The following is a 113,572-nucleotide window of genomic DNA, read 5'->3' on the forward strand; positions in this document are numbered from 1 at the left end:
CAGGCCGCTAAGCGCGGCGTATCCCTCCTCCTCTCAGCTTTCGATGATGTGTGAATCTGATAGCCCCGAGGGGAGAAGAGACAAGTGGCGGCGTCGCGCCTCGTTCTCAGCCGTTCCGGAGTCTGAGGTAGCGGCTGCGTAAAAAACGAGCCTTTGCCAAAAACCAAAGGCCGGGACATGCCCGGCCTTCGCTCTCAATCTTTTCGAAAACAGCTCAGTTGAGCCGCGTCTTGACCTGGCCTACGGCATTGCCGAAGAGTTCGGACTGGACCTTGGCATCGGCCTGCTTGGCAAGCACGGTTTCGGCAGCCGCGATTGCGAGATCGACGGCGGCGGAACGTACCGCCTTCATCGCCTCGGCCTCGGCCTGCTTGATCTTCTGCTCGGAAAGCGCCGTACGGTTGGCGACGAATTCTTCCGTCTTCTTCTTCGCCTCAGTGGTCAGCATTTCGGCTTCGCGCTCGGCGGCGGCAACGATGTGAGCCGCTTCGGCTTCCGCTTCCTTGCGCTTGCGCTGGTATTCGGCGAGCAGGTGCTGGGCCTCTTCGCGCAGGCGCTTGGCTTCGGCCAGTTCGTTGCGGATCTGGTCGGCGCGGTCGTCGAGCGACCGTGCCATCATGCCCGGAACCTTCAGGTAAACGACCAGCGCCAGGAAGAGGACGAGGCCGACAAAGGCGAAGAAAGTCGCGTCAAAGAATTCCATCGATCAAGCCTCCTTCTTGGCAACTGCGACGGCGGCGGCGACATCGGCCTTGGCGACGGTGCCGCCGATCAGCTGATCGACCACGGCAGCCGCAGTTTCCTCGGCAATGGTGCCGACGTCGGCGAAGGCCTTGGCCTTGATCTCGCCGATGCGGAGCTCGGCAGCCTTGATCTTTTCCGACAGGCTTGCCTCGACAGCGCGACGATCCTCTTCGGCCTTGGCCTTGGCGGCGTCGCGTGCGGCGGAGCCGATCGCGTTGGATTTGGCGCGGGCAGCGGCCAATTCACCTTCATAGGTCTGGACGGCGGCGTCGGCTTCCGCCTTCAGGCGACCTGCTTCTTCCAGATCCTGGGAGATGCGCGTGTGACGCTGATCGAGAATGGCCCCGATGCGCGGCGCGATGACCTTTTGCATGAGGAGGTAGAAGACGCCGAACGTGATCACCAGCCAGAGCAGCTGGGATGCGTAGGTCGTCGAATCGAAAGGCGGGAAAGGGCCACGGGCGTGTTCGCCTTCGGCAACACCAGTCTCGGTATGGACCTCGCCTGCGGCCGGAGCGGCATGCGCATCCGTACCCGTCGCTGCCGCCGGTGCTTCCTCAGCGTAAGCCGGGGTCACAAAAAACATGCTCACCTCCAGGTGGACTGCAAATGCAAAGGATCACGGCTTGCGGTCGCAGGCCGTGATCCATCTATTCGCCGATATCAGACGGCGAAAAGGAGGAGGAGAGCGACGAGCAGCGAGAAGATGCCCAGAGCTTCCGTAACGGCGAAGCCGAATACCAGACGGCCGAACTGGCTGTCAGCGGCAGACGGATTGCGCAGTGCGCCGGAGAGGTAGCTGCCGAAAATATTGCCGAGGCCGAGAGCCGTACCGGCCATACCAAAGCAAGCCAGGCCTGCACCGATGTACTTTGCTGCTTCCGCTTCCATGTTGAACTCCTTTGAAATGGTTGTTGCGGCGAATGACTGACGCCCTTTGACGTCGTTGTCGTTATCCTTAGTGCCCGCCCGGATGGATCGCGTCGTTGAGGTACATGCAAGTCAGCACCGCAAAGACGTAAGCCTGGAGGAAGGCGACGAGGAACTCGAGACCGGTCAGGGCGACCGTCATGATGAGGGGAAGAACGGCTCCGCCGACACCGACTGCACCAAGGGCTCCAAGCGAGGCGACGAAGCCTGCGAACACCTTCAGCGTGATATGACCGGCGAGCATGTTGGCGAAAAGACGAACCGAGAGCGAAATCGGACGGGAGAGGAAGGAGATGATTTCGATCGAGACGACCAGCGGCAGCAGGACGCCCGGCACGCCCGAGGGCACGAAGACATTCAGGAAGTGGAAGCCGTGCTTGTAGAAACCGTAGACGAGCACCGTGCCGATGACGAGGATCGCCAGCGCGAAGGTGACGATGATCTGGCTGGTGACCGTGAAGAAATACGGGAACATGCCGAGCAGGTTCGCCGTCAGGACGAACATGAAGAGCGAAAAGACCAGCGGGAAGAACTTCATTCCCTGCTTGCCCGCGCCTTCCTTCAGCATGTTGGCGATGAATTCATAGGACATTTCCGCAACCGACTGCGAGCGGCCCGGCACGATGGCGCGGTTCGAGGTCGCGAAATAGAGAAAGCCTACGGCTACGGCAGCCGAAGCGGCCATGAAGAGCGATGCATTGGTGAACGAGAAATCAATCCCGCCGATTTCGATCGGCACAATCTTGAAGATCTGGAACTGATGAGTCGGATCGTTGGACACCGCTTGTTCTCTCTCTTTGGCCCGCAGGACGCGGGGTCATTGCACTGGACCGGGACCGGTCCTTATTTCTTGTCGTCGTCGAGCGGATGGGCCACCACCCCCGCAGAACGCAGCACGTTCAGAACGCCGGCACAGAATCCGAGAAGCAGAAGAACAATCAAACCCCAAGGCGCCGTGCCAACAAAACGGTCGAGGACATAGCCAAGGAAGGCACCGACGAGGATTGCGGCAATGAACTCGCTGGAAAGCTTCATCGCCTGAGCATAACCTTTACGGCTTACCTCGGCTTGGGCCTCGCTTGCGCGTTCCACTCCCGCCTCGACGCGTTTGGACGCGAGTTCCGCTTCCAGTCGCGCACGGCGCTTCTCAAGACTTTCCTCGCGGTCGTCCGCCATGGATCTCTCCTCGCTTGCCCGTCGCCCGCACTCCCGCTACCCCGGTCATTCGGACCCCGGACACGAGGGTTGAAACCCTTCCGGCCCGTTCTGAAGTCGCGCGCAACATAGTTTTAGGGATTGGTATAGTCAAGGCGTAGACAGCTTCTGTCCAGCCAGAAAATAATTCCGTCGAATCAAAGAGATAAACTGCTTTTGGATCGATCGCTTAAATTCGATGGAAAGAATCCGCTTTTAAGCCCGGCAAATCGGCTTGCCCCGCGATTTATCTCAGCTCCAGCCGCCGCCATAGGTGCGATAGAAGACGTGAAGACCGATGCGGCCGACCTTCTCCATGGTCTTTGCCCATTTCGGCCTGACATAGACGGCATGATAGTGCGTCGCCGAGCCCACCTGCGGCAGCCAGATCTTGCCTGATGTCACCGCCATCGCCACATCGCGGGCCATCCGCCAATGATATTGCGAATTCACCCTGTCCTTGATGCTGTCGCAGGCGAAGGAAAACTGGCAGCGGTTGCGCCAATCCTCGTTCTGGTAGACGACGCCGCAGATGGTTTTCGGATAGGAAGGGTTGCGGACGCGGTTGAGGATGACCTGGGCGACGGCCGCCTGGCCCTTCACCGATTCTCCGCGCGCCTCGAAATAGATGCCGGAGGCAAGGCACTGCTGTTCGCGGGCGGAAAAGACGCTCGGCGCCAATATGCTTGCGGCCCAGGCATGGTCGCGCGGACCGATCTCCGGAACGAAGCGGCCGCTGTCCTGTTCGGTCAGGATCGAATCGAAGGGCGACTGGCGGGAATAGTCGGGTGCTGCCGGCCCATAGGCGGTGGCGAGCACATCGGCCTTGTCGCTGGTGACCAGGCTTGCGAGCATTGCCGGCACGCCCCTATCGGTCACCACAGGCTGCTTCTTATAGAAAGAAGTAGCGATCTCGATTTCCTTGCCCTGGATCTTCGGCTTGACGAAGGCCGACCTGTCCTTGAGATCGAAGCTCGGGGTGAAAAGCATCTTGGTACGCTCGAGGATCGAGCCGGCGGAAAAGTCCTTCGGCGGCTGCATCTTCTCGACGGCGACGACGCGGCCCTTCTTGGTGGCGCGGTTGACGCGATCCTCGTCGGGCGTGTCCTCGTGGCCCTTCTCCTCGGCGGTAAAAGCAACCTTGCGGCCATCGGGCAGCACCATGCCGGCGCCGGCGGAGATCGAACCGGTCACCATCGGCTCGGCGAAAGCGAGTTCGGCCTGGTGGATGGAGCCTGCCGGCGAATTGGTCAACACCATGCGCCAGTTCTGCCCTTCCCGGTCGAGACCGGCAAGCATGGCGGCGAGATCGGCATGGGATGCGACGCTCGGGAAGATCAGCCAGCCGGCAAGCCCGAAGATTACCGGCGACACCCAGTTCTCGGGAAGAAGACGCAGCTTGCTACGGGAAGAGCTCTTTCGACGCAACACGAACTCCGGGCATGGGACGCGGGAACATGCCCCTATAAATCCCGCATTAACCTTGACGTCCGGTTAACGGGCCGTGCCGGAATGTGACTGTGAGAATTTTTGGATGTTGGTGAAAATCCATCTGGAGCTGCTGCGCTCCTCCTGGCCCTATCCTGTTAACCAGGCTCCGTAGGGCGAGTTCGACGGGAATAGATCCCATTCTCCGTCGTCCTCGGCCTTGAGCCGAGGACCCATGCCACAGCTGCTGGTGGGTGCCGTGTGGATGCTCGGCTCAAGACCGAGCATGACGGAGGACGAGGTGGCGGAAGGGCCATTCAAAGCGCAGGCGCCCACGTCAGCAATCTCGTCCGCGCCCCATCAAATAATAACGTGCGAGCCCAGTTCCACCACGCGGTTGGCCGGCAGGCGGAAATAGTCCGAAGGGTTGGCGGCGGCGTTGGCGAGCGCGATGTAGAGCCGGTCCTGCCAGTAGGGCATGCCCGACTTGGCATCCGGCACCAGCTTGCGGCGGCCGAGATAGAAGGAGGTCGACATGATGTCGAACTTCAGTCCGGTCTTGCGCAGCGTCGCCAGGGCCTGTGAGACGTTCTGCGATTCCATGAAGCCGAACAGCAGTTCGACGCGGGAGAAGCGCTCGGAAATCTGCTCGACCTTGTAGCGGTCCTGGCTGGGGACGCGCGGCTTGTTGACGGTGCGGATCGTCAGGATGACGTTGCGGTCGTGAAGCACATGGTTGTGCTTGAGATTGTGGAGAAGCGCGGCGGGGGCCGATTCCGGATCGCTGGTCAGGAAGATCGCGGTGCCGGGAACCTGGGCCGGCGAATGTTCGCTCTTGCGCTCGATCGAGCTGACGAAGGAGGGCAGCGGAATATCGGTGTGGCGGGTCTTTTCCATGAGGATCGCGGTGCCGCGGCGCCAGGTCCACATGATGACGGTGAAGCCGGTGGCGATCATGATCGGGATATAACCGCCGTCGTGGATCTTCAAAAGGTTGGCGCCGAGGAAGATCAATTCGAGCACGACCAGCGGCGCAAGCGCCATCACCGCCACCGGCAGCGACCAGTTCCAGCGGGCGCGGACGAATTCGAAGGCCATGATCGAGGTGACGACCATGGCGCCGGTGACGGAGATGCCATAGGCGGTCGCCAGCGCGTCCGACGTCTTGAAACTCAAGACCAGGAAGATGACACCGATGAACAGCACGGCATTGACCGAAGGCACGAAGATCTGCCCGGTATTGGTTTCCGAGGTGAAGAGGATTTCCATGCGCGGCAGGAAGCCGAGGTTGATGCCCTGGCGCACCATCGAGAACGCGCCGGTGATGACCGCCTGGCTGGCGATGATCGTCGCCGCGGTCGCCAGGATGACGACCGGCAGCAGCGCCCATTTCGGATACATCAGATAGAAGGGATCCGACATCGTCGCCGGATTGCCGAGAACAAGCGCGCCCTGCCCGAGATAGTTCAGCGTCAGCGCCGGGAAGACCAGGAGGAACCAGGCCCACTGGATCGGGCGGCGGCCGAAATGGCCGAGATCGGCATAAAGCGCCTCGGCGCCCGTCACCGTCAGGAAGACGGCGCCGAGCACGACGACGCCGTAGAAGCCCTCATGCAGCAGGAAGCTGACTGCATAATAGGGATTGAAGGCGGCAAGGATGCCGTAATCGTCCGAGATATGGGAAATGCCGGCGGCCGCCATGACGAGGAACCAGACGGCGGTGATCGGGCCGAAAAACCGCGCGACGGCGCCGGTGCCGCGCGATTGCACGACGAAGAGCAGCGCCAGGATCACCACCGAGATCGGCACGATATATTCCGAGAGGCTTGGCGTGACGAGCTTCAAGCCTTCGACCGCCGACAGCACCGACAGCGCCGGCGTAATCATCGCGTCGCCGAGGAAGAGGGCAGCGCCCATCAGGCCGAGCAGCATCAGCAAGGCGGTGTGGCCGTTGGCGGTCTTCATCAGCAGGGCGAGCAGCGACAGCGTGCCGCCCTCCCCTTCGTTGTCGGCGCGCAGCAGGAAGAGCACATATTTGATGGTGACGATGATCGTCAGCGCCCAGATCATCAGCGAGATCAGGCTGATGACCTCGAAACGGGTGACGCCGTCATGGGCGACAGGCTTCAGCGCCTCGCGAAAGGCATAGAGCGGGCTGGTGCCGATATCGCCGTAGACGACGCCGATGGAGCCCAGCGTGAGGTAGAACAGCTTTTTCGGCGTCATCTGGGATTCGTTCGGATGGCTCTCTTCGGACATGAAGTTGCAACAGGCTCCTCAGAGCCAGCCTTTCCAGCGGAAAAAGAAAAAGGGGATGACGGCTGATATCACCATCAGGGCCAGCGAATAGGGATAACCCGCGGCCCAGGCCAGCTCCGGCATGACCTGAAAATTCATGCCATAGACGGAAGCGACCAAGGTCGGCGGCAAGAACACCACCGAGGCAATCGAGAAAATCTTGATGATCGAGTTCTGCTCGATGTTGATCAGCCCGAGCGAAGCGTCGAGCAGGAAGGTGATATTGCCGGCGACGAAGGCGGCATGCTCCGACAGCGACTGGATATCGCGCGAGACGGTGCGGCAGAGCTCCTTCGCCTCCCGGTCCTGCTGGATCGCCGGGATCGTGTGAAAGAAGGTCAACAGGCGGGACAGCGAACCGAGGCTGTCGCGCACCTTGCTGATCATCCGGTGATGACCGGCGATATCCCTGAGCTTCTCCTCGAGAAAGTTCGAGGGCTTGCGCACCTTCTTGGCCCGATCACCGAAGACATGCGTCGACAGGATGTCGATACGCGAGACGGACATTTCGAGGATCTCGGCCGTGCGGTCGACGATCGTCTCCAGCAGCTTGGCGAGAAGGGCAGCGCCGCTGCGCCAGTTTTCCGGCAGCCGGTGAAGGGCGGCGATGAACAGCGCAAAGGATTTGGGATGGGCGTAGCGGATGGTGACCAGGCGGTTTCCGGCCAGGATGAAGGCGACATCGGTCAGCGTCGGCACATCGGTATCGGCCTTCCAGAGCAGCGAGGCGGTCATGAAGACGGCATCGTTTTCGACATAAAGACGGGCGGAAGGCTCGATATCCTTGAGATCATCGCGGGTCGGGACCTCGATGCCGAGAACCTTCTCGACATAGAGCTCCTCGTCGCGGGTCGGCTCGATCATGTCGATCCACACCACATCCTCGGGAAAGGATGCGGCATGCGACAGGTCGCGGATCTCGACCGACTTGCAATTGGAACAGTAGGCGGTGATCACCGGCAGCCTCTCCGCCTGCATCCCACCTTAAAGGCCGGCATGCGCATTGTGCTCAACCGCATCGCAGTTCCCAATCCTTCGATCGACAAGACAACTCCGAACTTGCAGGCGGGCGGCGTCTTCGAAACGAAGACAGCCGTCACTGAGCATCTGCAGCAAAACGCCATCATGGCGCCGCGGCATATGAAGCAAAGCCGTGAAATAATCAAGACATCTTCCGTGAAGCGCGGCTTTTCACCACGTTTCCCCCACAATTTGGGGTATCCGCCGCAGCGATTCGGCGCCCTCTAAAGTGCCGCGCATCGCAGGTGATCCATGCAATGCGCTTCAGCTCTTTGTATCATGCATGCCGTTATCCCGGAACCGCTGCACACTTTCGGGCGACATGCATTATTCGAAGACGATTGTCGGCGCCGGACGCTGGACCTGGCCGGCGATCTGTTCCCAGACCTTGGCGGCGATGCCGCGATAGATGCCGGCGACGACGCCGTTCGGCTCGGAGGCGACGAGCGGCGTGCCGGCGTCGGAGGTTTCGCGGATGTTCATCGTCAGCGGCACTTCGCCGAGGAAGGGCACGCCGATGCGCTCGGCCTCCTTGCGGGCGCCGCCATGGCCGAAGATGTCGTAGCGGGTGCCGGTATCCGGGGCGATGAAATAGCTCATATTCTCGACGATGCCGAGCACCGGCACCTCGACCTTGCGGAACATGTTGAGGCCCTTGCGGGCATCGATCAGCGCGAGATCCTGCGGCGTCGAGACAATGACGGCGCCGGCAAGCGGCACCTGCTGGGCCATGGTCAATTGGGCGTCGCCGGTGCCGGGCGGCATGTCGACGACGAGGACGTCGAGCTCGCCCCAGGCGACTTCGCGCAGCATCTGCAACAGCGCCGATTGGACCATCGGCCCGCGCCAGATCATCGCCGTCTCCTCGTCGACAAGGAAGCCCATCGACATGACCTTGAGACCATAATTCTCCATCGGATTGATGATGCGGCCGTCGATTTGTGTCGGGCGGCCGGATATCTTCAGCAGCCGCGGCATCGAGGGACCATAGATATCGGCATCGAGAATGCCGACACGAAGACCGTTGGCGAGCAGGCCGAGTGCGAGATTGACGGCGGTGGTCGACTTGCCGACCCCACCCTTGCCCGAGGCGACGGCGATGATCGCGCCGATGCCGGGCACGCCGATCTTGCCGGCGCGCGGCGGCTGTTGAGGCGCATGGGCGTGGCCCGCATGATCATGTTGGTGATCGTGGCCGGCATGACCGTGAGGCGGGTTCGGCCGAGTAGCGGGGGCAGCGGCGGCCGCCTTCTTGTCGGCAGTCAGTGTGACGAGGGCACCCTTGACGCCCGGCATTTCCTTGATGACGCGCTCGGCGGCGAGCCGCATCGGCTCCAGCTCCTTGGCGCGATCGGCCGGAACGGTGATGGAGAAATAGACCTTGCCGTCGGAGATGAAGACGTCGGAGACCATGCCGAGCTCGACGATATCATGCTCGAGATCCGGTCCGCGCACGGTCTTCAGCGTTTCGAGAACCTGTTCCTTGGTGACGTCGGCCATTCCATCCTCACTGCTTGCCTGCAGAGACCACAAATAGTGGAGGCGGACGCCTTCGCCAAACGAAATCATCGTAGGGGAAATCGATTTGCCGGCTTGTAAAAAGCGCCGGGGAGAATGGGCAATCCGTTGCGGCCATCAAGTCCGCCGGGCTTTCGCCCTGATGGCCGCAACGGTCTCCCCGAAAACCGGCGCAATGCGGGCGAACTAGAGTAAGCCGGCAAAAAGGCCAGCAAAAAATGACGGGGAAAGACCAAATCGCCGGCAGCTGCCAAACAAGCGGTGCCAAAACGCAACAACCGCCGCCGACGCCGAAGGCCTACGAGAAAGGCCTCATCGGCGTCGGGCAGCAGTGTGCCGGCCGCGCCATTTCCTGGCGCTGGTCCAAGTCCCCTCTGGGCCTCTTGGCAAAAGAGATGCAGAAAGCGTGCCAGACGGAAAATCGGCGGAAATGCTATAATGGCGGCCTGGGATGGCGCTGACGGCCAAGGATATGCCCAAGCGCTGGGCGGCCGGCGAAAGCCCGCCGCGCCTTATTGCATCTTATTTGATCAGGCCGATCCGCAGCGCCTTGGCGACCGCCTGGGTGCGGTTGACCGTATCGAGCTTCTTGGTGGCGCGGTTCAGGTAGTGATTGACCGTGTGCTCGGACAGGGTGAGGATCTCGGCGATCTCCGCACTGGTCTTGCCGGCCGCCGTCCAGTTGAGGCAATCGATCTCGCGGTCGGTCAGCGTGTCGGTGATGCGCGTATCGAGGTTGCGGATCTCGGCGAGCCTGTCGAACACATGGATGGCGATGTAGCAGAGTTCGCGCATCTCCGCCGGGCTGAAGGCTTCGCGGTCACCGGCGAAAGACACCGCGCCGCGCAGGCCGGAGGGCTCATGCGTCGGAAAATAGGCGCCGCGCATCATCCTGAAACGTTCGAACATTGTCACGACGAGGGCGGACTTGCCGTCGTCGCGCGCCCAGTTTTCGCGCGACATGTCGTAGTAGAACGGCCGCGCCGAGGTTCTGAGCCGCCGGAGAACCGGGCTGTTGACCAGCAGTCCCTCCTGGTCGTAGAGCGCCAGAAGCTCCGCCGGCCAGCTGGTGATGACGGTGCTGCCCTGGAGATCCAGGGAGGTGATCGGCGGCAGGTTGAGAACCATGAAGGCCCGGCTGCGATAGGCTTCCGTCACGCGTTTGAGGAAACGGAAAATATCGAACTGCGTCTTCAGGCCCGCTATCTCCTTGATATAATCATCTTCTTCCGGGGATGTTTGCGACAAGGGTGCCATCACATTTCTTCATCTTCGGCAGAGCAGCCGGTTCGATTGTATCGGGGAATGACGATCGCTGATTGGATCAAACGGAGCCGGCCTCGGCGTGCAGCATTCGGCCGGTGAGTGGTTGTCGATTTCGCGGACTATTTGCAGTTGTCGTGATTCGCCGGCAAATCTCAATATCGCCCTCATCATAAGCATGCTCTCCGAATCGCGTTCGGCAAGGGCGGAGCGCAATTTTCCGTCAGCGGCGCGGGCCGAGGCGGATGCGCATGCCTTCCATAATCCTCCCAGCTGCCCGCTGAACGGGAACGGCCCATTGGCGCAGAAGTTCCATCGACAGGCGATAGGCCGGGCCGGTGATCGAAATGCCGCCGATAAAAGTCCGATCCTCCGACCAGACGGGCGCGGCAACGCAGCGGATACCGGCCTCATGCTCCTCGCGGTCGAAGGCATAACCCTCTACGGCGATCTCGCGGATTTCGGCAAGCAGCGTTTCGGCTGAGACATGGGTCGAGGCGGTAAAGCGGGTGAAGCTCAGATCGGCAAGGAGATCGGCGAGGAGATCGGCGGGAAGCAGCGAAAGGGCGGCCTTGCCGACGCCGGTGCAGTAACAGGGCGAAGCATTGCCGATCTGCGAATACATGCGCACCGGCTGACGGCCGTCGACCTTATCGAGATAGATGATCGACTGGCCTCTGAGAACCCCGAGATGCACGGTCTCGCCGGTCGCCTGCTGCAGTTCGGCGAGGTGCGGTTCGGCAATCAGGCGGAATTCATTGCGCGCCCAGCTGCGGGCGGCAAAATCGAGCAGGCGCAGGCCCGGCGCATAACGGCCGTCGCCGTCGAGTTCGAGCAGCCCCTCCTCCACCAGGTGGCTCAGCTGGCGATGCAATGTGCCGCGCGGCTGGCCGGCAAGGGCGAGGATATCGGTGAAACGCAGCGGGCCATCCGCATGGGTGACGAGATCGAGCAGAACCATGAGTTTGCCGAGCGTGCCGGTCTCGCGTGCCTGCGCTATGCCGTCGCCGCTTGAATTCATCGTCCCATCCACCCTTGACAGAAAGGGCAGCATAATTGGATAATTCCATATAGTCAAATTAAGTTCCAAATAATGGAATAATGGTGGGGAGGCGCCGCTGACGATGACAACGAACCTGATGCCGGCAGCACAATTTCCCGAGTTCAAAGACCGAACCGTACTGGTGACCGGCGGCGGATCGGGCATCGGCGCTGCGATCGTCGAAGGTTTCGCACGCCAGGGCGCCAAGGCGTCGTTCATCGATATCGCCGAAGCCGCAGGTCAAGAGCTTGCCGAGAGGCTGTCACAGGAGACGGCGCATCCGGTCTCCTTCCACCATGCCGACCTGCGCGACATCGAGGCAATCCGGCACACGGTCGATACCGTCATTGCCAATTCAGGGCCGATCCGCGTGCTGGTCAACAATGCCGCCTGGGACGACCGCCATGAATTCGACGACGTGACCGAGGCCTATTGGGACAACAACCAGGCGGTCAACCTGCGGCATGTGTTCTTCACCTCGCAGGCAGTAGTGCCGTCGATGCGGACGGCCGGCGGCGGGGCGATCATCAATATGTCGTCGATCGCCTTCAAACTGAACATGGGCGGTTTTCCCTCCTATGCGGCGGCGAAGGCTGCGGTCGTTGGGCTGACGAAGAGCTTGGCGGGCAGGCTCGGGCCGGACAATATCCGGGTCAACTGCATCCTGCCCGGCATGGTCGTCACCGAACGGCAGATGCAGCTCTGGCTGACCGAAGAGAGCATCGCGCGCTCGGTCGAGGACCAGTGCCTGAAAATCCCGCTGAAGCCCGACGCGATCGTCGGTCCCTGCCTGTTTCTTGCATCCGACTGCGCGGCGGCGATGACCGCCCAGTCCCTGATTGTCGATGGAGGCGTTCTGTAATGGCTAATCCCGCTTATGTCGCGGTGGACTGGGGCACCAGCAGTTTCCGGCTCTGGCTGATCGGCAAAGACGGCAGCATCCTTGCCGAACGCCGTAGCGGCGAAGGCATGACGAGCGCTGCAAAAACCGGCTTCTCCCAGGTGCTTGCCGGCCACCTCACGGCCGTCGAGGCGCCGGAAAACCTGCCGGTGATCGTCTGCGGCATGGCCGGCGCACGGCAAGGCTGGGTCGAGGCCGGTTATATCGACGTGCCGGCCCCGCTCGCATCGATCCTCACCGGAGCGGTCTCCGTGCCGGGCGAAAGCCGCGACATCCGCATCCTGCCGGGCCTTGCCCAGCGGGATATCGCCACGCCCGACGTCATGCGCGGCGAGGAAACCCAGCTTCTCGGCGCACTCGGCACCGCAAGCTCGGGCGCGCAGGCGGTCTGCATGCCGGGCACGCATTCGAAATGGGTGCATATCAGGGATAGCAGGGTCACCGGCTTTTCGACCTTCATGACCGGCGAGCTTTTCGACGTCATCAGCAAACACACGATCCTGTCGCATGCCGTTGCCGGTGCCGAGGAACAGCCGGCGGACGCGGCGGCCTTCGAGGCGGCGGTATCGGCGGCTTTCGCCCGGCCGGCACTTGCCTCCAACCTGCTCTTTGCCGCCCGCTCCGGCCAACTGCTGCACGGCATCTCGGCTGCATCAGCCCAAGCCCGGCTTTCCGGCACGCTGATCGGCCTCGAAATCGCCGGCGCACTGCAGGATGCGGCCAACTCAGACATCACCCTCGTCGCTTCCGGGCGCCTGCAGGCGCTCTACGAACAGGCCTTCAAAACCCTCGCCCTTGCCTTCACCGCCATCGATGCGGACGCCGCCGTGCGCCGCGGACTTTCGGCCGCTGCCGAAACCATCTGGCCGAACTGAGAAAGCCGACACGATGAACCGTATTCCCTTCCCCGCCATGAAGCGCCCGCTGATCGCCATCCTTCGCGGCATCCGGCCCGACGAGACCGAGAGCATCGTCGGCGCCCTGATCGACCATGGCCTGACGGCGATCGAGATCCCGCTCAATTCGCCGGAACCGTTCAAATCCATCGAGATCGCCGCGAAGATGGCGCCGGCCGAGGTGCTGATCGGCGCCGGCACGGTGCTGACGGTCGAGGCGGTCGACAGCCTGAATGCGGCCGGCGGCAAGCTGCTGGTCACGCCGAATGTCGAGCCCGAGGTGATCATCCGGGCGCGCGACTATGGCATGGTAACCATGCCCGGCGTCTTCACCCCGACCGAGGCGCTGGCTGCGGCACGCGCCGGTGCCACCGGTCTCAAATTTTTTCCGGCGAGCGTGCTTGGCCCGTCCGGCATCACGGCGATCCGGGCCATCCTGCCGCCGGAGTTGACGATTGCCGCCGTCGGCGGCGTATCGGACAAGAATTTCAGCGATTATACCAAGGCCGGCATCTTCTCCTTCGGCCTCGGCACCAGCCTCTACAAGCCGGGAATGACCGCCTCAGAGGTTGCCGAGCGCGCCAAGGCGACCATTTACGCCTATGATGCAGCCATTGGGAGCGCGAGCGTATGACCGATATTTATGAGTTCGAGGGCAAAACCCTCTGCAACACCAACTCCGTTCTCGGCGAAGGCCCGACCTATGATCCGGACAGCAATACGGTCTGGTGGTTCAACATCCTCGGCAAGGAACTGCACGAGCTCAATCTTTCGACAAATGCGAAAAAGGTGCACCCGTTGCCGGCCATGGCAAGCGTGCTTGCCCGTATCGACGCCGGACGGCAGCTGATCGCGACGGAGGAAGGGCTGTTCGTGCGCGATGTGGCGAGCGGCAATCTCACCTTCTATGCGGCGCTCGAAAACGACAAGCCGGAAAACCGTTCGAACGACGGCCGTACCCATCCTTCCGGTGCGCTGTGGATCGGCACGATGAGCAAGCGGGCGGAAAACCAGGCCGGCGCCATCTATCATGTCGCCGGCGGCAAGGTGACGAAGATCTTCAACGGCATCAGCATCCCGAATTCGATCTGCTTCTCGCCTGACGGCACGATCGGCTATTATACGGACTCCCGCCTCAACCGGCTGATGCGCGTGATGGTCGATCCGCAGACCGGCCTGCCCGCGGGCGAGCCGATCGTGCTGGTCGACAGCGCCAACGAGCCCGGCGACATCGACGGCTCGGTGGTCGATGCCGACGGTTATATCTGGAATTCGCGCTGGGGTGCCGGCGTCGTCGACCGCTATAGTCCCGATGGCCTGCGCATCTCGCGCTACAAGGTGCCCGCTGTTCAGCCCTCCTGCCCTGCCTTCATCGGTGTCAACGCCGACCGGCTGGCGGTGACCACCGCCTGGGAGGGCCTCGATGAGGATGCCCGTTCGGCGCAGCCCAGTGCCGGCGCGCTGCTCGAACTCGGCATCGACGTCAAGGGCGTGTTCGATCCGGTCTATGTGATTTGACGCGGAGCGATCCGCATTTGTTTGCCGGCGGCAATCAGAGGCGCTCCCGACCGGGGCGCCTTTTCTCGTTCCGGTGGCTGTCCCCTGATAACTGTTCCGTGAAAATCGAGAAATTTTCCGTGTTTTCAACCGGAACCAATCGGCGCACCAGTCATTGTCCCTTCGAACCGACACGGCAATGACTAGAGCGTTGCCGGGTCAGCAATCACTCTAGGGAAAATGAAGGTAGTCGAAATGACACGCAAACTCTTGACGACCGTTGCCGCTGGCGCACTGTTTGCCACGGCTTTCGCACCGGCGGCATTCTCGCAGACAGCCCCGCAGCCGGCCGATCCAGCCGCTCCGACGCAGGCGGCTCCCGCCGATCCGGCAGCACCGAAGCCGCCGATCACCCCTGACGTCACCAAGCCCGCAGGCGATGCCGCACAGGCCCCGGCCGCAGCACCGACGGCAGACACGGCCCAGGCCGGCTATATCACGGAGCAGGCTCCGGATCAGGTCAGCGCCAACACCTATATCGGCCAGTCGGTCTATAACGGCAACAATGAAAGTATCGGCAGCGTCAACGACCTGATCATGAAGAAGGATGGCGGCTTGGTTGCTGCGATCATCGGCGTCGGCGGCTTCCTCGGCATTGGCGAAAAGAACGTCGCCGTGCCGATGGACAAGATCACCGTCGCCCAGAACACCCAGGACGGCAGCGTCAAGCTGACGACAAGCGAAACGGCTGAATCGCTGAAGGCCGCACCTGAGTTCAAGACGCTGGCCATGCAGTCGGCGGAAAAGGCCCCGGCTGCGACCGGCACCGATACCACGGCGACCGGCTCGACCACGCCTAAGTAAACCGCGCGCGGTAATATAGCGTAGGCGATGGCGCTCCCAGGGGCGCCATCGCTTTTTGCTATGCCATCGCTTTATGCGCTGACACGCTCCGCCATGGCCGGATCGTAATAATTCTCGTGCAGGAAGCGGAGCGTGGCGATACCGTCGGCCGGACGGCCGAAGTGATAGCCCTGCCCCATACCGCAGCCGAGCGTGCGCAGCTTCACCGCCTCGGCATAATCCTCGATGCCTTCCGCCACGACCTCAAGCTCCAGCCCGTCGCACATGGTCAGGATCGCCTTGATGATGTGTTCGGAGGCGCGGTCCGAATTGATGCGCGAGACGAAGGCGCGGTCGATCTTGATCTTGTCGAAGATGAAGTCGCGCAGGCGTCCCAGGCTCGACTGGCCGGTGCCGAAATCGTCGAGCGAGATGCGCACACCGGCGGCGCGCAAATCGGCGATGATGCGGTGGGCGGTATCGGCCGAACTCATCACCGCGGTCTCGGTGATCTCCAGCTCCAGGCGATGCGGATCGAAGCCGACGCGGCCGAGGATCGACAGGACGCTGCTGCTCGTGCCCGGATCCATCAGCTGGGCCGAGGAGAGATTGAACGACAGGAAGAGTTCGCGCGGCCAGGAAAGGGCGGCTTCGGCGGCTTTGCGCAGCAGCGCCTCCGACAGCGCATCGATGAAACCGCGCTCTTCGGCGAGCGGCACGAAGACGCCGGGCGAGACGAAGCCGAGATCCGGATCGTTCCAGCGGGCGAGCGCCTCGAAGCCGACGACCTGGTTGTTGGAGAGCGAAACGATCGGCTGGAAATGCACGTCGATCGCATCGGAGATGATGGCGTTTCTGAGCGCCTGTTCCAGCTGCGTCGCCCGCTTCATCTCCTGGGCGATCTCTCTGCTGTAAACGGTGATCTGGCCGCGGCCGCGGCGTTTGGAGCGGTATAGCGCGGTTTCCGCGCTCTTCAGCAGTTCCTCGCAATCCTCGCCGGCGAAGGGGTAGATGGCAAAGCCGAGGGAGGCGGAGAGACGGACGTTGCGGTCGCCGAGATCATAGGGGGCCGACAACACCTCGCGGATCATCTGGCCGAATTTCTCGGCACTCGCCCGCTCAAAAATCAACGGCAGCACGAAAGCGAATTCATCGCCATCATGGCGGGTGACCAGCGCGCCATCGGGAATGCAGGCCCGCAGGCGATGGGCGACCTGGCACAGGATTTCATCGCCGGCTGCCGAGCCGAAGAGATCGTTGATCGGCTTGAAACTGTCGAGATTGGCGATACCGATGGTGAAGGGAGCCGGATCGCTGGCGCGCTCGGAGGAGATCTGCAAGACCTTGTCCCGCATGCGATTGCGGTTTCCCAATCCGGTCAGCGGATCGGTATAGGCCATCGCCTGAAGCTCATTCTGACCGACGGTCAAGAAAGCTATATCCGCCGATTTCATTATCCACCCGAGCTTTCCCGCGCCATGCAAAGAATGACCGGCATGTCTTAACAATTTGATAGTAAATCAGCGGCCATGGCCGCTTGAACCGCCCTAAATCTGGAGAGTTGACGGGGATTGCTCAGTTTTATGCATGTCGCCCGGAACCGCGGCACACGTCCTGGCGACATGCATCAGCCTCGCGCCCGCAGGGCCTCACCCAATAGGTGCTTCTGAAATATCGCCTCGAGCATGTCAGGGCTGACGGGTTTCATGATGACGTCGTCCATGCCTGATTTGACGCATTCGGCGCGGTCGCGTTCGAAGGCCTGGGTCAGCACGCCGATGATCGGGGTGCGGTTTCCGCCGCCGGTTTCCTCCATCTGCCGGATGAGGCGGGCGGCCTCGAAGCCGTTGAAGCCCGGCAGGGAAATATCCATCAGCACGATCTGCGGTCGGTGCTCGGCCCAGAGGCGCACGACCTCGTCGCCGGTCGCCGCGATCATATGGCGATAACCGAGGCCTTCGAGGATCTGCGAAAAAACGATCTGATTGATATCATTGTCTTCGGCGACGAGAACCTGCAGGCCGACCACATCGTCGGAAATGCTGATTTCCCAATCCGTATCCGCACCGGCAGCACTGCGGCTGTTGCGGTTGAAATGGCGGGCGATCTGGAAGGTGAGTTCGTTGGCGATCTGGAAACCGTCCATGACAAGCGACGGGATGCCGTATTGCTCGGCAAGCTCCAGGCAGCGCATGCCCATCTGATTGTCAATGATCAGGAGATCGAGCGAGATGCCGGAGGAGGTGGCGATTTCCAGGAAACGCTCCTCCTCGTCCTCGCCGCGGACCGAGCAGGATTCGAAACCGTATTTCGACAGCGTCCGCAAAGCGGCAGTCTCGGCGGCGAGGTCGGCCGTGACGACGAGGACCTTGCGGCCGGAGAAATTCTCCGGAACGATTGCTTCCATCGCCGCCGGTTCGCGGCGCTCGACGGCGCTCGGCACCGGCACATAGGCCCGGCGGTAGCTTTGATTGCTCGACGTGGTGATCGCCGAGGCCCGGCCGAACTCGTCGAGATCGGCGCCGTCGCGCGGCAGGTCCTGCATGGTCGAGACCAGGAAATAGCGGCCGGGCTTGCCGATGCGGTGCTTGCGGCTGACGATGTCGCGCTCGATGCCGTCGCGGGAGATCTGCCGCTGGCGGGAGACGGACATTTCGCCGGTCTCCAGCACATGACGGTCGCTCTCTTCGAAGCGCTTGGCGATCTCGTCCGAAAAGAGATCGCCGCTCTTGCGCCCGAGCACCTCGTCGGCAGTCGTCTGATATTTCTCGCAGAAGGCCAGGTTGACGGCGACATAGGTGAGGTTGCGGTCCTTGACGAACAGCGGGAACGGCAGATTGTCGAGAATGTCCTCGGTCAGCTGCACCCGCTCCAGATCCGAGCGCCATTGCTCTTCGCGCTTCTTGTCCTCTGATATGTCGGAAATGATGGTGACGCCGTAACCGCCCGGCAGCCTGCGCTTGACGAAGCGGACCCAGCTGTCGGCACCATGGCGCTCGACCGATTCAAAGCGCTCGCGCCAATGCGAGGCGATTTTCTGCGACAGCCAGTCCTCGCGGCTGAGCGAGCCGCCCTGCTTGGCAGCATATTGCTGGCGAATGCCGGTGTCGTACATCGCGCCGAGGAAATCGCGAAGCCGGGTGCCGGGCTTCAGCATCTCGGATGGCAGCGGGAAGAATTCCAGCGTCTGGCGGCTGGCGAAGATCAGATGATCGTTCTTGTCATAGATGATGAAAGCTGCGGAAAGGCTGTCGCACACCACATCGAAAAGCGCCGTCTGCAGATCGGTCGCGGCGGGAGTCCCATCGATTTCTGATGATGTGTCCGCCTTTTCGAAGCCGGCACTCATGCTATTGCGTCCCACATCTGTTCGATTTCGCAGCTTCCGGAGGTATATGAATAGAAATGCCATTTTTATGTTAAAACCGGCTTAACATTACCTATTCCCAAATTTGGGGGGAGCCCTGGATCACGCTTTGGGAAAGCCTATCGAAACCCCTTCCCTCCGGCCCGCGAATCCTCGAAAATAGCCCATGGCCATCAGACAGCTTTCCGAAACGCTCATCAACCAGATCGCCGCCGGCGAAGTCATCGAACGGCCGGCGAGCGCCGCCAAGGAACTGATCGAAAACGCGCTCGACGCGGGCGCGACGCGCATCGAGATCGCCACATCAGGCGGCGGCAAGGCGCTGCTGCGCGTCAGCGACAACGGCTCGGGCATGGATGCCGCCGATCTGGAACTGGCGGTCAGGCGCCACTGCACCTCGAAATTGTCGGATACGCTAGAGGATATTCGCACGCTCGGCTTCCGCGGCGAGGCGCTGCCCTCGATCGGCTCGGTCGCCAGGCTCAGCATCGCCAGCCGCAGGCGCGACAGCGCCGGCGGTCACGAGATCGCCGTGATCGCCGGCAAGATCGCCCATATCAGGCCCGCCGCCGCCAATCCCGGCACGATCGTCGAAGTGCGCGACCTGTTCTTCGCCACGCCCGCCCGGCTCAAATTCCTGAAGACGGAGAAGGCCGAGGCCGGCGCCATCACCGAAATCGTCAAGCGCATGGCGATCGCCTTTCCCGCCGTGCGCTTCGTGCTGTCGGGCTCGGACCGCACGACGCTGGAATTTGCCGCCACCGGCGACGATCACTTAGCGCGCATGGCGCAGGTGCTCGGCAAGGAATTCCGCGACAATGCCATTGCGCTCGACGCCGTGCGCGAGGAGATCTCGCTCACCGGCTTTGCCGGCGTGCCGACCTTCAATCGCGGCAACGCCGCCCATCAATATGCCTTCGTCAACGGCCGGCCGGTGCAGGACAAGCTGATCCTCTCGGCCATCCGCGGCGCCTATGCCGAGACGATCCCATCAGGACGCCATCCGGTGGCGGTGCTGTCGATCACGCTCGATCCCGCGCTCGTCGACGTCAACGTCCATCCGGCCAAATCCGACGTGCGGTTCCGCGACCCCGGCCTGGTGCGCGGCCTGATCGTCGGCGCCGTCCGCGAGGCCCTGGCGCGCGACGGCAGCCGGGCGGCAACGACGGGGGCAAGCGACATGCTGCGCTCCTTCCGCCCTGGTTTCCAACCTTATACGCAGCGGCCGCAGACGCCATGGTCGGCCGAGACCTCGCCGTCGCGGCCCTACCAGCCGGCAACCGGGTTCAGTGAACGGCCACAGGCCTCCTTCGACGGACTGTCGATACCAACGGCGCGGGCCGAGCCGCAGTTTTCGCCGCAGCCGGCCGCAGCCGACACGACCGCGCGCTATCCGCTCGGCGCGGCACGGGCACAGATCCACGCAAATTATATCGTCGCCCAGACCGAGGACGGGCTTGTCATCGTCGACCAGCATGCCGCGCATGAGCGGCTGGTGTTCGAGGCGATGCGCAAAGCGCTGCATTCGAAGCGGCTCGCCTCGCAGGTGCTGCTGATCCCCGAGATCATCGACATTCCGGAGGAGGATTGCGACCGGCTGATGCAGCATGCGGCCGAACTTTCCGAACTCGGCCTTTCGATCGAGCGTTTCGGCCCCGGGGCGATCGCCGTGCGCGAGACGCCGGCCATGCTCGGCGAGGTCGACGCGCATGGCCTGATCCGCCAGCTTGCCGACGAGATTGCCGAATGGGACACGGCGTCGGGCCTATCGGCAAAGCTCGAATATGTGGCGGCGACCATGGCCTGCCACGGATCGGTGCGCTCCGGACGGCGGCTGCGGCCGGAGGAAATGAACGCGCTGCTCAGGGAAATGGAAGTGACGCCCGGCTCCGGCCAGTGCAATCACGGCCGGCCGACCTATATCGAATTGAAGCTCAGCGATATCGAGCGGCTTTTCGGCAGAAGCTAAAAAAGCTGGAAAAGCAGCCCTTTCGAGAGTATGGCAAAGGGATGACAGACTGCAGGGAACGGAGCGCATGAATTTGTTCGAAGGCCATGGAAACCGCGAAGCGAAGATCCGGTATCTCGATGGCGATTTCCAGATTCTCTCGCCGGGCTCCTATGTCGTCTGCGCGATGACCGGCAAACAGATCCCGCTCGACGAGCTGCGCTATTGGAGCGTCGCCCGCCAAGAACCCTATGCCGACGTGATCTCGGCGATCGAAGCCGACAAACGCGCCGGCGTGCTGCCGAACCAGCGGCGCTAGGTCGTAGCCTTCATTTCCCGCAAACGCCGCTCGCGACAGGCGGCGATCGCCCGGTCGATGATCAGGCTGGGTGCGCGGTGGTCCTCGAACACCATGTCGACCTCGATCACCCGGCTCTTTTCGGCGAGTTGCGCCGCCTTGCCGGGATGGCCGGAGAGGCGGACGAAATCCTTGGACGTCGTGACGATCAGCAGGCTCTGACTCTCGGCGGTGGTCAGGATGTCGTCGATCTCCTCCTCGGTCAGATGCTCGTGGTCGCCGAAGCTCTTGGCGACCACGATTTCGGCGCCGCGCGATTCCACGGTGCGGAAGAATTTGGCGGGATCGGCGATGCCGGCGAAGGCGAGCACCTTCACGCCGGCCAGCGTGTTGTCGCCGCGCACTTTCAGCGATGCGGTGAAATAGGGTTTTGCGGCGCGCGCCGCCATGCGGACGATCCTGTCGGCGGCATTGCCGCCGCCGACCTTCAAGAGCGCCGTCGCATGACGCAGCTGCTGGCGGATCGGCGCCCGCACCGGGCCTCCCGGCACGATATGGCCGTTGCCGAGGCCGCGGGTCGCGTCGATGACGAGCAGGGCATAATCGATCGCCAGCCGGGCGCTCTGGAAACCGTCATCCATGATGATGAGATCGGCGCCCTCCGCCACCAGGCGCGCGGCACCCTCGACGCGCCTGCGGGAAATCACCGTAAGCGCCTCCTGGGCAAGCAGCAACGGCTCGTCGCCGACGGCGACCGCGCGGTGATGATCGGGATCGACCACCGTCGTCACATCGAGCGAGCCGCCGTACCCCCTGCTGAGAAAACCGGGCTTCAGCCCCTTGGCCTTGGCGGCACGGGCAATGGTTAGCACCGTCGGCGTCTTGCCGGCGCCGCCGACGGTGAAATTGCCGACGCAGATGACCGGAATGGGAACGGAGGCGCGGCGCGCATGCGCCATGCGGTGGCCGGCGATACGGCCGTAGAGAAAGGAAAGCGGCAGCAGCAGCCAAGCCCGCCAATCGGCTTTCCTCCACCAGAACGGCGGCGCCTCGGATATCATCTTGCCGTCCCGCTCCCCTGCCCCTCGACCGGCCGGATTGAGAAGCCAAAATCGATGAAAATGCAAGCCCTTACTGATCAGGCCGGCTGCAGATCCGGCAGCAGCGCCTCGATGGCTGTGATGTCGTCGAGCACGTGATCGGCCGCAGAGGCCAGCGATTCCCGCGAACCGGTGCCGGTCAGCACGGCGATCCTTAAGCCCGTCCCAGCATTCAGGCCCATGTGCAGATCGTGATTGTTGTCGCCGACCATGGCGACTTCCTCAGGCGAAAGACCGGTTGCGGCACAGAAGCCGAGCACCATGCCCGGCTCCGGCTTGACGCCGAAACCGCTGTCGTAGCCGGCGATGTAATCGACATAGCGGGCAAAACCGAAGCGTTCCGCCGTCTGGCGGATCGAGCGTTCATTGTCGCTGGAGGCGACGCCGAGCTTGAAGCCGCGCTGATGCAGCCTTGCGAAGAAGCCGGCGAGATCGGTCACCGGCACGGAAAATTCGGCAGCGCTGGAAAAGAGTTCGTCGAGGCGCACCGTCAGCTCACCCACATCGACCATCGAGCCCGCGGCAACCAGGCCCTCGGCGATCTGGCGGGTATTGCCGGCGGCAAGCAGGCTGTCGGGAACGATATGGCCGGTCACCGGATCCATGCCGCAGGCGGCAAGCAGCCGGTCGGCGAGAAGCGGATCGTCTTCAGCGGCGATGCGGGCCAACTCCCGGTTGACCGGCAGCCAACTCTCGTCATAGTCGAGCAGCGTGCCGTCCTTGTCGAAGAGAATGCCTTTGATAAGGGGAGCTGCCGACATGATATATCCTCAGACCTGGGCCACGGCCTTGGGCAGCAGCCGCGCCTTCACCGTCAGCGGATTGATATAGGGTTCCAGCCCCTTCACGGTCGCGGTCAGCGCGCCACGCATCTCGTGCACGGCGGTGATGCCGGCCTCGATCATGTTGCGGCGGGCTTCGTCATTGATCAGCAGGTAATGCACGCCCTTGGCCAGCATTTCGGTATCGCGCACCATGCGGGCGCTGCCGCTGCGGGCCAGCTTCTGATAGGCATCGCGGAAATTCTGCACATGGCCACCCGAGAGGACGGCGCAGCCGAGCATGGCGGGCTCCAGCGGGTTCTGACCGCCTTCGGCAAAGAGCGAGCGGCCGACGAAAGCGATTTCCGTCAGTCTGAGATAGAGGCCCATTTCCCCGATCGTATCGCCGAGGAAAATATCGACATCGGCCGACAAGACATCGTCACGGGTGCGGCGGGCGACCTTCAGCCCCTGCTTGACCAGCGCCGCCTCGATCTCGTCGCAGCGCTCGGGGTGACGCGGCACGATGATCGTCAATTGACGATCGCGCTCCCGCAGCGCCCGATGGACGATGGCGGCGGCATTCTCCTCGCCGTCGAAGGTCGAGATCGCCGCCCAGGTCTTGCGCTCGCCGATCTGCTTCTTGTAGCGGGCAAGCACAGCGCTGTCATAGGGCGGTGCGTCGGTATCGACCTTCAGATTGCCTGAGGTGATGACGGGGACGGCGCCGAGATCGCGGAAACGCTCGGCATCCATATCCGACTGGGCGATGACGAGGGCGAGATTCTCGAACAAGGCTTCGGCGATCGCCGGACGACGGCGCCAGCGGGCAAAGGAACGGTCCGACATGCGGGCATTGATCAGGATCTGCGGAATGCGGCGGCGGCCGAGTTCCAGCACGGTTGCCGGCCAGATCTCGGATTCGGCGATGATGGCGCAATCGGGCTGCCAATAATCAAGGAAGCGGCTGACGGAGGGCTTCAGATCGAGCGGCACATATTGATGGATCGCTTCCTGGCCGAGGCGCTCGGCGGCGAGTCTCGCGGAGGTGATGGTGCCGGTCGTCAGGATGACATGGATGTCGCGGCGGCGGATTTCGCGGATCAGCGGGATGACGGCATTGGTTTCACCCACACTTGCGGCATGGAACCAGACGAGCGGGCCTTGCGGCCGGTTGGCGCTCGGATAACCGAAGCGTTCCAGGCGGCGCGCCCGGTCTTCCTTGCCCTTGGCCGTGCGGTAGGTGATATAGAGGCCGACAACAGGAGAGGCCACGGTTCCCGCCAGACGGTATGCGCTCAGACCGAACCGAGCCATCCGGGAGCTCATTGCGCCAGCCTCCGATCCAAGATCGACATCAAACCCATTCCCTCATTATCGTTGCGGCCGCAATGACCGATCAATTTGTTCAGAATGCGTCAGACAATCCGGAACGACGGGCGCCCGATGCGGGAAAGCCCTGCGCGCCGAGCGGTCGCCGGCGGCACTTGCGGATGGCCTTGGCCGAGGTCGCTAGCCGAGGTCAGTTGCCTCCGGCCTTTTGCTGCGGATCGAGCAAACGATGCATGTGGACGATGAAGTAGCGCATATGCGCATTGTCGACCGTCTGCTGCGCCTTCGACTTCCAGGCCGTCAGCGCCGTGGCATAATCCGGGAAAATGCCGACGATATCGAGACCGCTCAGATCACGGAACTGGACGTCATCGAGGCTTTCCAGTTCGCCGCCAAAAACGAGATGCAAAAGCTGCTTCTTGTCACCGGATTCAGTCATTTTTTGTTCTCTTTCTGCCTATTCTCCTCCGCCAACCCATCTGCGGGATTTTGACGGAAACGTCAACTGTCTCATCGTCCCGCAAAGGCCGCGAGGAATTCATCGATGCGGGGCGTCGGTGCTGCGCAGAGGACCTTGTGGGTAACATCGGCGCTGTTGTAGACGACCGGCCGGCCTTCGAGATCGACGAGACCCCCGCCGGCGCAGGCCAGAATCAGATCGGCGGCGGCAAGGTCCCAATCATGCGAATTGCCCTTGACGAAGGTGCCTTCGAGACGACCGTCCGCCACCATGGCGATGCGATAGGCGAGCGAGGGAATGTATTTCTGTCGTGAGACCCGGGCGCGGAACTCCGGCGGGAAGGTCGTCAACAGATCCTCGCCGATCGCAAGGCGGCTCGTCTCATCTGCTCCCGCGGCGGAGACGGCGAGCGGCACGCCATTCTTCACCGCCACCCCGCCCTCGACGGCCTCATAGAGTTCTTCGAGCGCTGGGGCATAGAGCACGCCGGCGACCGGCCGGCCGCGATGAACCACCGCGACGCTGACGCACCAGACCTTTTGCCCGCCGAGGAAGGCGCGCGTGCCGTCGATCGGATCGATGATGAACACCGTCTCGCGCGCGAGACGGTCGGCATCGTCGTCGGTTTCTTCCGAGAGCCAGCCGTAATCCGGCCGGGCCTTGCGCAGAATGGTCTCGAGCGTCTTGTTGGCGGCAAAATCGGCGGCGCTGACGGGGGAGCGGTCCCCGTTCTTCCACCAGACCTCCGGCGATTGGTTGAAGAAGCCGTAAGCGACCGCACCCGCCTCTTTCGCAGCATCGGCGATCAGCGTGAGATCGCGCTGCCAGCGGGCTTTCTCCATGTCGCTCATCCGATCAATCCGTTTCTGAATTCTCGTTAGAGCATGATGTCGTCCGAAAACCGCAAACACTTTTCGGCATCATGCTCTATCTCTTTATTTTTACGCAATTCCGGACGCAAAACCGCTACACACTTTTGCTGGAATTGCTCTAGCGCCCTGCCAGCGTCATGCCTTCGATGGCGAAGGTCGGGGCGGCGACGCCGAATTTGCGGTCGATGTCGTTTGCCGGCGTCAAGCGCATGAACATGTCCTTGAGGTTCGAGGCGATCGTCACCTCGGACACCGGGAAAGTCAGTTCGCCGTTCTCGATCCAGAAGCCGGTGGCGCCGCGGCTGTATTCGCCGGTGATCATGTTGACGCCGTGGCCGATCAATTCGGTGACATAAAAACCGTTGCCGATGCTGCGGATCAGCTCTTCCGGCGAGATGTCGCCGGGTTCCAGCGCAAGGTTGGTGGAGGACGGCGAGACGGATGTGCCGCCGCGCACGCCGCGGCCGTTGGTTTCCAGACCCAGCTCGCGGGCGGTAGAGGTCGAGAGGAACCAGTGCTTCAAGACCCCGTCCTCGATCATGACAAGCCGCTCGCCCGACACGCCCTCGCCGTCGAAGGGCCGCGAGGAAGGGCCGCGCACGACCAAGGGATCGTCTGATATCGACAGGCCCGGCTTCAGCACCTGCCGACCCATCCTGTCGCGCAGGAAGCTGGACTTGCGGGCAACGGCAGCACCATTGATCGCGCCGGCGATATGGCCGACAAAGCCGCGGGCGACGCGCGGGTCGAAGATGACGGTGACGTCCTTGCCGGTCGGCACTTGGCGAGGGTTGATGCGCTTTACCACCCGTTCGCCGGCGCGGCGGCCGATTTCAGCGGGATCGTCGAGCTCGGCATAGTAGAGGCGGCTGTCGTAATCATAGTCGCGCTCCATGCCGGTGCCTTCGCCTGCTATGACGCTGACGGAATGGCCGAAACGCGAGGCCATGTAGCTGCCCGCAAAACCGTGCGAGGTGGCAAGAACCAGGCCGCCCATGCCGGCCGATGCGCCGGCACCTGAAGAATTGGTGACACCCTTGACCGCAAGGGCTGCTGCTTCGGCGGCAAGGCCTGCCTCGCGCAGCATCTCGGAGGAGACCTCGGTGGTATCGAGCAATTGCAAGTCGGGATAGGATTTCGAAAGGCTTGCCTCATCCGCCAGGCAGGCGAAGGGGTCTTCCGGCGAAACCTTGGCCATGGCGACGGCGCGTTCGGCCAGCGCCTGCAGATCGAAGCCCGGATTGGCCGAAACGCTGGCGACGCGCTTGCCGATGAAGACGCGCAGCGAAAAATCGTCGCTTTCGGAGGATTCCGTTCCCTCGACCTTGCCGAGGCGGACGCTGACCGATTGCGAACGCGACCGGACGACGACGGCGTCGGCGGCGTCGGCCCCTGCCTTCCTGGCCAGATCGATCAATTGACTTGCGCGGGAAAGAAGTGTCGAGGAATCGATTTCAGAGGACATGATTTGGCCTTTCCTTCGGCTTCCATTTATTGTGCACTCTCCCAAGCATCAAGGCCGCCGCCACCGATTCTTTATCGGGGCTGCCCGCATGTCCCCGCCGTCGAAAGAAATCGCCAGCATGTCAGCGCCCAATGCCCTTTTTTCCGAAACGATCCTGCTGCTCGGCGGAGCCGTGGTCGCCGCACCGATCTTCAAGAAGCTCGGGCTCGGCACCGTGCTCGGCTATCTCGCCGCCGGCATCGTCATCGGCCCGGTTTTCCACGGCATCACCGATGGGGAGCAGATCCTCAATGTCGCCGAGCTCGGTGTGGTCTTCCTGCTCTTCATCATCGGGCTGGAGCTGAAACCCAGCCGCCTGTGGCAGATGCGGCGCGACATTTTCGGCCTCGGTGCGGCGCAGGTGGTGGTGACCGGGCTGGCGCTGACCGCGCTCGCCTGGTTCTCCCAGGTTTTCGACTGGCGCGGCAGCATCGTCGCCGGATTTGGCCTGGCACTGTCTTCGACCGCCTTCGCCATGCAGATCCTCGAGGGCGACGGCGACGTCAATACCAGATATGGGCAGCGCTCCTTCTCGATGCTGTTGTTCCAGGACCTGGCGATCGTGCCGCTCCTGGCGCTGATCACCATTCTCGACGGCGGCAAGGGCAGCAATGCACCGCTGCTCGGTTTTACGGTCGCCATCGGCGCCGTCGCGGCGATGATCGTCATGGGGCGCTACCTGCTGACGCCGCTCTTCCAGATCATCGCCCGGACCGGCGCGCGCGAGGCGATGATCGCAGCCGCCCTCTTCGTCGTCATGGGATCGGCGAGCCTGATGCAGCTTGCCGGGCTTTCGATGGCTATGGGGGCATTCCTCTCCGGCGTGATGCTGGCCGAATCCTCCTACCGGCACGAGCTGGAGGCCGATATCGAGCCCTTCCGCGGCGTCCTGCTCGCCATCTTCTTCATCGCCGTCGGCCTGTCGCTGGAGCTCGACGTTCTCGTGGACAATGCGCTCTTTATCATCGTCACCGTGCCGATCGTCATGGCCGTCAAGGCGATCATCATCTACGGGCTCTGCCGGATCTCGGGTTCTCTGCATGACGATGCGATCCGCATCGCCTTCCTGCTGCCGCAGGGCGGCGAATTCGGCTTCGTGCTGTTCACCACGGCGGGGACGGCCGGACTGATGTCGACGAGCACGGCATCGCTGCTGGTCGCGGTCGTCACGCTCTCCATGGCGCTGACGCCGATCGGGTCGGCCCTTTCGAAGCGGCTCTTGCGCGGCGACGCGCGTGAGGAGTTGGACGAGGATTTCGAGGGCGCCGGCGCCGACGTGCTGATGGTCGGATTCTCGCGTTTCGGCCAGATCGCCGCTCAGATCCTGCTAGCCGGCGGGCGCAGCGTCACCGTCATCGAGTTTTCGGCCGATCGCATCCGCCAGGCCTCCACCTTCGGCTTCCGCATCTATTTCGGCGACGGCACCCGCAAGGACGTGCTGCGCTCGGCCGGTATCGACCGGGCAAAGATCGTGCTCGTCTGCACCCAGAAGAAGGAGGTCACCGACAAGGTGGTGGAGCTGGTGCAGGCGGATTATCCGCACACGCGTCTCTACGTGCGCTCCTACGACCGCATCCATTCGATCGAACTGCGCAACAAGGGCGTCGATTACGAGCTGCGCGAAACGCTGGAATCCGGCCTGCTGTTCGGACGGCGGACGCTGGAGGCGCTGGGCGTTCCCGAGGTCGACGCCTATGAAATCGGCGAGGATATCCGCAAGCGCGACGAGGCGCGCCTGGTGCTGCAGGTTTCCGAAGGGCTGCAGGCCGGGCGCGATATGCTGTTTTCCCACCCCGTTCGCCCCGAACCGCTGGTCAAGCCGAAACGCGCTGGCGATGCCTTCGAGGACGATCCGCTGGCGGGCACCGCGGATGCGACGGCGGACGCATAAATTGACTCCGGGACGTGCTAGGCTTGAGCGGATTGAACGGCGGTAGAGGCAAAGGCTACTGCCAGAATCTGTCAGCATGTCTCTGTAGACGATCCTCCTGACCCAAACAGGAGGCCAACCATGATCGACAGCAACAGCATTCTCCTTTTCGTAGCCGACGCGGGAAAAAGCGCCAGCTTTTATGGCCAACTGCTCGGGCAGGATCCGGTTGAGCTCAGCCCGACCTTCGCCATGTTCATCCTGCCTTCGGGTCTGGCGCTCGGACTTTGGGGCAAGGCGGGCGTTGAGCCCGCGCCGACTGCCATGGGCGGCGGCTGCGACCTCGGTTTCAAGGTTGCGACGGCGGATAGGGTCGATACGCTTCACGCCGAATGGCAAGTCAAGGGCGCGACCATCCTCTTGCCGCCGACCGACCTCGATTTCGGCCGTAGCTTTGTTGCAGCCGATCCCGACGGGCACCGCCTGCGCGTCTACACCGTTGCGGAGGACTGAAACATGTCCCGCAGCTGGATCGCTGTCGCATCAGCAAACCACGTCCGCATCGGGCGCGAAGCCGGGTTCATGCAGGTCTGTCATGGCAAGGCCGCTCCGCTGAAGCGAAGCGCGCCCGGCGACCGGGTGATCTATTATTCGCCGACCGAAACATTCGGCGGCAAGGATCGCCTGCAGGCGTTCACGGCCATTGGCGTGGTCCAGGAAACGGCGGCATATCAGGTGGAAGTTCACCCCGGTTTCCGCCCCTGGAGGCGCGATGTCGCCTGGTGGCGGGCCGTGGAGACGCCGATCCGGCCGCTCATCGGCCGGCTGTCCTTCACGAGCGATCGGGGAGGCTGGGGCTATCGACTGCGCTTTGGTCTCTTCGAAATCGACAATGACGATGCCGAACTCATCGCCGAAGCGATGCTCGGTGATCCGAGCATGCATGTCGCCCGGAAGCATGCAACGGCTCCCGGGCAAGGATCTCTAGCGCTTTAGTCGCGCTTCGATCTCGCGGTCGAGGGCGAATTTCAAGTCGTCCTTGACGCCGACCGACATGGCCAGCACTTCACGGGCCTTGAGGAAATCCATGACGCCGGTGCGGCCGACTGCCGGGCGCAGAAAGATATGCGGCGGGCGGATCTTCAGCTTCAGCGTGATCGCCGTCTGCATCATCAACTGGCCGGAGCCGAAGATGCTTTCCATGCGGTTCGGAATATGGGTGCCGTCACCTTCCGGCGCGCCGACGACATCGATGCCGACGACGATGTCGGCAAGATCCATCAGGGGTTCATAAGGCACCGGATTGCTGATGCCGCCATCGATCATCACGCGGCCGCGCAGGCGCACCGGCATGAAGACGGCGGGGATGGCAGAAGAGGCCGCGAGTGCCGAAAACAACTCGCCCTCCTCGATGATGACTTCGCACTGCCCGTAATAATCGGTGGTGATGACCTTCATCGGCACCAGCAGATCCTCGAAGCGGGCCGGCAGCTCGGATGGCAGAAAGGCCTTGAGGATCCGTTCGAGATTGAACTGGCCGATGCGGACGCCCTTGGCCACCGCATCGCGCACCGTCGCCGGCCTCAGACCCCAGATGCGGGCGATGACGGCCGTCTTGTTGCCGACGGTCGCCAGCGCATGTTCACGGATTTCGGCGCCGGACATGCCGGCAGCCATGCCGGCACCCATGATCGCGCCCATCGACGAGCCCGATATCGCCACCGGTCGGATGCCGAGTTCGTCGAGCGTCTCGATGACATGGATATGGGAAAGCCCGCGCGCGCCGCCGCCGCCGAAAGCGACAGCGACCGTTGGAAGATCGCTGATCGCAGGCAGTTTCGGACTGATGATCTCTGCCTGCTGCACGCCCCGCCCCCGCTTATTGCGGCTGATACCGGAAGAAATGCACCCTCGTATCGCCAAAGATGCGGTTTTCGAGGAAGACATAGGAAGGATGCACGGAAACGACAATATCGCCGCGTTCTTCGAGCACCGCGATTGCGCCCGGCCGCAGCCAGCCGCCAACGGCGGCGGCCGCCATCGCCTTCTCGCCGAGGCCCTTGCCATAGGGCGGGTCGGCAAACAGCACGTCGAAGGGCTCGAGATTGCCGACACTGCCGAGATCGGTCGCATCCCGGCGCAGAATGCGGGTGCGGCCGTGCAGGCCGAGCGCATCGATGTTTTCCCAGAGCAGCGCCCTGCCCTCGACGCTGTTTTCGACGAACAGCGCATGGCGACAGCCGCGCGAGACGGCTTCGAGGCCGACGGCGCCGGTTCCGGCAAAAAGGTCGAGGATCCGGGTGCCGTCGACGCATTCCGGATAGGCATGGCTCAATATATTGAACAGGCTCTCGCGCGTCCGGTCGGCAGTCGGCCGGATATCGTTGGATTTTGGCACGGCGAGAGGCCGTCCGCGAAATTCACCGCCGACGATCCGCACCGCGCGTCATTCCCTTTCCTTTCGCACCACCTCTGGACGGCCCGCCCGCAGGCCTGTCGCCGCCCGGTCTGTCCCCGCCCGACTTGGCACCACCCGGCTTGGCACCGCCCGGCTTGGCGCCCTTCGGCTTGCCGGAAAAATTCTTGGCCCCACCGGGCTTGGCTCCAAAACCCTTACCGCGCGGCTTGTCACCAGAAGGCCTGTCACCCCGCGGCTTGTCGCCGAACGATCTTTCGCCGCGCGGACGCTCGGAGCGGCCCTCGCCGGCAAAACTTCTGGCTGCCCGCGGACGCTCATCACCATCCTCGCGCGGCCTGCGATCACCACGCGGCTTGTCGCCGAAGGGGCGATCGCCACGCGAAGGACGATCACCGAAAGGCCGGTCGCCGCGCGGACGCTCCGAACGACCCTCACCGGCGGAGACTCGGGCGGCACGGGGACGCTCGTCGCCATCACCACGCGGCTTGCGGTCACCGCGCGGCTTGTCGCCGAAGGGACGATCACCGCGCGAGGGGCGATCACCGAAAGGCCGGTCGCCGCGCGGACGCTCCGAACGGCCTTCGCCGGCAGAGCTTCTGGTGCGCGGGCGTTCGTCTCCGCCTTCGCGCGGGCGGCGTTCGCCGCGCGCCGGGCGGTCGCCAAAACCGCGGTCTTCGCGGGCGGGGCGATCCCCGAAGGAGCGCTTGCGGCCGGCGCCTTCGCCCTCATCCTTGCGACGGGGCTCTTCGCTCGAGCGGATCCATTCGCCATCCTCTTCGCGCACGCGGTTCACCTGCGTGCGCGGACGATCCTCGATATGGTGGGAACCAGTGCCCTTTGCCGGCGCCTGCTCGCCGCGCCGACGGGCGGTCTGCTCATTCTTGGCGGCTTTCGCCGCAGCCTTTTCGCCGAGCGGCCGGGCGCCGGGCGCCATCCAGACATTGGCGCTGCGGCGCTGGCCGAGCGGCTGAGGACGCTTCGGCTTGTCATCATCCCTGCGGCCGCCATCGCGGCGATCGTCATCTCTACGCCCGCCACCGTGGCGATCGTCGCGCTTGGTGTCGAGGCGGCTCAGCGCCCGTTCGCGCTTGTCCTCGTCGCGGCGCGGACGCTGCTCGCGCCTTTCCGGTACTGGAGCTTCAGCCTCTTCCTCGGAAGCGACAGCCGGCGCATTGTAGATCGGCGCGTCGAAATTCGCCTTGGCTTCCTCGATCAGGCGCGGGCCGAGCTGGTCGCGAAGCGTGCGGCCCCGCACTTCGATGACATGGCCTTCCGGCAAGTCGCCGAGCTGGAACGGGCCGTAGGAAATGCGGATCAGGCGGTTGACGTCGAGGCCGAGCGCGCCGAGCACGTTCTTGATTTCGCGGTTCTTGCCTTCCCGAAGACCCATGGTGATCCAGACGTTCGACCCCTGGGTGCGGTCGAGCGTCGCCTCGATCGAGCCATAGAGCACGCCGTCGACGGCGATGCCGTCCTTCAGCTTGTCGAGCGCGTCCTGATCGATCTCGCCATGGGCGCGGACACGGTAACGGCGCAGCCAGCCGGTCGCCGGCAGTTCTAGCGCGCGGGCGAGACCGCCGTCATTGGTGAGCAGCAACAGGCCTTCGGTGTTGATATCGAGGCGGCCGATCGACATGACGCGCGGCAGTTCTTCCGGCAGGTTGTCGAAGACGGTCGCGCGGCCTTCCGGATCGGCATTGGTGGTCACCAGGCCGGCCGGCTTGTGATAGAGCCACAGCCTGGTGCGCTCGATGCCGCGGATCGGCACGCCGTCGACCTCGATGCGATCGGCAAGCGTGACGTTGACGACCGGGGTGTCGAGAACCCTGCCGTTCAGCGTGACGCGGCCTTCCATGATCATGCGTTCGATGTCGCGGCGGGAGGCGACGCCGGCGCGTGCCATCACCTTGGAAATACGCTCGGCCTTCGCGTCGCCATCGGTCTCGACCGCAGCCTTTGCCGGCTTGGCGCCGCCCGGCTTTGCGCCGGTCTTCGGCTCGGTGTCCCGTGAAAACGGCTTAGCGCCCGGGCGTTTTGGCTTGTCTTTGGGTGTCATTTGTTGTTTGCCTGCCTTTTGGGCCTGTCTATCAGGTCACGCATCTGCGGTTAAGTGGAAATTCTTGCGATCGTGAAGACAAATCGTTTCATGGAGATGGCGCTTGATGAAGCGCGTGCCGCCGGAGAACGCGGCGAGGTGCCGATCGGCGCCGTCGTCGTTGTCGACGATATTGCCGTTTCACGCGCGGGAAACCGCACCCGCGAGCTGAATGACGTGACCGCACATGCCGAAATCGCCGCCATCCGGCTCGCCAGCGAAGCGCTCGGACAAGAGCGCCTTGTCGGCGCCGATCTCTATGTGACGCTCGAGCCTTGCACCATGTGCGCGGCAGCCATCTCGTTTGCGCGTATCCGCCGGCTCTATTACGGCGCCGAGGACCCGAAGGGCGGCGGCGTCGACAATGGCGTGCGATTCTATGCGCAGCCGACCTGCCACCACGCCCCGGAGGTCTATTCCGGCTTCAACGAGGTTCAGTCGGCCGAGATCTTGCGGACATTCTTTTCGCAAAAAAGAGAGGCGCCGTAATTCGCAGGGTCTGCGCCCCCCGTCATGCCTACTCGCGGGCCGACCGCCCCTAACCCGCTCGCGGGGAGAGGGGACGTGCCCTGCGAGAGCGAGTGGAAACGGAGAGGGCGCGGCATGTCCCTTCGCCCCCGTTTACGGGGAGAAGGTGCCGGCAGGCGGATGAGGGGCTAGTTCGGCGCGCCTGGAAAACCCGCTATTGCAGGAAGTTCCACCACTGCTTGCCGCTGTTGGCGACCGCAGCGTCCTTCTTGCGCTTCTTCTGCTTCTTGAGCTCGGGTTCGCCGAGATCATCGAGCTTTGCCGGATCGTCGACGGTGCGGTAGCCGGGCGGCGGATCGGAGATATAGCGGCGCTGATCGATATAGGAGCCCTTCTGCAGGGCGCGGGCTTCACGATAGGCCTTGGTCTGGGCTTCCGTCGTGCGCCGGCCGCCTTCGATGGCGGAACTGGCGAGCGGGGAGCGGTAATTCGGATTGTCCGAGTTCGCATCAGCCTCCGAAACCAGGCGGGCGCGGGTTTCCTCCGGCGATTCAATCCATTGCGGATTGTCCTTGTTGGCGACCGTCGGCTGCGGCGCAACGAGGGTCTCCTTCTGCGCCTGGGCCGGCAGCACCAGCGTCGGGCGCGGCGTGTATTTGACGCCCTTGTTCTTCGGGTCCGGCCCGGTCAACGACACGGACTGGCCGAGATCGTCGGTCAACTGCTCCATGGCGGTCTTGTCGGTGCCGTAGGTCGGGCTGCTGGCGCAGCTGGACACCAGGGAGCATCCCGCCATGACAACAGACAGGCAGGCGCCCATACGGAACCAATGCGTTGCGAACATGAAAACCCTTCCAGCCACCGGTGCAATCGTTGCCCAACCGGACAACCGTCCCCCTGACGCAAAAATCCGGCCATTTTCAGGCAGCTTTTACCGGATGAACCGCGAAAACGCAATTCACCCGGCAAATATCTTCAGGCGCCGATGCCGAGTTCGCGCAAGGCGGCAGCGTCACGCTTGGAAACATCGGGATAGTCCGGATCGGAACCGACATCCCTGGTGATGCGCCAGGAGCGCGCGCATTTTTCGCCCTCTGCCAGCTTCGGCACGACGCTGACCTCAGGCACCTCGGCAAGGCGGAAAGCCTCCGCCGGGCCTTCGCCGGTCCTGATCTCGATCGCCGAGGTGATGCAGACTTCGGTGAAGTCCTGGCCTTCGAGCGCCTTCAGCAGTTCCGCATCGGCGATGTGGACGACGGGAGCCGCCTCCAGCGACGAGCCGATGCGCTTGTCCTTGCGCTCGATTTCCAGAGCGCCCGTGACCACCGAGCGGACCGTGCGGATCTTCTTCCACTTCTCGGCCAGGGCATCGTTGCGCCATTCCTTGGCGACCGGGGCAAACTGCTCCAGATGCACGGAAACGGCGGACGGGTTGCGAGACAACCAGGCCTCCTCGGTAGTGAAGGGCAGCATCGGGGCGAGCCATGTCACCATGCAATCGAAGATCTGGCGGATGACGTGCAGGCTGGCGCGCCGGCGCAGGCTCGACGGCGCATCGCAATAGAGCGCATCCTTGCGGACATCGAAATAGAAGGCCGAAAGCTCGACATTGGCGAAATCGATCAGCGCCCGGGCGATCTTCTTGAAGTCGAAGCTATCGTAGTTCTCGCGCACCAGCTCGTCGAGCTCGGCAAGCCGGTGCAGCATCAGCTGCTCCAGCTCCGGCAGATCGGCGAGCGCGATTTCCTCGCCCTTGTCATGGGCAAGCGTGCCGAGCATCCAGCGGATGGTGTTGCGCAGCTTGCGATAGGCGTCGACATTGGTCTGGATGATCGTCTTGCCGACGCGCAGGTCGTCGGCATAATCCGAGGTCATGACCCAGAGGCGCAGGATATCGGCGCCGGCGTCCTTCATCACTTCCTGCGGTGCGGTGACGTTGCCCTTCGACTTCGACATCTTCTCGCCCTTCTCGTCCATGGTGAAGCCATGGGTGAGGACGGCGTTGTAAGGCGCACGGCCGCGGGTGGCAGCCGATTCCAAGAGCGACGAATGGAACCAGCCGCGATGCTGGTCGGACCCTTCGAGATAGAGATCGGCCGGCCACTTCAGGTCGGGGCGGTCTTCGAGCGTGAAGGTGTGCGTCGAGCCCGAGTCGAACCAGACGTCGAGGATATCCATGACCTGCGTCCAGCGGGAATGGTCGTGGTCATTGCCGAGGAAGCGTTCCTTGGCGCCTTCGGCGAACCAGGCGTCGGCGCCCTCGTGTTCGAAGGCCTCGAGGATGCGGGCGTTGACGGCGTCATCGACCAGGACCTCGCCCTCATCGTCGGCAAAGACGGCGATCGGCACGCCCCATGCCCTTTGACGAGAAAGAACCCAGTCCGGCCGGCCTTCGATCATCGCGCGCAGGCGGTTCTGGCCGGCGGCGGGCACGAAGCGGGTGTCGTCGATCGCACCCAGCGCCCGCGAACGCAGCGTCGTGCCGTCGGCAAGGGTCTTGTCCATATAGACGAACCATTGCGGCGTATTGCGGAAGATCACCGGCTTCTTCGAGCGCCAGGAATGCGGATACTGGTGCTTCAGCCGGCCGCGGGCAAAGAGCGCGCCGCGGGCGATCAGCTCCTTGATGACGCGGTCGTTGGCATCGCCCTTCTTGCCGTTGTCGTCGATGACGCGGGCGCCTTCGAAGCCGGGGGCGTCCGATGTGTAGAAGCCGCCGTCATCCACCGGGAACGGGATCTTGGTCTCGACGCCGCGCGCCTCCAGCGTGCGGACGGCCGACATCCAGGCGTCGAAGTCTTCGCGACCGTGGCTCGGTGCAGTATGGACGAAGCCGGTGCCGGCATCGTCGGTGACGTGATCGCCATCGAGCAACGGCACGGCGAATTCATAGCCGCCGCCGAGCCCCTTGAAGGGATGGGCGCAGGTCATCGCCGCGAAGTCGGCCGCAGAGACATCGCTCAAGCGCTTGAACTGCAGCTTGGCCTTGGCGAAGGATTCCTCAGCCAGCTTATCGGCAAAGATCAGCCTCTCGCCGGGACGCGGGCCAAAATCATTCTCGGCGGCCGTCACCTCATAGAGCCCGTAGGAGACACGCGCGGAAAAGGAGACCGCGCGGTTGCCGGGGATCGTCCAGGGCGTGGTGGTCCAGATGACCACGAAGGCATTCTTGAGCGCGGCCGGGCCTTCGACGACCGGGAATTTCACCCAGATCGTATCGCTCTCATAATCCTGGTATTCGACCTCGGCCTCGGCCAACGCGGTGCGCTCGACGACCGACCACATGATCGGCTTGGAGCCGCGATAAAGCTGACCGCTGGCGGCGATCTTCAGGAGTTCGCCGGCGATGCGCGATTCCGCGTGGAAGTTCATCGTCGTATAGGGATTGTCGAAGTCGCCTTCGATGCCGAGACGCTTGAACTCTTCCGCCTGGACCTTGATCCAGCCGGTGGCGAATTCACGGCATTCCCGGCGGAATTCGTTGACCGGGACCTCGTCCTTGTTCTTGCCCTTCTCGCGGTACTTTTCCTCGATCTTCCATTCGATCGGCAGGCCGTGACAATCCCAGCCGGGCACGTAATTGGCGTCGTAGCCGCGCATCTGGAACGAGCGATTGATGACATCCTTGAGGATCTTGTTCAGCGCGTGGCCGATATGGATGTTGCCGTTGGCATAGGGCGGGCCGTCGTGAAGCACGAATTTCTCGCGGCCGGCGGCGGAAGCGCGCAGTTTCTTGTAAAGACCCATCTCCTGCCAGCGCTTGACGAGCTCCGGCTCCTTCTGCGGCAGGCCGGCGCGCATCGGGAAATCGGTTTCGGGCAAATAGAGGGTCTTCGAATAATCGATCTTTTCGGCTGTGTCGGTCATATCGGGACAATCGTTTCTGGCGGCCCGGAAAGGGGCGCAACGGGCGTGAAAAAGCTGGTGACGGAAGCGCTCATGTGAGAGCGCTGAAAACCCGGACCTCCCGGCCGCTTAGCGCGCGCGGAAGGCCGGGCCGATAATTCGCATCGTGATCGCCAGCCGAAATTTCGTCATAGCGCCGGTTCATAGGCGTTTTTGCCGGGAAAAGGAAGAGAAGAATTCGCACGCCCGCAATCCTCATCGATGGCGGGAATTGCCGGTGCCGCATCGTTCTGGACCAACGATCCCGGTCAATTTCCGTTGAGACGGAGATAATTCAAGGCACTCAGGAAAAGCACAATTTCCCATCCAGCGCGCCGAGCGGCCTGACGCCCGATAGCAGCGCCCTCGCCTCTTCTTCGTCGCGTTTGATCTGGGCGACCAGCGGCTCGAGGCCGTCGAATTTCAGCTCGGGTCTGATATAACCGAAGAAGGAGACGGCGCAGTGCTGACCGTAGAGATCGCCGCTGAAGTCGAAGAGATAAGTTTCGAGCAGCGGCGCGCCGTTTTCCGTCACCGTCGGGCGGCGGCCGTAGCTTGCGACGGCATCGTGGAGCGTGCCATCCGCAAGGCGGAAACGGACGGCGTAGATGCCGGCGGCAAGGTCGACCTCCGGCGGCAGGCGCATATTGGCCGTGGGGAAACCGAGCTGCCGGCCGAGTTTCTCGCCGTCGATCACCTCGGCTTCCACCGTATAGCGATAGCCCAGCATGCCGGCGACTTCGCTGACATTGCCCTCCTTCAGCAGCGCGCGAATGTGGCTCGACGAGACGACATCGGCGTTTTCATCGCGGAAGGCATCGATCAGGGTGACGCCGAAGCCATAGGTCTGGCCGGCATTCATGAGAAAAGCCGGACCGCCCTCGCGGCCGCGGCCGAAATGGAAATCGAAGCCGGTGACGACTTCGGAGGCGCCGAGCCAATCTTTCAGGATCGAATGGATGAAATCATCGGCCGAGCGCTGCGAGAATTCGTAATCGAAGGGATATTCGATGACGGCGCTGAACCCCAGCGTTTCCAGAATGCGGGCCTTGAGCGGCGCCGGCGTCAGGCGGAAGACCGGCGTCTGCGGCCGGAAGACCGTGCGCGGATGCGGCTCGAAAGTCAGCACCAGAGCAGGAATGCCGCGCGCCCTGGAGATTTCGAGCGCGCGGTTCAGCACCGACTGGTGGCCGCGATGGACCCCGTCGAAATTGCCGATGGCGATGACCCCGCCCTTGAGATGGGCAGGCAGGGGTTCCCGGGTTTCATTGCGGTGGAAGACGGTCATCGGCTGGCTTCTCTTTATGCGAGGCGTGGCATCCACCACTTCGGCGCGGCTTTTTCCCGATCGAGATAGGCGTTCAGGATCGCCTCGTCGGTCTCGCCGTTCAGGGTGTATTCCTTGGCGTGGATACCGCCGCTGATGTAGAGAAGGTCGAGGCCGTAATTCAAGGCGCCGCGCACATCGGTCGGCATGCCGTCGCCGATCGCCAGCACCCGGTCGACGGGGAAATCGCCGCGCAGCTCGCGGGCAGCGGCGAGTGTCGCCTCATAGATCGGCCGGTGCGGTTTTCCGGCGATGCGGGTGCTGCCGCCAAGCTGCTCATAATAGGCGGCCATGGCGCCGGCGCAGGGAATGATGCGATGGCCGCGCTCGACGACGAGGTCGGGGTTGGCGCAGATCATCGGCACCTCGCGGGCTTTGAAGTCGAGAAGCATGTCGGTGTAATCCTCCGGCTTCTCGGTCTCGTCGTCGAAAAAGCCGGTGCAGACGAGCGATCGCGCTTCGCCAGCCGGCCGGCGCTCGACGCCGATGCCTTCGAGAAGCGCCTTGTCGCGCTCGGGGCCGAGCAGGAAGACCGTCTTCGGTCCCTCGGCAATCAGCCCGCGCGTGACGTCGCCCGAGGTGACGATCCGGTCATAGGCGCTGTCGGGCACGCCGATCTGACGCAACTGCTCGACCACCTGCCAGGAAAGGCGCGGCGAATTGGTGATGAGGACGACGGCGACCCCGCTTGCGCGTGCCGCTTCGAGGGCAGCGGCCGCCTGCGGAAACGGATCGACGCCGTTATGCACGACGCCCCAGACATCGCAGAGCACCACGTCATAGTGACCTGTTATGTCCGAGAAGTTCTCTATCCGCTTGGCCATTCCGATTTCCCGATTTGCTTCAGTCACCGGTGACATTGCAAAGGCGCAAGGCGATGGCAAGGCATTTTCTTCGCTGCCGGGCGCGGATGGGCGGCGGTTTTTCATGGATCCGATCCTGAAGCGGAGATCGTTGCGGCGGACGAACCCGCAAATTTCGACCACCGCAGGGTTCGGCCGCATTCCGATTATTCTCAGCCTCTTCACAATTCCGGCACAAAAATTCGTGATTGCTCTCATTGACTCCTCGCGGAGCCATCCCTAAATGCTCGTCGCTAGCACTCACCGCAAGGGAGTGCTAACATCTATCCATGTGGGCCGCTCCGGCCTGCGAATGTCATTCGATCGAGGGATTAGACAATGGCAAGCACCAACTTCCGCCCCCTTCACGACCGCGTCGTCGTTCGCCGCGTTGAGTCCGAAGCCAAGACCAAGGGTGGCATCATCATTCCCGATACCGCCAAGGAAAAGCCGCAGGAAGGCGAAATCGTCGCCGTCGGCTCCGGCGCGCGCGATGAATCCGGCAAGGTCGTCGCACTCGACGTCAAGGCTGGCGACCGCATTCTGTTCGGCAAGTGGTCCGGCACCGAAGTCAAGATCGACGGCGAAGACCTTCTGATCATGAAGGAAGCCGACATTATGGGCATCATCGGCTGATCAGCCGCTGGCCTTTCCGAGAACCCGGACACTCGAATTGAGGAGTTTCAATCATGGCATCTAAAGAAATCAAGTTTGGTCGCACCGCGCGCGAAAAGATGCTGCGTGGCGTCGACATTCTCGCCGATGCAGTCAAGGTAACGCTCGGCCCGAAGGGCCGTAACGTCATCATCGACAAGTCCTTCGGCGCTCCGCGCATCACCAAGGACGGCGTTTCCGTCGCCAAGGAAATCGAACTCGAAGACAAGTTCGAAAACATGGGCGCCCAGATGGTCCGCGAAGTTGCTTCGAAGACCAACGACATCGCCGGCGACGGCACCACGACTGCAACCGTTCTTGCCCAGGCGATCGTTCGCGAAGGCAACAAGGCCGTTGCAGCCGGCATGAACCCGATGGACCTGAAGCGCGGCATCGACCTCGCTGTTGCCGACGTCGTGAAGGATCTCCAGGCCAAGGCCAAGAAGATCTCCACCTCGGAAGAAGTTGCACAGGTCGGCACGATCTCTGCCAACGGCGACAAGCAGGTCGGTCTCGACATTGCTGAAGCCATGCAGAAGGTCGGCAACGAAGGCGTCATCACGGTTGAAGAAGCCAAGACCGCCGAAACCGAACTCGAAGTCGTCGAAGGCATGCAGTTCGACCGCGGCTACCTCAGCCCCTACTTCGTGACCAACCCGGAGAAGATGATCGCCGACCTTGAAGACGTCTTCATTCTCCTTCACGAGAAGAAGCTCTCGAACCTGCAGTCGATGCTCCCGGTTCTCGAAGCCGTCGTTCAGACCGGCAAGCCGCTCCTCATCATCGCTGAAGACGTCGAAGGCGAAGCTCTTGCGACGCTCGTCGTCAACAAGCTGCGCGGCGGCCTGAAGATTGCTGCCGTCAAGGCTCCTGGCTTCGGCGATCGCCGCAAGGCCATGCTCGAAGACATCGCCATCCTGACGGGCGGCACTGTCATCTCCGAAGACCTCGGCATCAAGCTCGAGAGCGTCACGCTCGACATGCTCGGCCGTGCCAAGAAGGTTTCGATCTCCAAGGAAAACACCACGATCGTCGACGGTTCGGGCGCCAAGACCGACATCGAAGGCCGTGTTGCCCAGATCAAGGCCCAGATCGAAGAAACCACCTCCGACTACGACCGCGAGAAGCTGCAGGAACGTCTTGCCAAGCTCGCCGGCGGCGTTGCCGTCATCCGCGTCGGCGGCTCGACGGAAGTCGAAGTGAAGGAAAAGAAGGACCGCATCGACGACGCGCTCAACGCGACGCGCGCTGCCGTTCAGGAAGGTATCGTCCCCGGCGGCGGTATCGCTCTGCTCCGCTCCTCCACGAAGATCACCGTCAAGGGTGCAAACGACGACCAGGAAGCCGGCATCAACATCGTTCGCCGCGCCCTGCAGTCGCTCGTTCGCCAGATCGCTGAAAACGCAGGCGACGAAGCCTCGATCGTTGTCGGCAAGGTCCTCGACAAGAACGAAGACAACTTCGGCTACAACGCCCAGACGTCCGAATATGGCGACATGATCGCCATGGGTATCGTCGACCCGCTCAAGGTCGTTCGCACGGCGCTGCAGAACGCTGCTTCTGTCGCATCGCTGCTGATCACCACCGAAGCCATGATCGCCGAACTGCCGAAGAAGGATGCCCCTGCCGGCATGCCGGGCGGCATGGGCGGAATGGGTGGAATGGACATGATGTGATAGGCGAAAGCCTGCACTGACGACCATTCCGACGGGAATAGGAAGGGCGGCCTTTAGGTCGCCCTTTTCTTTTGGCCACCGATTCGGCAGATAAAACGTTTAACTGGCTCCGCATCGCATATCCCGTGCGCGAAACTTGCGCGAGGCTTGCGGCGCCGCGTTTCTTCCGTTCACCGAGAGATCGCGGTGCCGCGGCAGCATTTCCGGCTTCCTATGGGGTGGAAAGGCTTGCAAAGCCCTTGAGGACGATCTTCTGGTGATGATTTTCGCAAAGCAGTTCGAAAGTGCGAACATCTCAGGACATGCCGCCGATCCGAATACCCCTTAAAAAGCCGTTGCCGTTTGCCCAAAAGCCCCTATAAATCCGCGCTGCAATTGAAGCGCGCCGGGCGAGATCTCGCCATCAGACGAGGCCGGAGCGCAGGGCGGGCATCATGCCCGCAGCGACATGATCCTGTTTCTTTGTGTTTACCGAGCGTCCGGCGGAGGAGCCGCATGCGAACGGGGGAACGCCTTGTTTAAGATCGCCAAAGCCAATGCAGCCGTACCTTTGATGCCCGGCTCGCTGGACCACCATAGTCAAAATGACGAGATGGTGGCGCAGTTTTCCATTTCCGAAGCCTGGACCGGCGATCTGTCGAGCGGCATGCTCCGTCTCGGCGAATGGAGCACGATGCTCCACGGCCTTTCCACACGGGAATGCGGGCTGTTGAGCCTGATCCGCTGCTACGACAGCAAGGACCGCGGCTACGTATTGGAGCTGTTCGAGCAGGCGGCGACCCTCTGCTCCTCCTTCTGTTTTTCGACGACGATCATCATGCCGAACGGCTTGCGCCAGCCGCTCTTCTGCATGGGCGAGTCGAACGGGCTCGAGGAAAAATACAGCGGCAGCATGTCCGGCGTCTTCATCTTTCCCCGCTTCAAGCTCGAAGGCGCCAGGCAGATCACAAGCCGGCAGTGAGGCTGGAAAATTGAGATAAAAGGCCGCCTCGAAGGCGGCCTTTGTGCTTTCCAACTGATCCGCTCGTTACTCCGGCTTGACGGGTATGTTGAGCCCCCTGGCACTGGCCGGACGGGCGATGCAGCGTTCCAGCCAGTCCGAGACGGCGGGGAATTTCGCGTATTCGAGAACCTCGCGGCCGCCATAGAAGATGTCGGCGCCGCGCACCCAGGTGAAGGTGGTGATGTCGGCGATCGTATAGAGATCGCCCATGATCCACTGGCGGCCTTTCAGCCGGTCTTCGAGCACGCCGAGCAGACGTTTGGACTCGTCGCGATAGCGCTCCACCGGATAGGAATTGTTGGCGACCTTGTCGGCGGCGAATTTGTAGAAATGCCCGAACTGGCCGAACATCGGGCCGATGCCCGCCATCTGGAAAAACACCCACTGGATGCATTCGTAGCGGCCGGCAGCATCATCGGGGATGAGCTTGCCGGTTTTTTCCGCGAGATAAAGCAGGATGGCGCCGGATTCGAACAGGCCGATCGGCTTGCCGCCCGGCCCGTTCGGATCGATGATCGCCGGAATGCGGCCGTTCGGGTTGAGAGATTCGAATTCCGGCGACTTCTGCTCGTTGGCGGCGAAGGAAATATAGTGAGGCTCATAGGCGAGACCGAGCTCTTCGAGGGCGACCGAGACCTTCACCCCATTCGGCGTCTGCAGGGAATAGAGTTGGATGATGTCGGGGTTCTTCGCCGGCCAGCGCGCCGTGATCGGAAATGCGGAAAGATCTGCCATCGGATTCTCCATGTTATCAGCCGACCATAGGAGACGAGGCTTCACAAAGGCAAGCGATGGCCGATCATCGTTCCATATTATTGAACGAACTGTCCGCTTCCGTTTATCTTTCCATAGAACAAGAAAAAGGCGACATAGGTGACATCCGAGGTCCATCCGGTGCCGGGGCACCCAGATCTCCAGAGTCCTTCAAACGGAGACAACATCCATGTCCAACGTCATCATCCTGATTGCCCGCATTCTTCTGTCTTTCATGTTCATCCTTTCCGGCTTCATGAAGCTCACCGATCCTGCCGGTACTGCGGGCATGATCGCCGGTGCCGGCCTGCCGGCAGCAACCCTGTTGGCCTATGTCGCAGGCCTTTTCGAACTGCTGGCCGGCCTTGCTGTTCTCACAGGCTTCCAGGTCCGCATTGCCGGCTGGCTGCTCGCCGCCTTCTGTGTCTTCACGGGCATTGCCTTCCACCTGCCCTACGCAAGCGGCACGGAACTCGTGAACATTCTCAACCAGATCATGGTCATGAAGAACATCACGCTGGCCGGCGCGTACATCCTGCTCGCCACAGTCGGTGCCGGTGCCTATTCGATCGACGCACGCCGCGGCGCCTACGCAGCCGCCTGATACCAGCAGACATCCTCCCATAAACAGAGAACCCGCCGTCGATCCGACGGCGGGTTTTTCGTATGCTCTTTTGACTGAGACTCAGAGGGCGGCGCGCACCGCGTCGATGATCGCCTGGACCACCGGTTCGTCCGCATGGCTCTCCTTGCGGGCGCGCACGAGGCAGGCCTGCGAATGCAGGATGACGCCGTCCTGGAGCACCTTCAGGTGGTTGGCGCGCAGCGTCGAGCCGGTGGAGGTGATATCGACGATGATATCGGCCGAGCCTGCGGCGGGGGCACCCTCGGTGGCGCCCAGGCTTTCGACGATGCGATAAAGCTGGATGCCGTGCTGGCTCGAAAAGAACTGCTGGGTCAGCCGCCAGTATTTGGTGGCGATGGCAAGGCGCCTGGAATGGCGGGCGCGGAAATCGGCGGCGACATCGCCGAGATCGGCCATGGTCTCGACGTCAAGCCAGATCTCCGGCACCGCAACCACCACATCGGCATGGCCGAAGCCGAGGCGGGCGCAGAATTCGACGCGTTTGTCGACTTCGGCAAAACCTTCCCGCATCAGATCCTCGCCGGTGACGCCGAAATCGACGGTGCCGTTGCCGAGTTCGCGGGAGATTTCGGAGGCCGACAGGAAGGCGACCTCGATATCGTCCCAGCCTTCGACCCGGCCGCGATAGGAGCGGTCGTTACCGACAGCCGTGATCGGCATGCCGGCACGCTCGAAGATCGCCGAAGCGTCGTCCTTCATCCGGCCCTTGGAGGGAAGCGCGATGGTGATGGTCATACGGCTGCCCTTTCGGTTTCGATGCGGTCGAGCCAAAAGGAGAAGCCGACGGCCGGAATGCGGTCCGTCGCACCGAGGAAGGTCAGCAGCCGGTCGAAGCGGCCGCCGCCGGCCAGAACCGCGCTCGAGCCTTCCGCCGTCACTTCGAAGACGAGGCCGGTGTAATAATCGAGCGGCCGTCCGAAAGCGGCGCGGTAGTCAAGGCAGGAAAGATCGACGCCGGCATTGGCAAGGGCGGCGACCCGGCCGTTGAAACGCGAAAGCGCATTGCCGAGTTTCAGCCCGGCAGCATCGGCGAAACCGGCAAGCGCTGCGGACGCATTGACGAGCGGCACGTCGAGCGAGAGGAACTCTTCCAGCACATGAAAAGCCGCGTCGTCGAGGCGGGTTTCGGACAGGATGAGCTTTTCCTTGAGCCGTTTGGCGATCTCCAGGGGCGAGCGGCCGGCATTCGTCGAATAGCCGGTCTTCTGCATCTCCCGTTCGAGATGGACGACCAGCGCCTGCTCGTCGCCCGAGGCGACCAGCCTGGCAATATCGTCGTCCAGGCCGGTGACGAATTGCGGGCTGACGAGACCGGCCAACAGCGCTTCCAGCTGGGTCATGTTGCCGAAGGCATGGATCAGACGCTTCTGCCAGCCGAGCGGCAGGCCGAGCGCCTGAACGACCGCCTCGAACACCGCCTGGTCGCCGAGCGTCACCGACAGGCGCCGGTCCGGCAGGAGCCGGGCGAGAATGCCGGTGGCATCGCCGATGGCGCGGGCGTCGGCGTTTGACAGGTCGATATCGCCGAGATCCTCGATGCCGGCCTGGTAGAATTCATTGGCGCCGTCGCGGCGTTGGCGGAAAACCTCGCCGAGATAGGCGTAACGCTTCGGCGTGCCTGTGGCGGTCTCGATGTGGCGCAGACAGACGGGGATGGTGAATTCGGGACGCAGGCAGAGGCTGGCGCCGGTTTCGCTCTCGGTCATGAAGATACGCCGGCGCAGATCCTCGCCGGCGATATCGAGGAAAGGTTCGGCCGGCTGAATGACCGGCGTGTCGATGCGCTCGGCATTGCGAGCGGTAAATTCGGCCAGTAGGTCGCCCGCGAATTCGGGGAGGTTGATCAGGGGCATTGGCTTGGCTTCCCTCTTCTCCCCAGCGGGGAGAAGATGCCCGACAGGGCAGATGAGGGGGATGAGGAGTGTAAACGACGAATGTCCTCAGCGGCGAGCGAAGGACAGCTTCTGCCGTGGTGCCCCCTCATCCGACCCTTCGGGCCACCTTCTCCCCGAGGGGAGAAGGGGAGGTCCCTCTCAAATGTCGTCATCTGTGTCACCGGCTTGAGCGGGGTCATATGGAGTTTCGAAGCCGGAGCCAGCCCTCTTCCGATCCTCCGCCTGCGCCGCAAGGATGTCCTTGACCTTCGCGACGAGATCGCCTTCCGGCACCGTCTCCTGCGCCACGCGGGCTTCGCGCCAGCGGGCATTGTCCTCGATCTCGCCGGAGAGCCGCTTGCCTTCGATCAGATCCTTGATCTGCACGACGCCGCCGGCGCGTTCGTCGCCGCCCTGGATGATGGCGACGGGGCAGCCGCGGCGGTCGGCATATTTCAGCTGGTTGCCGAATTTCTTCCAGTTGCCCTGGAACATCTCGGCCCGGATACCGGCGGCGCGCAGTTGCTGCGTCATCCTCTGATAGCGGCCCATCGCCTCGACATCGCCGTCCATGACAGTGACCAGTACCGGCTCGATGACGTCGCTGGCACCGAGTTTGCCGAGGTTCTTCAGCGCCGTCATCAGGCGTGAGACGCCGATCGAGAAGCCCGTCGCCGGAACCGGCTGGCCCATGAAGCGGGAGACGAGGCCATCATAACGGCCGCCGCCTGCGACCGAGCCGAAGACGACCTTTTCGCCTTTTTCGTTGGTGACGTCGAAGAGAAGCTCGGCTTCGTAGACCGGGCCGGTGTAATATTCGAGGCCGCGGACGACGGAGGGATCGATCTTGATGCGGTCGGCGCCATAACCGGCGCTGGTAACGAGCGCACCAATGAAATTCAGCTCATCGACGCCTTCGGCGCCCTTCGACGTTCCCGCGACGAGTTCGGCGAGCTGCGCAGCGCTTTCGGCATAATCCTTGATGCCGACGAAGAACAGCACGTTGTCGATCTGCTCCTGGTCGAGGCCGGCGCCCTTGGTGAAATCGCCGGATTCATCCTTTCGGCCGGGACCGAGCAGCAGCGCCACACCTTCCGGGCCGAACTTGTCGAGCTTGTCGATGGCGCGCAGCACGTTGAGCCGCTGACCGGCCTTGTCGTCGCCGCCGAGACCGATCGCCTCCAGCACGCCGTCCAGAACCTTGCGGTTGTTGACGCGGATGACATAGTCGCCGCGCTTGATGCCGAGGGCTTCGAGGGTGTCGGCCATCATCATGCACATTTCGGCATCGGCCTGAACACCCGGCGCGCCGACGGTATCGGCGTCGAATTGCATGAACTGACGGAAGCGGCCGGGGCCTGGCTTCTCGTTGCGGAAGACGTAACCGGCGCGATAGGTGCGGTAGGGCAGCTGGATCTCGTTGAAATTCTCGGCGACATGACGGGCGAGCGGCGCCGTCAGGTCGTAGCGCAGCGACATCCATTGCTCATCGTCGTCCTGCAGCGAGAACACGCCCTCGTTCGGCCGGTCGCTGTCGGGCAGGAACTTGCCGAGCGCATCGGTATATTCGAACAGCGGCGTTTCCACGGGATCGAAACCATAATGCTCATAGACTTCCCGGATCTTTGCCGTCATCTCGTTGACGGCGCGGATATCGCCGGCCGTCCGGTCGACGAAGCCGCGCGGCAGGCGGGCCTTGAGCTTTTGCGGTTTCTTCTGCTTGTCGTTCATTTCCGGCAATTCCGCTGACTGTGACAGTGGCGGTTTCCTAACCGATCGGGCGGGGAGCGGCAAGGGCGAAGGGTCTTGATGTGGCTGCGAGAATCGATTGAACGAAGGAGCTCCATCAGAAATGCGGACATGTTCATGATCACTGAGGCGCTTCTCTATGCCGCGACCTTGCCGCTGACCGGCAAGCCGCATCGAAAGTTCATCCGCTATTCCGTCAATCTCTGGTCCCGGGCCGGGCGCTGTGCGGCAGATTGGGCCGAACATGAGGAGATGAGCCGCAATGCGATCCGCACGGCAACCGCCGATCTCCGGCAGAAACGGACCGCCGTCGTGCTCGGCTCCGGGCTGTTGCGGGATGTGCCGATCGAGGACCTGGCGAAAAGCTTCGACACTGTCGTTCTAGTCGATCTCGTTCATCTCGCCTCGGTGCGCCTGCGGCTCGCGGCCAAGACCTATCGCAATACCAGGCTGATCGAGCGCGATCTCTCCGGTTACGACGACCTGGGCGCCGGCAGAGCGCCCGAACCGCTCGGCTTCCTGCGCTCGGTGCCCTATCTCGATTTCGTGGTTTCGGCCAATCTCCTGTCGCAGATCGGTCGCGGCGTGAAACGACGCTACGAGGCAGAGACCGGCCGCATGCCTGAAGATATCGTGGAAAGATTGATCGCGGCGCATCTCACCGGACTTTCCGAGCTGCCCTGCCGCAGTTGCCTGGTGACCGACATCGCCTATGCCGTCATCGACCGCAATGGCAGGACGCATGAGGAGGCCGACCTGCTGCACGGCGTTTTGCCGCCGCCGGCAAAAGCGGTGTGGACATGGCCGGTCGTGCCACTTGGCGAGGAAAGCAGGGATTATCGGATCGAGCACAAGGTCATTGCTTCCTGGTGACCAGGATGTGACCGCCGGTCGGCTTGGCTTGTACAAGGCGTTGGCCTATAAGGCGGTATGCGCACGCTCGCTCTCATCACGATGGTTTTCGGCTGGCTGGTCTACAGCGCCATGTCCGCATGGGCGGGCTGTCCGACATGCGCGTCGATGAATACGCCGGTCGCCATCGAGGCCGGCATGCACCATGAGATGACAGGCATGGATATGCCGCGGGCGGCTGATAAGACCGATCCCTTGAATGACCCCTGCACTACCGGTGATACCGCGCACATGCCGGTTTGTGCCGCCTGTCTCCTGCTGCCACCGGCGGTTACGGTTGCCGATAGCGGCAAATCTGCCTTCGCCTATCCCGCTCCGGCGCTTGCCCGAGCACTTGACGATAACCGGCCCGCCCCGCAGGCGCCCCCTCCCCGACTGTCCTGACATCACGACGATCCATGCCAATCAGGTGGCTCAGCCGCCTGGAATATCTATTTGTCAGACAGAGGAAAGAACTCTCATGTCTCTGAAAATCATCGCTTTATCCGCAATGCTCGCCATCGTTGCCACCCCCGTCTTGCCGAAGACAAGCCCATGGACATGAGCAAGCCGATGGGCAACCACGAAGCCTCCAGCCACGCCTTCAGCGAGGCGAACGACAAGATGCACAAGGATATGATGATCAAGTATAGCGGCGATGCCGACGTGGATTTCGTCCGCGGCATGATCCCTCATCATCAGGGCGCGATCGACATGGCGAAAGTCGAGCTTCAATACGGAAAGGATCCCGAAATCCGCAAGCTCGCCGAAGCCGTGATCAAAGCGCAGGAAGCCGAGAGCGCCGAGATGAACGCCTGGCTCAAGGCCCACGGCAAGTAATCGTCCGCTAGAGAAAGGAGAACGCCGGATGTCTCCGGCGTTCTGCAAGAGTTGCTCAATCCTTCGGTTCGAAGTCGGCCGGGCGGCGGCCGGCGCCTTGCCGCGCCAGCATCCAGCCCGGATATTCCGGCGCAAGCGCGCTCACTTCGTCGAGCCTCGTCATATCGTTCTCATCGAGCTTCAGCTTGACGGCGGCCAGATTCTGGTCGAGCTGATCGACCCGCTTGGCGCCGATGATGACCGTGGTGACGAACGGCTTGGCGAGGATATAGGCGAGCGCCACGGTGGCGACGCTGACGCCGTGTTTTTCGGCGACCTCGCGCATGACGGCGACGCAGGCCCAGGCCTTCTCCGTGTCGACGGGCGGGAAATCGAAACTGGCGCGGCGGCCTTCACCATTGCCGGGCGCGCCGGGACCGTACTTGCCGGAGAGCAGACCGCCGGCGAGCGGCGACCAGACCATGAGGCCGAGCTTTTCCTCGTGCATCATCGGCACGATGTCGCGTTCGAGATCGCGGCCGGCGATGGAATAATAGGCCTGCACGGTTTCGAAACGGGCAAAACCGCGGCGTTCGGAGAGGCCGAGCGCCTTGGAAATGCGCCAGGCCTGCCAGTTGGAGACGCCGATATAGCGCACGAGACCGCGGGAAACGAGATCGTCGAAGGCGCGCAGCGTCTCCTCGATCGGCGTCACCGTATCGGTCGCGTGGATCTGATAAAGGTCGATATGATCGGTCTGCAGGCGCCTCAGACTCGCCTCGACGGAATCCATGATGTGGCCGCGCGAGGCGCCGCGGTCGTTCGGCTTGTCGCCCATGACGCCGTAGACCTTGGTGGCGATGACCACGTCCTTGCGGGGCACGTCGAGGTTCTTCAGCGCCTGGCCGAGCAGCCGTTCGGACTCGCCTGATGAATAGACGTCGGCCGTGTCGATGAAATTGACGCCTGCGCCGAGCGAGCGCTCGACGATCCGGTCGGCGGCATTCTGGTCGACATCGGCGATGGCGCCCCACATGCTGCCCTGTTTGGCTTCGCCGAAGGTCATGGTGCCCAGGCAGATTTCCGAGACGAAAAGTCCCGTATTTCCGAGTTGATTGTAACGCATGGTCGAAAAAATCCTTTGTGTCTGCCGCAAGAGGCTTGCGAACCGCTGAACTTCATTTTTTGATTATTGGCCTGCGCGCGACAGGCACAGCCGCGGCTGGCTGCAGGGGGAGGCAGGTTCGATGTAGTGCGGCGCCGGAGCTTTTCAACGCCGTCCTGCCGCGAAGGCGATGCCCTTGTCTCGACACAGGCGGCCGATAGATTATCGGCCTTATTTCAAGAGGTACGCATATGACGACGCGACCACTGACCACGATCGGCTTCGATGCCGATGATACGCTTTGGCAGAACGAACAATATTACAGGCTGACGGAAGCGCATTTCACCAGCCTGCTTGCCGATTTCGCAGAAGGACCGAAGATTTCCGAACGGCTGCTGGAGGCCGAGAAACGCAACCTTCGCCATTACGGCTTCGGCATCAAGGGCTTCACGCTGTCGATGATCGAGACGGCGATCGAGATCACCGAGGGCAAGGTGCCCGCAGGCGTGATCGCCAAGATCCTCGACACCGGCCGCGATCTGCTCTCCCATCCTGTGGAGACCATGCCGCATGTGCGCGACACGCTGGAGGGGCTTGCCGGCAAATACCTGCTGGTGATGATCACCAAGGGCGATCTGTTCGATCAGGAGCGCAAGCTTGCCCAATCCGGGCTCGGCGATTTCTTCGATGCGATCGAAATCGTCTCCGACAAAACAGCCGTCACCTATCGCCGCATCTTCGCCAAGGTCGGCGACGGGCCGGAGCGGGCGATGATGGTCGGCAATTCGCTGAAATCGGACATCGTGCCGGCAATCGCCGCCGGCAGCTACGGCGTCTTCGTGCCGCACGAACTCACCTGGGTGCTGGAACATGTCGACGAGCCGACGGAGGCGCCGCGATTCCGCAAGATCGGCAATCTCGGCGAGTTGCGCGAGCTGATCGACCGGCTCGCTTAAGCCTTTATCTCATTGCTTGGCGGGCGCCTTCGGAAACAGCGACGGCCGCTCCGGCTCGGTTAATGGTTTCGGCTGCTGCGGGGCGGCCGCCAAGGGTTCGATCAGGAGGCTGAAGGGCGCGCCGAGGCCGCGGCGCGGCGAGACCTTGGAATAATAGGGGCGCAGCAGCCAGGTGGTATTGTCCTTGACCGTCGTCTCGAAGCTCGTGCCGTCCTCGTCAGTGCCGAAGAAGGCCTCGTCATCCGGTTTCGACAGGTCGAAGATCGCCAGGAAGGCGAACTTGCTCTTACTGGAAAAGCTGATCTTCACGTGCTGGCCGGCGCGCACCGGCAGCGTATAGACGTGGCTGTTGCCGAACTTCGTCCAGCCCTTCAGCTGCATGGTGACGGCCGGGAACTGCAACTTCTCCAGCTTCTCTCCGGGATCGAGCTGCGGCGTCTGCGCCATGGCGGAGACCGTCAGCAAAAACAGGGCAGCGGCTGTAATCAATGTTCTCACGGAGTGATCTTTCATGGGCGAACCAGGGCAGTGCGCATCGCTTCGACCTCGGGCCGGCAGAAGCAGCCTTCGAGATGATCGTTGACGAGACCCATCGCCTGCATGAAAGCATAAACTGTGGTCGGACCGACAAAGGTCCAGCCGCGTTTCTTCAGATCCTTCGAAATGATGACCGATGTCGGCGTCGTCGGATTGGCGACGATATGCTCGCGGTCGACCACAGCAGGCCGCTCGTTATGACCCGGCTCGTAGCACCAGAAATAGTGGGCGAGCGAGCCGAACTCGTCTCTGAGGGCGATGGCGCGCTTGGCATTGTTGATCGTCGAGACGATCTTGCCGCGATGGCGGATGATGCCGGCATCGCCAAGGCAGCGGGCGACATCCTCTTCGCCGAAAAGGGCGACTTTTTCGAAATCGAAGCCTGAAAAGGCGGCGCGGAAATTCTGCCGCTTGCGCAGGATGGTCAGCCAGGAAAGGCCGGACTGGAAGCCCTCGAGGCAGATCTTCTCGAACAGGCGGATGTCATTGGTGACGGGGCGGCCCCATTCCTCGTCATGATAGCGGAGATAATCGGGCAGATTGGCGTGCCAGTGGCAGCGGCTTCTGCCGTCCTCGCCGATGATGATGCCTGTCGCGCTCATGATCCTTCATTCTGCGGGGGTCCGCTTCGTTCTCCGCTCATGATTCCGGCTTTACCATTTGCAAACCGTCTTTCCAAACCGAACGGTAACCCTGACGAAAAGTTTATCCGATCGGTCGGCTTTTCATGATTCGATCTTTACCATTCGCTGGCGGATCCGGTGGCAGCGTCTTTCCCAGGCGGAACGTCTCCGACCAGGCGGAACGTCTCCGCCCGGGCGGATATCTCCCGCCAGTGCATTTTCGGCCATTTGTAGAGAGTCCGTCCGATGATGAAACAGCTTGTTCTTGCCGCAGCCCTCTTCGGCATTTTCTCGACGGCCGCCAATGCCGACGACCGCTACGCCACCCGCCCGCCGGTTGTGCTCAGCCCCGATCTGACGGCGCCCTGGATCAACCAGCTCGGCGGTGGCGCGGTTCGTCCCGTCGTCTATCAGCGGCCGGTCGTCCAGCCGCAGCAGCGCGGCCTCTTCCAGCGCCGCGTCATCCGCCAGGCGCCGCAGGTGTCACCGCAGACCGTGTCGGCGATCAATCCCGGCATACCGGCGATCCGCCATCCGATCGAGCCGCAATTCCTGCCGCAGATGGTCGATTACGACACCACGGAAAAGCCCGGCACCATCGTCATCGATACCAATAACCGCTTCCTTTATCTTGTCATGGAGGGCGGCAAGGCGCGGCGCTACGGCGTCGGCGTCGGCAAGCCCGGCTTCGAATGGGCCGGCGCCCATAAGATCACCCGCAAGACGGAATGGCCGGACTGGACGCCGCCTTCCGAAATGATCAGCCGCGAAGCCGCCAAGGGCCATTACCTGCCGGCGCGCATGGACGGCGGCGCGGAAAACCCGCTCGGCGCCCGCGCCATGTATCTCGGCTCGACGCTTTACCGCATCCATGGCACCAACGCACCCTGGTCGATCGGCAGCGCCGTCTCCTCCGGCTGCATCCGCCTGCGCAACGAAGACGTCGTCGACCTCTATGACCGCGTCAGCGTGGGAACCCGCGTCATCGTCATGTAACGGCATCGCAACATCTTGGGAGCCGCAGAGAATAGCCGGCTCCCTTCTCCAAAAATGCTTTATCCGGCCAAGCCGATCTTGAATCGGCGAGAAGTTCATGTAGCTTCGGGCGGATTTGCTTGAGGGGAATCGATCATGATCAAATTAATGCCGGGTCTGGCTGCCGCCGGACTTGTCCTGTCCTTGATGTCTACGTCAGCCTTTGCAGCGCCCGCCGGCTCCGCGCCCGACAATACACGGGCGCCGGCGCAGATCGTGCGCGTGGCGCAGATGCCGAAATATGTGAAGCCGCAGTTCAAGCGCAAGAAAGTGCGGCTGGTGACGACGGAAGCGGCCGGCACCGTGATCATCGATACCAACAACAAGTATCTCTACCTCGTCGAAGGCAACAACCGCGCCACCCGCTACGGCATCGGCGTCGGCCGCGACGGCTTCGGCTGGTCGGGCGTCGTCAAGATCGGCCGCAAGGCCGAATGGCCGGACTGGACGCCGCCGGCCGAGATGCGCCGCCGCGAGGCCGCCAAGGGCCACATGATCCCCGCCTTCCAGGAAGGCGGCGAGGACAATCCGCTCGGTGCGCGCGCCATGTATCTCTACCAGGGCGGCCGCGACACGATCTTCCGCATCCACGGCACCAACCAGCCCTGGACGATCGGCCTCAACATGTCTTCCGGCTGCATCCGGATGATGAACGAGGACGTGACGCATCTCTACGATCGCGCGCCCGTCGGCACCAAGGTGATCGTCATCGGCCCCGGCAACCGGCAGGGCAAGGTCGCGTTCGAGGACAGAGGCATCGACGTGCTGCGCACCATGTTTGGCGGCTGAGCAACACTTAAGCAAAAAACGAAAGGCGCTTTTTGACGCGCCTTTTATTTTTCTTAGACTTTGCGGCGGAAAGCTGGCACATCTGCCTCAGAGTCGACATATTGCAATCTGGGGTTATTCGATGACATATGCGCTGCGTTCCTCCGCTTCCCTTCTTGCGGGCATCGCGTTTTTCACCATCTGTTCGGCAGCCTCCGCCTCGGCGGAAGACCTGCAATTCTCCATCTACGGCGGCTATCAGACGGCACCGCACAGCGGCGTCGATCTCTCCGACGGCACGCATTTCACCGCCGGCTGGGAAGGCAAGTCCTTCGGCAGCCCGCCTTACTACGGCGGCCGCGTCACCTGGTGGCTCGAGAACTTCAACAAGCCGAACTGGGGTATTTCGCTCGATTATACCCATGACAAGGTCTATGCAGACGACGACACATTGGCCAAGACCGGCTGGTCGCATTTCGAATTCACCGACGGCCTCAACCTGCTGACGGTGAACGGGCTCTACCGTTTCCAGGATCCGACCCGCCGCTGGACGCCTTATCTCGGCGCCGGTGTCGGCGTGAACATTCCGCATGTCGAAGTGATTCGCCCCGAAGGCAAGACCTGGGCCTATGAATTCGGCGGCGTGACGCTGCAGGCCCAGGCGGGCGTCGATTTCAAGGTGACCGATCGCTGGTCGACCTTCGTCGAATACAAGGGCACCTATTCGCGCATCGACGTTCCGATCGACAGCGGCGTCGACCTGAAGACCAACATCTTCACCAATGCCGTCAATGTCGGCGTGTCATTCCACTGGTAATCGAGCCACTGGTAATCGAGAATTTCGGCTGCGGCGCTATTTGGTGCCGCAGCTGACCTTGCCCTCGACGGCATAGGGTTTGTCCCCGCCTGCGATCGTCAGGGAATAGGTGCCGGTGAAATTGGCCGCCGCCTTGCCGCGTTCGCCGGCAACGACGACCAGATCCAGCGTTGCTCCGCCGGTGTCGTCCTCGCCGCCGTCGACGACTTCCAGCAGCAGCTCGCCATCACGCGACCAATGATTGGTCAGGTGCTGCGATTCGAACACGCGTTTTCCGAACGCGCTCGATTGGGCGGGATCCTTGACGACAATTGCGCCGCGGAAATGAATGAGCTTGTGGCCGGCAGCGCTGGCGAAACCGCTTTCGAGCGTGAAGCGCGCCTGCGTATCATCGGCGGAACAGAAAAAACGGCTATCGGCATGGGCGGCGCCCGCCGCACCGAGCAGTCCCGCAAGTACAATCATTCCCCGCCACATCGCCTAAAACTCCCGAGACCGGCCCGATGGGCCTATGCATCATGCGACAGCGTCCTTTGCGCCTCAATAGACGCGTGATGCTGCAACGGGCCTCAGACTAACGGCAAACCTATTAATTTTTCCGGCACAGCGCCGCCATAGGCCCAATCGAGCAGCTCGACCGTATGCAGGATCGGCATGCCGGTGCCGGTGGCGATCTGGGTGATGCAGCCGATATTGCCAGTGGCGATGATATCGGCCTTGGTGGCCTCGATGTTTTTGACCTTGCGCGCCTTCAGTGTCGCCGAGATCTCCGGCTGCATGATGTTGTAGGTGCCGGCAGAGCCGCAGCAGAGATGACCTTCCGCCGGATCGCGCACCGTAAAACCCGCCGCTTTCAGCAATTGCTTCGGCGCCAGCGTGATGCGCTGGCCGTGCTGCATGGAACAGGCGGAATGATAGGCGACCGTGATGCCCTTCGGCATATGCGCCGGCAGGTCGAGGGTGGCGAGATATTCGGTAACGTCCTTGGCAAGCGCCGAGACTTTCGCCGCCTTTGCGGCATAGGCGGGATCGAGGCGCAGCATGTGGCCGTAATCCTTGATCGTCGTGCCGCAGCCCGACGCGGTGATGATGATCGCGTCGAGCCCCTGCCCGTCGATCTCGCGCGTCCAGAGATCGACATTTACCCGTGCACTGGCAAGCGCCTGTTCGGCGCGGCCCATGTGATGGACCAGCGAACCGCAGCAGACCTCGCCTTCCGGCAGCACGACCTCGACGCCGAGCCGGGTCAGCAGCCGGATCGCCGCCGCGTTGATGCCGGGATCGAGCACCGGCTGGGCGCAGCCGGATAGGATTGCCACCCGGCCGCGCCGTTCGGTCTCGGGCGGGTAGCTGCCGGGTTTTGCGAAAGCCGAAGCGGCGGGGATGCGACGCGGCGCAAGCGCCAGCATGGCGGCGAAAGGTTTCAGCGCGGCCCCTCGCATCAGGCCGGCGAAGGGCCGGCCGAGGCGGGCGAGATTGAGCGCCAGGCGGAAACGGCCGGGATAGGGCAGCACAGCGGCCAGGATGGCGCGCGCCAGCCGGTTCATCAGCGGGCGTTTGTAGGTCTTTTCGATATGGGCGCGGGCGTGATCGACCAGATGCATGTAGTCGACACCCGAGGGACAGGTGGTGACACAGGCAAGGCAGGATAGACAGCGGTCGATATGGGTGACGACCTCGGCATCGGCGGGCCGGCCGTTTTCCAGCATGTCCTTGATCAGGTAGATGCGGCCGCGCGGGCTGTCGAGCTCGTTGCCGAGGGTGACATAGGTCGGACAGGTGGCGGTGCAGAAACCGCAATGGACACATTTGCGCAGAATCTGCTCGGATTCGGCGACATCGGGGTCGAGGAGCTGGGTCGGGGTGAAGTTGGTTTGCATCTAGCGGCGCCTCCCATGAATATTGGAAGTTTTGCCGGGAATACCCCCCTCTGTCCTGCCGGACATCTCCCCCACAAGGGGGGAGATCGGATGGGGGCGATGGCTTCCCCAAACAACTCGCACACCGCAACTCCGACGCGGCAGCGAGGGAGCGATGGCCCAACCTCTTGCCGATCTCCCCCCTTGTGGGGGAGATGTCGGGCAGGACAGAGGAGGGTGACCCGCGCACAGACTCATCTCTTGCTCACCCCATCTTCCCCGGGTTGAATATGCCCGCCGGATCAAACTTCTCCTTCACCCGCCGCGACAGCATCGCCACCGCCTCGGGCTCGGGCTGGAAGGCTGATGTAACCGCCCTCGCCGCAGCCGATGCGCGGATCAGCGTCGCATGGCCGCCGCCGAGCGCCTTGATGAAGCGGCGGACCAGCTCGGCTTCGGGGCCGGCCTCCATGCACATCCAGACGAGACCGCCCTGCCAGTCGTAGAAGGCGTCGACGCCGGCTTCGAGGCGCAGTGCTGCGACCAGCTGATGGCCGGTGCCGGGGGCGACCGAGACGCGCCAGACCGGCCGCGCGGTGCCATCGGCATAAGGCAGCACGTCGCGGATTTCCTGCCAGAGCCTATGGCTGTCCGGCTGCTCCAGTCGCGTGACCGTGGCGAAAGCCGACATGGCCGCCGCAAGCTTTTCGACGCGCACGTCGACCGAACCGGCCAAGCCTTCGATGCGCAGCACCGTCGCCTCGCCCTCCGGCAGCCTGCCGGCGAGGAATTTCCACGTCACCGTCAAGGGCAGATGAGCCGCGCCGGAGATTTCGACCGGCAGCGCCATCGCCGTCGCCATGGCGCCCGCCGCCTCGGCATCGTTGAGGCCTGACAGCACCACCGTCCGCTCGGTCTTCGCAGACGGCGGCACCCGGAAGGTGACTTCGGTGAGGAAGCCCAGCGTGCCATGCGAGCCGGCGATCAGCTTGACGAGATCGAGGCCGGTGACATTTTTCATCACCCGGCCGCCGGCCTTGATGATCTCGCCCCTGCCGTTGACGAAGCGCACACCGAGCAGGCTGTCGCGGGCAGCACCGGCGATGAGCCGGCGCGGGCCGGAGACATTGGCGGCGAAGACGCCGCCGATGGTCGGCTCGCCCGATGTGCCCATGACCGGGCGATGATCCATCGGCTCGAAGGCGAGCATCTGGCCGCTCTCCCGAAGTGCCGCTTCGACCTCGGCAAGCGGCGTGCCCGCTCGCACGGTCATGACCATTTCACCGGGATTATAGGCGACGATGCCGGAAAGCCCGGTCGAGCGCAGCCGCTCCTCGACGACAACGGCATTGCCGAAGCCCGAGCGGCTATCGCCGCCGCAGATCGCGAGCGGCCGACCGCTTTCCGCATGGGCGCGGACGATTGCCGCCGCCTCTTCCTCGCTCGTCGGCATCAGATCGATCATGCGGCGGGGCGCCCTTCGAGCGGGAAGACCTTCGACGGGTTGAGGAGCCAGCCGGGATCGAAGGCGGCGCGCGCCGCCATCTGCTGGGCGAGATCGGCCTCGGAATACTGGTGGCGCATCAGGTCGCGCTTCTCGATGCCGACGCCATGTTCGCCGGTGAGGCAGCCGCCGGCATCGACGCAGAGCCTCAGAATATCGTTGCCAGCAGCCTCGGCGCGGGCGGCATCCTCGGGATCGTTGGCGTTGAAGAGGATCAGCGGGTGCATGTTGCCGTCACCGGCGTGGAAGACGTTGGCGACGCGCAGGCCGTAATGATCGACGATCTCGGCAGTCCTCTTCAGCACGTGGGAGAGCTGGCTGAGCGGCACGGTGCCATCCATGCAGATATAGTCGGCGATGCGGCCGGTGGCGCCGAAGGCGGATTTGCGGCCCTTCCAGATCAGCGCCGCCTCGGTGGCGGATTGGCACTCGCGCACGGTCTTCACCGCGTGCCGGCGGGCGATCTCGACGATGTCCTTCAGCGTCGCATCCATCTCCGCTTCCGACCCCTCGACCTCGACGATCAGCAACGCGCCGACATCGAGCGGGTATCCGGCATGGGCGAACGCCTCGCAGATTTCGATCGCCGGCTTGTCCATGAATTCGATCGCGACCGGGACGATGCCGGCGGCGATGACATCGGCAACGCAGGCGCCGGCCTCCTCTGAGGCTTCGAAACCGAAGAGCACCGGGCGGGCGCCTTCCGGCTTGGCGATCAGCCGCACCGTCGCCTCGGTGACGATGCCGAGCTGGCCCTCGTGGCCGCAGACGAGGCCGAGCAGATCATAGCCCGCCGCATCCAGCGCCTTGCCGCCGAGTTCGATCACCGTGCCGTCGACCAGCACCATCCTGACGCCGAGCAGATTGTTGGTGGTGACGCCATATTTCAGGCAATGGGCGCCGCCGGAATTCATGCCGATATTGCCGCCGATCGTGCAGGCAAGCTGCGAGCTCGGATCGGGCGCATAGAAAAAGCCGTCCGCGGAGACGGATTCAGAAATATTGAGATTGGTGACCCCAGCCTGAACCACCGCGACGCGGTTCGGCAGGTCGATTTCGAGGATGCTGTTCATCTTCGACAGGCCGATCACGACAGCATCCTCCTGCGGAATGGCGCCGCCGGAGAGCGAGGTGCCGGCGCCGCGCGGCACGACGGGAATGCCGTAGCGATTGCAATAACGCATGACGGCGGAAACCTCGGCCGTGGTGCGCGGCAGGGCGACGGCGAGCGGCAGGCGGCGGTAGGAGACGAAGGCGTCGGTCTCGAACGGCACCAGTTCGCGCGCCTCGTGCACCAGGCATTCCGGCGGCAGAAGATCGGTCAGATCGGCGACGATATGGGCCCGGCGCGCCAGGACATCGGCGCGGGGGCTGAGAAACGAAATGGCGTCGGACATGGCGTTCTCCCTGGCCCTACGAGGGGGAATGACGGCGGGAAGATGACAGTGGAAACCGGCCGCCAACCTCCCTGCCGCCGATAGACCGGTTTAGAGCGGTTCAGCTTTTCATGGAAGCGCAGAACCGCTCTAACTTTTTGTTTTTACGCAATTCCGGACGGAAAACCGCTTCGCACTTTTCCTGGAATTGCTCTAGCACTTTCCCGAAACTGGCGCAAATGCTAAGCACTTATGCCAAAAGGGGAAAAAGTCACAAAACCTTATGACCAATCTGGGTGATCTCGAAATCTTTGCCAAGGTCGTTGCAACGGGCAGCATGTCGCTTGCCGGCCGCGCGCTCGGCTTTTCCCCGGCCGTCGTCTCCAAACGGATCAAGCGGCTGGAGGATCGGCTCGGCACCCGGCTTTTGCAGCGCACGACGCGGCAGATCTCCCTGACCGAAGCCGGACAGGGTTTTTACGACCGTGTTCTCGGTATTCTCGCCGGGCTCGAAGAGGCGGAATTCTATATTTCCGGCCGCTCGGCGCAGATGCATGGCACGCTGAAGATCTCGGCGCCGACCTCCTTCGGGCGCATGCATATCGCGCCGCATCTGAAGCACTTCATGGAGGCGCATCCGGAGCTGGCGATCAACCTGGTGCTGACCGACGAATTCAGCGACATCGTCGGCGGCGGCTTCGATCTGGCGATCCGCATCGCTGAACTGACCGATTCCAGCCTCGTTGCCCGAAGGCTGGCGCCGGTGCGCCGGCTGCTCTGCGCCTCACCGGATTACCTGGCTGTGCACGGCGCGCCTCAGCATATCGACGAGCTGAAACACCACCGCTGCCTGCCGGCGCACAATAACGATACCTGGCGGCTGGACGGGCCGGACGGCGCGCTGAGTCTCAGGCCGGAAGGCATGCTGATCACCAATTCCAGCGAGGTGATCCGCGAGGCTGTCATCGCCGGCCTCGGGATCGCGCTGCGCTCCACCTGGGATATCGGCGAAGAGCTCAAGGCCGGCCGGCTGGTGCAGGTGCTGCCGGCCTATGAAGGTTCGCACAATGTGGCGCTATCGGCCGTCTATCCCAGCCGGCAGTTCCTGCCGGCCAAGGTCAGGCTGTTCATCGACTATCTGACGGATCTCTACGAGCCTGTCCCCTACTGGGAGCGATGATAGCAGGCGCAGGGTTCAGCGTGAGAGATCGAGATAGGCGTTTGCCACTATAGCGTCGATATCCCTGGGCACCGGCACGACGCAGGATTCGGGGCCGGCCTCGCCCCTGGCGATGCGTTCCAGGCAGCGGGCCTGAAGGGTGAAGCCGAGATCCATCGGCTCGACCGTATTGCCGAGCGGCCGCGGGCCGGCGAGATTGGCCATGTGGCCGCCGCCGAGCACATGGAAGGAGCGACCGTCACGGAGATGGAAGGTCTTGATATGATCGGCTTCGTAGCGGTCGATGCCGGCGACATCGGGATGGCGGCGAAAGGCCTCGACGTCGATCTCATGCGGGAAATGGCCGCCATTCATCAGGATCGCGCCGTCCTTCAAAAACGGCAGATCGGCTGCCGTCACGATATCGGCAAAACCGGTGACGGTGACGATGATATCGGCCGAGCGGATCGCCTGGTCGCGCAGCGGCGTGACGAAACCGTCGAGGTGGGCTTCGAGCGTCGTCACAGGATCTGTATCGACGACGCTGACAGTGGAAAAGGCATTGCGGAAACAGGCAGCCGTGCCCTTGCCGCAGGCGCCGTAGCCGAACACCGTCACGCGTTTGCCGTTGGTGGAGCGGTTGGTGAAGCGCAGGTAGCTTTCGAACAGGCTTTGGCCGACGCCATGCCTGTTTTCGGCGAACTGCTTGATCGGGCTGTCGTTGATGACGAGGATCGGCATGTTCAGGCGCTCGCGCAGCGGCAGCAGACGGGTGCGGCCCGAGGTGGTTTCCTCGGTGCCGCCAAGGAGATCGGCATAGGGCTTTTCCGCGGCGATGGCGAACAGATCGCCACCATTGTCGAGCAGCAGATCCGGCTTTTCTGCGATGACCGCCTCTAAGCTCTGATGATGGGCGGCTGGATCGGTCGTCTGCGTCGCAAAGACCGCGATGCCTTGGGACCGCAGGAACTCGACCGTCGACGGCTGGGTACTGTTGAGATTACCGGTGCAGACGAGACGCGCGCCGCCGGCGCGCAGCGTCATCAGCAGCGCCACCGTCTTCGGCTCGAGATGAATGCCGGTGCCGATCGACAGGCCTTCGAAGGGCCGGGTGCGCTCGAATTCGGCCGCCGTCGCCGTGAGCAGCCGGCAGCTGCCACCGATCCAGTCGATGCGGGTTGCGGTCTTTTCCATCAACTCTTTCCTGTTTGCCTATCCTGCTGTTTTTAGCGGAGCCACAGGGCTGCGAATATGGAAGTAATTCTGACGAAGGGGCAGAAAATCTGCCCTTTCAGGCTGGGTGCCCGGTTAATCAGCCGAAGAGATCGCCGCTTTGCTCATCCGGCTGCCGCCACCGACCGGGGTCGAGCCACGGGTCTCGACCCGTCCTTCGGACCCCCGCTCGCGGGGCGAAGGGACCATGCCGCGGCCTCTCCGTACCCACCCCGCTCTCGCAGGGCACGTCCCCTCGCCCCGTTTACGGGGAGAGGGTTAGGGTGAGGGGCAGCTTTCAGCGCGACGAACAGCCGTGCCCCTTCAAGCCGATGTCCCACAGCGGAGCAGCCAGGCGGACAAAGCCGCAAAGGTCGGCCGTTTGGCGTCCGGCGTGCGGCAGCAGAGGCTGTAGCCCGATGGGCGGGAGATGAAGCCGTAGGGCGCGACCAGATGCCCGCGTTGAAGATCGTCTTCGATCGAGGCGCGCGGCGCAAGCGCGACGCCAAGCCCGGAGCGGGCAGCACCCAGCGCCAGCAGCAGATCCTCGAATTCCTGGACGCGGGAAAAGGTGACCGGCGGCGTGCCGCTTTCGGTAAACCATTCGTCCCAGAGCTTCGGAACGCTGCGGCTGACGAGCATCGTCAGCGCGGCCATCGATGCGGGGTGCTTGGATAGGGTCGCGGCAAGCGAAGGTGTCGCGACCGGGCCGAATTCATCCTCCATGAAACGCAGGGCGGTAATTCCCGCGGTCGGCCGGTATTCGCCGCCCATGATCACCGCGTCCAATTCCGGGTGGATCTGCAGCGGCTCGGCCACGGCCATCGGCACGATGTCGACCGCCGTGCCGCCGAGGCTTGCCTGCATGTCGGCGACGCGCGGCATCAACCACCAGACCGCGAAGGCGGAGGGCACGCCGAGCCGGATGCGGCCGGGCACGCTGCCTTCGAGCTCCAAAGCAGCCCGTTGCAGGATATCGAAAGCCGCGCCCGCGGCGGCGGCGAAAGCGCTGGCCTGGACGGTCGGCACCAGCCTGCGGCCGTCACGCGCAAAGAGCTTGCGGCCGACGTGATTCTCCAGCGTGGCGATCTGCTGGCGCACGGCGCCGCGCACCACGTTCAGCTCTTCGGCGGCCTTCAGAATGCTGCCGTGACGGCAGACGGCCTCGAAGGCGCGGATGGCATTGAGCGGTGGAAGGCGCATGATTACCACAATCGGAACGACAGTGGATCACTTGATCTTGCCATTGAACGAAAGGCAAGTCCGCGCCATATTGTACACCTGTGCAACGGCGGCGCATTCGAGACAGGACATGACGGATTTTCGGAACCTGTCCGGCCTCGATTTCCCCTATGAACGGCGATCGAATCGCGTTTCGGATCGTCCCGTGGCTCTTTTGGATTGTGTAGGCTTTTTGTGATACACGTATATGAGTGATTCCTAAAACCACTGCGAAGGTGACCCGACAATTGACTCTTCTCGCCCGCTTGGCATCCGATGTGCAACTGATGTTCCGGCGCCCCCCGCGACAGCAGTATGGTGCGATCTGCTATCGGGTAAAGAAGAAGAGCGGTGACGTCGAGGTGCTGCTGATGACGAGCCGCGATACCGGCCGCTGGGTTATTCCCAAGGGCTGGCCGATGACGGGCAAATGCGCCCATGAGGTCGCCGCACAGGAAGCTCTTGAGGAAGCCGGCGTCCGCGGCGCGGTCGAAACGGACACGCTCGGTGCCTACAGCTATTCGAAAGTGCTGCGCGACGGAGTGCAGGTGGTCTGCAAGGTGCAGGTCTATGCGCTCGAAGTCACCGACATGGCGAAGAACTTCAAGGAAAAGGGCGAACGCACCATCGAATGGGTATCGTTCGACGAGGCGGCCGGGCGCGTGCGCGAACCTGAACTCCGTCACCTTTTCCTCGCCTTCAAGAAGAAGATAACCGACAGGCTATCGGTAAAGCCCATTCCGGCGACCAAACAAATTCCGGCGGAATGAATCCTGCCATCTTGCGGTGCTAGAAAAGCAGCGTAGAAGCAGATTTCATACCTCGGGAAAAGAATGCCGCCACGCCCCACAGTCCTCACGAAACGCACGCTCGACAAGGACCTCGACAAGATCACCCATGCCGAGGACGCGGCGAAGCATGTTTTGCGGCGGCTGGTGGCGCCTGGTCTCGGGCTGATCTTCGTCGGTCTCGCCATGCTGTTTGCCGGTGTCTATGTGTTCGACCGGCCGGGAGCGGTGCTCGTCGTGGCGGCAGCAGCCCTTGCCGGCTACATGGCGATGAACATCGGCGCCAACGATGTGACCAACAATGTGGGTGCCGCGGTCGGCGCCCGCGCCATGACGATGGGTCAGGCACTGGTCATCGCGGCGATTTTCGAAATTCTCGGCGCCACGGTCGCCGGTGGCGAGGTCGTCAAGACGATCTCCTCCAGCATCGTCGATGCGGTCCAGGTGCCGCCGGTGACGCTCGGCTGGATCATGATGGCGGCACTGATGGCGGCGGCCCTCTGGATCAATCTCGCGACCTGGATGAACGCGCCTGTTTCCACCACCCATGCGATCGTCGGGGCGGTGATCGGCGCCGGCATCTCAGCCGTCGGGCCGGAATCGGTCAACTGGCGGGTGATGCTGGAGATCACGTCGAGCTGGATCACCTCGCCGCTGATCGGCGGGCTGATCGCCGCCGGGCTGCTTTATCTCGTCAAGACCCTGATCATCTATCGCGACGACAAGGTCGCGGCGGCGCGGCGCTGGGTGCCGGTGCTGGTCGCGGTGATGGCGGGCGGCTTCATGGCCTATATGGTGCTGCAGCTGTCGCCCACCGGCAAATTTCCGTCTTTCACCATCCTCCTCATCGGCATCGGCATCGGGCTGGTGAGCTGGCTTGCCGCCCGGCCGCTGGTTCTCGCCCAGGCGCGGGATCTCGAAAACCGCAACAGCTCGCTGCGGGTGCTGTTCCGGCTGCCGCTGATCGGCTCTGCGGCGCTGCTGTCCTTCGCGCATGGCGCCAACGATGTTTCGAACGCGGTCGGGCCGCTGTCGGCGATTGTCCATTCGGTAGGCATCGGCGGCGACGCCATCGGGCATCCGCCGCTCTGGGTGATGCTGATCGGCGCCTTCGGCATCTCGGTCGGCCTGCTGCTGTTCGGGCCGCGCCTCATCCGCCTCGTCGGCGAGGAGATCACCAAGCTCAATCCGATGCGGGCCTATTGCGTCGCGCTGTCGACCGCCTTCACCGTCATCGTCGCCTCCTGGCTCGGCCTGCCGGTCAGCACCACGCACATCGCCGTCGGCTCCGTCTTCGGCGTCGGCTTCTTCCGCGAATGGTACACGCGCCATTCGAAGCGGCGCATCGCCTATATCAGGCGCAAGGCCGAGAGCTTTGATATCGACGAGCCGGAGGAACCGAACATTCACGAGACGCGGCGGCGCTATCTCGTGCGCCGTTCGCATTTCATGACGATCGTCGCTGCCTGGATCGTCACCGTGCCGGTTTCGGGAGCGCTTGCGGCCATGATTTATTGGGTTATGTTCGCGCTCTTCGTCTGAAACCCCGAGTTTTCGAATGCGCGCCAATTTCCGCATGCAACGGCTTTTCGTCGACGCGCCGCTTTCCCGCGGTGCCGCCCTCGAGGCGAATGCCGATCAGTTCAATTATCTCGCCAATGTGCTGCGGCTGGAGGAAGGCGCGGAGATCCTGCTCTTCAACGGCCGCGACGGCGAGTGGAAAGCCGCCCTCTCCTTCCCCACCCGCAAACGCATCCTCTTGACGGCAATCGAAGAGACGCGGCTGCAGCCCGCGCCCTCAGACCTGCACTATCTGTTTGCGCCGCTCAAGGTCGGCCGGCTGGATTATCTGGTGCAGAAGGCGGTCGAGATGGGCGCCGGCCTGCTGCAGCCTGTCATGACCCAGCACGTCCAGGGCAAGATCACCAATCTCGACAAGCTGCGCGCCAATGTCGTCGAGGCGGCGGAGCAATGCGGCATTCTCGGCATCCCCGATGTCGCCGAGCCGGTGCGGCTTCTCGACCTGCTCGACCGCTGGCCGAAAGAGCGCCGCATCATCTATTGCGACGAGGGCGATGCCGGGCAGAACCCGCTGCCGGTGCTGTCAGCGATCCGGGAAAGGCATCTCGCGCTGCTCGTCGGGCCGGAAGGCGGCTTTTCGGAAGAGGAACGGGCCAGGCTTCGAAGCCTCGATTTCGTCACCGCGATTCCGCTCGGACCACGCATCCTCAGGGCCGATACCGCAGCCGTTGCGGCGCTGGCGGTGGTGCAGGCGGCGATCGGCGACTGGAATTAGAGCAAGTCCAGGAAAAGTGCGAAGCGGTTTTCCCAGGCAAAGCGCGAAGCGCTTTTGCCGGGAATTGCGTTAAAAAAAGTTGGAGCGGTTCTGCGCTTCCATCAAAAGCTGAACCGCTCTAGGCCGAAAACGGGTTGACATGGAAATCGCTGCTATTTTTTTGATGCGTCGTTGAAAGAATTTCACTTGCAACATACGTGGCTTGGGTCCTAATCACCCTTCCAACTGCCCGGCCCCCTGGGCGCCTTTTCGAATACAGGTATCCCGCATGGCCCGCGACACTACCGACCAGACACCGCTCTCTTCGGTCCAGGATCTGACCGATTACATCGCCGCCGGCAACAAGCCGCGGGAGCGCTTCCGGATCGGCACCGAACACGAGAAGTTCGCCTTCTTCCGCGCCGACAACAGCCCGGTTCCCTATTTCGGCGATGCCAGCATTTCGGCGCTTCTCACCGGCCTGCAGGCGAAGAGCGGCTGGGAGCCTATCATGGACGGCGGCAATATCATCGGCCTGGCCGAGCAGAGCGGCATGGGCGCGATCTCGATCGAGCCGGGCGGCCAGTTCGAACTCTCCGGTGCACCGCTGGAAACGCTCCACGAAACCTGCAGGGAATCGAACCAGCACCTGGCGACGCTGCGCGACATCGCCGAACCGATGGGCATCCGCTTCCTCGGCATCGGCGGCAGTCCGAAATGGACCTATGCGCAAACCCCGCAAATGCCGAAATCGCGCTACGAGATCATGACCCGCTACATGCCGAAGGTCGGCACCCAGGGTCTCGACATGATGTACCGCACCTGCACGATCCAGGTGAATCTCGACTTCTCCTCGGAAGCCGACATGCGCCAGAAGATGCGCGTATCGATGAAGCTGCAGTCGTTGGCGACCGCGCTCTTTGCATCCTCGCCCTTCACCGAGGGCAAGCCGAACGGGCTGCTCTCCTGGCGCGGCGATATCTGGCGCGATGTCGACAACCAGCGCTCGGGCCTGCTCGATTTCACCTTCCGCGACGATTTCGGCTTCCGCGACTATGCCGAATGGGCGCTCGACGTGCCGATGTATTTCATCGTCCGCGACGGCCATTATCACGACTGTACCCATGTCACCTTCCGCCAGTTCATGAACGGCGCGTTGAAGGGTGAGGTCGCTGATCCCTCGCCGACGATGGGCGACTGGACGAACCATCTTTCCACACTCTTCCCCGACGTGCGGATGAAGCGTTTCCTCGAAATGCGCGGCGCCGACGGCGGCCCGTGGCGGCGCATCTGTGCGCTGCCGGCCTTCTGGGTCGGCCTGCTCTACGATGATGCGGCACTCGATGCCGCCGACGAGTTGACGAAGGATTGGACCTTTGCCGAGATCAGCGCCCTGCGCAATGCCGTTCCCGCCGAAGGGTTGAAGGCGCAATTTCGCGGACATCCGCTCTTTGACATGGCGCGCGAGGTGGTCGGCATATCAAGGGCCGGCCTCAAGGCGCGCGGCAAGCTCAATCGCGAAGGCCAGGACGAGACCATCTTCCTTGCGCCGCTCGACGAAGTGCTCGCCAAGAAGGCGACGCTCGCCGAAGATCTGCTGTCGCTCTATCACGGCCGCTGGCAGGGCTCCGTGGAATCGGTCTTCGAGGACTATCAATACTGAGTCCTACTTCCGGCCGTCTCCGATATCCGCGCCCGGCTTTGCACCGTCTTCGCTAGGCGGCGCCTCGTCATGATCAGCGGGGGATTTCGTTTCGCCATGGAAGGAGAACGCCGGCGCGCAGGGATCGGTTTCCGGTGAGGATATCATGCCGCCGAAGAAATCGGCTCAGCTCCGGAAATTTGCCTGCACATGCTTAAATGCCCGCTCGACGGCGGGGCGTGGTTCAGCGACGGCGGGGTCCTGCTCGGCTTCGACGACCAGCCATCCGCGATAGCCGCTGTCCCTGACGAAACGGGCAAGCGGCTTGAAATCGATGATGCCGTCGCCGGGGACGGTGAACATGCCCCGGCGCACGCCGGCATTGAAGCTCATGTCACCCGCACGCACCTCGTCGATAACAGGACCGCGAATGTCTTTCAGATGAATGTGCACGACGCGATCGCCGAACCGATCGATCAGTCTGGCATAGTCGAAGCCGCCGGCGACGGCATGGCCGGTATCGAGAAGCAGTCCCGCCTCCGAGCCTGTCTTGTCAAAGATTGCCGATATCTCGTCGAACGTTTCGGCGACCATCATCAGGTGATGGTGGTAGGCAAGCGTCAGACCATATTCCGCCGCCAGGCGTCCGGCGAAATCGGTCAGGCGCCCGGCATATCCCGCCACTTCGGCCGCCGGCATGCGCAACCGCTGCGACATCGGTGCATCCAGCGGCGATCCAGGCGTCATCATCGCGACTTCGCCATAGACCATCACCTTGCAATCCATCGCTCGCAGCAGCGCGGCGTGCCCGGCAACGGCCTTCATCTCGTCGTCGACACTGCGCTCGGCCAACTCGCCGGAATGCCATCCGGATGCGAGAGCAAGCCGATGGCTGTCCAGCAGCGAGCGGAGCGCTCCTGCCTCGCGCGGGAATTTCCGCCCGAGCTCGATCCCCTCATAGCCGCTCTCGGCAGCGTCCCGGAGGCAGGTTTCCAGCGATATGTCGGCACCGAGGTCTTCCAGAACGTCGTTGGCCCATGACAGCGGACTGACCGCCAGACGCACGCCAACGGGCAAGGCAGTGATATGTCCAGTCATCGATATTTCCTCCGAGATATGTCTTGAGAGTGCCGCTTGGTGGCCGCGAAAAGGAGCGCCCCATGTGGAAATGGCCTATGTGGATGTGCGCACGACCAGCTTGCCGGGAAGGGTTACGGTTTCCGGCTCCAGCCGGCCCTTGATCATGCCGATGACCGCCTGCACCATCTCGATCCTCGGCTGCTCATAGGTCGTCAGGCCGTAGCAGGAGGCGCCGCCGAGTTCGTAATTGTCAAAGCCGACGACGGCGATGTCATTAGGTATCCGTAGTCCGAAATTGCCGCGGATCTCGTCCATCGCTCCGAGGGCGAGGATATCATTTTCGCACATGAGGACGTCGACCCTTGCGGCCGGGTCGATGTCGTTCAGATAGTGACGGACGGATCCTGCCCCAGCTTCGGCACTGTATCTGTCGGCGGACAGAATGGTGATCTCGTCCACCCCCTTCCCCTTCCAGAAATCGATGAAATGCTGCCGGCGCCGCAGCGCCGTCGATAGCGCCGGCGCACCGGTCATGAAACCGGGACGCCGGTATCCCCTTTCATAGAGGTGGTCGACAATGTCGCGCAGCGCCAGTTCGGCGTCGCAGACGACGGCCGGCACCCCGTCGATCTGGCTGTCACGCGCCAGGACGAACATCGGCGGCATGCCCCTGCCCAATTGCCGGTCGCTCAGCGTTTCGTTGCGAAAGGCGGTGCCGAAGAGGATGACGGCGTCGACCTGACGCTGATCGGCGTTCAGCAGCGCATGGACGTGATCGAAGTGATTGTTGATATTGATCAGCACCGCGACCAGGCCTTCCGCCTGCAAACGTTCGGTCAGGGTTTCCAGGAACGGCAGCTTCTGGGGATTGGCGAAGTCGTCGACGAAGACCGCGACCTGATGCGTCAGATTGGTCGCGAGACTACGGGCGAGCAGATTGGGCGTGTAGTTGAGCACGGCCGCCGCCTCGAGAACCCTACGCTTGCTTTCCTCGGTGATCGAGGCGCCCGGCGTAAATGCCCGGATGACCGTCCACTTCGAGACGCCTGCCGCATCCGCGACCTCTTTGGCCGTTGCTCTTTTTCGCAATGATGCCTCCCCGCAAAAAATGAAACAAACATTCCATTTTATGATTCAGATGAAATGAATGCTTGATTTTAGCGCATCCGTGAATAAGATGCACCTGTTTGCACCCGGTAGCAAGCACGTTTGCACCCGGTAGCATTCGTTTTTTGCCATCCTGAGGAGTGGATGGTCTAGAGGAGGAAGACATGACATCTATTTTGAAGAAGCTCGCATTCGGCGCCCTCGCCCTTGGCGTTGCGACCACGGCGGCTGTCGGAGCCAAGGCCCAGGAGCCGACGATCATCGCCGTCACCCACGGCCAGGCGTCCGATCCGTTCTGGTCGATCGTCAAGAACGGCATGATGCAGGCGGCCAAGGACAGCAACGTCAAGGTCGACTATCGCGCCCCCGAAACCTTCGACATGGTGGCGATGGCACAGCTGATCGAAGCCGCCGTCAACCAGAACCCTGCGGGCATCGTCATCTCGAACCCCGATCCCGATGCGCTCGGTTCGGCGATCGAGAAGGCCGTTGCCGCCGGCATCCCGGTCATCTCGATGAACTCCGGCATTTCGGCGGCCGAAAAGCTCGGCATCAAGCTGCATGTCGGCCAGGACGAACTGCCGGCCGGCGTCAAGGTCGGCGCCAAGTTGAAGTCGCTCGGCCTGAAGCACGTCCTCTGCGTCAACCAGGAAGTTGGCAACGCGGCGCTCGATCAGCGTTGCGCCGGCACCGAGAAGGGCTTTGAAGGCGGCAAGGTCACCGTTTTGCCGACCACGGCCGATCCGGCCGAAATTGAAGCGAAGATCCAGGCGGCTCTGACCTCCGATCCGTCCATCGATGTCGTTCTCGGCCTGTCGGCTCCGCTCGTCGGCGAGCGTGCGGTCGCCGTCGTCGAGAAGATGGGCAATGGCGACAAGGTCAAGGTCGCATCCTACGATCTGTCCGCCGGCTTCCTGCAGGCTGTCGCCGACGGCAAGGCATTATTCGCGGTGGACCAGCAGCCATACCTCCAGGGCTACCTCCCCGTGACTTTCCTCGCGCTCAACGCTCGATATGGCACGATCCCGGCAGGCAACGTCGCCTCCGGCCCGAGCTTCGTCGAGAAGGATGCGGCCGCATCGGTCATCGAGAAATCCTCCCAGGGCATCCGCTGAGGCGGAGCCGCGGCAGCTTCCGCCTGGGCGGAGGCTGCCTCCAACGCCGCGCCTCCACGCGTGAAGGCGCACGCACGGCAACGACCAATCCTTGAGGAATGAACCATGACGCTCGCCAATGAACAGAATGGGGCTGCCACCCGATCCGATGAGCGGCTGAAAAAGGTTTCGGGTTTGACCGCGCTGCTGCGGCGGCCGGAACTCGGCGCCGTCGCCGGTCTGGTGCTCGTCACCATCTTCTTTTTCTTCACCGCCAATCCCGCCATGTTCACGCTGGCCGGCGTGATCAATTTCATGGCGCCGGCCGCGCAGCTCGGCATTCTGGCGATCGGCGCGGCATTGTTGATGATCGGCGGCGAATTCGATCTGTCGATCGGCTCGATGGTGGCTTTTGCCGGATTGGTCTTCGGCACCGCCCTCGTCGTTCTGCACCTGCCGCTCAGCGTGGCGATCCTCGTTGCGCTGGCCTTCGCCGCCGTGATCGGCGTGACCAACGCCCAGATCACCATGCGGACCGGCCTTCCCTCCTTCATCGTCACGCTTGCCTTCCTGTTCATCCTGCGCGGCCTGACGCTCGTCGGCCTGAAATGGGCAAGCGGCGGCGCCACGCAGCTGCGTGGCATGAAGGAAGCCGCAGCCGGCAGCCCGCTCGCGCCATTCTTCTCGGGCGACGCCTTCATCGGGTTGTTCTCATGGCTCGCCGGGCACGGCATCATCGAGACCTTCCCGAACGGCACGCCGAAAGTGCCGGGAATTCCGGTCGAGATCCTGTGGTTCTTCGGCATCGCCGTTCTTGCCACCTGGGTCCTGCTCAGAACCCGCTTCGGAAACTGGATCTTCGCAGCCGGCGGCGATCCGCGCGCCGCCAGAAAATCGGGCGTCCCGGTTGCCCGCGTCAAGACCACGCTTTTCGTGATCACCGCCCTCTGCGCCACGCTGGTCGCCATCCTGACCGTGCTTGACGCAGGCTCGACGGATGCGCGCCGCGGCTTCCAGAAGGAATTCGAAGCCATCATCGCCGCCGTCATCGGCGGATGCCTGCTGACAGGCGGCTACGGCTCGGCCATCGGCGCATTCTTCGGTTCGATCGTCTTCGGCATGGTGCTGATCGGCCTGACCTACACCTCGATCGACCAGGATTGGTACCTCGTCTTCCTCGGCGGCATGCTGCTGATCGCGGTGATCTTCAACAATGTCATTCGCAAACGCGTCACGGGAGAACGCTGATGAGCATGTCTCAGACGCCCCTCGTCGAGGTGAAGAACCTCGTCAAACACTTCGGCTCCATCATCGCGCTGAACGGCGTGTCGCTCACCGTCAATGCCAACGAAGTGCTCTGCCTTCTCGGCGATAACGGCGCCGGCAAGTCGACGCTGATCAATACGCTCGCCGGCGTCTTCAAGCCGACATCGGGAGAATTCCTGGTCGAAGGGCAGCCGCGCGCCTTTGCCGGTCCGCGCGACGCGCTCGATGCCGGTATCGCCACCGTGTATCAGGATCTCGCGATGATCCCGCTGATGTCGGTGACCCGGAACTTTTTCATGGGACGCGAACCGCTCAAAGGCTTCGGCCCCTTCAAGCGCATGGACATGGAACACGCAAACAACGTGACGCGCGACGAGATGCACAGGATCGGCATCGATGTGCGCGATCCCGAGCAGGCCGTCGGCACGCTTTCCGGCGGAGAGCGCCAATGCGTGGCGATCGCGCGCGCGGTCTATTTCGGCGCCAAGGTGTTGATCCTCGACGAACCGACATCGGCACTCGGCGTGGCGCAAACATCGATGGTACTGAAATACATCAACCAGGTCCGCGGCAAGGGCCTCGGCGTGATCTTCATCACCCACAATGTTCGCCACGCCTATGCTGTCGGCAACCGCTTCACCGCGCTCAACCGCGGCCGCACGCTCGGCACCTATTCGAAGAGCGAGATCGGCATCGAGGACCTTCAAAACCTGATGGCCGGCGGCAAGGAGCTGCAGACCCTGTCGGAAGAACTCGGCGGAACGATCTGACGGACCTTCACCCCGAACTACGATGCGGCGCTCGCGCCGCTCTCACCACCTCAGACCCTTGATATGGAAACCCTGCCATGAGTGCTGCTAAGACTTCCCCCTTCCCGCTTGCCGCCTGCGCCGAAATGCTCTGGCGCGACAAGCCGATCGAATGGCGCGCCGCGCGCCTGAAGGAAATGGGCTTCGGCGTCGGTCTCTGGAACTGGTCGGAGCACGACCTCGCCAAACTGGAGGCAACAGGCGCGACCTTCACGATCATGAACGGCTATCTCACCGGCCGCCTGACCGACGACGAGGGCGCCGCCGAACTTTTAAGGACGGCGCGCCAAACCGCTGAGATCGGCAAGCGGCTCGGTGTGCAGCGGCTGAACCTGCACGGCACCGGCCTCGGAGATGGGGGCCTACCCGTCCAGCCGGTCGAAGTGGTCACCGGCGCGATGTGGCTGAAAGCGCGCGACACGCTCCTCCGGATCGTCGACATGGCCGAAGAGGAAAACGTCACCTTCACGCTCGAAAACCTCAATCTGCCGGTCGATCATCCGGGCGTGCCCTTCGGACGCGCGGAAGACACGCTGGCGCTGGTCTCGAGCGTCGATCACCCCCGGCTTCGCCTCAATCTCGACCTCTACCATGCTCAGATCGGCGAAGGGAACCTGATCGAGCTTTGCCGCAAATGCCTGCCCTGGATCGGCGAAATCCAGGTGGCCGACGTGCCGGGCCGCTGCGAGCCGGGGACCGGCGAAATCAACTGGCGCGGCATCGCCCGCGCGCTGAACGCCATGGGCTATTCCGGCCCGGTCGGCATGGAAGCCTGGTCGGCCGGCGATCCCGAAGCCGCGCTTGAAGCGTTCCGCACCGCCTTCACCCTCTGATCCATCTCGATACGCACAGGATTGCTGCCATGCCAGCCAACAAACCCGTCAATCTCGGCCTCATCGGCGCCGGCCGCATCGGTTCCTTTCATGGGGAGACCGTGTCCCGCCGCCTCGTGAACGCCAATCTCGTCGCCATCGCCGATCCCGCACCGGGCGCTGCCGCCAGGCTCGGCGAGACGCTCGACGTCGAGACCGCTTATACCGGCGTCGCGGAGCTTCTTTCCCATCCCGGGCTCGATGCCGTGATCATCGCCACACCTGCCCGCTTCCACACCAATATCCTCGTCCAGGCCGCCGAAGCCGGCAAGGCGATCTTCTGCGAAAAGCCGATGGCGCTGACACTGGAGGATGCCGATCGCGCTATTGCAGCGGCACGCGCGGCCAACGTTCCCCTTCAGGTCGGTTTCAACCGGCGTTGGGATCAGGCCTTTGCCGAAGGCCGTGCCGCGATCGACGAGGGAAAGATCGGCGCGCCGCAGCTGATCCGCTCGCTGACGCGCGATCCCGGCCCGTTCGGCGCCGATCCCGATCGCATTCCGCTCTGGACGATTTTCTACGAAACCCTCATTCACGACTTTGACACGCTGCTTTGGCTCAATCCCGGAGCAAAGCCCGTCGAGGTCCATGCAATGGCCGACGCCCTCATCCGGCCGGATGCCCGGGAGAAAGGCTTCCTCGATACGGCTGTAGTGACCATCCGGTTCGACAATGGCTCGATCGCGGTCGCCGAGGCAAACTTCTCCGCCCTCTACGGCTACGACATTCGCGGCGAAGTCTTCGGCTCCGGCGGGATGGTCACGATGGGAGACGTGCGCCGCTCCAGCATGACGCTCTTCGACGGCAATGGCGTCTCGAACGACACATGGCGCCGCGACACCGAGCACTTCGTTCACGGCTACACGGCCCAGCTCGCCTCTTTCGTCCGCTCCGTTCGTAACCGTGAACTAACCAAAGGGCCGACGGGTACGGATGCTCGCAATGCCCTCGCAATCGCGCTTGCCTGCATCGCATCGGTTTCGAAAAAGCAGGCAATCCCGCTGAACTGAAGGCCAACCGCGGTGGGCCCGGAGCCGGCGCACCGCATCTCGAAGGAACCACGGTCATGAATTCTGAGGAAAATCTCAAGCGGCCGAACGATCTGACCGAACTCAAGGCCATGATCGTCAAGACAGGCCTGACGCTGCCCGAACAGCAGGAACGCGCTGCCCGCATGGCGCTCATAAATCCGGAACTGATCGCGTTCGGGACCGTCGCTTCTGTCGCGCTCAAGTGCTCCGTCTCCCCCTCCACCGTCGTTCGCGTTGCCACCGCTCTCGGATTTGCGAGCTTTCGCGACTTCAAGGCATTTTTCCGGCAGCATCTGAAAACATCCCGCCTTGCCGAGCAGAGCATAAACACTGCCCGACACGCGCCTCCCATCCCGAACCGATGATGTCCTGAAGCGAGAGGGCCGGCGGCGGTGTTCCACTGATCTGCCGCTGAGGCTCGACCGCATGCTCCAGCAAAAAAATTCCTCCCTAAGTTCTTATGGCAAAAAGCCGTTTGCACATTACCATTTCCGGATATAGTGACGTGACACGCGTCACGACTCGGGGAAAGGGACCTCCATGCTGCCACTCTTCGACATGATGATGCAGGCTCAGAACGGCGCGGCGATGGAAGCGATCGCCCGGCAGTTCAACCTTGCGCAGGAACAGGCGACGAAGGCGATGGCGGCGCTGATGCCGGCCTTCTCCGCCGGCCTGAAGCGCAGCACCAGCAACCCTTATGATTTCGTCGGGCTGATGCAGGCCGTCGCCTCCGGCAATTACGCGCGCTATTTCGAGGATATGAGCCGGGCCTTCACGCCCGAAGGCATTTCCGACGGCAACAACATCCTTGCCCAGCTTTTCGGCTCGAAGGAGGTTTCGCGCGCGGTGGCCGCCCAGGCGGCGCAGATGACCGGGATCGGCCAGGACATTTACCAGCGGATGCTGCCGGTGCTGGCCGATACGCTGATGGGCGGGCTCTTCAAGCAGACGACCGGCCAGATGGCCTCGCCGGTCAACCCCTTCGTCAACACGCCGATGGGTGACACCGTCCAGAAATGGCTTGAGAGCACCGGCTTTGCGCCGAAGCCGAAGACGGCCCCGGAGCTCAACATCTTCGACAATCCCTTCACGCAGGCGATGCAGCAGATGTTTTCGGTCCCGAAGGCGCAACCGACGCCCCAGCCGAATCCCTTCCTCGACAATCCCTTCGCCAAGGCCTTCCAGGAGATGATGGGTGGGCTCGGCCAGCAGCCGGCCCAGCAGGCAAGCAAGACACCCGAGGCGCCGAAAGAAGAGGCGAAGGCCGCGACCGACAGCTATGGCGAGATCCTGAACGCCATGTTCGACAGCGGACTGGAAGTGCAGAAGACCTACCAGCGGAACCTGGAAGCGATCTTCGAGACCTATCGGCCGAAGCCCTCCCCCGGCACCAAAGCATAAAAAAACCCGGAGATGGCTTGGGAAAGCCGATCACCGGGTCAAGCGGCAGGGCTATTGGCTATCACCCTGCGGGGAAACTCGACGCTCCTGCTATTCGCAGGAGCGCAAGAAAGACGACAGGCGCCAGCGATTGCGCGCCGAACGGGTCAGATGTTCCGACGGGTCCTCGAAGAAGGTCGACGCCAGGAACGCGGAGGTCAGATCGGCCCTGGTGAGGCCGATATCCCTCAGCTGAGTGTCGTTCAGATCATGCAGCGCGTTGATCTCCATGCGATTGCGGAACACGCGAAAGAGAGAGGCCAACGGTGCGAGACCTGCCGCCAGACGCTGGGAAAACGTCGGGGTCGGCTTGCCGCAGTCGAGCTCTAGTGTCCGGTCTGTCATGCGCATTGAACTCTCCTTTCTGTACAGTGCCCCCGCGTCTTTTCAGACGCAGAAAGGGCGCTGTAACGTTTTAGATCGGCGCGCAACACAACCCACCCCTCCCGCGAGGTCATGCGGGAAGGAGCAAGCTGAATTCCGCTTGGACAGGCAGGGTGCCTGTCCTTCACTTTGCCTTGATTTGCATCCCGAAGATGCCAAAGACCTATTGATCAGTCCAACGAATGTTTCTAATGATTATCATCAGCTATCTTTATGGGTGACACCATGTCCGCGCCTCTTGATCTCGACCAGTTGCAGACCTTCATCGCCATCGTCGATTCCGGCAGCTTCACCAAGGCCGCCGACAGGGTCTACAAGACCCAATCGGCCGTCTCCATGCAGATGCGTCGGCTCGAAGAGCGCATCGGCAAGCAGCTGTTCATCAAGGATGGACGCGGCAACCGGCTGACGGTCGAGGGTGAAAAACTGCTCAACTATGCCCGGCGCATCATCCGCCTCAACAATGAGGCGATCGCGGCCTTCGACGACAACAGGCTGGAGGGAACGCTGCGCATCGGCACGCCGGACGATTATGCCGACCGCTACATGCCCGAAATCATCGGCCGCTTCGCCAAGACCCATCCGAATGTCGAGCTCTACATCGTCTGCGAACCCTCGGTGGATCTTGCCGAGCGCATGCACAAGGGCGAACTCGACATTGCGCTCGTCACCCACAATCCGCGTGAGCGCATGTCCGACGTGGTGAGAACCGAGCCGCTCTGCTGGGTGGGCTCGGCCAATCATCCGCTCCGCGACGATGCGCCGGTGCCGCTTGCCGTCGGCCGGCGCGATTGCCAGTGGCGCCAGCTTGCCTGTTCGGCGCTCGATGCTGTGGGACGCGAGCACCAGATCCTGTTCACCAGTTGGTCCTGCACCGTCGTTGCCGCTGCGGTGCTTGCCGGCATGGCGGTCTCGGTCATGCCGGAATCTGCGCTGCGAACCGGCATGAAGGTGCTGAGCCAGGCGGACGGCTTCCCGGCGCTGCCGCCGGTGCAGATCGGCATCATGAAGCGGCCGGGCGTTTCGCTGTCGCTGATGAACGCGATCACCGCGCATATCACCGCCTGCCTCGACAACATCACGCCTGCCGTCGTCGACGACACCCTCGAGGCGGATGTCAAATCCGCCCAGGCACGCCTTTATCCCAGGCTGAAGGCCGGCAATATGGTGCCGAGCTGGTAAAAGTTCTCAGGCGGCGTTCCGCACGGTCGCGGCGAACAGCGAGGCGCGGATGACGCGTTTCCACTCGTCGAGCATACGCCGAGCGAGCGCCTCGTCGCTGACGGCGGCAAGCCGGATGACGGCGCCGATCAGGTGGCTGAACAGGTAAGTGCGCGCATACATCTGCTCGTCGCAAAGGTCGGGATCCAGCGGACGAACGGCCTCCTGAAAGATGCCGGCGACGCGGCCGCTATGCTCGATATTTAGCTGCAGCAGATCCTGATCGGTCTCCGTTCCCATCCAGACGCCGAGATAGACGGGATCGTCGTGGTAGGAATCGTAATACCAGTCGATAATGGCGCAGACGCGGTCGAGCGCCTGATCGAGCGACCTGACATCGGCAAACATCGCCGCCGTCTTCGCCTGGATCGCCGCGGCGTGCTGGTCGAACAGGGCTTTGACGATCGCCGCCTTCTCCGGGAAATACTGGTAGACCGAGCCGATCGGCACCTTGGCGGCGACGGCGAGCTCCGTCATCCGCATGGCGCTGACACCCTTTTCGGCAATGATCCTGGCGGCGGCAGCGAGAATGAGATCCAGCCTCTGGATGCTGCGCTCCTGCTTCGGCTTCCTGCGCAAGCCGATCCGATCCATGCTTTCCCCGCTCATGTCGTTCCCGTTCTTGTCGTTCGCGAGGGAAGGCATCATGCCGAACCAGCGCGTCGGGCGGATATGACATCGCAGGTGTTCATCAGCGGTAAATGGAAAGGCTCGCGTTTTAACGACCGGCAAAAAGCGTATGGAAAACGGGACCCTAGCGTGCCCGCTGGTTGCATTTATGCAAGGAATCCTTGAAACGGTTGCGGAATTCTCTCTCGGACGGCGATCGCCGATGTCGGCATCCCTCGTTGCTAGGAAATGACGGCCCAGCGGTTTTAGAACTTCACCGACAGCGTCGCTTTGGCCCCATGCTGCTGCGCGCTTTCGGCAATCTGGCCGGAATAGGCGATGCCGAGGGTGGAGGCTTCGTTCAGGTCGAAATCAAGCCCGGCGTCGAGAACGAAGGCGTTCTCTGCCAGTGACACGCCAGCGACGGTGAATGCGTCTCCTCCTGCGAAAGCCTGCGTCGATACGGGAACGATGTCGCCGGCGGCATGTCGCCAGCCTGCCATGCCACGCAGGGTGGCATTCGCCTGACCCAGGCGGATCTCCATTTCGCTATGCAGGCCAAGCGTGGTGATGGTGGTGTCGGTCCTGCGGCTGGAGCTGTCGAGCGCGGCCGCCCCGCCCTCTTCGGTGAAGCCCGCGGTTCGAATGCCGACATGGGCGAGATTGACGAAGGGCTCGAAGGCGGCCGCCGCCGTCTCAATCCGGTAGCCCAGTTCCGCAAAGGCCTGCAGCGTGCCGGCCTCATAGCTGGCTTCCAGCCTGTCCTCGAAGCTGCCGATAGCGACGCTGCGGTCGGTCTCGATCTGATGCCAGGTGTGGGCAAGTCCGGAGCGGAAGGAAAAACCGCCCCATTGTGTGCCGGCGTAAAGACCCAGGTGATAATCGTCGCTCGATCCCGATGAACCTCGGTGTCGGGGATCGAACTGGGAATTGCTGTAACCGGCCATCAGGCCGAACCTGATGTCATCGAACATGGTGTCGACGCCGGCGAGAAAGCCGCCGGTGTGGTGGTTGAGGGTGGCGGCATTACCGTCAGTGCGTGTCTCGCTTGCGCCGCCAAAGGCCGTGCTCCAGAAAACCGGCACGTCCGAAGGATCGGCGGCGATGAGTTCCGGAGCGCCCGGCCAGAACGCCTGTATCGGCATTGCCGTCGCGCCGGCATTGCCGAAGGCGGAACGCAGGCGTTCGTTGGCAGCCTCGCGGACAAAGAGGCTCTGTGTGATCAGCGCTGTTTTGATCGAGGCATGGATTTCACCGGAAAGCGCATCGAAGCCGGCCTGAATCTGGGACTGGTCGTCGGGCAATGTGACGATGGCGTCGTAGATATCGTTGCCGGTTCCGAGTCTCTCCGCGGCGTCGGCCGCGGCGATCTGGTTGCGCGTCCGGGCCATGTCGCTGAAACTGACGTCGTTGCGCGCGATCTCCAGATAGACGTTGTTCGGATCATAGGAGAGATCCGCCGAAAGGAAGGCGTAATTGGAGGTGACGGCGCCGAACGTTCCGTTGATCCCGCCGGCGGCGGTCAGGATCGTATAGGTGGAGAAAGGCTGGTAGTCGCCATTCATCCCGACATGGACAACCCCAGCGCCATTGAGGAAGGCGATGCCCGCGACCGAGATGAAATCGCTGGCCGTGCTGCCGGGATCCACCTCAACTTCGTAGGTGGAACTGGGATCGAAGGTGAGGTTGCCGCCGATGGTCAATGTTCCGATGGAGTTGCCCGGCGCGATGGTGACGCCGGCGCCTGCGGTCACCGCATCGATATGACCCGACCCGGCCAGTGTGCCGCCCGTCATCATCAGGATGCCGCCAAGGCTGCCGTTGACGATCAGGCGTCCGTCCGCAACCGTGGTCGTGCCGGTAAAGCCTGAACTGTTGCCGGTCAGAAGCAAGGTGCCGTTGCCCAGCATGGTGAAATCGCCGCTGCCGGAGAGTATGCCGCCATAGGTGGTGCTGCTCGCCTGATCGAGCGTGAGTTCGGCGCCGCCGATGGCGATCTCGCCGCCGCTTCCCGAAAGCGCTCCCATGGTCAGGTCGAAGCCGCCGAGATCGAGTATGCCGCCATTGACCACATAGGCGCCGTTCTGCACGAAGGCGCCGGCGCTGCCCGCCTGCAAAGTGCCGGCCTCGACCGTGGTCACGCCGCCATAGCTGCTGGCGCCCGACAACGTCAGCGTGCCGGCGCCCTGCTTGGTCAAACCGCCGGCACCTTGCAGATCCGTCCCAATGCCGATGGCAAAGCCGTTGGTGTCGATAAAGGCGCCGCCGGTATCGAACATGACATCTCCCGCGTTGAATCCGCCCAGGAAATTCGCCTCATTGCCCGTTGCACGCAGAATACCGCCATCGAAGACGAGGCCGGCGTCACCGGCGCCCCTGTCGATATAACCGGTCTCCAGGACGCCGCGGCCGCTTCCGGCGCTGCCGACAAGTTCTACCGTTCCCGTGGCGCCCGAATCGTCGGCGATGACGACCCCGGAAGCCGTAATCATGCCGCCGTTCTCGACCGTCACGCTGCCCGAGCCGAATTCGCCCACATACAGCGCGCTGGAATTGATCCAGCTCGATCCCGTGCCGGTCACGCTGACCACGCCGCTGCCGTTCGCACTGAAGCCGACATAACCCAGGCTGCCGGTGACCGAGCCGCCGTTCGAAATGGTCAGCGATCCCGCGCCGGCCGTGCCGACCGAGACCTCGACGGAGTTGCTCCAGAGCGAGTTCGCGCCCGTGACGATGACCTCGCCGACGGCGCTGGAATCATTGCTGATATAGCCGGACGCGCTGGTGACAGTTCCGCCATTGGAAATGATCAGAGTACCGGCGCCGCTATCGCCGACGGTGAGATCCTGTGAATTCGTCCAGGTCGAGCCGCTGCCTGTGACCGTCACCGTGCCGCTGGCAGCACCGGAGAAGTAGCCGATAGAGCCGTTGATATTGTCGACAGCGCCGCCATCGTCGATGGTGAGCGTGCCGCTGCCGTCAAAACCGACGTAGAGGTCATCGGAATTGGTCCAGGTCGAGCCTGTCCCCGTGACTGTCACTGTGCCACTGGCGCCCAGACCGACTCCGAGCACGCCGATGTCATTGCTCACCACGCCGCCATTGCGGATGATCAGGGCCGCATCGTCGCCGTTCTGGTCGCCGACGACGAGGTCGGTGTTGATTGTCCACGGGCTCGGCTGCGTGCCCGGGCCGGTCCCGCTCGGGTCGGCGCCGTCGACAATCTCGGTATCATTGCCGTCGATGACCTGCGCCCATCCCGGCCCTACAGTCAGAAACAGCAGCAGCACCGCAGTGCTCGCCGATCCCGCAAGCCGCAGCATGGCCATCCGATGGATTGCCGCCCCGTCTGTCCCCTCGTCCATCTTCGCTCGCAAAGCGTCCCCGCCATAATTCGCTCGCGTAGAAATAGCCCGAAGGATTTAAATATTGGTAACCTTGTTTCCAATATTATTCTTCAACCGCCCGGAGAAACGCGGTTTCCCCGGCCTGTCCACCGCCGTGAAACCGGCACTGTTGCTTATGGCTATATTGCCGGCAGAGCAGCGCCGGCCGCCTCAGCTCATCACCATCCAAGCGGCGAGCCAGACCCACATGGCGGCGAGTATGATGTAACCGGCGGCAAAGATCGGGCTGCGATAGCGCATATCGTTGCTGGTGACATGAATGGCGGCATGGGCGTAGCGCAGGGCGACGAAGGCCCAGGCGAGGACGACGGCGATGAGATTGTCGGCCTCGGTGACATAGAGAAGAATTGAGCAGGCGTAGAACAGGAGCGGCAGTTCGAACTGGTTGGCGAGGCAGTTCTTGACGACAAGGCTTTCGGCCGGCTCGCCGCGATTTTCGCGATAATCCGATTTGGCGATGCTGCCGGCGCGGACCATTTTTGCGCGCCGCATGCCGAGCAGCGCATAAAGACCATAGACCAGGGCGACATGGGCAAGGAGTGGCCAGAAGATTTGATAGCCGGTCATAGCGCGCCTCAGTCCCTTTCGCTTCCGCATTCTTTGCGAGCAGTAGCCGAAAGGAGAGCCGGATACCAGCGCCGGCGAAACCGCCCTCACTCCTGGCGCGGCGAGAGCCAGCGGATGATGGCAAGCCGGGCAAGGAGGATGAAGCAGATGGCGAGGCTTGCAAATTTCAGCCGTGTCATCCAGGGCAGCAGCTCAGCTGCAAAACTTGGCGATCCACCGTCGCCAAAGGCGATCAGGCTCGCAATATTCTCACCGTAGTCGGCGACGCCGTAGATGAACGGCAGCAGGTAGACTGCCATTGCGGCGAGCGGATGCACCGATCGGCCGAACCATGAGGGGGCAGAACCCAGCGTGAGAAAGGCGAGGAACAGCAGTGCCGTTAGCAAGGCCGGAAAGATGAGCTCCGGCCCGAAATACATGGCGCGCAGCAGCCGGGTCGCCGTCTCGTTCTCATCGAGCAGCTTCTGCATGTGGAAGACCGCCGACTCATCGTAACCGGCAAAATAGGTATCGAGCATCGCCTGGCCGGTCTCGTGCTTGAACGGCACGACGAAACCGAAGGTCGTCCAGGCGAGCACGGCCAGGCAGAGGGCTGCGAGCAGCGCGACGATCCAGAGAGGAATCCCGCTGCCCGCTTTCATGATCAGAGGCCGGCGCCCGGATAGTTCGGGCTCTCGCGGGTGATCGTCACGTCATGGGCGTGGCTTTCGCGAAGACCGGCGCCGGAGATGCGCACGAAGGTGGCGCGCTCCTGGAAATCCTTGATGTCCTTACCACCGACATAACCCATGGCCGCCTTGAGGCCGCCGGCGAGCTGGTGGACGACGGCCGAGACCGGGCCCTTATAGGGAACCTGGCCCTCGATGCCCTCGGGCACGAGCTTCAGCGTGTCGCGCACCTCCGCCTGGAAGTAACGGTCGGCCGAGCCGCGGGCCATGGCGCCGACGGAGCCCATGCCGCGATAGGCCTTGAAGGAGCGGCCCTGGTAGAGATAGACCTCGCCCGGGCTTTCGTCGGTGCCGGCCAGCAGCGAGCCGATCATCACGGCGGAAGCGCCGGCGGCGATCGCCTTGGCCAGATCGCCGGAGAATTTGATGCCGCCATCGGCAATCACGGGTACGCCCTGATCCTGCGCTGCCTGGACCGCCGACATGATGGCGGCAAGCTGGGGAACGCCGACGCCGGCGACAATGCGCGTCGTGCAGATCGAGCCCGGGCCAATGCCGACCTTGACGGCATCGGCACCGGCATCGATCAGCGCTCGCGTGCCGTCATAGGTGGCGACGTTGCCGGCCATGATGCGCACCGAGTTGGAAAGCTTCTTGACGCGGGTGACCGCATCGAGGACGCGCTGCGAATGACCGTGGGCGGTATCGACGACCAGCAGGTCGACGCCGGCCTCGATCAGCCGCTCGGCGCGTTCGAAGCCGTCATCGCCGACGCTGATGGCGGCGGCGGCGCGAAGCCTGCCCTGGCCATCCTTGGACGCGTTCGGGTTCAGCTGCGACTTCTCGATGTCCTTGACGGTGATCAGGCCGACGCAGCGGCCTTCGGTATCGACGACCAGCAGCTTCTCGATGCGATGCGAATGCAGCAGGCGCTTGGCCTCCTGCTGATCGACGCTCTCCTTGACGGTGACCAGATTGTCCTTGGTCATCAGTTCGTGGATCTTCTGCTCCGGATCGGAGGCGAAGCGGACGTCACGGTTGGTGAGGATACCGACGAGGCGGCCGGACTTCTCGACGACGGGAATGCCGGAGATGCCGTGCGACTTCATCAGGCCGAGCGCTTCGGCAAGCTTCGCATCCGGGCCGATGGTGACCGGATTGACGACCATGCCGCTTTCGAACTTCTTCACCTGGCGGACCTCTTCGGCCTGCTCGATCGGCGTCAAGTTGCGGTGGATGACGCCGAGGCCGCCGGCCTGGGCCATGGCGATCGCCAGCCGGCTTTCGGTGACGGTATCCATGGCCGAAGAGAGGATCGGGATGTTGAGATCGAAATCCCTGGCGATGCGGGTGGAGATGTTCGTCTGGCCGGGCATGACCTCGGAATGACCGGGCTGCAGCAGCACGTCGTCGAAGGTAAGCGCGTCCGCGCCGGTTGCCGTTTCAATGATGCGTGCCATGGCCAAATTCCTTCATTTAATAAAAATGCGATCCCGCCCGGAAACGAATCGTCCGCCCCGGCGGTGTGCATGGGTTGCTTGGAAGTTGGCGAGGGCTGGTAACACGTCTATGACAGGAAGGAAATAGCAAAAAGCCCGGCGTGCCCGCCGGGCTCGTCATGGGTGCCATGCGTCTAAAGCGCATCGCGATCTTTCAGATTCGCTCCTCGCGCTTCAGATCTTTATTTTTACGCATTCCTGGGAAAGTCGCTTCGCGTTTTTCCCGGCAAAACCGCTGCGCACTTTTGCTGGAATTGCTCCAGATCAGATGTCGAACTGATAGGTCTTCGGCACGAAGCGATAACCGCCATCCTGCCGCTCGACGAAGCCGACCGCCGGGAACGGCATGTGGTAGCCGAGGAAGGCGATCTTGTCGGTCGCGATCATATCGAAAACCTTGCGGCGGGTGGCCGCCGCCTGCGCCTTGTCCATGTCGAAGCGCACTTCCCAATCCGGACGCAGCAGCGACAGGATATAATGATTGGCCGTATCGCCGGTGAGAACGAGCCGCTTTCCCTCGGATTCGACGTGGAAGACCATGTGTCCCGGCGAGTGGCCGGCGGCCAGTATCGCGGTGACGCCAGGGGCGAGGCTATCGCCGTCCTTGATGAAGGTGGTCTTCTCGGCAAGCGGCGTCACATTGGCGAGCACCGCCTTGTGACCGCCTTCGGCCGGCGTGCCCTCGCGTGATTTGTTCGACCAGAAATCATACTCGGCCTGGCCGACGACATAGCGAGCATTCCTGAAGGCGGGCGCGCCGTTTTCCATCAGGCCGCCGATATGATCGCCGTGCAGATGGGTCAGCGCAACGATGGTGACGTCGTCGGCCGAATATCCAGCCGCTTTCAGGCCATGGGCAAGCTTGCCGCTGCCTCTTGCCCGGCCGCCCTCGCCGAAGCCGGTATCGACGAGAATGACATCCGAACCAGTGTCGATAAGGGCCGGCGTGTAGCCGTTCAGCAGCTTGTCGGCAGGCAGGAAGTTTGCCGTCAGCAATGCCTTGACGGTTTCCGGATCCTGATTGGTGCCGTAGGTTTCATAGGGTTTTTCGGAGACATTGGTGCCGTCGCGCACCGCGGTAAATTTGTAGGAACCCAGTTTGAACTGATTGATTTCGGGCAAAGGCGTCACATCCATATTTCTGCTTGCTCCAGTGGCGGCCGCTTCGGCCTTCTCTCTCAAAATTGCCGGCGCCGCCAGCAGGCCGAGGCCTGCGGCAAAAAGCGTGCGCCGCTTTATTCCCAACGAAATTGCCATATGTCCATCCTCCTGCGACGTGCGTGCGTCGCCGCACGGCCCCCGATGTCGATTCCGGCCGGATTTCTTTTCCCGGCGGAGTAGACATATCTCAATCTTGACACGCGGCGTTGTCGGACAAGCCGTCTCACGCAGACGTGAAGCAAACATGTCATCGAAGCGGATTTGGGGATTGGCACGGCTGGGAACTGGGACTAAACAGCACGGGCCTTCCCAGCTCCCATCCGCTGCCCCACCAAGGCTCCCGCCTATGAACCGCATCGTCCCGCTGATCCTCGCCGTCGCCCTCTTCATGGAACAGATGGATTCGACCGTCATTGCGACGGCGCTGCCGGCGATCGCCAGGGATCTTCATGTCGGGCCGATTACGCTGAAGCTGGCGCTGACCTCCTACATGGTGGCGCTGGCGGTGTTCATCCCGGTCAGCGGCTGGATGGCCGACAGGTTCGGCGCCAAGAAGATCTTCCGCCTTGCCATCTCGGTCTTCGTCATCGGCTCGATCTTCTGCGCCGTCTCGTCCAACCTCGTCGAATTCGTTTTCGCCCGCTTCCTGCAGGGCATGGGCGGCGCGATGATGACGCCGGTCGGCCGTCTGGTGCTGGTGCGCACGACGAAGCGCAGCGATCTGGTTTCGGCCATGGCGCTGCTCACCATCCCCGCCCTTGTCGGCCCGCTCACCGGACCGCCGCTCGGCGGTTTCATCACCACCTATTTCAGCTGGCACTGGATTTTCCTGATCAATGTGCCGGTTGGCATCATCGGCATCTGGCTGGCGACGATCTTCCTGCCGGAGGTTGAAGCGACGGCGCCGCCGAAGCTCGATTTCACCGGTTTCGTGCTGACTTCGCTTTCAGCCGCCGGCGTCGTCTTCGGCCTGTCGGTGGTCAGCCTGCCGGCGCTGCCGCCTGCCATCGGTGTCGCCGCCACCGTCATCGGCCTTGCCTGCGGCTTCCTTTACATCAGCCATGCCAAGCGCCACCCGGCACCGATCCTCAACCTCAACCTGTTCAAAAACCCGACCTTCCGGGCCTCCACCTTGGGCGGCACGCTGTTTCGCATCTGCGTCGGCGCCATGCCGTTCCTGACGCCGCTGATGCTGCAGCTCGGCTTCGGGCTGACGCCGTTCCAATCCGGCCTCATCACCTTTGCCGGCGCGATCGGGGCGATCACCACCAAGTTCATGGCAAAGCGCGTCTTCGCCGCCGCCGGCTTCCGCACCACGCTGCTCGGCGCCGCCATGGTGACGACCCTGGTGACCGTTATCACCGGCTTGTTCACGCCGGCGACGCCGCATCTCGTCATCATCGGCGTGCTGCTTATCGGCGGCTTCTCCCGCTCCTTCATGTTCACCGGCGTCAATGCGCTTGCCTTTGCCGATATCGATGATGCGGAAGCCAGCCAGGCGACATCGATGAGCTCGGTGATGCAGCAGATCAGCCTGGCGCTCGGCGTCGCGGTCGCCGCCGCGATCTTGGAAAGCTCGATCTATCTCAGGGGCGAAGCCCTTGATGTCGTCGACTTCCACCTTGCCTTCTACATCATCGCCGGACTGACCGTCATTGCGACCATTCCCTTCATCAGGATGGACCGCAATGCCGGTGCGCTCGTTTCCGGCCACCGGCCGCGACGCATGACGGCATCGACTGTCGAAGCCGAGCAGCCGGTGGTGAAATAGGCCGCTGCGTAATTGCTGCCGCAGCCTTTGCGCGTCTGGAAGGCTGTCGTCCTATTCAGGGTTTTCACAGACGGCGCAGAGCTTGTTGCCGTCGAGATCGCGCACATAGGCGGCATAGAAATGGGCATGGTAGGGGCGCAGGCCCGGTCCGCCTTCATCCACGCCGCCTGCCGCCATTGCCGCCGCATGGAAGGCATCGACATCAGCCCGATTCGCAGCCGCAAAGGCGACCATGGCGCCATTGCCCGATGTCGCCCTGCGGCGATTGAAGGGGGTCACCACCCAGAAACGGCAGCGCATATCGCCGTCGGCGGAATAACCGATTTCCTCCTCCGAATAGTGCTGGCGGCGATAGCCGAGCACAGGCAGCACGGCATCATAAAAATGCCCCGCGTGATAAAGATCGTTGGTTCCGAGCGTGACGTAGAGAAGCATGGGATCAGCAGCTCTGATCAGCAGCGCCGCGCGTCTCCTCCAGACGCGTTAAGGACGCTGTAGCGTTTTCAATTGCGCGATCATCTTATCCCTAAATCGATCCCGATTTAAGGCGTCATGCAAGAGACCGCCATCACCCGTCGGCACCGGCCGGAAGATCAGGCTTTCTCAGTTTCAGCTTCGGCCTTGCGCCCCTTGAAGCCCTTGGCAAGCAGGAACATCTCGACCGATTCGGCGCGCGACGCGTTCGGCTTGACATGGACGACCTGGCGGAAATTCTGCTTCAGCATGGCGAGCAGCTCACGCTCGGTGCCGCCCTGGAAGGTCTTGGTGAGGAAATGTCCGCCCTCGCCCAGCACCTCGACGGCGAAATGCGCCGCGACTTCGCAGAGATGCATGGTGCGCAGATGATCGGTGCGGTGGTGGCCGGTGGTGGGTGCGGCCATGTCCGAGATAACAAGATCGGGCGTGCCACCGACCGCTTCCAGCAGCTTTTCCGGCGCTGTGGGATCGAGGAAATCGAGCTGCAGGATCTTGACGCCCGGCAGCTGGGTCATTTCGAGGAAATCGATCGCGGCGACGCGGATATCCTCATCCGTCGAGCCGGTGACCTTGGCGGCGATCTGCGACCAGCTGCCCGGAGCAGCACCCAGATCGATGATACGCTTGGCGCCGCGCAGGATATGGTGTTTCTCGTCGATCTCCAGCAGCTTGAAGGCGGCGCGGGCGCGATAGCCTTCGAGCTGGGCGCGTTGGACATAGGGATCGTTGATGTGGCGCTGCAGCCATTGGCGCGAGGAGGCCTTCATCTTCTTGTTCTTGACGCGCTGGCCGAGCTTGCGGCCGGTGCGGTTTCCCGCGATCGGTGCCTTGGTCATGCCTAATCCTTATCTCGCACGTTGGCCGCGGCGGTTGCGGTTGCGCCGCCACACGCCGTCATCGGCCATCATGTCGGTGAGCAAGCCTTCCCTCAAGCCGCGATCGGCAACGCGCATGCGCGGGCTCGGCCAGCGGCGGCGGATCGCCTCGAGAATGGCGCAGCCGGCCAGCACCAGATCGGCCCTGTCAGGCCCGATGCAGGGATTGGCGGCGCGGCTTTCGAAATCCCAGGAGAGAAGTTTTGCCTGCATGGCGGAGACCTCGTCGTCGGACAGCCAGATGCCGTCGACCCTGCGCCGGTCATAGCGCGGCAGGTCGAGATGGACGCCGGCAAGCGTCGTCACCGTGCCCGAGGTGCCGATCAGATGGAAGTCGCCGGTCTGGGCGATCTCGATCTCGGGGCAGTCGAAACTGACGAGCATTCCCTCGACCTCGCGCACCATGCCCTCGAACACCTCCGGCGTGACGTCACGCCCGCCATGGCGCTCCGACAGCGTCACGACGCCGACCGGCAGCGAGGTCCAGTGGGTGATGTGATTGGCAAGCCGGCTGAAGCGATTGTCGCCGATGCGGATGACGGCAATCTCCGACGAACCGCCGCCGATATCGAAGAGCACGACGGAGCGCGTCTCGCGCCCCACCAGCGAGGAGCAGCCGGAGACGGCAAGCCGCGCCTCGGTCTCGCGATCGATGATCTCCAGCTCGAGGCCGGTTTCGGCAACCACCCGGCTGAGGAATTCTTCACCGTTGACGGCCTGGCGGCAGGCTTCGGTGGCGATCAGCCGCATGCGGCGGATCTCACGGTTTCTGAGCTTGGAGGCGCAGATCCGCAGCGCCTCGATCGCCCGCTCCATCGCCTCGTCGGACAGACGGCCGCTGGCCGCAAGGCCCTCACCGAGGCGCACGATGCGGGAAAAGGCGTCGACGACGCGGAACTGACCCGGACGGGTCGGCTGGGCGATGAGCAGACGGCAATTGTTGGTGCCGAGGTCGAGAGCGGCGTAGAGCTCTTCCGGCCACGTATAGTCACCGGCCTGGCGATCCCCCTGAAAACCGGGGTGGCTATCCTGGCGGCCCTTGCGGCCGGCGGCTGCGCCGTTTTGCGTTTCGCGCGGAACTGATATGCGCGCCGTCTCTTCCGCGCGGCTTTCCTGCTGCGGCGAGGAAGGCTTTGCCGCCGTCAGCGGCCGGCCCTGCAAACCGCGCTTGCCGCGATGTTTACGGCGGTTGCGCCGGCTCGGCGCCGACTCGCCTTCAGAGCGCGCAGCATTGCCCACCGCTTGCGTCTGCTCCATCGCATGGGGATGAGGTGAACCGCCTTGCGCAGCACTATGGCCGCCACGACGGCGACGCTTGCGCTTGCGAGCCGGATTGCCGGCTGCATCTTCCATCGGGCGCGCAGGCTGTCCGGCACCGCCGGAGGGCTCATGCGAAGCGGGATGAGCCGCGTTGCGGGATTGCCCGCCACGTTTGCCCTTACGGCGCCTGGACTTCTTGCCGTCCTTGCGCCCTGCCGCCGACGCCCCGTCAAATTGCGGCTTTGCGCCGCCTTCGGGGTCTTCCACGTTGTTTTTCCACCGCGCCGCGCAAGTCCTGAGGTATGCAGCAGGCGCTCATTCGATTTTTGCGTTGCGGCAAGAATATCAGCGCCCGCCGAAATCGCCAAATTCTTTTTTGGACAGGGAATTTGCGGATGGTTTCAGGTCTTCCGCACCGCACCGAATTTTTTCAAAACGGGTATTTGCAATCCGCCCGCTTTTGGTTATAAGCGCCGCACAGCAGCCAAGCCATGCTTCGGCGGCAACTGCTGGGGAATAGTTCAATGGTAGAACGACGGACTCTGACTCCGTTAATCTTGGTTCGAGTCCAGGTTCCCCAGCCAATCAATTCTACTTACAATTTCCTTCATTAAATTCAGAACGTTTCGCGTCAGTTGGGAATTTCTGTTCTCTCCGAAGAAGACTACCGCGACCTCGTCGACGTCAGTGACGCGCGCGCCGCGAAGGCGCGCATCGATGCCGGCGAAGAGACCTGGCCGGAAGACGTCGTCAAGGCGCTGATTTCAGGCGAAGATCCTGTCCGCTTATTTCGCAAGCATCGCGGCATGAGCGTCAAGGAGCTGGCGGAAAAGGCCGGGCTCTCCCAGCCCTATTTTTCCGAAATCGAGACCGGAAAGAAGGAAGGCTCCCTGGACGCGTTGAAGGCGATCGCGCGGATTCTGGACGTCGACCTCGACGATCTGGTTTGATGCAGGATGTGCATCCGCATCCTCGTAAGACGCACTCGGCATTGTCGCGATATGTCGGTGCTGGCGAGCCTATTCAAGATGCGACGACGGTCGACCGGCTATTCAAAGAGCCGACTATTCAAAGAGAATGAGGCTTGCCGGCGTTGGCGGCATCGGTTTGACCGTGACACCGGCAAGGCCGGCCAGTCTTGCCATCTCAGTCAGCTCACTTTGCGTGTAAGCTTGGCCCGCCGGCGTGCTGGCGAGCATCTCCCAGGAGAAGGCCGCGGGAAAAGGCGGCGACACGCCATCTTCGTTCGGCACGAAATCGACCGCGACGATCCGGCCATCCCTTGCGAGGCTCGCGATGATCCTTCGCAACAGCTGGGCACATGTCGGCACATCGAAGTGGTGCAGAAAATTCGGCAGCAGGACGAGATCGTAACCCGTGCCCCACTCCACATCGAAGGCACTACCGGCGATCGTCCGGTATCGGTCGGCCACGCCGGCTTTTTCCGCATTCTGCCGCGACAGCTCCAACACGGCGGCCCAGTCGACGGCGACGATCTCCGCCGATGGAAACGCCTTGGCGATTTCGATCCCGAAAACGCCTGGACCTGCAGCGATGTCCAAGACCTTTTTGGGAGTCCTCGGCCAGCCGGAGATTTCGCCAGCCAATATCCTAGCGCTGAGCCCGGTAAAAGAGCCCATGCCGCGCGCAAACTTCACCCAGACGGGATTGTCCGACGACATGTTGGCAAGCCCTGCCGAACCGCCGTTTCGCACGATGGCGGCCGGATCGCGCAAAAAATTATCGATTACTTCGGGTGCGGCGACGAACTCGACGGCAGAGCCCATATAGGCCGGTGAATTGCGATCGAGGAACATTCTGGTCGAGGGCGTCATTCGGTACTGTCCGCTCGCCTTTGTCAGGAAACCATGGACCACGAGGTAGTCGCAAAGGATCCGCACCCCACGCTCCGAGGCGCTTGTTGCCGAAGCCAGCAATGCTGCCGTTTTGCCCTCGCCGACGTGCGTAAAGAGATCAAGCTCGATGGCGGCCCTGATCGCTGCCGTCTTTCGGCATGCAAACAGTGCATCGACCACGAGTTCGGGCGACACGACGCCGGCACCGGCGTCCTCGACGATTGTTTCCATGGGATCCCCCCAGAGCCCTCGACCGATCTTGCCTGGCAGCGCCGGCGGCAGAAATTATGCGTATATCCGCATATTCTACAATACTCACCGCACTAAGCCTATCGGGTTCCCCGCCTTAATGGCCGAGCTGTCCTGCCGGCCATAGGACCACCAGGCAATCGGGCGACACCTCCGTGTCGCGATTGCGGGAAAAGAGAAATGCCGGTCCTCAACGACCTGGTATCAGACCGCTGAACCAGATCTGTTTTCGGACTCCAGAAACCAAGCGTAAGTGGAGCGGATGCCATCCTCAAGCGAAATGCGCGGTTTCCAGCCCATGTCCTGCAGCTTCTGATTGCTCATCAGCTTGCGCGGCGTGCCATCGGGCTTGGAAAGATCGTGAATGATCTCACCCTCGTAACCGATGACGCGGCACACCAAACGGGTCAATTCGATAATTTCGAGATCCGTGCCCGAACCGACATTGACGTGCTGCGCGCCCGAATAGGTTTTGAGCAGAAACACCAACGCGTCAGCGCAGTCGTCGACGTGAAGAAACTCCCGGCGTGGGGTTCCCGTGCCCCAGACCACCATATGCGGGTCTTTGCGAAGTTTCGCAGCATGCGCCTTGCGGATGAGCGCGGGTAGCACATGGCTGGAATTCAGGTCGAAATTATCGCCCGGGCCATACAAATTGGTCGGCATGGCGGAAATGTAATCCCGACCATATTGCTTGCGATAGGCTTCCGCCAGCTTGATTCCGGCGATTTTGGCAATCGCATACCATTCGTTGGTCGGCTCGAGCGGACCGGTCAACAGCGCCTCTTCCGGAATCGGCTGCTGTGCGAGCTTGGGATAGATGCAGCTTGAACCCAGGAACAGCATCCGGTCCACGCCGCCGCGGTGGGCGGCTTCGAAGATGTTCGCTTCAATAATCAGATTGTCATAGATAAATTCTGCGGGATAACTGTCATTCGCGAGGATGCCGCCAACCTTGGCAGCAGCGAGAATGATGACATCAGGCCGGGCTGCTTCGACAAATTTCTCGACCTCATCCTGCCGCTTCAAGTCGACCTCACGGCGGGTGGCCGTGACGACGTTGCACTCTTCCGATTGAAGCCGGCGCACAAGAGCACTGCCGACCATCCCGCGATGACCGGCAACCCAGATCTTCTTGTTGGATAGGTCGTACACTCAGATCTCTTTCCGGCTGTTCAGAGCCTTCCAGTGCTTGACATCCTCGCGCACCATTTCGGCGGCGAGCTCACGAACCGGGGTCTTGTGCTGCCAGCCCAGCTTCTGGCGCGCCTTGGTCGGATCACCCAGCAGAAGATCGACTTCCGTCGGGCGGAAATACCGAGGATCGATTTCCACGAGGCATGCACCGGACGCGGAGTCATAGCCCTTTTCGTCGACGCCGGATCCCTTCCATTCCAAAGTAATGCCGACGTCGGCAAAGGCCCACTCGACAAACTGGCGGACACGCGTCGTCTCACCCGTCGCCAACACGTAGTCATCCGGCTTGTCCTGCTGCAGCATGCGCCACATGCCCTCGACATATTCGCGCGCATGGCCCCAGTCACGCTGGGCGTCGAGGTTCCCCAGGTAAAGCTTGTCTTGAAGGCCGAGGCTGATGGCAGCCACCGCCATCGTGATCTTGCGCGTGACGAAGGTCTCGCCGCGAAGCGGGCTTTCGTGATTGAACAGAATGCCGTTGGACGCGTGCATGCCGTAGGCCTCGCGATAATTCACGACGATCCAGTAGGCATAGAGCTTGGCTGCGGCATAGGGAGAACGCGGGTAAAAGGGCGTCTTCTCGCTCTGCGGCACTTCCTGCACAAGACCGTAGAGTTCTGACGTCGATGCCTGGTAGAACCGGGTCTTTCCCTCGAGCCCCAGGATACGGATCGCTTCGAGCAGCCTCAACGTCCCGACACCATCGGCATCCGCCGTATATTCCGGCGTTTCGAAGCTGACACCGACATGGCTTTGTGCGGCCAGGTTATAGATTTCATCGGGTTGTGTCTGCTGGACAATCCGCAGCAGGTTGGTCGAGTCGATCATATCGCCATAGTGGAGAACGAAGCGGGGATGGGCCTCATGCGGATCCTGGTAGATATGCTCGATGCGGCCGGTGTTGAAAGACGAGGACCGCCGCTTGATACCGTGTACCGTATAGCCTTTGCTCAGCAGCAATTCGGCCAAATAGGCACCATCCTGACCAGTCACCCCAGTAATAAGCGCGGTTTTTGTCATTTTTTCACATCGTCTTTCGATACAATCTTCGGCTCGTGTTTATGGAAACGGCCGAACGAGTGCAACCCCCATGTAACTGCGGCCAGGCCGGCGAAATGAGCGTCGTCGATCTCTTCGGTTGACGTGAGACTGGCACAATGAGACTAGAGCTTTCCATTATCAGATGCCCAAGGGGGAAAATATGATCCTGGTGACGGGAGGAGCCGGCTTCATCGGTGCGAATTTCGTGCTCGACTGGCTTGCGTTTCACGATGAACCGGTCGTCAACCTCGATGCGCTTACCTATGCCGGCAATCTTGGAAATCTCAGCTCTATCTGGAACGACCCGCGCCATCTCTTCGTCAAAGGCAGCATCGCGGACTACGACTTGGTTGAAGGGCTGCTTCGAACGCATCATCCCCGCGCAATCCTCAATTTCGCGGCCGAAAGCCATGTCGATCGATCGATCCATGGGCCTGAAGAATTTATCCAGACGAATATCGTCGGCACCTTTCGCCTGTTGGAGGCCGTCCGCGGATTTCTCGCCCCGCAGAATGCAGCCTTCCAGGAGAGCTTTCGTTTTCTCCACGTGTCGACGGACGAGGTCTACGGTTCACTGGCGCCCGCGGAAGCCGCCTTCAGCGAAGATCGCAAATACGAACCAAACAGCCCCTATTCCGCGAGCAAGGCGGCCAGCGATCATCTGGTTCGCGCCTATCATCACACCTATGGCTTGCCGGTTCTGACGACCAACTGTTCGAATAATTACGGTCCCTATCATTTTCCCGAGAAGCTTATTCCGCTGGTCATTCACAATGCGCTCGCGGGGAAACAGATTCCAATCTATGGCGACGGGATGCAGGTACGCGACTGGCTGTTCGTCAAGGACCATTGCAGCGCGATCCGGCGCGTTCTGGAGAGCGGAAAGGTCGGGGAAACCTATAATGTCGGCGGCAGAAACGAGCTGACCAACCTGTCGGTAGTCAATACGCTCTGCGAGATCCTCGACGAATTGAGGCCCCTGCCACACGCGGCAAGCTACAAGTCACAGATCACTTTCGTCCGTGACCGCCCCGGTCATGATCGCCGTTACGCTATCGATGCGGCGAAAATCGAGCGGGAACTGGACTGGCACCCGAGCGAGACGTTCGATACCGGCATTCGCAAGACCGTCGAGTGGTATCTCGCCAACGAAGCATGGGTCGAGAACGTCACAAGCGGCAGCTACCGCCAGTGGATCGACCGCCAGTACCAATAGTGGATCGGAGGAGGCTAGCTAGAGCGGTTCAGCTTTTAACGGAGGCGCAGAACCGCTATATCCTTTTGTCTTACGCATTCCAGGCTCCTCCCCGCGAGCGTGACGTCAATACCTGATGAAATGGTGCAGGAAGCGCTTGACCGGCAGGGGCACATAGCGTTGCACCCATCTGCGCGCCAGAACCATGAAAAAGGGGCGAAGGCCGTCGGAAAAGCCTGGAGAAATCGTTCTGATCACCTTCAGGGCTCGCATCAGCGCGCGCTCGTAAGCCTTGTAGACAGCGGCCGGCTCCTCGCAAACGGCGGTGTAGAAAGCTGACAGCCGGTCGAACATTCCATTGGTCAGCAACTGGAACTGGTGAAAGTGATAAAAGATCAGAGGCGAACCTTCGACCTCGATCCTGCCGGATGCATCCTGCGAAAAATGCAGCTTTTCGTAATTCCAGGGAGCAATCCCCGCTCCCCGATGTTCGATGATATGGCAATTCGGATAGAGATCCGGCCATTCGTCCAAATATTTCTGGTCGCCCATCTTGCCGTCTTCCAGGCGATAGTAGCACCATTCGATGCACTGCTCGCGCCAGCGCGCAAGGCAGCGCATTCCCTCTTCATCGCGCCGGAAGCTCACCCATTCCACACAGAAACGGCCGTTAATTTCCCTGTCCTGCAGCCGCGGGGCAAATCGATGCTCAATAATGGCGATGGAATTATCGCCGATTTCGTCGAAGATTGGTTGGATCGACGAATAGAACAGCAGGTCGGAATCGAGATAGGTGATGAAATCGATTTCCGGATGGTGCTCCAGCACGAAACTCGGCAGACACGGAGACAGGGTCCAGCAATATTCGGCAACGCCACGCGATTTCTTGGTTTCCAGGAGTTCCGGGGTCTCGAGATCGGCAAGCGCAATGCAGGTGATGTAGGACCTCTTGGAGGCGGTCAATATTTCCTGCGTCTTTTCGTCCATGCAAAGCACAAAAACATGCGCGTCGGGACACCACTGGACGAGGCTTTCCATCATGGCCATCCCTTTGATGAGATAGCCGCTGTCGAAAAGGGTACAAAAGTAATTCGTCATGATCGGGATTGTTTCCTGCACAAATAGGTGCGGCCTGCATTGCCCTTGCTGCTGTCCTGTGGATCGGCGTTCTCGCTCAGCGTGAAGGTCGCCTGGACTTCCAGGCCATGAACTCGAAACATATCCAATAGCTGCGGCTCGGAAAAATGGATCTCTATGGTCTCGATGCCATAGGCTTGCTTGCGGAAATACTTGGTCGGCTCGCCGTAGACAACAGGCGTACGGTGAAAAAGCACGTATTCCTTGGCAACGCGGGCGCTCTCGGCGATCGCCGCTTCATAATTGGGAATATGCAGCAGGCAGCATCCGGAGACCACAATATCGAAAGCGCCATCCTGATAGCTCAGCCGCGTTGCATCCTCCACGTCGAACGACAGCTTCGGATAGATGCTGCGCGCCATATCGATGAAAGCATCGGAGTAATCGCAGCCGCGATACCGCAACGGCAGGCCACTCACTTCCAGGACCTCGGAGTAATATCCGCTGGAGCAACCGATTTCGAGCAGCGAACCATCGGCCGGGAGATTGTCGATCTTACGCAGCGCAGCGGTAAAAACATCGAATACGTCAATGGAAGCGCCGCTGCGATATTCCTTCAGCTGGCGCTCGACGAGGGCTCTCTGACGGGCGGGCAGATCACTCGCTTTCCAGGATGCGGCAAGGCGCGAGCTTTCGCTGTCACGCCGCGCTGAATCAATCTCGACATAGTGGGAGGAGACCGATGTCGCCGGCAACAGCCGTTCACGCAATCGCTTTAACCGGCTCTTCACCCCCGGAAAGCGATTGAGACTCGCGCGCAGAAACGACATCAGCCCTGTTTCTCCAGATATCGTTCGAGGATCGGCACCAATTCTTCCATTCTCGACTTGTAAGTGTGGTCCTTCAGCGTCCTTGCCTGGCCGGCCTTTGCGATAGCATCGGCTTCGTCGGGGTGGTCTATATAATAGCGGACGAGTTCTGTCGCTTCCTCAGGACTGGAATAGGCGACCACCTCCCTGCCGACGTCGAAAATTTCGCCGAGATTGTCTTTCCTGTCGGTTATCAGCAGCGATCCGACACCGGTCGCCTCATAAAGCCGCATGTTATTGGCATTGTTTTCGGCAACATTGATGTGCCGGTTGATAGTGATCCGGCTGCGAGCCAGCGCGCGATACATATCCGGGCCCCAGACTTCGCCATTGTGACGTTTGCGAATCGGCGAAGAACGCGGGAGCGTCTTCGCGCCGTAGCCGAAAAACTGTATCGGCGTGGTATCGGCAAGATGTTCGAGCAAGGGGACGGCCTTGCCGTGATGGCGGCTTATGCCGCCGACGAAGCTCACCGGCACATCGCGTGGGACATTGCCGAGTATATCGAGCACCCGGGTATCGAAGCCGATCCTGAAATATTCGGACTTTATCCCCATCTCGTGAAAACGAGGCACGAAATGGGGGAAAGACGTCAGAATAAGATCATAAGGCCGCAGAAACCCATCCGGCGGCAGGGGACAAGCGATCTGCCCGACAATCAGAGGCACGGTCTTTTTCAACTCCGCCAAAGCATGCGGCGGAAAGAAGCTGAGATCCTGACAGTAGAGCACATCCGGCTTGAATGTTCGAACCCGGGCCATCGCGACCTCCAGCAAGCCGGGGAGCGCCGCCAGCCGTGCGCCGATATAAGGCAGCCTGAAAAACCGATGCGGCAATTTCATTGCCCAAGCGCTGAATGGTTCGTTGTTTTCTTGCGCCCAGGCCGACTGAAGCGGGACACAATTGCCGACGATATCGATGACGTCGCAGCCAAGCTCCGTGAGATGGCGCGAATAGAAATCAGACGTGCCGAACGCAGCAGCCAACAACGCTTTCGTCTGTTCTGGCGAGGCCGATTTTCGCAGCTGTGGCCGCTGCGCATAGAATTGGCTCAGAAAACGTGCGTAATATGTGTCAAATATTGCTATTTTCATGTTCACCGTCTGGTTGGCTACCAGGGCGTTCCTGGGATGTTGTATAGACACTACCGACAACCTTTGCCGGGTTCCCGGCAATTATCGCCCCTGCGGGGAAATTTCCCCGGACGACCGCACCCGCAGCGACAATGCTATCACGTCCTATTTCTGTGCCACGCAGGATCAGGGCATTGGTACCAATGAACACATTGTCGCCAATGTGCACTGGTGCTGTCTTTATATCCGCCTCGACATCCGAATGACGGCGCCCTTCCGGACGTATTGGATGAAAGTCCGTGTCGAAAATCGTTACATTGGCTCCCATCAGCACTTCCGCGCCGATCGAAATCCGTACAGCCGAGACGATGGTTGCACCACTGATCCCACTGTCTGCGCCAATGCTGATCTTCGATCCGGCGCGAATGGTCGCTATCTTCACCGGATGATTGAGAGCTAGCGCTGTAAATCGTGAATCAGAACATAGGACGACGCGATCATCGAGGTGAATCTCACTGTCAGGATGCCGTTGCAACAGAGGGGCGCCATAGAGCACGACATCACGGCCAACGCTTACTCCGTGACGTCTCAGTTCGCCAAGCCGCCTTGCACGCACAAAGGAAAAGGCAAATTTCTTAAACCTGGACGTCATGCTTCCTAAAAGGACACGAGCGCAGAAGAAATAGGCCATGCGGAAAGGTGCGGTCAATCTCTGCACCGGTGAACCGACAAGCGAATAGAAGATCAGGCGTTGAAACACATTGTGGGGAGAGCGCCTGCCAAACAGTCGTTTTTTCCATGAAAGCCTGGAGACGTCGTTTCCATATACTGGAGGCGAATAGATGATTGCTTTTGTGCTGACGATCAGAGGCACTCCAGCGCGCGCGAAGCGCATGGCGATTTCATAATCGGCCATGTAGTGCGGCAGAAGGCGTGGTCGCGCACCGCCATATTTCCGAAACAACAGGGCTGGATAGAGAGTACCGCGACCGCTCAATGCATCCACGCGGTATTGGCTGTCCGGCGACCGTTGTTGCGCTTTGCTTAATTCCGAAAGGAGATCCCAAATCGCGAACCTGTTGATGTTGATCCGAGGTCCTATACTGACAATAGGTGGGTCTTTCTCCTCTTCATGGATAACGCTTCCGACGGCGGCTTCGCCATTCGCCTTGGAAGTTTGCACCAGGGTGTCAACATAATTCTCGTCGAACCAGGTGTCATTGTTCAGAAGTAGGATATAATCTTCAGCCTGACAGGACGGAAGGACGTGTTTCAGTCCTTCCGCGATGGCACCCCCCCACCAAAGATTGCCGTCGCCTCGGATTTCGACCACATCGCCCTGCGACTGCAGGTATTCTGCCGTTCCATCGGTCGAACCGTCGTTGACAACGACAATTGTCAACGCGTCGACGAAAGTTTGTCTCCTGAGAGCCTCCAACACCTTCCGAGTGTCTTCCAGACGATTGAAGACAGGGATAATGACGTTAACGCGCATCGTTAAATTTCCCGCCTCTCAAGAAACCAGCCAGAATACGACCATTCGTATTGTCCCTGAGCTGGCGTAACGCCAATGCCCCACCGCTTTAATTCCTGCAAGGGTGGCGGTGTTGCTATTCCGAATGTCCCGGCTGGCTGAAAACTATCCAGCACCTCGTAGCCATGCCTCGCGAAGTGATCCTGCAATTCATTCGCGTTCAAGAACCATACCGGATAGCTCGCGCGATAGATGCGTTCCGGCACATGCTGCACAAAAGGGACTTCGGCGACATCGAACCGCGCGCTTGTTCTGTCAACAAGGATGAACTTGACGCCTTTCGAAAGAAGGCTCTCAAGATACTCGTGAGGATATTCAAGATACTGGAGCACGCCAGAGAGCAGAACGATGTGGGGATTTACAAGGTCGATTGCCTCTTCGAGGCTTTGAGAAAAGCTCAGGACCCCGTCTTCAAATTCTGTTCGCCCTGCGTCTGCAAAATGAGGCTGCTCGACTACGCACCATTTCAATTCCGCGAGATGAACCAGTTTCGAACGGTGTTGGAAATAGGAACTTCCCAACGCGCCCCCGAAATCGACCACCCTCAAACGACGATCGGATCTGGATGCAACATAGAGAAGCCAGGCAAGCAGCGGATGCGAGTAGCTTCTTTCCTTGAAGATGACAGTATCCCGCTCATATGAGGCACGGCCCTGAACGACCGCGCGCGTCGCTTCCACGGCTTTTGCAAGAATAACCGGCGCATCATAGCCGGCTGAATCTGCCATTGCCGAACGCCAATCATCGTAAGGTCCGTCGAAAACGATGTTGTGCCGCCGGAATTCGGTCCGGATCTCCCGTTCGCGCGCTTGCGGCGATTCCCGCGTCACCTCAAGCAAACAGTGGATTCCCGGGAGCGAAAAATTAAGCCGCCTCATTCTTCAAACCAGGCCTGGAAAGGCCGTCGCTCAAATTCGTCCAGCGCCCCACCGGGGGTGGAATTGAAGATGCCGATATCATTCGCTCTCGCGATATTTGCGATGGCTCGATATTGGCGCCACAGCCGCGCCGCCTGCTGAAAGTCGTCGTGGCGGCTCATTGTCGGGCTGCCGTCCGCATTTACGGTGAAATCTTTTCCTTTTTGCACCTTGAGTTCGAACGCGTATTCGTAACTTGTTGACAGGAAACGATCGTGGTCGACGCCGAGCAGGATGATCTCCTTGAAACCGAGATACATCGCTATCATCAAGGCCATCACCGGCACCGAATCGACACGGGGCACCGGTTTGGAGATATCGACGATTTCCACGGATGGTCTTTCGTCGAAGCTTTCGCCCAGCACGAGATACCGGACCGTTCGCCCTGAAAACAGATTGTGTTTTCGAACCAGCTCCGCTTCTGTGGAGCTGAGGAACAGTTCCGCTCCGCCCAGATGCGAATGCATCTCGTCAAACCAACGAACCACGTCCTCCGGTGTCATCAATCCGTAGGTAATTTGCGGAACACAATGATAACGAGACTGGAACTTGTCAAAATCGGAATGCAGATAACCGTTGGAAACGGTTACGACATTTTCGCCTTGAAGCCGCGACAGATCCAGGCCCTTGACGCTCGGTCCATTTCCTAAAATAAAACAGCGTTGGCCCGCATGCAGCCCGGCAAGCTGTCCATTTTCGGCCAGTGATCTCGCGACATCAGCAGAGAATTTGTGGCGACTCTTTAGCCTGCGCTTCAACTCATGCACACCGTAGGGGAGCAGCATCGAGCCAAAGGTCAAAATCTTTCTCAAAGCTGCAGCCACTTCACCACCTCGAAGACTTCGGCGTATTTTACACCGATGCGCTGGCCGGCGTTCTCGGCTTCATTGCGGAAGAAGCTCACCCATTTCCGCCCCGTGCGCTCCATCTCGGATTCATGCGCAAGGATCGCTTTTTCCTTCTGGTCCCAATGGGCGGTGATGTCGACGTAGAAATTTCCCCTGAAATCGACCGTCGAATGATACCAGTTGCTGCGATACATCAGGAGACGGGGCACGTGCCGGCAGCTGTGCAGCGACGCGCGCGACAAGGCCAGGTGGTCATGATGGATGTCGCCGACCCAGTGGGTGTAGACCATATCGATCTTCAGATCCTGCACAAGCTTGAGGATCTCGATATTTAGCGGATCGACGAATTCGATCTGGAGCGTTTTGAACTCGCCGCAGAACATCTTTTGCACGCCGAGAATTTCCATCGCAGCATCCGCTTCCGCCCTGGCGACCTGGCTGCTGCGGACGGACTGGTCATATTGGTTGGAAAAACCGGATACGGTTGCGACATAGACATAAACCGTGTCGCCGTTGGCAGCGTGACGCGCCAATGCACCGCCACAGCCCAGTTCCACGTCGTCAAAATGGGCACCGATCGCGAGAATATTCATTTGCAACTCCAGAGCAGGTCACGCGTGCCTGCAATACCACAATTCAGCAGTGTGTCGAGAATGCTGAGATAGGGCATGAACTCGCCGAAGGGCTGTGGATAAACCGGATGGACGAAATGCTGCCATTCGATTTCGATTCCAGCTGCCTCAAATACTTCCGGCCGCATATAGTCGCGCGCGCCGAGGCCCGAGAGATAACGTGTTGCTCCCACTTTGCGCAGCAGTTCGACAAGCAACTCATTCTTATGCCCTACCGGGCTTAATGTACTCGATCGCACCCTCGGCATCGTGATTTCAAGCATATCCAGGATACCGTCCAGGAAATGCATATTGAAATCGGCCAAGAGGTCGAACCGCTTGCCGTAGAGGGCTTCGATGCGCGGAAAGACCTCGCTCCAGCCGGCGGATTTGCGATAGTTTTCGCGAAGCAGCGAAAGGTTCTGGTCTATCCATCCGGTGCCGGGCGCCAGTTCCACCGCATTGATTGCCGTGCCCAAACTCGGCTTTCGGATTCCGACGGTGAGCCACCGATCGCCTTGCGCCGTCTTTATCTTGTCACGATGCGTCCAGCTTTTGCTCGTACCATGGACGAACTGCACGTGATCCAGAACGATATAGAGGTTGGCGTTCAGGAAACGCTGAAAAAAGCCGAGATATGAAGCAAAATCTGGCTGATGAATAACCGCAGTGATGGTCATGCTGCCAATCTTTCCAGCAAATCGGCGACCCGCCCGACCCCGCCAAGATCGACCTTGGTCATAGCGATCTCGCTCATAGTCCTGATGGGAATTGTCTTTTCCAGGATACCGAGATCGAATGCCGAGTGATGCCCGGCAAAAAACGCCGCTCCCAGCTTCTCAAGCGCACGCCCGACGGGGATTTCAAAAGGCTCGTTGGCGATCACCACGCAGGGCAGCCCAGCCGCGCAGGCCTCGAACGGGGTAATACCGCCACCGGTAATGGCCAGATCATGTCGATGCATCTCCGCGGCCAGCGACGGCACCTGGTTCAGCAACCGGAACCGGCCCGGCGAAGCGGCCGAGACGACCTCTTCAAGCTCCGCCACGTGCTGGAAGCTCGGGCCTGTAACGATGGTGACAGGGAAGGGCTTGCTGCTCAGCCATTTGGCGACGCGGACCGTCACTCCGTAAGTATCGGCGCCACCGAGCGTGACAAGTATCGATGCAAGCTTTTCCCGAACTCGGCGATACCCAGCGATCTCGGGATTGAGTATCATGTACTCCGCCCCCAGCCGTACATCCCTGCCCCTCAGACCTTCAGTGTTATCGAACAGCAGAGCGCAGATATTCATGTCGGCAAGTTCCGCGCCATCACCACGATCATCGAAGGTAACAAGCTTGGCGTCCAGGCGCTTGATCGTCTCGCCGTGGGACCGCTGCGTATTGAGGCGGTCGTTGATCCAGATCGGAGACGGGCCAGTTGCTTCGAGGAAATCCTTCTCCCATCCCGTCACGGCGGCGAGATCGTAACGTGCCACGTCAAAGCCGCGCTCCCGGATGATTCTCAACGAATTCGGATGATCGTTCGCCAAAAAACGGACCGAATGACCGCGTGAACGCAATTCGGTGGCGAGCGTCAGCGACCGAAACAGATGCCCCATGCCGCGCGCATGCGAACTTTCTATGCAGAAGACGAACATAGCCTGATCGCTTCTTCCGTCCCGAGCCAATTCCCGCCCGCCTGCGCTGCGAGCGCACGGGCACGGCTCCAATCTTCCTCCGTATCCACCGTCAGACGCAGCTCCGGAGAGATTTTGGCCGGGGGCACATCGAGCTGACCGATCTTGAACAGTTCGGGGCAATCGGTGAAGTATTCATTCACGTGTTCGCGATGGTGCGGCAGCTTTCCCTCGCGGTGGCTGCGCGACAGGGCTTCGAAGGTGAATATCTCGGCGCCGACGCCAATAGGCAGCTGGCCAAAGGCATGCGTGTAGTCGAACCCCTGCTTCTGGTGCAGATCGATCAGCCTCTCGAGCTCCTCGATGTCAGTGAAGGGATTATCTGCCGTCAACCGCACGATATCCGACATGCCGAGCGATCTCGCGCACTGAAAATAACGATCGAGAACATCGGTTTCGTCACCGCGAAAACAGCTGACGCCATGCTCAAGGCACCAAGCTTCGATAATATCGTTCTCACTGGCGGACGATGTCGCAACGACAACCTTTGCCGGGCGCTTCAACATCTGAAGCCTGCCAAGGACATGTCCGAGAAGGGGCTTTCCCGAAATGTCACGGAGCACTTTTCCCGGCAGCCGCGTCGATCCCATCCGCGCCTGGATAATGATCCCAAGCGTCACGCCAGATCGCTCCACTGGAGGACCGCGTCGCCGTCGAGATCCTTGATCAGTCGTCGCCCGGCAAGAGTTTCGAGATGTTTGGGTTCGATTCCCGTCCCCGGCCGTTTGACCGAGATGTCGCCGGCGGAGATCACATGGCCGGCTTTGAGCGGTCGGCTGACAACGATGCTCTTGCGGTTGTTCAACCTGGTCGTCGCTTCGCTTGCAGCCGGTTCCTTGCGACCGCTGCCCTTCATGATCTCGAACGCGCGGATCGCATCCACCAGCCATTTCATTTCCGCCGGATCGGCCGAAAGCATGTGGTCGGGGCCGTCGGCCTTTTTGTCGTAAGTGAAATGTCGCTCTATGACCCTGGCGCCCATCGCAGCCGCACAAAGGCTTGCGACGGGCGTCACCGTATGGTCGGAATAGCCAACATCGAGATCGGGAAACGCCTCCATCATCGTTTGCATCGCACGCAGGTTCACATTTTCCGGATGCGTCGGATAGCTCGTGATGGCATGCAGCAGAATGAGCTTGTCGTTGCCCGCCTCCTTGATAGCGGCGACGGATTCCCGAACTTCGTCGAGCGTCGACATCCCCGTCGACAGGATGATCGGCTTGCCGGTTTTTGCCAGATAACGGAGAAAGGGAATGTTGACCGCGTCGTCCGAACCCACCTTGTGGGCGCCGACTCCACATTTCTCCAGCAGATCGACATCCGTTTCATGCGAGGGCGAGGAGAACCAGTCCAGCCCGTGCTCTTCGGCATAGCGAAACACCGCTTCGTGCAGCTCGTGACCGATTTCATATTTGCGGAACAGTTCGAACTGCGAGGTGACGCCCGTGTTCTCCATATCGAACATGGCGTTGCGGCTCGACAGTGTTTCTGCCCGGTAAGTCTGGAGCTTGACAGCATCGACCCCTGACGCCTTTGCCTCGTCAATTAGGCGCTTTGCCTGATCGAACGTCGTAAAGTTGCCGCCGATCTCGGCTATGATATAGCAGCGATCAGGCCGGTAGTTGCGGAACATCTGTTACTCCCTGTAATCACGACCGGCAATTTTGCCTCGCGCCCTTGGTAGGATGCCCAGGCCCAACAAATGTTGAGCTGGCAAGGGTGCCCATAACGCGCGTATTGCAGTCGACTATCGCCCGATTTCCTGGTTCCGATCGACGTAGTTCCGGACAATAACCTGTCTGCCACAAATCTGTGCGGTTTCGTCATTGGTCTCCCTCGGCAGGTAGCACCTGCGGCAGACCTCGCTCTTCAGGAAGCCCTGCGGTTCCTTGTGCAAAGCACGGACGGCGTTCATTTTTTCCCCGTGCCATATCTGGTGCACGGTTTCGGTGTTCGCATCGCCGATAACCTCGCGGTTTTCCTCGTCGTTCGAGCACTTCATGACCAACCCGTCGGCACCAATCACCAAGCGCTGGTACTGCTGCGGGCAGGTGAAATTGTCGAGATAGGCGATGTCCGAATCGTTGCCGAGATAATCGATCAGCGGATTGAAGGCCACGAGATCGACGTAAGGCGCGAAAGTGTCGTAATAGAGATCAGGATTTTCCCGGATCGCCGGCCAAATGCCCTGCACCTTGATGACAGGACGATGGAGACCGCGCTCGTCCTTGTACTTCTTTATGTCCTTGATCTTGTCGAGCAGGGCCTGGAACTTGATCGGCTTGCGGATCTTCTCATAGGTTTCACCGGTGCCGTCGATCGAAACGGTGATCCAGTCGATGCCGGCATCGACGAGCTGCGCAAAATAGTCCCTGTTGAGCTTGAAGCCATGCGTAAGGGTCGAGACTTCCTTGATCCCGTGGTCCTTGGCATAGCGCACACAGTCGGCGAAGCGCTTGTGCAGCGTCGCCTCGCCGCGCAGCGACAGACGGATCGCAGGAACCTTGCCACCGATCTCATCGATGATGCGGCAATAGAGGTCCCAGTCCATCCGGGTCGTGTTGACGCTCTTCTTGAACTCGTCGCTGATCGTATAGCACATCGGGCAACGCAGATTGCAGATCGACGCCAGCTCGAGATCGACCAGCAGCGGGTAGTCCGAAACATGCTGGTTCAAGGCATATTCCGACCACTTGCGACGGTAATCCGCGTATTCGGCTTCCCACCCCTCGCCACGGAATCTGTCGAACGCGGCTTCGCGCTCGTCCGTGTCCATCGAGTAGTTGCCCTTATTGATCGGAACGTAACGCTCGTTCAATTTACGACTCCTTCATCATCACGCCGATGCCGGCCGGCAGATCCCACTCCGGCCACCATCCAAGAACGGCGCGAGCCCGCGTAATATCCGCCCGCACGTCAGGTATTTCATTCCGTCGAACAGCACAAGACGACACTACAGGTAGATCAGTGCCGGCTGCTTTCTGCAAGATATCGATAATTTCCTGCACCGAATACGACGTCCCGGAGCCGATATTGATGCAATGGTAGCCGTCCGACACGTCCATCGCTTTGACGAAGGCGCTCAGGACATCGTCAACGAAGACATAGTCCCGCCGCGGACTGAGGTCCATGACCTGTATTTCCTGCTTCGTTCGTATCTGGTCCAGAAGCGTCGGTATCAAAAATTCCAGGCGCTGCCCAACCCCATATATATTGAAAAGGCGCAATACCACCACCGGTATTTGCTCATATGTGGCAGCGAACTCACAGAGCTGTTCGGCAAGGTGTTTGGAAAGCGCGTACGGGTTGTTCGGCTTGACCGGATCGCTTTCGTGGATCGGCAGCCGTTCCGGCACCCCATAAACATAGGCGCTTGCGAACACGAGTTTGGCCTTGTGTCGCTTGCACCAGTTCAAAGCATGCTGCGTACCGACAACATTGGCGGCGGTGAAGCTCGGGCCTTGTGTCCAGCTATCCGGAACGAATGTCCTGCCGGCAAGATGAAACAGCGTGCGCGCCGCCGGAAGCTCCTGCCAAAGGCGCTCTTCGCCGATGTCGCCATGTGTTCGGTCAAGCGCAAGCACATCAACGCCGGCCTGTTCAAGCCGCTCGACCAGACGCTTCCCGAGAAAGCCGCCAGCACCGGTGACGATGGCATCAACCATTCAAGAACCTGGATTGCATGGTTTCGAACTGTTCGATCGCCAATGCATAATCGTCGGGGCGTCCGATATCGAGCCAATAGCCGGGAAAATCGCGAACCGTGGCCGGCTTGCCGGCCGCCAGGAGATCGAGCATCAGCTGGTCAAAACCGTAAGCGCCGCGTTGCGGTATGTGCTCGACGGCGCTCGAAGACACCATGTAGACGCCCATGCTGACTTTATACTCGGCCGTCGGCTTCTCCCGGAAGCCGGTCAGGCGTCCTGCCTCGTTGGTATCGAGGACGCCGTAGTCTATGCGATGCTGACGTGTTTTGGACGAGATCGTGAATATATTGCCGTCGCGGACATGACCGTCATGAAAATCGGCATAGTTGAGGTCCGTTAGGATGTCTCCGTTCATCACCAGAAAATTCTCAGGCAGATCCTTGATCAACCGTAGCGGCCCCATCGTGCCAAGGGGCTCGTCCTCGAGCGAATAGTCGATGCGGACGCCCCACTTGTCGCCATCCTGGAAAAACGCCTTGATCAATTCGGCCTGATGGTTGACGGCAAGCGTTATGTGCTCAAACCCGCCTGAGATCAGCTGCCGAATGATAACCTCGAGAATAGGATAGTCGCCGATCGGCATCAGAGGTTTCGGAAGGACGACGGTATAGGGCCGCAACCGCGTTCCCATCCCCCCCGCCAGAATGACTGCGCGCCTAGACATTGAAAATATCCGCCTTATACCGCGCCAGATTCTGCGGCTGGCGCAGCCATTCGATCGTTGCCTTCAGACCATCTTCCAGGCTGTAACGCGGCGAAAACCCCGTCAGAGATTTGATCAGGCTGTTGTCGCAGCACAAACGTTCCACTTCGCTGTTTGCCGGACGCAAACGCTGTTCGTCGCATTCGATCTCGACGCCGACACCAATAATGTCGGCGATGAGCTGAACGGTATCGCCGATCGATATCTCGCCGCCGGAGCCGATATTGACGGTCTGGCCGACGGCTTGGTCACAGGCCGCAAGCGCCAGAAAGCCGTCGCACGTATCCTGCACGAAATTGAAATCCCGCGTGGGGGAGAGTGCACCAAGCTTCAGGGTCGTCCGTCCGCTCAGAAGCTGGGAGATTACGGTCGGAATAACCGCCCTTGCCGATTGTCTCGGCCCGAAGGTGTTGAACGGCCGGGCAATCGTCACCGGCAGATCAAAGCTCGAATGATAGCTGTAGGCGATCGCATCGGCGCCGATTTTTGAAGCAGAATAGGGCGACTGTGCCTGCAGGGGATGGCTTTCGCTGATCGGCACGAAACGCGCCGTGCCGTAGACTTCGCTCGTCGAGGTCTGGATCACCCTTCCGACACCAGCGTCGAGAGCCCCTTGAAGGATGTTCAGCGTCCCATGCACATTCGTATCGATGTAGCTTGAGGGTGCCTGATAGGAATAGGGAATCGCAATCAGAGCGGCGAGATGGAAGATCGTATCGACGCCTTTCGCGACGGCGCGCATCTGCGCGGGATCGCGGACGTCTCCGAGGATTACTTCGAACTGGCCGCGATATTCCGATTGGTCCAGCCAACCCCAGCTGGAAAACGAATTGTACTGGCAGAGCGCGCGAACTTCGACGCCTGATCTAACCAGCGTCTCGACAAGATGAGAGCCGATGAACCCGTCTGCTCCGGTGACAAGCGCTTTCTTCATTTCAAAACACCCTCAGAATCACGCAGGAAGACCTTCTCAACCTCCCAAGGCAGTTGGATCGCCGAAATCGACGGCTTCCGTTGCTGACCCAGCATCTGGATAATTCCGACATTGTCCTCCACGTCGAAGCGGATACCCTCGGCTACCGAATATATCGAAAACCGGCTCGATATGCCCAGCCGCACGTAAAAGGTACCGGTGTTGAGGAGATATCCGGGAAATCTGACGCGGGCTTTGTAATAGCCGGCTGGCCGTGTATCCAGGCGCCCGACGTCGAGTTCGGGATCGGAAAGGCTGACGAGCGTGGTGTAGCCGTCCTCCATCTTGATCTGCATCCCGACCGAGAGGCCGGAAAGCGGCTCCCTCAATTCGTATTCGACCTCGACGGAGAAGCCCTTCGACAGTTCCACTGTTCCAGAAACCTCGTCCTTCTCGTTCAATACCGCGACACGGCATATCACTGCCTTTCCGTCGACGTCCTCGGGATTGACCGAGTAGACAGCCGCGCCCCCGAATTCTGGGCGATCGAGATAGGCCTTGATCACATCCGCGGTATCGCCCATCGCAGCGACTTTTCCATCGGCCATCAGAATCGATTTCGGGCAGATGCTGCTGATCGCCGTCATATTGTGGCTGACGAAGATAATCGTTCGACCGGCCTTCGTGACTTCCTGCATGCGCCCCATGCATTTGTTCTGGAAGTTGACGTCGCCGACGGCCAATACCTCATCGACCAGGAGAATTTCCGGCTCGAGATGCGCCGCGACGGAGAAGGCCAGACGCACATACATGCCCGACGAATAGCGCTTCACCGGCGTATCGATAAATTCGCCGATCTCCGCAAACTCGACGATTTCATCGAATTTCGATCTGACCTCTGAACGACTCATGCCGAGGATGGCGCCATTGAGATAGACGTTCTCCCGACCGGTGAGTTCAGGGTGAAATCCGGTGCCGACCTCAAGCAGGCTCGCAATTCTGCCTCGTATCCCTATGAAGCCCGAATTGGGCATGGTGATCCGCGACATCACCTTCAGCAGCGTGGATTTTCCCGCCCCGTTCCTGCCGATAATTCCGACGATCTCGCCGTGCCCGACCTCGAAAGAGACATCGTCCAGAGCATGGAAGATGTCTCCCTTCAGCCGTGATGGCTTGCCGCGGTAGGACGTAAAGTCGGATACGGAAACGTTCGGATCCGGAAGGTTGCGCCACCTCGCCCACCAGCTCTGAAGGTCGCGATAGAGGGTGCCGTGATTAATCACGCCAAGACGATATAGCTTGCTGACGTGCTCCGCTCGAATAACGATATCGTTCATCAGACGGTATCCATCGCGTTGGCTTCGGCTCGCGAAAAAAGTGCCAGCCCGCATAAGGTGATCGCGACAGTCACCGCCAGATTGGCGAGATAAAGACCGACAGGCAAGGCGGGAGCGTCGAACAACGCCCAGCGGAAGGTTTCAACCGGCGTCGTCATTGGATTGATGTAATAGAACCAATGATATCGTTCCGGGATCTGGCTGAATGGATATACGATCGGCGTGCCATACATCCATAGTTGCGACATGAACCCGACGGCGTAGACGAGATCCCGGAAACGGACCGTCAGAGCGGTAACGACAAGCCCAGCCCCAATGCCGAGTACCGCAATGTAGAGCAGCACCAGCGGCGTCAGAAACAGGAACCAATAGCTCAGGGCCAGGTCGGGATTGGCAATTTTCATCCCGATGGAAACCGTCAGCAAGAGCAGGAACTGGATCGCAAAGGCGACCAGGCCGCTCATCGCAACGGATAGCGGCACCACAAGTCTGGGAAAGTAGACCTTTCCGAACAGATTGGCATTCTTCGAGAAGACGTCAGAGTTGTTGGTCAAACAGACAGAAAAGTAGCTCCAGATGATCGTGCCCGACATGTAAAACAGGAAGGGCGGAAGGCCATCCGTGGAAAGATTGGCGATTTTCCCGAAGACGACATAATAGGTCATGGCCGTCAGCGACGGCTGGATGATGTACCAGACAGGCCCGAGAATGGTCTGTTTGTAGAATGTCGTGAAATCCCGCTTGAAGAACATCCAGACGAGATCGCGATATTGCCAAACCAGGCCGAGATTCGGCGTATTGCCCTTCGAAGGCTTGATGACGATATCCCAATCGTCATCCTTACGCACCGAGGCCGATCCTTTCAGGTGCTCTGTCATGCCGCTAACTTCAGCTTTTCCGGGAGCGCCGCCAGAAGGCTGCAGACCCGCTCGATCTCATCCTTGCTATGCCCAGCCGAAATCGGCAGGCTCAGCTCGGTGGCGTGCAGCTCATCGGCAATGGGATAATCGCCGGAAAGAATGCCTTGCATCGCCTTCTGCCTATGCGGCGCGATGGGATAATGTATCTCGGTCTTGACCCCATTTTCGAGCAGCCACTG

Annotated in this window: 111 protein-coding genes, 1 tRNA gene and 1 pseudogene (1 of these 113 cut by a window edge); 41 read left to right on the forward strand and 72 right to left on the reverse strand. The window is 61.7% G+C overall.

What is annotated here, in order from left to right; translation table 11 throughout:
• Window positions 1-214: 214 nt before the first annotated feature.
• The 8 genes from CO667_RS24750 to CO667_RS24785 form a co-directional block, all read right to left on the reverse strand.
• Entirely contained in the window at window positions 215-703 is a 489-nt protein-coding gene (locus tag CO667_RS24750) for a F0F1 ATP synthase subunit B (RefSeq protein WP_097620936.1), read from the reverse strand.
• A gap of 3 nt (window positions 704-706) precedes the next feature.
• A complete protein-coding gene (locus tag CO667_RS24755) occupies window positions 707-1,330 on the reverse strand; it encodes a F0F1 ATP synthase subunit B (protein ID WP_097620937.1) in 624 nt (207 codons plus the stop codon).
• 77 nt (window positions 1,331-1,407) lie between these two features.
• Window positions 1,408-1,635 carry a F0F1 ATP synthase subunit C gene (locus CO667_RS24760; RefSeq protein WP_003545854.1) on the reverse strand — a complete coding sequence of 76 codons (228 nt, stop codon included), beginning with the start codon at window positions 1,633-1,635 and terminating at the stop codon, window positions 1,408-1,410.
• A gap of 67 nt (window positions 1,636-1,702) precedes the next feature.
• Window positions 1,703-2,455, reverse strand: coding sequence for a F0F1 ATP synthase subunit A (locus CO667_RS24765; RefSeq protein WP_097620938.1), 753 nt, complete (start codon window positions 2,453-2,455; stop codon window positions 1,703-1,705).
• Window positions 2,456-2,517: 62 nt separating this feature from the next.
• Entirely contained in the window at window positions 2,518-2,850 is a 333-nt protein-coding gene (locus tag CO667_RS24770; protein ID WP_097620939.1) for an AtpZ/AtpI family protein, read from the reverse strand.
• A gap of 270 nt (window positions 2,851-3,120) precedes the next feature.
• A complete protein-coding gene (locus tag CO667_RS24775; protein ID WP_097620940.1) occupies window positions 3,121-4,296 on the reverse strand; it encodes a cell wall hydrolase in 1,176 nt (391 codons plus the stop codon).
• Window positions 4,297-4,656: 360 nt separating this feature from the next.
• Window positions 4,657-6,555 carry a potassium transporter Kup gene (locus CO667_RS24780; protein ID WP_097620941.1) on the reverse strand — a complete coding sequence of 633 codons (1,899 nt, stop codon included), beginning with the start codon at window positions 6,553-6,555 and terminating at the stop codon, window positions 4,657-4,659.
• An 18-nt stretch (window positions 6,556-6,573) separates the two neighbouring features.
• Complete coding sequence (locus CO667_RS24785; protein WP_097621038.1) at window positions 6,574-7,551, reverse strand: magnesium transporter CorA family protein; 978 nt, start codon at window positions 7,549-7,551, stop codon at window positions 6,574-6,576.
• 39 nt (window positions 7,552-7,590) lie between these two features.
• On the opposite strand from CO667_RS24785, the gene CO667_RS24790 reads away from it, so the two are divergent.
• The gene (locus tag CO667_RS24790; protein WP_097620942.1) at window positions 7,591-7,842 is read left to right on the forward strand and encodes a hypothetical protein; all 252 of its coding nucleotides are present in this window, start codon (window positions 7,591-7,593) and stop codon (window positions 7,840-7,842) included.
• Between the two features lie 99 nt (window positions 7,843-7,941).
• On the opposite strand, the gene CO667_RS24795 is transcribed toward CO667_RS24790, so the two are convergent.
• The 3 genes from CO667_RS24795 to CO667_RS24810 form a co-directional block, all read right to left on the reverse strand.
• Entirely contained in the window at window positions 7,942-9,114 is a 1,173-nt protein-coding gene (locus tag CO667_RS24795) for an Mrp/NBP35 family ATP-binding protein (RefSeq protein ID WP_097620943.1), read from the reverse strand.
• 540 nt (window positions 9,115-9,654) lie between these two features.
• Window positions 9,655-10,389 carry a LuxR family transcriptional regulator gene (locus CO667_RS24805; RefSeq protein ID WP_097620945.1) on the reverse strand — a complete coding sequence of 245 codons (735 nt, stop codon included), beginning with the start codon at window positions 10,387-10,389 and terminating at the stop codon, window positions 9,655-9,657.
• 229 nt (window positions 10,390-10,618) lie between these two features.
• Window positions 10,619-11,416 (reverse strand): IclR family transcriptional regulator, encoded by a 798-nt coding sequence (locus tag CO667_RS24810; protein WP_097620946.1) that lies wholly within the window; start codon window positions 11,414-11,416, stop codon window positions 10,619-10,621.
• Window positions 11,417-11,534: 118 nt separating this feature from the next.
• Between CO667_RS24810 and CO667_RS24815 the strand changes: the two genes are divergently transcribed.
• From CO667_RS24815 to CO667_RS24835, 5 genes are all read left to right on the forward strand, one after another.
• Window positions 11,535-12,299 carry an SDR family oxidoreductase gene (locus CO667_RS24815; RefSeq protein WP_097621039.1) on the forward strand — a complete coding sequence of 255 codons (765 nt, stop codon included), beginning with the start codon at window positions 11,535-11,537 and terminating at the stop codon, window positions 12,297-12,299.
• Entirely contained in the window at window positions 12,299-13,213 is a 915-nt protein-coding gene (locus CO667_RS24820) for a 2-dehydro-3-deoxygalactonokinase (protein ID WP_097620947.1), read from the forward strand. The genes CO667_RS24815 and CO667_RS24820 overlap by 1 nt, the downstream gene beginning before the upstream one ends.
• Before the next feature lie 13 nt (window positions 13,214-13,226).
• Window positions 13,227-13,868: a 2-dehydro-3-deoxy-6-phosphogalactonate aldolase gene (locus CO667_RS24825; protein WP_097620948.1), complete on the forward strand. Its 642-nt coding sequence runs from the start codon at window positions 13,227-13,229 to the stop codon at window positions 13,866-13,868.
• Complete coding sequence (locus CO667_RS24830; RefSeq protein ID WP_097620949.1) at window positions 13,865-14,752, forward strand: SMP-30/gluconolactonase/LRE family protein; 888 nt, start codon at window positions 13,865-13,867, stop codon at window positions 14,750-14,752. Before CO667_RS24825 ends, CO667_RS24830 begins: the two co-directional genes overlap by 4 nt.
• Before the next feature lie 234 nt (window positions 14,753-14,986).
• Entirely contained in the window at window positions 14,987-15,595 is a 609-nt protein-coding gene (locus CO667_RS24835) for a PRC-barrel domain-containing protein (RefSeq protein ID WP_097620950.1), read from the forward strand.
• 71 nt (window positions 15,596-15,666) lie between these two features.
• On the opposite strand, the gene CO667_RS24840 is transcribed toward CO667_RS24835, so the two are convergent.
• The gene (locus CO667_RS24840) at window positions 15,667-17,031 is read right to left on the reverse strand and encodes an EAL domain-containing protein (RefSeq protein ID WP_097621040.1); all 1,365 of its coding nucleotides are present in this window, start codon (window positions 17,029-17,031) and stop codon (window positions 15,667-15,669) included.
• 170 nt (window positions 17,032-17,201) lie between these two features.
• On the reverse strand, window positions 17,202-18,923 hold the full coding sequence (locus CO667_RS24845; protein ID WP_097620951.1) for a response regulator: 1,722 nt from the start codon (window positions 18,921-18,923) through the stop codon (window positions 17,202-17,204).
• Window positions 18,924-19,107: 184 nt separating this feature from the next.
• Here CO667_RS24845 and mutL point away from each other — a divergent pair, with 184 nt between their 5' ends.
• A complete protein-coding gene (gene mutL, locus CO667_RS24850) occupies window positions 19,108-20,910 on the forward strand; it encodes a DNA mismatch repair endonuclease MutL (RefSeq protein ID WP_097620952.1) in 1,803 nt (600 codons plus the stop codon).
• 67 nt (window positions 20,911-20,977) lie between these two features.
• Window positions 20,978-21,208, forward strand: a complete 231-nt coding sequence (locus CO667_RS24855; RefSeq protein WP_003588271.1) for a DUF2093 domain-containing protein — start codon at window positions 20,978-20,980, stop codon at window positions 21,206-21,208.
• On the opposite strand, the gene lpxK is transcribed toward CO667_RS24855, so the two are convergent.
• The 6 genes from lpxK to CO667_RS24885 all read right to left on the reverse strand — a co-directional run bounded on the left by lpxK (window position 21,205) and on the right by CO667_RS24885 (window position 27,177).
• Window positions 21,205-22,248: a tetraacyldisaccharide 4'-kinase gene (gene lpxK, locus CO667_RS24860; RefSeq protein WP_097620953.1), complete on the reverse strand. Its 1,044-nt coding sequence runs from the start codon at window positions 22,246-22,248 to the stop codon at window positions 21,205-21,207. The two genes, CO667_RS24855 and lpxK, sit on opposite strands and share 4 nt — an antisense overlap.
• Window positions 22,249-22,325: 77 nt before the next feature.
• Entirely contained in the window at window positions 22,326-23,048 is a 723-nt protein-coding gene (locus CO667_RS24865) for an HAD family hydrolase (protein WP_097620954.1), read from the reverse strand.
• Window positions 23,049-23,057: 9 nt separating this feature from the next.
• Complete coding sequence (gene waaA / locus CO667_RS24870; protein ID WP_097620955.1) at window positions 23,058-24,377, reverse strand: lipid IV(A) 3-deoxy-D-manno-octulosonic acid transferase; 1,320 nt, start codon at window positions 24,375-24,377, stop codon at window positions 23,058-23,060.
• A gap of 193 nt (window positions 24,378-24,570) precedes the next feature.
• Complete coding sequence (locus CO667_RS24875; RefSeq protein WP_097620956.1) at window positions 24,571-24,819, reverse strand: DUF4170 domain-containing protein; 249 nt, start codon at window positions 24,817-24,819, stop codon at window positions 24,571-24,573.
• A 71-nt stretch (window positions 24,820-24,890) separates the two neighbouring features.
• Complete coding sequence (locus CO667_RS24880) at window positions 24,891-25,691, reverse strand: 3'(2'),5'-bisphosphate nucleotidase CysQ (RefSeq protein WP_097620957.1); 801 nt, start codon at window positions 25,689-25,691, stop codon at window positions 24,891-24,893.
• Between the two features lie 139 nt (window positions 25,692-25,830).
• Window positions 25,831-27,177, reverse strand: coding sequence for a TldD/PmbA family protein (locus tag CO667_RS24885; RefSeq protein ID WP_097620958.1), 1,347 nt, complete (start codon window positions 27,175-27,177; stop codon window positions 25,831-25,833).
• A 118-nt stretch (window positions 27,178-27,295) separates the two neighbouring features.
• Here CO667_RS24885 and CO667_RS24890 point away from each other — a divergent pair, with 118 nt between their 5' ends.
• The 3 genes from CO667_RS24890 (at window position 27,296) to CO667_RS24900 (ending at window position 30,082) form a co-directional block, all read left to right on the forward strand.
• Window positions 27,296-29,107 (forward strand): monovalent cation:proton antiporter-2 (CPA2) family protein, encoded by a 1,812-nt coding sequence (locus tag CO667_RS24890; protein WP_097620959.1) that lies wholly within the window; start codon window positions 27,296-27,298, stop codon window positions 29,105-29,107.
• Between the two features lie 120 nt (window positions 29,108-29,227).
• Entirely contained in the window at window positions 29,228-29,599 is a 372-nt protein-coding gene (locus tag CO667_RS24895) for a VOC family protein (RefSeq protein WP_097620960.1), read from the forward strand.
• A gap of 3 nt (window positions 29,600-29,602) precedes the next feature.
• Complete coding sequence (locus tag CO667_RS24900) at window positions 29,603-30,082, forward strand: EVE domain-containing protein (protein ID WP_097620961.1); 480 nt, start codon at window positions 29,603-29,605, stop codon at window positions 30,080-30,082.
• Here CO667_RS24900 and CO667_RS24905 read toward each other — a convergent pair.
• Genes CO667_RS24905 through CO667_RS24915 form a run of 3 tightly spaced genes read right to left on the reverse strand, consistent with a single transcriptional unit; the run spans window position 30,071 to window position 33,561 of the window.
• The gene (locus CO667_RS24905) at window positions 30,071-30,952 is read right to left on the reverse strand and encodes a patatin-like phospholipase family protein (RefSeq protein ID WP_097620962.1); all 882 of its coding nucleotides are present in this window, start codon (window positions 30,950-30,952) and stop codon (window positions 30,071-30,073) included. The two genes, CO667_RS24900 and CO667_RS24905, sit on opposite strands and share 12 nt — an antisense overlap.
• A 13-nt stretch (window positions 30,953-30,965) precedes the next feature.
• Window positions 30,966-31,526: a 16S rRNA (guanine(966)-N(2))-methyltransferase RsmD gene (rsmD, locus tag CO667_RS24910; RefSeq protein WP_097620963.1), complete on the reverse strand. Its 561-nt coding sequence runs from the start codon at window positions 31,524-31,526 to the stop codon at window positions 30,966-30,968.
• Complete coding sequence (locus CO667_RS24915; RefSeq protein WP_097620964.1) at window positions 31,507-33,561, reverse strand: pseudouridine synthase; 2,055 nt, start codon at window positions 33,559-33,561, stop codon at window positions 31,507-31,509. The genes rsmD and CO667_RS24915 overlap by 20 nt, the downstream gene beginning before the upstream one ends.
• A gap of 90 nt (window positions 33,562-33,651) precedes the next feature.
• On the opposite strand from CO667_RS24915, the gene CO667_RS24920 reads away from it, so the two are divergent.
• The gene (locus CO667_RS24920) at window positions 33,652-34,089 is read left to right on the forward strand and encodes a nucleoside deaminase (RefSeq protein ID WP_097620965.1); all 438 of its coding nucleotides are present in this window, start codon (window positions 33,652-33,654) and stop codon (window positions 34,087-34,089) included.
• 193 nt (window positions 34,090-34,282) lie between these two features.
• Here the strand turns inward: CO667_RS24920 and CO667_RS24925 are convergent, their stop codons facing one another.
• The 4 genes from CO667_RS24925 to CO667_RS24945 all read right to left on the reverse strand — a co-directional run bounded on the left by CO667_RS24925 (window position 34,283) and on the right by CO667_RS24945 (window position 40,104).
• Entirely contained in the window at window positions 34,283-34,912 is a 630-nt protein-coding gene (locus tag CO667_RS24925) for a hypothetical protein (protein ID WP_097620966.1), read from the reverse strand.
• 131 nt (window positions 34,913-35,043) lie between these two features.
• On the reverse strand, window positions 35,044-37,935 hold the full coding sequence (ileS, locus tag CO667_RS24930; RefSeq protein ID WP_097620967.1) for an isoleucine--tRNA ligase: 2,892 nt from the start codon (window positions 37,933-37,935) through the stop codon (window positions 35,044-35,046).
• 322 nt (window positions 37,936-38,257) lie between these two features.
• Window positions 38,258-39,241, reverse strand: coding sequence for a bifunctional riboflavin kinase/FAD synthetase (locus tag CO667_RS24940; protein ID WP_097621042.1), 984 nt, complete (start codon window positions 39,239-39,241; stop codon window positions 38,258-38,260).
• A 14-nt stretch (window positions 39,242-39,255) separates the two neighbouring features.
• Entirely contained in the window at window positions 39,256-40,104 is an 849-nt protein-coding gene (locus CO667_RS24945) for a TIGR01459 family HAD-type hydrolase (protein WP_097621041.1), read from the reverse strand.
• Here CO667_RS24945 and CO667_RS34965 point away from each other — a divergent pair.
• From CO667_RS34965 to CO667_RS24965, 4 genes are all read left to right on the forward strand, one after another.
• Window positions 40,097-40,366, forward strand: a complete 270-nt coding sequence (locus CO667_RS34965; RefSeq protein ID WP_143540747.1) for a hypothetical protein — start codon at window positions 40,097-40,099, stop codon at window positions 40,364-40,366. The two genes, CO667_RS24945 and CO667_RS34965, sit on opposite strands and share 8 nt — an antisense overlap.
• Before the next feature lie 95 nt (window positions 40,367-40,461).
• On the forward strand, window positions 40,462-40,758 hold the full coding sequence (gene groES / locus CO667_RS24950; protein ID WP_003545797.1) for a co-chaperone GroES: 297 nt from the start codon (window positions 40,462-40,464) through the stop codon (window positions 40,756-40,758).
• Window positions 40,759-40,811: 53 nt separating this feature from the next.
• Window positions 40,812-42,452: a chaperonin GroEL gene (groL, locus tag CO667_RS24955; protein WP_097620968.1), complete on the forward strand. Its 1,641-nt coding sequence runs from the start codon at window positions 40,812-40,814 to the stop codon at window positions 42,450-42,452.
• A 514-nt stretch (window positions 42,453-42,966) separates the two neighbouring features.
• Window positions 42,967-43,413, forward strand: coding sequence for a hypothetical protein (locus tag CO667_RS24965; RefSeq protein ID WP_097620970.1), 447 nt, complete (start codon window positions 42,967-42,969; stop codon window positions 43,411-43,413).
• 66 nt (window positions 43,414-43,479) lie between these two features.
• Here CO667_RS24965 and CO667_RS24970 read toward each other — a convergent pair whose 3' ends face one another.
• Window positions 43,480-44,190, reverse strand: a complete 711-nt coding sequence (locus CO667_RS24970) for a glutathione binding-like protein (protein ID WP_097620971.1) — start codon at window positions 44,188-44,190, stop codon at window positions 43,480-43,482.
• Window positions 44,191-44,398: 208 nt separating this feature from the next.
• Here CO667_RS24970 and CO667_RS24975 point away from each other — a divergent pair, with 208 nt between their 5' ends.
• The gene (locus CO667_RS24975; protein WP_097620972.1) at window positions 44,399-44,812 is read left to right on the forward strand and encodes a DoxX family protein; all 414 of its coding nucleotides are present in this window, start codon (window positions 44,399-44,401) and stop codon (window positions 44,810-44,812) included.
• An 81-nt stretch (window positions 44,813-44,893) separates the two neighbouring features.
• Here the strand turns inward: CO667_RS24975 and hisG are convergent, their stop codons facing one another.
• The 3 genes from hisG to hisS all read right to left on the reverse strand — a co-directional run bounded on the left by hisG (window position 44,894) and on the right by hisS (window position 48,459).
• Window positions 44,894-45,589 (reverse strand): ATP phosphoribosyltransferase, encoded by a 696-nt coding sequence (gene hisG / locus CO667_RS24980; protein ID WP_097620973.1) that lies wholly within the window; start codon window positions 45,587-45,589, stop codon window positions 44,894-44,896.
• Window positions 45,586-46,707 (reverse strand): ATP phosphoribosyltransferase regulatory subunit, encoded by a 1,122-nt coding sequence (locus CO667_RS24985; RefSeq protein ID WP_097620974.1) that lies wholly within the window; start codon window positions 46,705-46,707, stop codon window positions 45,586-45,588. Before CO667_RS24985 ends, hisG begins: the two co-directional genes overlap by 4 nt.
• A 180-nt stretch (window positions 46,708-46,887) precedes the next feature.
• Window positions 46,888-48,459, reverse strand: a complete 1,572-nt coding sequence (hisS, locus tag CO667_RS24990) for a histidine--tRNA ligase (protein ID WP_097620975.1) — start codon at window positions 48,457-48,459, stop codon at window positions 46,888-46,890.
• 129 nt (window positions 48,460-48,588) lie between these two features.
• Here hisS and CO667_RS24995 point away from each other — a divergent pair, with 129 nt between their 5' ends.
• From CO667_RS24995 to CO667_RS25005, 3 genes and pseudogenes are all read left to right on the forward strand, one after another.
• The gene (locus CO667_RS24995; protein WP_097621043.1) at window positions 48,589-49,350 is read left to right on the forward strand and encodes a hypothetical protein; all 762 of its coding nucleotides are present in this window, start codon (window positions 48,589-48,591) and stop codon (window positions 49,348-49,350) included.
• Window positions 49,351-49,407: 57 nt separating this feature from the next.
• The gene (locus CO667_RS25000) at window positions 49,408-49,773 is read left to right on the forward strand and encodes a hypothetical protein (protein ID WP_097620976.1); all 366 of its coding nucleotides are present in this window, start codon (window positions 49,408-49,410) and stop codon (window positions 49,771-49,773) included.
• Window positions 49,774-49,849: 76 nt separating this feature from the next.
• Window positions 49,850-50,208: pseudogene (locus tag CO667_RS25005) on the forward strand (DUF305 domain-containing protein).
• A 55-nt stretch (window positions 50,209-50,263) separates the two neighbouring features.
• Here the strand turns inward: CO667_RS25005 and CO667_RS25010 are convergent.
• Window positions 50,264-51,313 carry an aldo/keto reductase gene (locus CO667_RS25010; RefSeq protein ID WP_097620977.1) on the reverse strand — a complete coding sequence of 350 codons (1,050 nt, stop codon included), beginning with the start codon at window positions 51,311-51,313 and terminating at the stop codon, window positions 50,264-50,266.
• 230 nt (window positions 51,314-51,543) lie between these two features.
• Between CO667_RS25010 and CO667_RS25015 the strand changes: the two genes are divergently transcribed.
• The gene (locus CO667_RS25015; RefSeq protein ID WP_097620978.1) at window positions 51,544-52,248 is read left to right on the forward strand and encodes an HAD family hydrolase; all 705 of its coding nucleotides are present in this window, start codon (window positions 51,544-51,546) and stop codon (window positions 52,246-52,248) included.
• 9 nt (window positions 52,249-52,257) lie between these two features.
• Here CO667_RS25015 and CO667_RS25020 read toward each other — a convergent pair whose 3' ends face one another.
• Window positions 52,258-52,761 (reverse strand): hypothetical protein, encoded by a 504-nt coding sequence (locus CO667_RS25020; protein ID WP_097620979.1) that lies wholly within the window; start codon window positions 52,759-52,761, stop codon window positions 52,258-52,260.
• On the reverse strand, window positions 52,758-53,387 hold the full coding sequence (locus tag CO667_RS25025) for a DNA-3-methyladenine glycosylase I (RefSeq protein WP_097620980.1): 630 nt from the start codon (window positions 53,385-53,387) through the stop codon (window positions 52,758-52,760). The genes CO667_RS25020 and CO667_RS25025 overlap by 4 nt, the downstream gene beginning before the upstream one ends.
• Before the next feature lie 267 nt (window positions 53,388-53,654).
• On the opposite strand from CO667_RS25025, the gene CO667_RS25030 reads away from it, so the two are divergent.
• The 3 genes from CO667_RS25030 to CO667_RS25040 all read left to right on the forward strand — a co-directional run bounded on the left by CO667_RS25030 (window position 53,655) and on the right by CO667_RS25040 (window position 56,028).
• Window positions 53,655-54,404: a L,D-transpeptidase gene (locus CO667_RS25030; RefSeq protein WP_097620981.1), complete on the forward strand. Its 750-nt coding sequence runs from the start codon at window positions 53,655-53,657 to the stop codon at window positions 54,402-54,404.
• Window positions 54,405-54,539: 135 nt separating this feature from the next.
• On the forward strand, window positions 54,540-55,232 hold the full coding sequence (locus CO667_RS25035; protein WP_097620982.1) for a L,D-transpeptidase: 693 nt from the start codon (window positions 54,540-54,542) through the stop codon (window positions 55,230-55,232).
• Between the two features lie 121 nt (window positions 55,233-55,353).
• A complete protein-coding gene (locus tag CO667_RS25040) occupies window positions 55,354-56,028 on the forward strand; it encodes an outer membrane beta-barrel protein (RefSeq protein WP_097620983.1) in 675 nt (224 codons plus the stop codon).
• Between the two features lie 36 nt (window positions 56,029-56,064).
• Here the strand turns inward: CO667_RS25040 and CO667_RS25045 are convergent, their stop codons facing one another.
• From CO667_RS25045 to CO667_RS25060, 4 genes are all read right to left on the reverse strand, one after another.
• Window positions 56,065-56,505, reverse strand: a complete 441-nt coding sequence (locus CO667_RS25045; protein WP_097620984.1) for a hypothetical protein — start codon at window positions 56,503-56,505, stop codon at window positions 56,065-56,067.
• 92 nt (window positions 56,506-56,597) lie between these two features.
• Window positions 56,598-57,908, reverse strand: coding sequence for a glycolate oxidase subunit GlcF (gene glcF / locus CO667_RS25050; RefSeq protein WP_097620985.1), 1,311 nt, complete (start codon window positions 57,906-57,908; stop codon window positions 56,598-56,600).
• A gap of 244 nt (window positions 57,909-58,152) precedes the next feature.
• Complete coding sequence (locus tag CO667_RS25055; protein WP_097620986.1) at window positions 58,153-59,352, reverse strand: FAD-binding protein; 1,200 nt, start codon at window positions 59,350-59,352, stop codon at window positions 58,153-58,155.
• The gene (locus CO667_RS25060) at window positions 59,349-60,788 is read right to left on the reverse strand and encodes an FAD-linked oxidase C-terminal domain-containing protein (RefSeq protein ID WP_097620987.1); all 1,440 of its coding nucleotides are present in this window, start codon (window positions 60,786-60,788) and stop codon (window positions 59,349-59,351) included. The genes CO667_RS25055 and CO667_RS25060 overlap by 4 nt, the downstream gene beginning before the upstream one ends.
• Window positions 60,789-61,050: 262 nt before the next feature.
• On the opposite strand from CO667_RS25060, the gene CO667_RS25065 reads away from it, so the two are divergent.
• Window positions 61,051-61,947 carry a LysR family transcriptional regulator gene (locus CO667_RS25065; RefSeq protein WP_097620988.1) on the forward strand — a complete coding sequence of 299 codons (897 nt, stop codon included), beginning with the start codon at window positions 61,051-61,053 and terminating at the stop codon, window positions 61,945-61,947.
• Window positions 61,948-61,962: 15 nt separating this feature from the next.
• Here the strand turns inward: CO667_RS25065 and CO667_RS25070 are convergent, their stop codons facing one another.
• Window positions 61,963-63,120 (reverse strand): adenosylhomocysteinase, encoded by a 1,158-nt coding sequence (locus tag CO667_RS25070; RefSeq protein ID WP_097620989.1) that lies wholly within the window; start codon window positions 63,118-63,120, stop codon window positions 61,963-61,965.
• A gap of 342 nt (window positions 63,121-63,462) precedes the next feature.
• Window positions 63,463-64,341 (reverse strand): LysR substrate-binding domain-containing protein, encoded by an 879-nt coding sequence (locus CO667_RS25075; RefSeq protein WP_097620990.1) that lies wholly within the window; start codon window positions 64,339-64,341, stop codon window positions 63,463-63,465.
• Window positions 64,342-64,607: 266 nt separating this feature from the next.
• Between CO667_RS25075 and CO667_RS25080 the strand changes: the two genes are divergently transcribed.
• From CO667_RS25080 to CO667_RS25095, 4 genes are all read left to right on the forward strand, one after another.
• Window positions 64,608-65,129, forward strand: a complete 522-nt coding sequence (locus tag CO667_RS25080; RefSeq protein WP_097620991.1) for an NUDIX hydrolase — start codon at window positions 64,608-64,610, stop codon at window positions 65,127-65,129.
• Window positions 65,130-65,192: 63 nt separating this feature from the next.
• Entirely contained in the window at window positions 65,193-66,689 is a 1,497-nt protein-coding gene (locus CO667_RS25085; protein ID WP_097620992.1) for an inorganic phosphate transporter, read from the forward strand.
• A gap of 16 nt (window positions 66,690-66,705) precedes the next feature.
• Window positions 66,706-67,443 (forward strand): 16S rRNA (uracil(1498)-N(3))-methyltransferase, encoded by a 738-nt coding sequence (locus CO667_RS25090; RefSeq protein ID WP_097620993.1) that lies wholly within the window; start codon window positions 66,706-66,708, stop codon window positions 67,441-67,443.
• A gap of 268 nt (window positions 67,444-67,711) precedes the next feature.
• Window positions 67,712-69,085, forward strand: coding sequence for a glutamate--cysteine ligase (locus CO667_RS25095; RefSeq protein WP_097620994.1), 1,374 nt, complete (start codon window positions 67,712-67,714; stop codon window positions 69,083-69,085).
• 165 nt (window positions 69,086-69,250) lie between these two features.
• Here the strand turns inward: CO667_RS25095 and iolE are convergent, their stop codons facing one another.
• Together iolE and CO667_RS25105 are read right to left on the reverse strand one after the other, a co-directional pair.
• Window positions 69,251-70,162 (reverse strand): myo-inosose-2 dehydratase, encoded by a 912-nt coding sequence (iolE, locus tag CO667_RS25100; RefSeq protein ID WP_097620995.1) that lies wholly within the window; start codon window positions 70,160-70,162, stop codon window positions 69,251-69,253.
• A gap of 75 nt (window positions 70,163-70,237) precedes the next feature.
• Complete coding sequence (locus tag CO667_RS25105; protein WP_097620996.1) at window positions 70,238-71,233, reverse strand: LacI family DNA-binding transcriptional regulator; 996 nt, start codon at window positions 71,231-71,233, stop codon at window positions 70,238-70,240.
• A 182-nt stretch (window positions 71,234-71,415) separates the two neighbouring features.
• Between CO667_RS25105 and CO667_RS25110 the strand changes: the two genes are divergently transcribed.
• From CO667_RS25110 to CO667_RS25140, 7 genes are all read left to right on the forward strand, one after another.
• Window positions 71,416-72,366: a sugar ABC transporter substrate-binding protein gene (locus CO667_RS25110; RefSeq protein WP_097620997.1), complete on the forward strand. Its 951-nt coding sequence runs from the start codon at window positions 71,416-71,418 to the stop codon at window positions 72,364-72,366.
• A 105-nt stretch (window positions 72,367-72,471) separates the two neighbouring features.
• Window positions 72,472-73,593, forward strand: coding sequence for an ABC transporter permease (locus CO667_RS25115; RefSeq protein WP_097620998.1), 1,122 nt, complete (start codon window positions 72,472-72,474; stop codon window positions 73,591-73,593).
• Window positions 73,593-74,381 (forward strand): ATP-binding cassette domain-containing protein, encoded by a 789-nt coding sequence (locus CO667_RS25120; protein ID WP_029872562.1) that lies wholly within the window; start codon window positions 73,593-73,595, stop codon window positions 74,379-74,381. The genes CO667_RS25115 and CO667_RS25120 overlap by 1 nt, the downstream gene beginning before the upstream one ends.
• Before the next feature lie 77 nt (window positions 74,382-74,458).
• Window positions 74,459-75,253: a TIM barrel protein gene (locus tag CO667_RS25125; protein WP_097620999.1), complete on the forward strand. Its 795-nt coding sequence runs from the start codon at window positions 74,459-74,461 to the stop codon at window positions 75,251-75,253.
• 29 nt (window positions 75,254-75,282) lie between these two features.
• Complete coding sequence (locus tag CO667_RS25130; RefSeq protein WP_097621000.1) at window positions 75,283-76,302, forward strand: Gfo/Idh/MocA family oxidoreductase; 1,020 nt, start codon at window positions 75,283-75,285, stop codon at window positions 76,300-76,302.
• Window positions 76,303-76,358: 56 nt separating this feature from the next.
• A complete protein-coding gene (locus CO667_RS25135; RefSeq protein WP_097621001.1) occupies window positions 76,359-76,688 on the forward strand; it encodes a MurR/RpiR family transcriptional regulator in 330 nt (109 codons plus the stop codon).
• A gap of 175 nt (window positions 76,689-76,863) precedes the next feature.
• Window positions 76,864-77,727: a DUF937 domain-containing protein gene (locus CO667_RS25140; protein WP_097621002.1), complete on the forward strand. Its 864-nt coding sequence runs from the start codon at window positions 76,864-76,866 to the stop codon at window positions 77,725-77,727.
• Window positions 77,728-77,817: 90 nt separating this feature from the next.
• Here the strand turns inward: CO667_RS25140 and CO667_RS25145 are convergent, their stop codons facing one another.
• Window positions 77,818-78,117, reverse strand: a complete 300-nt coding sequence (locus tag CO667_RS25145; RefSeq protein ID WP_097621003.1) for a DUF1127 domain-containing protein — start codon at window positions 78,115-78,117, stop codon at window positions 77,818-77,820.
• Window positions 78,118-78,375: 258 nt separating this feature from the next.
• On the opposite strand from CO667_RS25145, the gene CO667_RS25150 reads away from it, so the two are divergent.
• Window positions 78,376-79,332: a LysR substrate-binding domain-containing protein gene (locus tag CO667_RS25150; protein ID WP_097621044.1), complete on the forward strand. Its 957-nt coding sequence runs from the start codon at window positions 78,376-78,378 to the stop codon at window positions 79,330-79,332.
• Window positions 79,333-79,338: 6 nt separating this feature from the next.
• Here the strand turns inward: CO667_RS25150 and CO667_RS25155 are convergent, their stop codons facing one another.
• The 6 genes from CO667_RS25155 to CO667_RS25185 form a co-directional block, all read right to left on the reverse strand.
• Window positions 79,339-79,980, reverse strand: a complete 642-nt coding sequence (locus CO667_RS25155; RefSeq protein WP_097621045.1) for a TetR/AcrR family transcriptional regulator — start codon at window positions 79,978-79,980, stop codon at window positions 79,339-79,341.
• A gap of 266 nt (window positions 79,981-80,246) precedes the next feature.
• Complete coding sequence (locus tag CO667_RS25160) at window positions 80,247-83,345, reverse strand: autotransporter domain-containing protein (RefSeq protein ID WP_097621004.1); 3,099 nt, start codon at window positions 83,343-83,345, stop codon at window positions 80,247-80,249.
• Between the two features lie 192 nt (window positions 83,346-83,537).
• Window positions 83,538-83,954 (reverse strand): MAPEG family protein, encoded by a 417-nt coding sequence (locus CO667_RS25165; RefSeq protein ID WP_097621005.1) that lies wholly within the window; start codon window positions 83,952-83,954, stop codon window positions 83,538-83,540.
• 86 nt (window positions 83,955-84,040) lie between these two features.
• Window positions 84,041-84,595: a hypothetical protein gene (locus CO667_RS25170; RefSeq protein ID WP_097621006.1), complete on the reverse strand. Its 555-nt coding sequence runs from the start codon at window positions 84,593-84,595 to the stop codon at window positions 84,041-84,043.
• A gap of 2 nt (window positions 84,596-84,597) precedes the next feature.
• On the reverse strand, window positions 84,598-86,082 hold the full coding sequence (gene guaB, locus CO667_RS25175) for an IMP dehydrogenase (RefSeq protein WP_097621007.1): 1,485 nt from the start codon (window positions 86,080-86,082) through the stop codon (window positions 84,598-84,600).
• 303 nt (window positions 86,083-86,385) lie between these two features.
• Complete coding sequence (locus CO667_RS25185) at window positions 86,386-87,378, reverse strand: MBL fold metallo-hydrolase (RefSeq protein ID WP_097621008.1); 993 nt, start codon at window positions 87,376-87,378, stop codon at window positions 86,386-86,388.
• A 250-nt stretch (window positions 87,379-87,628) separates the two neighbouring features.
• Here CO667_RS25185 and CO667_RS25190 point away from each other — a divergent pair, with 250 nt between their 5' ends.
• Window positions 87,629-89,053, forward strand: a complete 1,425-nt coding sequence (locus CO667_RS25190) for a DHA2 family efflux MFS transporter permease subunit (RefSeq protein ID WP_097621009.1) — start codon at window positions 87,629-87,631, stop codon at window positions 89,051-89,053.
• 51 nt (window positions 89,054-89,104) lie between these two features.
• On the opposite strand, the gene CO667_RS25195 is transcribed toward CO667_RS25190, so the two are convergent.
• The 3 genes from CO667_RS25195 to CO667_RS25205 all read right to left on the reverse strand — a co-directional run bounded on the left by CO667_RS25195 (window position 89,105) and on the right by CO667_RS25205 (window position 91,932).
• Complete coding sequence (locus CO667_RS25195; protein WP_097621010.1) at window positions 89,105-89,488, reverse strand: VOC family protein; 384 nt, start codon at window positions 89,486-89,488, stop codon at window positions 89,105-89,107.
• A gap of 158 nt (window positions 89,489-89,646) precedes the next feature.
• The gene (locus CO667_RS25200) at window positions 89,647-90,366 is read right to left on the reverse strand and encodes an RlmE family RNA methyltransferase (protein WP_097621011.1); all 720 of its coding nucleotides are present in this window, start codon (window positions 90,364-90,366) and stop codon (window positions 89,647-89,649) included.
• Between the two features lie 9 nt (window positions 90,367-90,375).
• Complete coding sequence (locus CO667_RS25205; RefSeq protein ID WP_097621012.1) at window positions 90,376-91,932, reverse strand: Ppx/GppA phosphatase family protein; 1,557 nt, start codon at window positions 91,930-91,932, stop codon at window positions 90,376-90,378.
• 243 nt (window positions 91,933-92,175) lie between these two features.
• Here CO667_RS25205 and CO667_RS25210 point away from each other — a divergent pair.
• Together CO667_RS25210 and CO667_RS25215 are read left to right on the forward strand one after the other, a co-directional pair.
• Window positions 92,176-92,249, forward strand: a tRNA-Gln gene (locus CO667_RS25210).
• A 51-nt stretch (window positions 92,250-92,300) separates the two neighbouring features.
• Window positions 92,301-92,615 (forward strand): helix-turn-helix transcriptional regulator, encoded by a 315-nt coding sequence (locus CO667_RS25215; protein ID WP_245433256.1) that lies wholly within the window; start codon window positions 92,301-92,303, stop codon window positions 92,613-92,615.
• A 114-nt stretch (window positions 92,616-92,729) separates the two neighbouring features.
• Here the strand turns inward: CO667_RS25215 and CO667_RS25220 are convergent, their stop codons facing one another.
• The 3 genes from CO667_RS25220 to gmd all read right to left on the reverse strand — a co-directional run bounded on the left by CO667_RS25220 (window position 92,730) and on the right by gmd (window position 95,987).
• The gene (locus tag CO667_RS25220) at window positions 92,730-93,752 is read right to left on the reverse strand and encodes a class I SAM-dependent methyltransferase (RefSeq protein ID WP_097621014.1); all 1,023 of its coding nucleotides are present in this window, start codon (window positions 93,750-93,752) and stop codon (window positions 92,730-92,732) included.
• A 222-nt stretch (window positions 93,753-93,974) separates the two neighbouring features.
• Window positions 93,975-94,925 carry a GDP-L-fucose synthase gene (locus CO667_RS25225; protein ID WP_097621015.1) on the reverse strand — a complete coding sequence of 317 codons (951 nt, stop codon included), beginning with the start codon at window positions 94,923-94,925 and terminating at the stop codon, window positions 93,975-93,977.
• Window positions 94,926-95,987, reverse strand: coding sequence for a GDP-mannose 4,6-dehydratase (gmd, locus tag CO667_RS25230; RefSeq protein ID WP_097621016.1), 1,062 nt, complete (start codon window positions 95,985-95,987; stop codon window positions 94,926-94,928).
• A 181-nt stretch (window positions 95,988-96,168) separates the two neighbouring features.
• Between gmd and rfbB the strand changes: the two genes are divergently transcribed.
• Window positions 96,169-97,224 (forward strand): dTDP-glucose 4,6-dehydratase, encoded by a 1,056-nt coding sequence (rfbB, locus tag CO667_RS25235; protein WP_097621017.1) that lies wholly within the window; start codon window positions 96,169-96,171, stop codon window positions 97,222-97,224.
• A 105-nt stretch (window positions 97,225-97,329) separates the two neighbouring features.
• Here the strand turns inward: rfbB and CO667_RS25240 are convergent, their stop codons facing one another.
• The 18 genes from CO667_RS25240 to CO667_RS25325 all read right to left on the reverse strand — a co-directional run.
• The gene (locus CO667_RS25240; RefSeq protein ID WP_097621018.1) at window positions 97,330-98,301 is read right to left on the reverse strand and encodes a hypothetical protein; all 972 of its coding nucleotides are present in this window, start codon (window positions 98,299-98,301) and stop codon (window positions 97,330-97,332) included.
• Window positions 98,298-99,110, reverse strand: coding sequence for a class I SAM-dependent methyltransferase (locus tag CO667_RS25245; protein WP_097621019.1), 813 nt, complete (start codon window positions 99,108-99,110; stop codon window positions 98,298-98,300). Before CO667_RS25245 ends, CO667_RS25240 begins: the two co-directional genes overlap by 4 nt.
• The gene (locus CO667_RS25250; RefSeq protein WP_245433258.1) at window positions 99,110-100,324 is read right to left on the reverse strand and encodes a glycosyltransferase; all 1,215 of its coding nucleotides are present in this window, start codon (window positions 100,322-100,324) and stop codon (window positions 99,110-99,112) included. Before CO667_RS25250 ends, CO667_RS25245 begins: the two co-directional genes overlap by 1 nt.
• Window positions 100,224-101,717, reverse strand: coding sequence for a glycosyltransferase (locus CO667_RS25255; protein WP_097621021.1), 1,494 nt, complete (start codon window positions 101,715-101,717; stop codon window positions 100,224-100,226). The genes CO667_RS25250 and CO667_RS25255 overlap by 101 nt, the downstream gene beginning before the upstream one ends.
• A gap of 2 nt (window positions 101,718-101,719) precedes the next feature.
• Complete coding sequence (locus tag CO667_RS25260) at window positions 101,720-102,586, reverse strand: TIGR04325 family methyltransferase (RefSeq protein WP_245433266.1); 867 nt, start codon at window positions 102,584-102,586, stop codon at window positions 101,720-101,722.
• 44 nt (window positions 102,587-102,630) lie between these two features.
• A complete protein-coding gene (locus CO667_RS25265; protein WP_179874217.1) occupies window positions 102,631-103,497 on the reverse strand; it encodes a hypothetical protein in 867 nt (288 codons plus the stop codon).
• Window positions 103,482-104,114 carry a PIG-L deacetylase family protein gene (locus CO667_RS25270; RefSeq protein WP_097621023.1) on the reverse strand — a complete coding sequence of 211 codons (633 nt, stop codon included), beginning with the start codon at window positions 104,112-104,114 and terminating at the stop codon, window positions 103,482-103,484. Before CO667_RS25270 ends, CO667_RS25265 begins: the two co-directional genes overlap by 16 nt.
• Complete coding sequence (locus CO667_RS25275; RefSeq protein ID WP_097621024.1) at window positions 104,111-104,812, reverse strand: WbqC family protein; 702 nt, start codon at window positions 104,810-104,812, stop codon at window positions 104,111-104,113. The genes CO667_RS25270 and CO667_RS25275 overlap by 4 nt, the downstream gene beginning before the upstream one ends.
• Window positions 104,809-105,774, reverse strand: coding sequence for a glycosyl transferase (locus CO667_RS25280; protein WP_097621025.1), 966 nt, complete (start codon window positions 105,772-105,774; stop codon window positions 104,809-104,811). The genes CO667_RS25275 and CO667_RS25280 overlap by 4 nt, the downstream gene beginning before the upstream one ends.
• A complete protein-coding gene (locus CO667_RS25285) occupies window positions 105,756-106,433 on the reverse strand; it encodes a glycosyltransferase family protein (protein ID WP_097621026.1) in 678 nt (225 codons plus the stop codon). Before CO667_RS25285 ends, CO667_RS25280 begins: the two co-directional genes overlap by 19 nt.
• Entirely contained in the window at window positions 106,430-107,446 is a 1,017-nt protein-coding gene (locus CO667_RS25290; protein WP_097621027.1) for an N-acetylneuraminate synthase family protein, read from the reverse strand. The genes CO667_RS25285 and CO667_RS25290 overlap by 4 nt, the downstream gene beginning before the upstream one ends.
• Window positions 107,447-107,560: 114 nt before the next feature.
• Window positions 107,561-108,631, reverse strand: coding sequence for a radical SAM protein (locus CO667_RS25295; RefSeq protein ID WP_097621028.1), 1,071 nt, complete (start codon window positions 108,629-108,631; stop codon window positions 107,561-107,563).
• Between the two features lies 1 nt (window position 108,632).
• Window positions 108,633-109,478 carry an NAD(P)-dependent oxidoreductase gene (locus tag CO667_RS25300; protein ID WP_097621029.1) on the reverse strand — a complete coding sequence of 282 codons (846 nt, stop codon included), beginning with the start codon at window positions 109,476-109,478 and terminating at the stop codon, window positions 108,633-108,635.
• The gene (locus tag CO667_RS25305; RefSeq protein WP_097621030.1) at window positions 109,471-110,184 is read right to left on the reverse strand and encodes a nucleotidyltransferase family protein; all 714 of its coding nucleotides are present in this window, start codon (window positions 110,182-110,184) and stop codon (window positions 109,471-109,473) included. Before CO667_RS25305 ends, CO667_RS25300 begins: the two co-directional genes overlap by 8 nt.
• Window positions 110,177-111,157 (reverse strand): NAD-dependent 4,6-dehydratase LegB, encoded by a 981-nt coding sequence (locus tag CO667_RS25310; protein ID WP_097621031.1) that lies wholly within the window; start codon window positions 111,155-111,157, stop codon window positions 110,177-110,179. Before CO667_RS25310 ends, CO667_RS25305 begins: the two co-directional genes overlap by 8 nt.
• The gene (locus CO667_RS25315; protein WP_097621032.1) at window positions 111,154-112,473 is read right to left on the reverse strand and encodes an ABC transporter ATP-binding protein; all 1,320 of its coding nucleotides are present in this window, start codon (window positions 112,471-112,473) and stop codon (window positions 111,154-111,156) included. Before CO667_RS25315 ends, CO667_RS25310 begins: the two co-directional genes overlap by 4 nt.
• A complete protein-coding gene (locus CO667_RS25320; protein WP_097621033.1) occupies window positions 112,473-113,351 on the reverse strand; it encodes an ABC transporter permease in 879 nt (292 codons plus the stop codon). The genes CO667_RS25315 and CO667_RS25320 overlap by 1 nt, the downstream gene beginning before the upstream one ends.
• A protein-coding gene (locus CO667_RS25325; RefSeq protein ID WP_097621034.1) for a DegT/DnrJ/EryC1/StrS family aminotransferase crosses the window boundary here: on the reverse strand, window positions 113,348-113,572 show its 3' end. Its footprint extends 882 nt past the window's final position; only the last 225 of its 1,107 coding nucleotides appear in the window; the start codon falls outside the window, past its right edge — the gene reads right to left on this strand; its stop codon occupies window positions 113,348-113,350. The genes CO667_RS25320 and CO667_RS25325 overlap by 4 nt, the downstream gene beginning before the upstream one ends.

The organism is Rhizobium sp. L43 (genome assembly GCF_002531725.1).
Classification (GTDB): domain Bacteria; phylum Pseudomonadota; class Alphaproteobacteria; order Rhizobiales; family Rhizobiaceae; genus Rhizobium.

Coding starts and splice junctions, on each gene's coding strand:
- CO667_RS25310 (WP_097621031.1), bottom strand. CDS start 111,157: ATGAAGAAAGCGCTTGTCACCGGAGCAGACGGGTTCATCGGCTCTCAT.
- CO667_RS24900 (WP_097620961.1), top strand. CDS start 29,603: ATGTCCCGCAGCTGGATCGCTGTCGCATCAGCAAACCACGTCCGCATC.
- CO667_RS24825 (WP_097620948.1), top strand. CDS start 13,227: ATGAACCGTATTCCCTTCCCCGCCATGAAGCGCCCGCTGATCGCCATC.
- ileS (WP_097620967.1), bottom strand. CDS start 37,935: ATGACCGACACAGCCGAAAAGATCGATTATTCGAAGACCCTCTATTTG.
- CO667_RS25115 (WP_097620998.1), top strand. CDS start 72,472: ATGACGCTCGCCAATGAACAGAATGGGGCTGCCACCCGATCCGATGAG.
- CO667_RS25195 (WP_097621010.1), bottom strand. CDS start 89,488: ATGCTTCTCTACGTCACGCTCGGAACCAACGATCTTTATCACGCGGGG.
- CO667_RS24945 (WP_097621041.1), bottom strand. CDS start 40,104: ATGGCCAAGCGGATAGAGAACTTCTCGGACATAACAGGTCACTATGAC.
- CO667_RS25045 (WP_097620984.1), bottom strand. CDS start 56,505: ATGTGGCGGGGAATGATTGTACTTGCGGGACTGCTCGGTGCGGCGGGC.
- CO667_RS24770 (WP_097620939.1), bottom strand. CDS start 2,850: ATGGCGGACGACCGCGAGGAAAGTCTTGAGAAGCGCCGTGCGCGACTG.
- CO667_RS25245 (WP_097621019.1), bottom strand. CDS start 99,110: ATGTCGTTTCTGCGCGCGAGTCTCAATCGCTTTCCGGGGGTGAAGAGC.
- CO667_RS25270 (WP_097621023.1), bottom strand. CDS start 104,114: ATGAATATTCTCGCGATCGGTGCCCATTTTGACGACGTGGAACTGGGC.
- CO667_RS24970 (WP_097620971.1), bottom strand. CDS start 44,190: ATGGCAGATCTTTCCGCATTTCCGATCACGGCGCGCTGGCCGGCGAAG.
- CO667_RS25025 (WP_097620980.1), bottom strand. CDS start 53,387: ATGAGCGCGACAGGCATCATCATCGGCGAGGACGGCAGAAGCCGCTGC.
- CO667_RS25140 (WP_097621002.1), top strand. CDS start 76,864: ATGCTGCCACTCTTCGACATGATGATGCAGGCTCAGAACGGCGCGGCG.
- CO667_RS24760 (WP_003545854.1), bottom strand. CDS start 1,635: ATGGAAGCGGAAGCAGCAAAGTACATCGGTGCAGGCCTGGCTTGCTTT.
- CO667_RS25030 (WP_097620981.1), top strand. CDS start 53,655: ATGATGAAACAGCTTGTTCTTGCCGCAGCCCTCTTCGGCATTTTCTCG.
- groL (WP_097620968.1), top strand. CDS start 40,812: ATGGCATCTAAAGAAATCAAGTTTGGTCGCACCGCGCGCGAAAAGATG.
- CO667_RS24755 (WP_097620937.1), bottom strand. CDS start 1,330: ATGTTTTTTGTGACCCCGGCTTACGCTGAGGAAGCACCGGCGGCAGCG.
- CO667_RS25020 (WP_097620979.1), bottom strand. CDS start 52,761: ATGAAAGATCACTCCGTGAGAACATTGATTACAGCCGCTGCCCTGTTT.
- CO667_RS25200 (WP_097621011.1), bottom strand. CDS start 90,366: ATGACCAAGGCACCGATCGCGGGAAACCGCACCGGCCGCAAGCTCGGC.
- CO667_RS25320 (WP_097621033.1), bottom strand. CDS start 113,351: ATGACAGAGCACCTGAAAGGATCGGCCTCGGTGCGTAAGGATGACGAT.
- CO667_RS24940 (WP_097621042.1), bottom strand. CDS start 39,241: ATGACCGTCTTCCACCGCAATGAAACCCGGGAACCCCTGCCTGCCCAT.
- CO667_RS25060 (WP_097620987.1), bottom strand. CDS start 60,788: ATGTCCGACGCCATTTCGTTTCTCAGCCCCCGCGCCGATGTCCTGGCG.
- CO667_RS24805 (WP_097620945.1), bottom strand. CDS start 10,389: ATGGCACCCTTGTCGCAAACATCCCCGGAAGAAGATGATTATATCAAG.
- CO667_RS24820 (WP_097620947.1), top strand. CDS start 12,299: ATGGCTAATCCCGCTTATGTCGCGGTGGACTGGGGCACCAGCAGTTTC.
- CO667_RS25315 (WP_097621032.1), bottom strand. CDS start 112,473: ATGAACGATATCGTTATTCGAGCGGAGCACGTCAGCAAGCTATATCGT.
- CO667_RS25220 (WP_097621014.1), bottom strand. CDS start 93,752: ATGGAAACAATCGTCGAGGACGCCGGTGCCGGCGTCGTGTCGCCCGAA.
- CO667_RS25300 (WP_097621029.1), bottom strand. CDS start 109,478: ATGGTTGATGCCATCGTCACCGGTGCTGGCGGCTTTCTCGGGAAGCGT.
- CO667_RS25135 (WP_097621001.1), top strand. CDS start 76,359: ATGAATTCTGAGGAAAATCTCAAGCGGCCGAACGATCTGACCGAACTC.
- gmd (WP_097621016.1), bottom strand. CDS start 95,987: ATGACAAAAACCGCGCTTATTACTGGGGTGACTGGTCAGGATGGTGCC.
- CO667_RS25010 (WP_097620977.1), bottom strand. CDS start 51,313: ATGCGTTACAATCAACTCGGAAATACGGGACTTTTCGTCTCGGAAATC.
- CO667_RS25170 (WP_097621006.1), bottom strand. CDS start 84,595: ATGAAAGCGGGCAGCGGGATTCCTCTCTGGATCGTCGCGCTGCTCGCA.
- CO667_RS24885 (WP_097620958.1), bottom strand. CDS start 27,177: ATGTCCTCTGAAATCGATTCCTCGACACTTCTTTCCCGCGCAAGTCAA.
- CO667_RS24830 (WP_097620949.1), top strand. CDS start 13,865: ATGACCGATATTTATGAGTTCGAGGGCAAAACCCTCTGCAACACCAAC.
- hisG (WP_097620973.1), bottom strand. CDS start 45,589: ATGACCATCACCATCGCGCTTCCCTCCAAGGGCCGGATGAAGGACGAC.
- CO667_RS25085 (WP_097620992.1), top strand. CDS start 65,193: ATGCCGCCACGCCCCACAGTCCTCACGAAACGCACGCTCGACAAGGAC.
- CO667_RS25240 (WP_097621018.1), bottom strand. CDS start 98,301: ATGACGAATTACTTTTGTACCCTTTTCGACAGCGGCTATCTCATCAAA.
- CO667_RS25035 (WP_097620982.1), top strand. CDS start 54,540: ATGATCAAATTAATGCCGGGTCTGGCTGCCGCCGGACTTGTCCTGTCC.
- CO667_RS25090 (WP_097620993.1), top strand. CDS start 66,706: ATGCGCGCCAATTTCCGCATGCAACGGCTTTTCGTCGACGCGCCGCTT.
- rfbB (WP_097621017.1), top strand. CDS start 96,169: ATGATCCTGGTGACGGGAGGAGCCGGCTTCATCGGTGCGAATTTCGTG.
- CO667_RS25015 (WP_097620978.1), top strand. CDS start 51,544: ATGACGACGCGACCACTGACCACGATCGGCTTCGATGCCGATGATACG.
- CO667_RS24925 (WP_097620966.1), bottom strand. CDS start 34,912: ATGTTCGCAACGCATTGGTTCCGTATGGGCGCCTGCCTGTCTGTTGTC.
- CO667_RS24985 (WP_097620974.1), bottom strand. CDS start 46,707: ATGCCCCTGATCAACCTCCCCGAATTCGCGGGCGACCTACTGGCCGAA.
- CO667_RS25290 (WP_097621027.1), bottom strand. CDS start 107,446: ATGTTCCGCAACTACCGGCCTGATCGCTGCTATATCATAGCCGAGATC.
- CO667_RS25095 (WP_097620994.1), top strand. CDS start 67,712: ATGGCCCGCGACACTACCGACCAGACACCGCTCTCTTCGGTCCAGGAT.
- CO667_RS25185 (WP_097621008.1), bottom strand. CDS start 87,378: ATGGCAATTTCGTTGGGAATAAAGCGGCGCACGCTTTTTGCCGCAGGC.
- groES (WP_003545797.1), top strand. CDS start 40,462: ATGGCAAGCACCAACTTCCGCCCCCTTCACGACCGCGTCGTCGTTCGC.
- CO667_RS24845 (WP_097620951.1), bottom strand. CDS start 18,923: ATGAGTGCCGGCTTCGAAAAGGCGGACACATCATCAGAAATCGATGGG.
- CO667_RS25165 (WP_097621005.1), bottom strand. CDS start 83,954: ATGACCGGCTATCAAATCTTCTGGCCACTCCTTGCCCATGTCGCCCTG.
- CO667_RS25255 (WP_097621021.1), bottom strand. CDS start 101,717: ATGCGCGTTAACGTCATTATCCCTGTCTTCAATCGTCTGGAAGACACT.
- hisS (WP_097620975.1), bottom strand. CDS start 48,459: ATGAACGACAAGCAGAAGAAACCGCAAAAGCTCAAGGCCCGCCTGCCG.
- CO667_RS25125 (WP_097620999.1), top strand. CDS start 74,459: ATGAGTGCTGCTAAGACTTCCCCCTTCCCGCTTGCCGCCTGCGCCGAA.
- CO667_RS25130 (WP_097621000.1), top strand. CDS start 75,283: ATGCCAGCCAACAAACCCGTCAATCTCGGCCTCATCGGCGCCGGCCGC.
- CO667_RS25040 (WP_097620983.1), top strand. CDS start 55,354: ATGACATATGCGCTGCGTTCCTCCGCTTCCCTTCTTGCGGGCATCGCG.
- mutL (WP_097620952.1), top strand. CDS start 19,108: ATGGCCATCAGACAGCTTTCCGAAACGCTCATCAACCAGATCGCCGCC.
- CO667_RS24750 (WP_097620936.1), bottom strand. CDS start 703: ATGGAATTCTTTGACGCGACTTTCTTCGCCTTTGTCGGCCTCGTCCTC.
- CO667_RS25075 (WP_097620990.1), bottom strand. CDS start 64,341: ATGCGCCTTCCACCGCTCAATGCCATCCGCGCCTTCGAGGCCGTCTGC.
- CO667_RS24815 (WP_097621039.1), top strand. CDS start 11,535: ATGCCGGCAGCACAATTTCCCGAGTTCAAAGACCGAACCGTACTGGTG.
- CO667_RS25065 (WP_097620988.1), top strand. CDS start 61,051: ATGACCAATCTGGGTGATCTCGAAATCTTTGCCAAGGTCGTTGCAACG.
- CO667_RS24875 (WP_097620956.1), bottom strand. CDS start 24,819: ATGACTGAATCCGGTGACAAGAAGCAGCTTTTGCATCTCGTTTTTGGC.
- CO667_RS24865 (WP_097620954.1), bottom strand. CDS start 23,048: ATGTCGGCAGCTCCCCTTATCAAAGGCATTCTCTTCGACAAGGACGGC.
- CO667_RS24915 (WP_097620964.1), bottom strand. CDS start 33,561: ATGACACCCAAAGACAAGCCAAAACGCCCGGGCGCTAAGCCGTTTTCA.
- lpxK (WP_097620953.1), bottom strand. CDS start 22,248: ATGATATCCGAGGCGCCGCCGTTCTGGTGGAGGAAAGCCGATTGGCGG.
- CO667_RS24975 (WP_097620972.1), top strand. CDS start 44,399: ATGTCCAACGTCATCATCCTGATTGCCCGCATTCTTCTGTCTTTCATG.
- CO667_RS24880 (WP_097620957.1), bottom strand. CDS start 25,691: ATGAGCGACATGGAGAAAGCCCGCTGGCAGCGCGATCTCACGCTGATC.
- CO667_RS24835 (WP_097620950.1), top strand. CDS start 14,987: ATGACACGCAAACTCTTGACGACCGTTGCCGCTGGCGCACTGTTTGCC.
- CO667_RS25120 (WP_029872562.1), top strand. CDS start 73,593: ATGAGCATGTCTCAGACGCCCCTCGTCGAGGTGAAGAACCTCGTCAAA.
- CO667_RS25150 (WP_097621044.1), top strand. CDS start 78,376: ATGTCCGCGCCTCTTGATCTCGACCAGTTGCAGACCTTCATCGCCATC.
- CO667_RS25145 (WP_097621003.1), bottom strand. CDS start 78,117: ATGCGCATGACAGACCGGACACTAGAGCTCGACTGCGGCAAGCCGACC.
- CO667_RS25055 (WP_097620986.1), bottom strand. CDS start 59,352: ATGATCGATCTGATGCCGACGAGCGAGGAAGAGGCGGCGGCAATCGTC.
- CO667_RS25070 (WP_097620989.1), bottom strand. CDS start 63,120: ATGGAAAAGACCGCAACCCGCATCGACTGGATCGGTGGCAGCTGCCGG.
- CO667_RS25280 (WP_097621025.1), bottom strand. CDS start 105,774: ATGTTCGTCTTCTGCATAGAAAGTTCGCATGCGCGCGGCATGGGGCAT.
- CO667_RS24810 (WP_097620946.1), bottom strand. CDS start 11,416: ATGAATTCAAGCGGCGACGGCATAGCGCAGGCACGCGAGACCGGCACG.
- iolE (WP_097620995.1), bottom strand. CDS start 70,162: ATGACTGGACATATCACTGCCTTGCCCGTTGGCGTGCGTCTGGCGGTC.
- CO667_RS25110 (WP_097620997.1), top strand. CDS start 71,416: ATGACATCTATTTTGAAGAAGCTCGCATTCGGCGCCCTCGCCCTTGGC.
- glcF (WP_097620985.1), bottom strand. CDS start 57,908: ATGCAAACCAACTTCACCCCGACCCAGCTCCTCGACCCCGATGTCGCC.
- CO667_RS25305 (WP_097621030.1), bottom strand. CDS start 110,184: ATGTCTAGGCGCGCAGTCATTCTGGCGGGGGGGATGGGAACGCGGTTG.
- CO667_RS25000 (WP_097620976.1), top strand. CDS start 49,408: ATGCGCACGCTCGCTCTCATCACGATGGTTTTCGGCTGGCTGGTCTAC.
- guaB (WP_097621007.1), bottom strand. CDS start 86,082: ATGGCACGCATCATTGAAACGGCAACCGGCGCGGACGCGCTTACCTTC.
- CO667_RS24780 (WP_097620941.1), bottom strand. CDS start 6,555: ATGTCCGAAGAGAGCCATCCGAACGAATCCCAGATGACGCCGAAAAAG.
- CO667_RS24890 (WP_097620959.1), top strand. CDS start 27,296: ATGTCAGCGCCCAATGCCCTTTTTTCCGAAACGATCCTGCTGCTCGGC.
- waaA (WP_097620955.1), bottom strand. CDS start 24,377: ATGAGCTCCCGGATGGCTCGGTTCGGTCTGAGCGCATACCGTCTGGCG.
- CO667_RS25160 (WP_097621004.1), bottom strand. CDS start 83,345: ATGGACGAGGGGACAGACGGGGCGGCAATCCATCGGATGGCCATGCTG.
- CO667_RS24790 (WP_097620942.1), top strand. CDS start 7,591: ATGCGCATTGTGCTCAACCGCATCGCAGTTCCCAATCCTTCGATCGAC.
- CO667_RS25155 (WP_097621045.1), bottom strand. CDS start 79,980: ATGAGCGGGGAAAGCATGGATCGGATCGGCTTGCGCAGGAAGCCGAAG.
- CO667_RS24795 (WP_097620943.1), bottom strand. CDS start 9,114: ATGGCCGACGTCACCAAGGAACAGGTTCTCGAAACGCTGAAGACCGTG.
- CO667_RS24895 (WP_097620960.1), top strand. CDS start 29,228: ATGATCGACAGCAACAGCATTCTCCTTTTCGTAGCCGACGCGGGAAAA.
- CO667_RS24995 (WP_097621043.1), top strand. CDS start 48,589: ATGTTCATGATCACTGAGGCGCTTCTCTATGCCGCGACCTTGCCGCTG.
- CO667_RS25190 (WP_097621009.1), top strand. CDS start 87,629: ATGAACCGCATCGTCCCGCTGATCCTCGCCGTCGCCCTCTTCATGGAA.
- CO667_RS24920 (WP_097620965.1), top strand. CDS start 33,652: ATGGAGATGGCGCTTGATGAAGCGCGTGCCGCCGGAGAACGCGGCGAG.
- CO667_RS24855 (WP_003588271.1), top strand. CDS start 20,978: ATGAATTTGTTCGAAGGCCATGGAAACCGCGAAGCGAAGATCCGGTAT.
- CO667_RS25275 (WP_097621024.1), bottom strand. CDS start 104,812: ATGACCATCACTGCGGTTATTCATCAGCCAGATTTTGCTTCATATCTC.